This window comes from Ensifer sp. GW821-FHT05G01, from assembly GCF_059419585.1.
In genome coordinates this window covers 226,451-341,452 of the sequence record NZ_JBWKSC010000007.1, presented here as the reverse complement: position 1 = coordinate 341,452, position 115,002 = coordinate 226,451, and the positions used below count along the sequence as shown (strand labels likewise).

Here is a 115,002-nt window from a genome sequence, read left to right as displayed (position 1 = left end):
CCGGATCCGGATTCCCCGACCACGGCGATCGTCTCGCCGCGGTAGAGCTGGAAGGAGACGTCCTTGACGGCATCGACGAGACCGCCCTCGACCTTGAATTTCACCGCCACATGGCGCGCGTCGATGATCGGAGAGCCGATGGCTGCAGCATGATCGTGCCGCTGTTCGGGCGCTAGCAGGTTTAGGTCAACGGGTGCCATGGGCGCCTCCTCAATAGGGATCGACGGCGTCGCGCAGGCCATCGCCAAGCGCATTGAACGCAAAGACGGTGATCAGCACGAAGGCGACGGGCGACAGGATCCAGGGATAGGATCCGATGACGGAATAGGTGGCGGTATCCTGCAGCATCAGTCCCCAGGACATCAAAGGCGGCTTGACCGCAAACCCGAGGAAGCCGAGGAACGATTCCAGCAGCACCACGTTGGGGATCGCCAGCGTCACCGCGACGATGACGTGGCTCATGACGTTGGGAAAGATGTGCTGGAAGATGATCCGACGATCGGTGGCGCCGATCGCCATGGCTGCCCGCACGTAGTCTATCCTGGCGAGCGCCAGCGTCTTGCCGCGCACCTCGCGCGACATCTGTGCCCAGCCGAGCGCCGACATTACGAAGATGACGAAGGCGAGGAAGACGTTGGTCGGCGCCGTCACCGGGATCAGCGACGTCAGCGCCAGATAGAGCGGCAGTTGCGGAAAGGCCAGCACCAGCTCGACGAAGCGCTGCATCCAGATGTCGAAGCGGCCGCCGAAGTAGCCCGACACCATGCCGATCGTAGTTCCAACGACCGTGACGATGAACACCACCGTCAATGCGATCATCAGGGATACGCGCGAGCCATGGAAGATGCGCGACAGCACATCCCGGCCGAACTTGTCTGTGCCGAGGAAATTGACCGGCGTTCCATCGACGGCGCCGAAGAAATGCCGGTCCGTCGGCAGGACGCCAAGAAGCCGGTAGCTGAACCCCTTGACGAAGAACCCGAGGTCTTTGGGATTGGCATAGTCAGGGCCGACGATCGGCTGGAAGGTGATCGGGTCGAGCTCGGTGCCCTCGCCCACCGAATAGGTGCGCGGCCAGACGAAGTTGCCGTCCTGGTCGGTGATGCTGATTACTTGCGGCGGCGCAAAGGCGACGCCGGTCAGCTTCGGATCGACGGGCGAGAAGAACTCCGCAAAGATCGTCATGAGCATCAGCAGGCAGACGAGGATGAGGCCGGCCATGCCGGTCCAGGACCGCTTGAGGCGGCGCCAGACCAGCGCCAGATAGGTCTCGTTGCCGTGGTGAGCAGCCGGTGCCGGCACGGCGATGATGTCTTGAATGTTGGCCTTCATGCGTGTGCACCTCCGCCAAGCCGCACCCGCGGATCGAGCATCGCCAGCAGCATGTCCGCGATGATGTTGCCGATGATGAGTGTCGCCGACAGCACCAGCATGAAGGTGGCGGTGACATAGACGTCGCCGACCCACATGGAGCCGACGATGGCCGGCCCGACGGTTGGCAGGGCAAAGATGATCGCCGTCTCGATTTCGCCGGTCAGCATATAGGGCAGAACCACGCCCTGATACATGACCAGCGGATGCAGCGCATTCGGCACGGCATGGCGCATGATGACCGCCCCCTCCGAAAGCCCCTTGGCACGAGCGGTCTCGACATATTGGGCGTTCAGCGTGTCGAGCAGATTGCCCCGCATCACGCGCATGTTGTAGGCGAGGCCGCCGAAAGTGGCGATCGCGATCACCGGCCAGACATGCTTCAGGAGATCGACGAATTTATCCCAGGACCAGGGCGCGCCGCCATAGCGGGCGGAATGGAAGCTGTTGATCTCGGTCACGTTGAAATGGAAGACCAGGATATAGACGATGATCAGCGCCATCAGGAAGCGCGGCACCGTCATGCCCAGGAAGGAAATGCCTGACAGCAGGCTGTCGATCCAGGAATATTGCCGCGTGGCGGCAAGGATGCCGAAGGTGATGCCGATGATCGATGCGAGGATGTGGCAAACCAGCGCCAGCGCCAGAGTGCGCGGCAGCCGTTCGCCGACCACGTCCGCCACCGGCTTGTTGTAGAACAGGCTATGGCCGAAGTCGCCGCGGGTCAGAATGCCGGTGATCCAGTTGACGTACTGAACCGCCATCGGCTTATCGAGGCCGTTGGCGACCTTGTAGGCCTGGGCCTGAGCATCCGCTTCCTCGAAGGAGGCGCCACCCTGGTTGATCAGCTGCGAGCGAATATAGTCGCTGTAGTCGCCCGGAGGGGCCTGAATGATCGCGAACGTGACGACGCTCAGCACGAAGAGCACGGGTATGGCGGATGCGATGCGCACAAGCAGAAATCGGAACATGGCTGTTAGGTTCTCTTGTGTTGTTGAAGGATCGCTCCGGCCACGATCGGCTGCGGCCGGAGCGAATGCCGCGAAGGGTCAGTTGATCGGGCCGCCTTCACCCGGCTTGCCCGGCAGCTGCTCGGGGAACAACTCGTAGTCCCCCTGCTTGTCGGCAGCCACGAACACCCTCTCCCGGATGATCGTGTCCTCCGCCCAGTTGAACATGAAGATCGGCGCACCGCTGGGAATGTTGGAGAAGCGCTTGTTGATGACCAGCGCGCCCGGATACTCCGTCAGGCCGACCGTATCGACATTGCTCGTCGAGACCTTCTGATACTGCTTCATCAGATCAGCCCGCTCGTCGTTGTCGTTGCTGGCGATGAACTTGTTGACGATGTCGACGAGTTCCTGTTCGAACGGCATCAGATCAAGTTCGCCGCTCTCCGGCACGCGGTGATGCCAACTTGTACGTGGACCGGTGGCAGCCAGCTGAGGCGTGTTCTGTACGACGGACGACAATTCGGCGCCGTTGCGATGCACCATCCAGTCGAAGCGTCCGGCATAGTTGGTGGCGTCACGCTGCTTGCCGTCCAGCGAATTGAGGACGATGCGCAGCCCGAGTTTTTCCATCTGCCCGACCACGCCTTCGGCGAGATTCTTGTCGGTGTTGTACTCGGAGGTAACGAGAAGCACGATCTCGACATCCTTGCCGCCCAGCGTGTCGGCGGGATAGTTGACGAAGCCGTTGCCATCCGTGTCCTTCAAGCCCGCCTTTTCAAGCAGCGCCTTGGCGCCTTCGAGATCGAAGGGATAATAGACCGTCGACTGACGATCATAAAAGCTGGTGCCGGACGACAGGCCGCCGGGATAGATCGCGGTGAACGGGCCCTTGACGAGCGACTCGCCGAGCTTCTTGCGATCGATCGCCATCGTCACGGCCTTGCGGAAGTCCGCGTTGCGATTGAGCTCGCGTACGGCCGTGGCGCGTTCATCCGGATCGCCCCAGCCATTGCCGGAAAAGTTCATGTGCAGGTTATAGCCGATCAGGCGGGCACCGAAGGCAAGGCGCGCGGGTGCCGTTTCCGATGCGGCGCGCTTCAGGGATTCGACGAAATTCTCCGGCTGCTCGAGATTGGAGAAGTCGCCGGAGCCGGCGATTGCCTGCACGTCGCGGTCGGCCCAGGTCGACAGCTTGTAATGCATCTCATTGAGGTAAGGCAGCTGGTTGCCGGCCTCGTCGACCTTCCAGTAGTACGGATTTCGGCGCAGCACGATGATGTCGTCCGAGCGATACTCGACCGGCACCCAGGCGCCCATGACCGGAATGTTCAGGTACTCCGGCGGAAAGCCGTTCTTGTACTGATCGTATGTCATGTCCTTGTTGTATTTCGGGTGCTTCGTCTTGAGGATATGCGCCGGGCCCGGGCAGAAGGTGCCGTAGGCCATCGAATAGAGATGCTGGCGCGGGAACGCTTCCTTGAAGGTCCATTCCACCGTGTTGGCGTCGATGGCTTTCAGCGTCGTGCCTTCTCCAAACGTTTCCGGCGTCGCACCGTTGAGCGGCGAGACGTTCGGATCGACGACATTGTCCTCCCAGTAGAACATCACGTCATCAGACGAAAACGGAACGCCATCAGACCATTTGGCCCCTTCGATCAGGTGCATGGTCAGCTTGTGGCCGTCCTGTGACCACTCCCAGCTTTTGGCGAGGTTCGGCAGCGGCTCCATGTCCTTTGCCTCGACCTGGTAAAGCGGCGCCGTCCGGGTCAGGCACTCGAACATTTCGATGTCGATGCCGCCCCAGCCCTGCGTCTGTCCGGCCGAGTAGTTCCACCCTTCCGGACGCCCACCGACGACGTGGCGCATCGTGTCGCCATAGACGCCGAGACCGTCGGGCATGTTGCCCGTCTTGAAGACGAGAGGCTCCTTCGGCAGCCGTTCGGCAACCGGCGGAAGCTTGCCGGTTTTCACGAATTTCTCGGTCACCCAATCGGGCTCCCGATACTCCGGTAAAGCCTTGTATTCGAGGATGGAATCGCGGGGCACATAGGTGATCTTGCCCTGGGCGGGAAAGGGCGGCTGTTCGGGCACCACGGTCGGCTCGGAAGCCCAGGCTTGCACGGCAAAGGTCGATACGCCGACCATCAGGGCGGCTCGCAGTCTAAAATGGCGCATTGCGTTCATCGTTTCTCTCTCCCTCATGCTTCACGCCGGGCCGAAACGGCACGGCTTGCTCCTCACGCATTTTCCTTCATTCGCAGACGCGCGTCTGATCCGAGGGGGCGGCTCTCCCAAGCTGCCGCGTCCCCTCGCCTCGGCCTGTCAGCCGGCCGCACGCAATGTCGTCGCTTCCTTCTCGGCGCGCAGTTCCTCGATCGATCGAATTTCGCGGCGGGCAGCGCCCTTCCATTCGCGAGTCCTGACCGTTGCCTTGCTCAGGCGCTCGCGGGCCGCCGGCACGGCGTCGGCGTACTGGGGAAGCCATTGCGCCTGAGCGACGACCATTTCGTCGACCATTTGCCAGACTTCTTCCGGCGTGCAGACGGCACCGACCAGGGGGTCGTGCAGAACCGCAAGCTTCAACAGATCGATATCGCCGGAGATCGCCGCGTGGACAGACATGCGCTGGACGTTGATCGATGAAATGCAGGTGGCAGCACAAGCCTCGGGAAGCGTGATGCCCGCGACCATGTTGATGCCGAAGCGGTCGACGAAACCGGGCGATTCGATGATCGCGTCCGACGGCAGGTTGGTGATCACGCCGTTGTTCTTCACATTGAAGTGGCCGCGATAGACGCGCCCGGTCTCCAGAGCCTCGAGGATATGGCTCGCATGCTCGTTGGAACGGCGAGCAGGATCGATCGGCCTGGCGGCGGCTTCAAGGAACTGCGGGAACTCGGTCTCGAACCAGTTGCGTGTCTCGGTCGAGTGGCGCAGATAGCCGCCGGTCTCGCCATGGATCCAATCCGACATGTCGATCCAGCGCGTCACTTCGTCAGGCCGTTTGCGATACCAGGGCAGGTATTCCGACAAGTGGCCGTTGCTTTCGGTGGAATAGACGCCGAAGCGCTTGAGCACGTCGATGCGCAGCTTTTCCTGTTTGGAAAAGACCGGGTGCGCCTCGAAGGCGGCAACCAGCTCGTCCTTGCCGATCTTGCGGCCGCGCAGCCTCACATCGACGAACCACGTCTGATGGTTGATGCCCGAGCAGATGAAGTCGAGTTCGCCGTCCTTGGCGCCGAGGATTTCGGCGATCTGCTCACCGCCGTGCTGAACCCCATGGCAAAGCCCGATCGCATCGACCTTGCCGTACTCGATCGCCGCCCAGGTGTTCATCGCCATCGGGTTGGCATAGTTGAGGAATTTTGCACCCGGCTCGGCCAGTTCGCGGATATCCTTGCAGAAATCCAGGATGACCGGGATGTTGCGCTGGCCATAGAGAATACCGCCGGCGCAGATCGTATCGCCGACGCACTGGTCGACACCGTATTTCAGCGGGATCTGGATGTCGTCCGCATAGGCGCTGAGGCCGCCGACCCGCACGCAGCTGATAATATAGCGTGCGCCTGCGATCGCCTCGCGCCGGTCGGTCGAGGCGGTGACCTTGGTCGGCAGGTTGTTGGCCTCGACGATCCTGTCGAGAATCGACTTGATCATCTCGAGATTGTTTGCGCTGACGTCGGTCAGCGCAAACTCGACATCATGGAACTCCGGCACGCAGAGAATATCGGTGAAGAGCTTCTTGGTGAATCCGACGCTGCCGGCGCCAATGATGGCAATCTTGAAGTTACCCATGCTGTCCTCGTCGCTGCTCGTTCGGCTGGATGTGAGAGATTGGGTAAAATTGGTTCAACCGGAAGGTTGCACCAAAGCGTGCTTGCCCTGCCGATCCGCTCCGTCCATATCGCTCAAAATCAGCCATCTTGCGTTGTTGAGAGGCATTATGCGTATAATGCGTGATGCCACCAGAGAGGTATTGTGCTTTCATGGGTAATTCTGTGCTGAAAAGATTGATCGAGAACGGCCCGGCGATGAAGACGGTCTCGCTCCCGCGCGGACGTCATAGCCTGCACACGATGCCGACCAGCACGGGCTATGAGATTCGCACCGATGCAAGCTACGACTGGGACGGTCGCAAGCGGGGCCAGACGCCGTTCACCGTGCTGCAGCACACGCTCTCAGGCGCCGGAAACCTGCGCTACGAGACACGCAACCACCGTGTGCGCGCGGGCGAAACGTTACTCCTCATGGTCCCGCACAATCACCGCTACTGGCTCGAACAGGGCGGTCGGTGGGAGTTCTTCTGGATCTCGATGAACGGCGAGGAGGCACTGCGCATTCACAAGGCCATACTTTCGACAACCGGGCCGATCCTGAATCTGAAGCCCGAGACGATCGAGCATCTGGCAGACTGCAGCCTGCGGCTGATTTCAGGTGGCGGCGAAGCGTCAGGCAGTGCGTCGGCCATCGCCTATGAGGCGGCGATGGCCCTCTACGACGACGTCTTCGGCGCCCATCCGGTCTTCAGCCAGGAGTACCGGACGATGCAACAGGTCATCCAGCATATCATGGCGAACCTTGAGCATCCCCTCCCCGTCGAGAAACTGGCCGAGGTCGCGGGGCTGAGCCGTGCACATTTCTCGCGCGTCTTTGCCGCCAGCGAGGGCATGCCGCCGGCGGAGTTCGTGCTGCGTAAAAGGTTGCAACGGGCAGCGAAACTTTTGACGAAGGCGGCGCATCTGTCCGTCAAGGAGGTATCGAACATGTCCGGCTTCGAGGATCCGAACTATTTCGCCAAAGTCTTCCGACGCCATTTCGGGGCGAACCCTACCGAGTTTCGCACAACCGGGATGTATTCGAGCGTCGCCGCCAAAAGCCGGGACGCAGTGAACTCGGCAAAGCGGACGTGAATGGCGGCGCTGCATCCATCAGGGTCGGCATCGCCAAATGCGACGTGTAGACAGGCACCGGCCGGCACGGTCGCAGCCAGGCATCCGGGTGCAGTGCAGCGCACGCATAGCTGCATTGCACAAAAAATGTTTTCCAACTGATCAAAAAACGAGCATAACGCCTGCAGCTGATGCACATGGCGGTCTCCTCCCAGTTCCGCCGCAGCAGCTGTTCCCCTCTGGAGGTTTATTGACCTTCACACTTAAGGGCCGCGGTTTTCCGACGGCCCCTTTTTTTGCCCTTTTTCCGCGTGTCCGCGCCTTCGGCAATGCCATTTGGCGCCAGCTGCAGCCCTTGGCGGGTTTTCGGCACCGATAATGCAGGCCCGGCGTCAGCTGCCGGGTTCGCAAGGGCGTGTTGTGGCCTCGTTCCCGAGGAATTCCAGAAGCACGGCGTTGAACGAGGAGGCGGACTCGATGTTGACGATATGCCGTCCCGGCAACGACACGTGGCGACCGCGCTGAACTGCGGCTGCGATATCGTCGAGATCCGCCGGCGGGCAAACCGGATCCTGCTCGCCGGAGATGGCCAGCACGGGCGTTTCTATCTGGGCAAGCGCATTTTTCAGGTCGGCCTTTGCCAGAGCCGCGCAGCATCCCACATATCCATCGAGCGAAGTGGCGGCGAAACTGTCGAGCGCCTTGGCGACAGATCGCGCTTGGGAAACGCGCGATTTCGGTGTGAACCAACGCTCTGCCGTCGCGGGCACCAGCGCCTCCAGCCCTCCGGTTTGCACAGCCTCGATACGCGCCGCCCAGCCTTCCGCAGTGCCGATCTTCGCAGCGGTCGCACATAGGACGAGTTTGCCGAGACGCTTGCCGGCGTGAATACCCAGCCACTGTCCCGTGAGACCGCCGATCGATAGGCCGCAGAAATGCGTTCGCTCGATGTCCAGCGCATCCAGCAGCGTCAGGACATCTCCACCGAGGTCGTCGAGAGAATAGGGCGGAGACGGTGCGGACGATCGGCCGTGCCCCCTGCGATCGTAGCGCAAGATACTATACTGCGCCGACAGGACGTCCACCTGAGCGTCCCACATATGCATGTCGGTGCCGAGCGAGTTGCAGAACACGAGCCAGGGCTTGTCGTCGCTCGCGTATCCATCGATGCGGTAATGCAGACGGTGATTGGCAAGCTCAAGATAGGTCACAGCGCAATTGCTCCGGTTGTTGCGGTGAGGGATGGGTGTCCGGATGGTCGAGCGTCCGCCGCCCATTCGGGCGGGCCAGAATGGGCGGCGGGGCAGTCCAGTGCGAGCGGTCGGCCTTGCTACATCAGCCGGATAGCCTCAGGCAGTCGCAAGCCGGGCGACTGCGGAGCTGCGGGCGTTGCTGACTGCAAATACGAGCATGGCAAGCGCGGCGACCGCCGCCGGGATCGAGAAGATCAGGAAGTTCTGTTGAAGCGGAAATTCCTTGGCAAGAAGCACGCCGCCGAGCGTCGGGCCGACGATCGCGCCGATCCGACCGACGCCCGACGCCCAGCCAAGCCCGGTGGAACGGACAGAGAGATTGTAAAGCTGCGCCACGCTCGCATAGAGCAGGATCTGCGTGCCAATGGTGGTGGCGCCCGCGACGAAGACCATCAGGAACAGGATCCCTGCCGACGGGTTGAGGCCGATCAGCGCGATGGATGCGGTGGCCGCAACGAAGAAGCCGACCACCACCTTTGGCAGACCGAAGCGGTCGCCCAGCCGGCCGCCGACGATCGCGCCGGCCATGCCGCCGAAATTGAGCGAGAAGAGGCTGAGCAGGCTTGCCTTCTCGGCATAGCCGGCTTCCTGCAACACCTTCGGCAACCAGGACGAAAGCAGATAGACGAGCAGCAGGCAGCAGAAAAAGGCGGTCCACAGCATGAGCGTGCGCAACGCACGCTGGTGACGAAACAGTTCCGCGATTGATGCGGACGCGCCCTTGACTTCGGAAAACACCAGCCGATCACTGGCGCCAAGGGCTAGTGCAGGCGCGAGCTTCGCGTAGATCTGTTTCGCCTTCTCCTGTTTGCCCTGGCGGATGAGGAAACCGAGCGATTCCGGCAGCTTCCACAGGATGATCGGCAGGAGCAGCAATGGCAGCGCCGCCACGAAGAACATCGGCTTCCAGCCGAATTGTGGAATGATGCCGATACCGAGACCGGCCGCGACCATGCCGCCGACCGAGTAGCCGGAGAACATGATGGCCACCATGGTGCCGCGAAGGCGCTTGGGTGCATATTCGTTCATCAGCGCCACCGCATTGGGCATCAACCCACCACAACCGAGGCCGGCAAAGAACCGAAAGACCTTGAATTGTTCGGGCGAATTGGCAAAGCCGGTGAGCAGCGTCGACACGGTGAACAGCAGGAAGCTGATCGCGATGCCTTTCTTGCGGCCGATCCTGTCAGCCAGAGGCCCGAAGAAGAGCGCGCCGAACATCATGCCGAACAAGGCCCAGGCCTGGAGCGCCCCAGCCTGCGGCTTGCTCAGGCCCCACTCGGCAATCAGCGTCGGCAGCACGGTGCCGGCGACGAAGACGTCGTAGCCGTCAACGATCAGCAGCAGAGCGCAGAGCGCGACCACCAGCCACTGAAATCTCCCGAACGGATTGTTGTCTATCGCTTCATTCACATCGATGGTGCGCATGATCACTCCTCCCCGAGTCTGTTACGCATTCATGTCTCACGTCGTCAGCCGAGGTCGCCCCCGGCAACCGGCAGCACGCTTCCGGTGATGTAGGAAGCCTCGTCCGAAGCCAGGAACAGGATCGGCGCCACCTGTTCGTCGGTTGTCCCGTAGCGCTTCATGAAGGTGGATTGTTTCACCTGCTGCACGACCTCGCCGATCCAAGCTTTTTCGGCGTCCGTATCGCCTTCGGCATTGCGTGGAATGAGGCGCGGCGGTGCTTCGGTCCCCCCGGGCGCCGTGGCGACAACACGGATATTGCGATCAGCGACTTCCATGGCGAGCGACTGCGTCAGGGCGTTGACGCCACCTTTTGCCGCCGAATAGGGCACGCGATGGATGCCCCGCGTCGCATTCGACGAGACGTTGACGATGGTGCCGCCGCCGCGCGCAAAGAGATGCGGTAGCACGGCATGGCAGCAATAGAGCGTCGGCATCAGCGAGCGGCGGATCTCCGCCTCGATCTGCAGCGGCTCGAATTCGCCGTAGGGGCGCATGCGGATCGCGCCGCCGACCGTGTTGATCAGGATGTCGATGCCGCCGAAGGTGTCCGCGGCAAAGCGCATGGCGGCTGCGGCCCCCTCGTAGGTTTCGAGGTCGGCGGTGAAAGCCGCGGTTTGCGCATCCGTAACCTCGGCTGCGGCATCGGCGACGAGGGTGGCGCGGTCGACGAAAACAACCCGTCCGCCCTCCTGCGCGGCGCGGATCGCCACCGCACGGCCGATGCCCTGCGCGGCGCCGGTCACCATCAGCACCTTGCCGGCAAACCGACCCTTGAAGCCGGGCGCAGTCATGCCGCCACCTTCGCGACCGCATTCGGCGTGAACTTCTCATAGTGGAAGCTGTTCGGCGTTACCTGGTTTTCGTCGAAATGCCTGCGGACGGCATCGACCATCGGCGGCGGGCCGCAGAGATAGACGTCGACGTCGCCGCCGTTGAGCACTTCCGCCGGCATGTGCTGGGTGACCCAGCCCTTGCGCGGGTGGCTGGAAGCTTCCTCGGCCACGACGGTCGCAAAGGTGAAGTTGGCAAGCCGCTTTGCGTAGGCCTCAATCTCGTCGACGAGGACCAGATCGAGGTCACGCGTGACCCCATAGATCAGGTGGATGCGCTGCGTGGAGTTTTCGCGGACGAGAACTTCGAGCATCGACAGAAACGGTGCCAACCCCGTGCCGCCGGCAAGGAACAGCAAAGGCCTTTGAACGTCGCGGAGATAGAAGCTGCCAAGCGGCCCGGTCAGTTGCAGCGTGGTTCCGACCTCGGCACGCTCCAGCCAGTTGCTCATCAGCCCGCCGGGGATCTTCTTGATGAGAAAGCCGATGCGCGCCTCGCCAGGTGCCGTGCTGAACGAGTAGGAACGGTTCTGGCCACTGCCGGGCACGTCGATGTTGGCATATTGCCCAGGCAGGAAAGCCGGCGCTGTGTCGATATCGAGCTCGAGCACGATCGCTGCGTCATTGTGGGGGCTCACGCGCGCAACCGTCGCGGAGAAGCTCTGCTGTCCGGTCTTGCAAGCGGCCGATGTCGTTGGAACTGCGACCACGCAATCCGATGTCGGCTTCATCTGGCAGGTCAGCACCAGGCCACTTTCGGCTTCGTCCGAGGTCAGCGCATCGTCGATGAAGTCGTCGCCGAGGTCGTAGCTGCCGCTCTCGGCCCGGCACTTGCAGGTGCCGCACACGCCGTCGGAACAGTCCATCGGCAGGTTGATCTTGTTGCGAAAGGCGGCGTCGAGCACTTTCTCGCCGTCCTTGCATTCGATGAAACGGGTGACCCCGTCCTCGAAGTTCAATGCGATCTTGTGGCAGCTCATGGAACCCTCCTCTTCAATCCCTGTTCCGACCGGCAATGTGCGTCAAAGGTGATAGACGTCGACGACCTGGCGGATGTAATCGTTCTTCAGCACGATCTTCTTGCTGGCGATCAGCAGCCTGTCGCCTTGCCTTTGCAGCGTGACGAACATGGTTCCGAAGAACAGGTCGGTAACCTTGTAGCGATGGTTCAAGGTCTGGAAGTTGTAGCGCACGTCGACCGCACCGCCCCGATCCTCCAGCACCTCGACATTCGTCACGTTGTGGCTGGTGCGCGGTTCGGGTGTCGACGCGCCGGAGCGCTCGGTCTTGATGCGGAACACCCGGTCCTCCAACCCGTCGCGGCTCGGATAATAGATCAGCGAGATCTCCGAGTGCGGGTTCTCGGTGAGTTGATCGTCATCGTCCCAGGCCGGCATCCAGTAGGTGACGTCAGGCGCATAGCAGGTCAGCCACTCGTCCCATTGGCGATCATCCAGAAGGCGCGCTTCGCGATAGAGAAAGGCGCAGATGGCATCGTAGGAAGTGCTCATGCGACCACTCCGCTCTTTTCGGCCACAAGCGCATCGCGCATCACCTTGGCCCAGTATTCGTGCTGGCGGACGAAAAGCCCCTCGTCCTCGCTGCGCTCGCCTGACAACAACGGCTCGATGCCCATGCGCCTGGCGTTTTCGTCCGGGCCGTCGATCCACAATGGCGCACCGCGCGACAGGTCGTTCCAGAGCGCTGTCGTTCCGGCGTAACCCTGCTGGCAGGCGCGGAATTCTTCGAGGTCGTCGGACGTGCCCATGCCGGAGACATTGAAGAAATCCTCGTACTGGCGGATGCGCAGCGCGCGGTCGGCGGCGCTTTCGCCTTTCGGCGCGAAGCAGAAAATGCTGATCTCGGTCTTGTCGACGCTGATCGGGCGCGTCACGCGGATCTGCGTGCTGAACTGGTCCATCAGGAAGACGTTCGGATAGAGGCAGAGATTGCGGGTCTGGTTGACGATGAAATCCGCCTTGTCCTCGCCGACGCGCGCCGTGATCTCATGTCGCCGGCTGTAGACGGGGCGGACCTCGGGGTTCATGGTGTTGGTCCATAACAGGATATGGCCGTTGTCGAACCCGTAGACGCCGGCGACTGAGCGGCTCCAGCTGTTGGCGTCGACCGCCTTCGTGCCTTCCTCGTTGCGCCGGCCCATGGTGGCGGCGTAGTTCCAGTGCACGGAGCTGACGTGGTAGCCGTCGCAACCGTTCTCCATCTGCAGTTTCCAGTTGCCGTCATAGATGTAGGACGAATTGCCCCGCAGCACTTCCAGTCCATCAGGCGCCTGGTCGACGATCTGGTCGATGATGACTTTCGTCTCGCCCAGATAGTCCTCCAGGGCTGGAACGTCTTCCTTGAGACTGCCGAACAGGAAGCCACGATAACTTTCGAACCGAGCGACACGTCTCAGGTCATGCGAGCCATCCTTGGCAAACTGCGGCGGATACTGCGTCGACTTTTCGTCCTTGACCTTCAAGAGCTTGCCGCTGTTGGAAAAGGTCCAGCCGTGGAAGGGACAGGTGAAGCTGCCCTTGTTGCCGTGCTTGCGGCGGCACAACATCGCGCCGCGATGCGCACAGGCATTGATGACCGCATGCAGTTCGCCGTGCTTGTCGCGCGTGACGACCACCGGCTGACGGCCGATATAGGTCGTGTAGTAGTCGTTGTTGTCGGGGATCTGGCTCTCATGGGCCAGATAGACCCAGTTGCTTTCGAAGATGTGCTTCATCTCCAGCTCGAACAGGTCTTCGTTGGTGAAGATGTCGCGGCGGCAACGGAATATGCCGGCCTCCTTGTCGTCCTGCACGGCGGTGGCGAGCAGATGATTGAGGTCCCGGGCCTTGTCGATGATCGCAGACATGATCTATCTCCCGCAAAGCGCGCACTTGAGGGCGCAGCCTTTGCAACACAGTCGTTTATGACGATGATTGTCGGGGATGGCGGCCCATCCGGGCCGCCGGTTTTGCCGCTCAGGCGGCCGCGCGCTTGCGCTGTTCGTTGACCTGGTTGTCGATGCCGTCGACCAGCGCCGTCAGGTGGATGTCGAACTTGATCTCCGCGAAGGGCCCGGCCAGGCCATTGGCCTTGATGCTGGCCTCGTCGGTCCGTTCGGTGACGGCCGGAACCAGTCCGTCCCTTGTGGCATAGGCGAAATCGTCATCGACCAGGGGATCGCCTTCGATGTTGATCTGCGTCGTCAGCTTGCGGTGATCGCCGGCGCTGATGAACAGGTGGATATGGGCCGGACGCTGGCCATGGCGGCCAAGCGCCGACAACAGCCGTTCGGTCGGGCTGCCGGGCGGTACCCCATAGCCATGCGGCACGATGCTCTGGAACTTGTAACAGCCGTTTTCATCCGCAACGATCGTGCGGCGCATGTTGAACGGCGCCTGCTTTCCCGTCGGGTCGAAGTGGGAATAGAAACCGCGGGTGTCGCAGTGCCAGACTTCGACGGTGGCCCCCGGCAACGGCTTGCCATTGGCGCCGAAGACGGTGCCGTGCATGATCAGGGTGTGGCCGTTTTCGTCCGTGCCATCGTCGAGGCGGGCAAATCCGTGCGACACCGGCGCGCCGGCCACGTAAAGCGGGCCTTCGATGGTGCGCGGGGTCGGGTTTTCAATGCCGAGAGCCGCATCGATCGCATCGAGGCGCTCATCGAGGAAATGGTCGAGGCCAAGACCGGGCGAGATCAGCCCGGCCTGGCTGGTGGCGCCGATCTCGTTGAGCCAGGCGATGCCGGTCCAGTATTCATCGGGGGTGATGTCGAGATCGTCGATGGCCTTGAACAGGCCAGACATGATCCGGTGGACGATCTGCTTGACACGCGGACTGCCGCCGTTGTTGTCGAGGCCGCTCAGAACCTTGAGAAAGTCCTGTGTCTCCGGCCTGTCGAAGATCTGCACGTTCATTTTTCATCCTCCTCTTGGATTGCTCAATAAATTCGCGCCATTCGCGTCCTCCCGGGCGCAGCGCCAAAGATGATCTAGCTATCGTCCTCACGAACCGACGAGGGATGCCGCACGAGCGGCGTCACCTCGATCTCCATGAACTTGAACAGCGGCAGGCCGGAAAGTATCTCGTGCAGCTCCGCATTGTCCTTGACGTCGAAGACGCTGTAGTTCGCGTACTGGCCGGCAATGCGCCAGATATGTCGCCATTTGCCGCTGTTCTGCAGGTCTTGCGAATAGGCCTTTTCCCGGGCGATGATCTCGGCCGCCTCGGCCTGCGGCAGATCGTTCGGGATGTTCACGTCCATGCGCACATGAAAGAGCATGTTCAGCCTCCCTGCCCGGCAACGCTGATCGTCTTGCGCAGTCCATCGCGCGTGAAGAAGGCCAGACGCTCTTCGTCAAGCTCGATTCCGAGCCCGGGTCCTGAGGGAACCGTCAGCTCAAACTCGCTGTAGTTAAGCGGTGTCGCCAGGATCTCTTCCGTCAGCAGCAGCGGCCCGAACAGCTCAGTGCCCCATTGAAGGTTGGCAAAGGTGGAAAACACCTGCGCCGACGCCACCGTGCCAACGGCGCCTTCAAGCATCGTGCCGCCGTAAAGACCGATGCCGGCTGCGTCGGCGATCGTCGCCACCCGCTGGGCATTGAAGAGCCCGCCGCTTTGCTCGATCTTGACGGCAAAGACGTCCGCACCACTGACTTTCGCCAGTTCGAAGGCGCTTTCGGCGCCGTGCAGCGATTCATCGGCCATCAGCGCGACGGGAAAGCGACGCACAAGCCGTGCGAGCGCCGCCGCCGAGGCGACCGGCTGTTCGACCAGTTCGCAACCGGCGTCGGCCAGCGCGGCCATGCCATAGGCAGCATCCGTCTCGCTCCAGGCCATGTTCACGTCGACCCGCACCGAGGCGCGTTCGCCGAGCGCCCGCTTGATCGCCGCAACATGGGCGATGTCCTGGCGCAGCGGTCGTGCTCCGATCTTGAGCTTGAAGATCCTGTGACGGCGCAGGTCGAGCATCTTCTCGGCCTCAGCAATATCGGTCTTCGTATCACCTGATGCCAGCGTCCAGGCGACCGGCAGGCGGCTTCGCAAACGCCCACCCAGCAGCTCGCTGACGGGCAGGCCGAGCCGCTTGCCATGCGCGTCGAGGAGTGCGGTTTCAACCGCACATTTGGCGAAGCGGTTCTCCTTGACCATCTTGCCGATGCGCGCCATCAGCGCCCGAACCGCGGTTGCGTCCTGGCCGACCATGATGGGGCGAAAGTAGGTATCGACCGCGAGCTTCATGCTTTCCGGGCTTTCGCCGCCATAGGCCAGCCCCCCGATCGTGGTGCCCTCGCCAATGCCGACGATGCCGTCGCTGCAATGGACTTTGACCAGCATCAGGGTCTGGCCGTTCATGGTCGCCACCGAGAGCTTGTGCGGCCGGATGGTCGGCAGATCGACGAGCAGGGTCTCGATGCGCTCCACCAGAGGGAACGCTGCTGCAGTCGGGCCAACGGATGTCAAGGTCGTGTTCATGGGGCGACTTTGCGCCGGGCACGAAGTCCCGTCCAACATCAATTGCGTCTGCTACGATACCTTTCTGGTATCATAGGCGAAAAAATGTCACCCTATCGGTACTTCCCGCGGTGCAGCATATCGTCGACACCAGCGAAATCGGTCTAAAGGGTGCAAGCAAATGATGGATCTCCGCCAGCTTCGCTATTTCGTAGCCGTCGCGCGCGAGCGAAATTTTACCCGCGCGGCCCAGATGCTGCACATCGCCCAACCGCCCCTGAGCCGGCAGATCCAGTTGCTCGAGGAGGACCTTGGCGTCCCCCTTATCATCCGCAAGAGCCGCCCGGTCCGGCTGACCGAGGCAGGGCGTCTGTTCTACGAGCAGGCGCTGCAGGTTCTCGGCAGGGTCGAACAGATGCAGGCGGCAACCCGCCGCGTCGGCTTGAACCAGAACAGCGTCGTGTCCATCGGCTTCGTTGCCTCGACCTTGTATGGCGGGCTGCCCTCGCTCGTGCGAAAACTGCGCCAGCACGCCCCGGAAGTGGATATCCAGCTGTTGGAAATGGTCTCCGTCCAGCAGATCCCCGCCCTCAAGGAGGGCCGTATCGACATGGGGTTTGGTCGCCTGCGCCATAGTGATCCGAACGTGGTCGGCACAGTGTTGCGCGAAGAACGCCTAGTCGTCGCCATACCCAAAGATACGCCGCTTGCCGAGGATGCCTCGCCACTTGCGGTCGCCGCCCTTGCCGGTCAGAAGGTCATCGTCTACCCCAAGGAACCTCGTCCCGGCTATGCCGACCATGTGCTCAACCTCTTGCAAAGCCATGACGCACGCCCGGCCGAAGTTCAGGAAGTGCGGGAGATCCAGACGGCCCTCGGGCTGGTGGCCGCTGAAGCCGGCGTCTGCATCATCCCCTCCTCCGCACGGCAGATGCGGTCTGACGTGCATTACCGTCTGCTTGAGGGAGAGGGCGCAACCTCGCCGGTCATCCTCAGCCACCGCGTCGGCGACAATTCCTGGTACATCGAACTCGTCAAACGGCTGATCGAGGAGATGTACGCGGAAAACCCGCCCTGGCTGGATCCGGAATACAACCTTCTTCCCACCCGTGGCTCAAGCGGCAGCCCACCGGCACACCTTGAGAGGTTTTGACAGGTGCAATGCCCGGCCTGGCAAGCGCACGTCAAGCGGCTATCTCGGCCGACCGGTGGCCTCGCGATCATCCGATCGCTATTATGACCCCGGCGTACCAAACGCAGCGACCGCGGCCAGGTCTTTCTTGAAATGGACCATCTCGACCTCTCGGCGGGCGGCATCCGGAATGCGCAGCAGGAAGGATGGATGAACTGTGACGAACACGGCCGGATCATGGTCTGAGCGCCGTATCATTCCCCTGACATCTGATATCTTCGGGCGCTCGCCGGTGAGCGCGAACAGCGCTGTCGCCCCCATCGCCACGACCAGCCTCGGCTTGACCAGTGCCAGTTCGAGGTCAAGCCACCACCTGCAATGTTCCACCTCGCCAGCATCGGGCCTTTGGTGCAGGCGCCGCTTGCCGCGCATCTCGTATTTGAAATGCTTGACGGCATTGGTGACATAAAGGGAACGACGATCGAGCCCGACTTCGTGCGCCACCGCGTCAAAAAGCTTGCCGGCCGGTCCGACAAACGGTCGTCCGGCGAGATCCTCTAGGTCTCCGGGCTGTTCGCCGACGATCATGATCGGGGCATCGGCCGGCCCTTCTCCGAACACCGTCTGCGTGGCGCTGCAATGGAGTGGGCACCGAGTGCAGCGGGACGCCTCGGCACGAAGTTCCTCCAATGTCCCTGGCACCGGCGGCCCTTCTTCCCGCACTTTTGCTGCGGCCTCAATTCGCGCATGAAAGGCTGGCGGGTCTCGTGCCATTCGCTCGCCCATGGCAACGACGCTCGCCTCAGCACCTGCGATCATCGCGGGAATAAGTGAGGCCTCCGGAAGGTTTTTCCAGTACTTCTTCGGCATTTCCGCCTGCATCGCCTTCACCTTCAGTCGGGCGGGATTGAAGATGCTGGAAAAATAGGTGCGCCAGAGTTCTTCGGTGTCGTCCGACAACGCGGTCTTTTGGCCCGGGGTTGAGGACACTTCCAGCAGCTTGCCGTCCCAGGCGGCGACGCCACGCGGGGTTGCGATCATCCAATCCATGTCGAAGAACCGCCTGTGAAAGAACGGTGCGACCCGAGCGACGATGTAGTGATCCGGCTCGAACCACGCGACGAAACGACGACGGCCTGCGTCTCCACTCGGGCCGACCTCCTTGAAACGAACAAAGGCGGTCATCTTGTGGCTGTCGCGCCGGACCGATTTGGCCAATCCGTGCAGCGCTGCGACGTCGCCATCCGTCGCGTTACCCAACAGGTCGCGATCCCGTTGCAGTCGATGGAGAACCCGGTAGAGAACGCCGAACCGAACCGGATCGGCATGACAGATGGCGGTGGCCGCAAGGTCGAGGAACAGCCTGGGCACCGTCAACGCCGGTGAGGCATGCCCCAACGGCGCTTGCTTCTCCGGATCACCTCGCTCCCGATCAAACAGATCGGCGCTCGCATCGGCCCCTTGTCGCCATTCAACCGCCTCCGGCGGCACGCCCGCAAGCAGCAGCCTGCGCGCCGCATCGCGCCATTCGCCGAGCTCCCCTCGTCCTTCCAGGGCAACGACCCGCATCAAAACAGATCCAGCTGTTCGGGCTTGGGCTCGAACATCGAGCGTAAATCCGATCGGTCGATCAACTTGTGCGGCGTCCACCCCTCCGTCGACAGGAATGACCGCACCTTCTTGACCGAGATGTGCAGCCGGGCAAGATCCTCCAACCTCAGGCGACGCAAACGACGCGCCGAAAGAATGGCCCTGACGGCCTTCGTGCCAAGGCCGGGAACGCGCAAAAGCGCCTCTCGCGACGCGGAATTGACGTCGAGCGGGAAAAAATGCCGATTGACCAGCGCCCAGGAAAGCTTGGGGTCAAGCTTGAGATCAAGCATGCCATCCGGCTGGTTGGCGGTGATTTCATCGATGTCGAACCCATAGAAGCGATAGAGCCAGTCCGCCTGATAAAGCCTGTGCTCGCGCATCATCGGCGGCTTGATCAGCGGCAGCTTGCGGGATGCATCGGGAATGGGACTGAAGGCCGAATAGTACACCCGGCGCAGTCCGTAACTGCCGTAGAGCCTGGCGCTCGTGGCGAGGACCACGCGGTCATTCGCCTGGTCGGCTCCGACGATCATCTGGGTGCTTTGACCCGCCGGCACGAAGCGCTTCCTTCGCTTGGTCTGCAGTGTCGCGTCATTGGCCTCATCGATCTTCAGCCGCAACTCCCCCATCGATCTGCGGATGTGAGCCGGCCGCTTTTCCGGCGCGTAGGCCGCAAGACCCGCGTCTGTCGGAAGTTCGATGTTGATGGAAAGCCGGTCGGCATAGAGGCCGGCTTGCTCGACCAGCAGCGGCGATGCCTCGGGGATGGATTTCAGATGAATGTATCCGGAGAAATTGTGGTCAACGCGCAAAGCCCGGGCGATGCGGACCATCTCTTCCATCGTGTAATCCGATGACCGAATGATACCGGACGAGAGAAACAGCCCTTCGATATAATTGCGCCGGTAGAATTCCATCGTCAGCCAGACGACTTCTTCCGCCGTGAACCTCGCACGCTCGACATTGCTTGACGAGCGATTGATGCAATAGGCGCAGTCATAGATGCAGAAATTCGTCAGCAGTATCTTGAGGAGGGAAATGCATCTGCCATCGGGAGCATAGGCATGACAAATGCCGGAGCCTTCCGTCGACCCCAACCCGCCGGTATCCGCCGAGCTTCGCTTGACGGTTCCACTCGAAGCGCACGAGGCGTCGTACTTTGCCGCATCCGAGAGGATTGCGAGCCGGTCTTTGAGTGATTTCTTCATGTTTGTTCACTATATGTTCCATTCGTGCTTGCGTCAACATCGACGTGTTTCAAGCCCGTTCGTGCCCGGCGTCGCGATTTGCAGACTGTGGAAGACCGTGGAGGCTAGTGCCGGCAACGGGCCGGGTGATGCCGATGACACCGTTGAGCGAGGCGGTTGGACCCGCGTGTCCCCGGTCGGCCACCCTGGGCATCGCTCAGCAACGGCAAAGGCGCTCCAGCTTCGAGCCGGGGCGCCACAATGATCTCTACCGCAAATGGTCAGGCTGCAGCCTAGGCGGCCGCCTCCCGCTTGGGCAGCACCCAATTCGCCCGCGGAAAATGGCAGGTGTAGCCGTTGGGATAGCGCTTCAGGTAGTCCTGGTGTTCCGGCTCCGCTTCCCAGAAAGCGCTGGCCGGCTCGACCGCCGTCACGGTTTTTCCTGGCCAAAGGCCCGACGCATCCACATCCGCAATGGTATCTTCGGCTATTCGCCGCTGCTCATCCCCAAGAACGTAAATCGCCGATCGGTAGGAGGTACCGATATCGTTGCCCTGCCGGTCGAGCGTGGTCGGGTCGTGAATCTGGAAGAAGTACTCCAGAATCCGGCGATAGCTGATCATCTCGGGATTGAAAACGATCTCGATGGCTTCGGCGTGTGTGCCATGGTTGCGATAGGTGGCATTGGCCACATCGCCGCCGGTATAGCCCACGCGGGTCTCGATGACGCCGGGCAGCGCGCGGATCAGATCCTGCATGCCCCAGAAGCAGCCACCAGCCAAAACAGCTTTCTCGGTCATTTGTTATGTCTCCACTTGCTTGAGATCGGCACCATAGCGCTTGGCGTTCATTTCGCCGAGCGGAATGAACCGCAGTGCCGCGGAGTTGATCCAAGAACGCAGCCCGACACAGGCAGAGACGTCAGACCCGGCGCAAGGAAGGTCAAGGGATGGTGGCGTGCGGGCGGGAGAGTTGCCCGCACACCACCCCACGCTGCAAGGAAGCCGCGTTGAGGCGTGAGCCCGAGGCGGCTTCCTTGCGCGGCAGGATCGTTACTTGCTCGAACCGGCCTTCGGCAGAGCGGCCCATTCCGCGAGGAATGTGTCGCGGCTGCGGGCGGCCTCTTCCTCGTCGATCTTGAAGACCTTGATCGAGGCGAGTTCCGGCAGCTTCACGAAGTCGGAAACCTGGATGTCCGTGCGGCTAGGACGGCGAAAGGCGACCTTCAGCAGCTCGATCTGCGCTTCCTTGGAGAGCAGCGTATCGATTGTCTTCTTGGCATTGTCACCAGCCGGTGCGCCTTTGACGAGCGCGGCGAATTCCGGCGTCGTGAAGGTGCCGGAGGAGGGGTAGACGATGCTGATCTCCGTCTGGCCGCCGTCGACATAGCTGTAGCTGTTCGTCTCGAAGGTGATGCCGACGGCATATTCGCCCATGGCCACGCCCTTCGGCACGGCCGAAGACGAACTGCTGACGACGAGATTGGCAACCAGCGCCTTGTAGGTCGCTTCATCGAGCAGCTTCGACAGGCCCCAGACGATCGTGTAGCCGGTCGAGCTGTTGGCCGGATCGGGCAGGACGATACGACCCTTCCAGGACGGATCGGCCAGGTCCTTCCAGTCGGCCGGCGCCGCGGAACCGTTCAGCTGGTCGGTATTGACCATCACGGTGACGACATGGACGTTGGCGGGCTGGAAGTAATCTTCGGGAACACGCAGGTCCGCAGGCATGGCGGCCAGTTCCGGCGAGGTGTAGGGTTCGAGCACATCCTTGAAAGCGCCCATCGTGTTGGCCGAGGACGACCAGAAGACGTCGCCCTGGGGGGCGGCCTTCTCCGCCTCGATGCGGCGCAGCAACACACCGCTGCCACCGGTAATGATGCCGGTCGTCAGCCCGGCCTTCTCCTTGATGACGGCCTGCACGGCCTCGACGGCCGGGACCGGGTTGGTGGTGTAGATCACGGGATCGGCAGCGGCGGCGCCTGCTGCGGCAAAGCCGGCGAGAAGCATGGTCGTTGCGGCAAGTTTCATCATGGCAGTTCCTCCTGGTTGGTCTGAGATCGGCCGCGTCCCTCACGCGGCCGGATGGTCGTTGATCTTCACTTCGAGCCGAACAGGTCCACCTTGAACACGGTCGTGGCAATCACGACCGGCAGCAGGATCACGGCAACCAGCACCAGGCCATAGGCCGAGGCATAGGCCATCAAGCCCGAGTCGATCAGCCGGAAGATCTGGATCGGCAGGGTTTCGCGGCCGCCGGAATAGACAAGCAGCGAAGCCGAGAGTTCGGAGACGGTGGTCGTCCAGGTCAGGATCGCGGCCGAGGCGACGGCAGGCAGCATCATCGGCAGCACCACGCGCAGGAACGTCCTGAACGGCGGCGAGCCGAGGCTGATGGACGCCTCTTCGATGGAGTTCGGGATGTTGTGCAGGATCGCCTGGCCGTTGCGCATGCCGAAGGGCATGCGGCGGATGACATAGGCGAGCACGATGATCGTCGAGGTCCCGGTCAGCGAGAGGAAGCCGCCGTTGAAGGAGGCGAGCAACCCGACGCCGAGAACGGTGCCCGAGAGCGCCAGTGGAATGGCTGCGACATAGTCGATCAGCGGCGTTACCAGATTGGGCTTCTTGACGACGAGGTAGCTGACGAGCGTGCTGAAGGCGACCGAAATGAGCGTGGCGATGCCGGCAAAAAGGATCGAATTGACCAGCGGGCCGGGCGCCGTGATGAAGACGCGGGCCATGTTGTCGAGTGTCCATTCCCCCCAGCGCATGACCGGGCCCCGCGAAACCGTGAAGGCGCCCACGGCAATAGTTAAGAGCGGCAGCAGCGAGATGGCGACGACGACGCCCGCAGCAGCGCTGACGAGCACGCCCCGGCCGCCCTTCAGCGGTTGGGGCTTGGCGCCCCTGCCCTGCACGATCTCGTAACGGCCCCTGGCGATGATGCGGCGATTGACGAAGAGCAGACCCATGACGATCAACACGGAGGTGCTGGCAAGCGTGCTCTGCATGGTGAGGTTGCTCGCGCCCTCCGCCACGGCCGCCTGATAGATCGCGACCGAAAGCAGCGGCACGTTGTGGCCAAGGATGGTCGAGATCGCGAAATTACCGACGACCATGGTGAAGACGAGCAATGCCGAGGCAAGGATCGCTGGGCGAATGACCGGCAACATGACATGGAAGCGCGAGCGCACCGGTGCCGTACCGAGGCTTTGGGCGGCCTCCTCCAGCTGTGCATCGAATTTGCCGATGGCTGCCACCGTGCCGATATAGACATAGGTGTAGTAGATAAAGCTCATCGACGTGATGAGGCCGAACCAGCCGTAGAAACTCGGGAGGAAGATCCCGTGGCCCTTCAGGAAGCGGGTGATGAGGCCGTTGTTGCCAAGGATCATCAGCCAGGTCTGCGCCGTCACGACTTCCGGAATGACCAGCGTGATGAGCGGCAGCAGCGTGATCAGCAGCTTGCCGCGGAAACGGAAGCGCGCCGAGACATAGGCAAGCGGCACGCCGATCAGCGTCGAACACAGCGTGACGACGCAGGCGAGCACCAGCGTATTGCCGATGGCCGCCAGGCTGCGCCCATCGTGCATGAGCTGGACCCAGCCCGAGCCGCCATCTCCGAAGAAGCTCGCGGTGAAGATGTAAAGCAGCGGATAGACGACGAAGACGCCGAGAAGAGCAAGCGCCAGCGCGGAAAACCAGGGCCAGGGGGAGCGCAGAAGAGACGGGTTCATGACCGGATCACCCGTGCGGCGGCGGGATCGAAGCCGAGGTGGACAGAGGCACCCGGCAGGAAGGCGTCGTGCCCTGCACCGTGCAGTTCCGCATTAAGGACGAGGCCGCCTGCGCATTCGACGCTGTAGCTGGTACGGGCGCCGAGATATTGCCGGCCACGGATGGTTGCCGGCAACGATTGCAGGCCGGCAACCGGCGCTGAAGAAATCTTCAGGTCCTCCGGTCGAAGAACGAGGATACCGTGCTCGGCTGGGCCCTCCAGTGCGTCCGTCGCCAGCAGGCGGTTGCCCGCGACTTCAAACTCGACGAGACCCGGAGAGGTCGAGCGCACGGCAACGTCTGTTCGGTTCGCTGCACCAACGAAATCGGCGACGTAGCCGGTGCGGGGCGTCGCATAGATCTGCTGCGGCGTGCCCAGCTGCTCGACCTTGCCCTTGTTCATCACACCGATCAGATCGGACATGGACAGTGCTTCTTCCTGGTCGTGCGTCACGAAGACCGTGGTGATATTCGCCTCGCGCTGCAATTCGATGATCGTCTCGCGGATCTGGACGCGGAGTTTCGCATCGAGATTGGAGAGCGGTTCGTCCATCAGCAGGACCGTCGGTTTGATCACCAGCGCGCGGGCAAGCGCCACGCGCTGACGCTGGCCGCCGGAAAGGGCTGCCGGATGGCGGGAAAGCAGATGGCCGAGGCCGACCCGCTCAAGTGCGGCCTTCACCTTGCGCTCGACACCCTCGCCCTTTTCGCCGCGCGCACGCAGGCCATAGGCAACGTTGTCGGCGACCGTCTTGTCAGGAAAGAGCGCGTAGTCCTGGAACACCATGCCGATCGCGCGCTTGTGGGGCGGAAGCTCGGTGACGTCGCGGCCGCCGAAGCGGATCTGGCCGCCGCTTGCCGGCGCAAAACCGGCAATGGTGCGCAACAGTGTGGTCTTGCCGCAGCCGGAGGGGCCGAGCAGCGTGAAGAAGCAGCCTTGCGGAATATCCAGCGACAGGCCGGAAATGACGGTCTCGGCGCCGTATCGCACCGACAGGTTGGAGATCGCTATGCCCATGAGTTCCCTCTTCTTTGTCTTCAGGCTTATGCGTTGGCCGAAACGGCAGAGCCGGATTTCATGTCCTTGACGAGATCGAGCGCCTGGGCGTGCACCCTGGCGTCGCCCGCCCCCAGCAGCTGGCCGGAGCTTTCCAGCGTCAGCGGCGCGCCGGCCCAGTCCGTAACGATACCGCCGGCACCTTCGACGATGGGTCGGAAGGGCGCGAAATCAAAAACCTTCTGGCCGCCATCAAGCGCCAGATCGGTGCGCCCATCGGCAAGAAGGCCATAGTTGAGGCTCGCCCCGCCATAGACCCGCGCGCTGGTGGCCGCACGCAGCCGGTCGAGCGCAGGGCGTTCGTTCTGTGCCAGATAATCCTGGTTGCTGTTTGTCATGATCGCCTCGGCAAGCGAGGGGCAGGAACGCACGCTGACCTCCTGGCCATTGCGCGTCGTGCGCCGGCCTTCAGCGCCGATCCAGCGCGAGTCGATTGCCGGAATGTCGATGATGCCGAGGCGCGGCACGCCGCCGACGGCAAGCGCGATCAGCGTACCGTAGACGGGCATACCGGCGATGAAGGCCGTCGTACCGTCAATCGGATCGAGCACCCAGACATGTTCGCTGCCGGGGCGGACCCAGTCGCGCTCCTCGCCGATGATGCCGTGGGAGGGATACCGCGCTGAAATCATGCCGCGCAGCCGGTCCTCGATGAGGATGTCCATGGCCGTCACAAGGCTGCGGTCCGCCTTGACCGAGACGTCGACCCGCGCCAGGCGGTTTTCCCTGAGCACGGCCCGAGCGATATCCGCCAGCTCCACGGCGAATGCCACATGTTTGTCTTCGATGAGGGCGGCGCTGGTCATTCTCTGTTTTACGCTTTCCCGTTTGCCGGCAGCCGCCATCGTTCCCGCAATGCATGCAGGTTGGGCGCCGGCCTTGGCTCCGACTGATTGAAGATGCTGATCGGGTAAGTCCGACCTGTGCGATCTACCTACAGGCAATTGTCGAATGTGGCAATATGCGTTTTTCGTGGCAATATGTGTTATTATGCGGCGAGCGATATGGCGCTTGTGGCAATGCGAGGCGTCGCATATCAAGAAGCTGCAAGGGAGGCTTCGCTATGTGGCAAGAAGAGCGTCAACAGAAAATCCGTTCGCTGCTTGCGGCCTATGGCCAGGTATCGATCGACCGCATCGTCGATGATTTCGGCGTGTCGCGCGAAACGATCCGCCGCGACCTCATGGAAATGGAGATGGCAGGGGAGTTGCGTCGGGTGCGCGGCGGCGCTGTTCCGGTAACGCGGGAGGACACGACCTTCGGCGTGCGCATCACGCTGCGTCTGCAAGAGAAGCGTGCGATCTGCGCGGCCGCCCTCGGGTACCTCGAAAGCGGCCAGACCATCTTCATGGATGCGGGCTCGACCAGCTCGACGATGGCCGAGGCGCTCGCCGGCCCGAGCGGCCTCAGCAACCTCACCATCCTCACCAATTCCATCGACGTTGCGAGCCAACTGACGGAACGGGCCGGCGAGCTTTCGCGCGGCACGCGCGTCATTCTGCTCGCCGGAAACGTCAAGCAGGATCCGATGGAGACCTTCGGCGAGGCAACCATCAACGACATCCAGCGCTACCGCGCCGACATTGCGCTCCTTGCCCCCTGGGGGGTCGACGCCACGATGGGCGCGATGAACTATTTTCTCCATGGCGCCGAGATCGCCCGTGCCATGGTGCGCAATTCCGGCCGGACGATCATTCTCGCCGACCATTCCAAGGTGGGTGTCGTCAGCCGTTCGGTCTTCTGCGAGACCGGAGAGATGGCCCATCTCATCACCGATGCGAAAGCCCGTCAAAAGCCCGGCTTCGATGCGCTAGCGGCCGCTGTCGAAGGGCTTGTCGTCGCGGGCGAATAGGCCGCTTCTGATAGCGCGGAACCGGTCACGCCAACTGCAGGACCGAAAGGCGTTCGCACGAAACCGTGTCGCTCACCGGGAGGAATTCATATCTCACCCCGTCTCGGGCGGGAATCCGTGCTCGCAGCCGATGTAAAGCGCTACGGCGTGCGGCTCGACGCACGCTCATCCATCGATTGCCGCAAGGTCGTCATCCTGGCCGTGGGCACCACCGGCACGGTGGTAGCGCTCCTCGCAGGCCTTTCTGTCGTGCGAAATGTCAACGGCAAGATCTCACATCGGACTTTGGTCTTGCGGGGCCGGTACCTACGTCGAAAACCTCGCTGAACCTAAGTCTGTGTCACGCCTTCCTAAAAAGCCCTACTATACGAGGGTTCGAAATCGACCATTCCGGACGGATCGAGCCAACCGCACTGAGGAGGGGGCAATGGACTACAGTGTCTTTTTTACCAACGCCCTGGAGGGACTGCGCCAGGAAGGGCGATATCGTGTCTTTGCCGATATCGAACGCATGGCCGGCGCTTTTCCGCATGCCAGACTCCACGAGGGAGATCGTGTTCGCGAGGTCATGGTCTGGTGTTCGAACGACTACCTCGGGATGGGCCAGCACGAGAAAGTCCGAAGCGCTATGCACCAGTCGCTGGACCTGTCCGGCGCCGGTGCCGGCGGAACGCGCAACATCGCAGGCACGAACCACGCGCACGTGTTGCTTGAGCGCGAACTGGCCGATCTACACCGCAAGGAAGCAGCATTGCTGTTCACATCAGGCTATGTCTCCAACTGGGCGGCGCTGTCGACGCTTGCGGCCAAGTTGCCGGGATGCGTCGTTCTGTCGGATGCAGGCAATCACGCCTCGATGATCGAGGGCATCCGCCACTCGCGCGCGGACTACCGGATTTTCAAACACAACAGCCCGGAAGATCTCGCCCGCTGCCTGGAACAGGTGGAGCCCGATCGGCCCAAGCTTGTCGCGTTCGAATCCGTCTATTCGATGGATGGTGACATCGCCCCGATCAAGGAACTTTGCGACGTTGCCGACCGCTACAATGCCATGACCTACCTGGATGAAGTGCATGCGGTCGGTCTCTATGGTCGCCGTGGCGCCGGCGTCGCCGAACGCGACGGCGTCATGGATCGCCTGACCATCGTCCAGGGTACGCTTGGAAAGGCGTTCGGAGTGGTCGGAGGTTATATTGCCTCGACGGGGCCGATCGTCGATTTCGTGCGCTCCTTCGCCTCCGGCTTCATCTTCACGACCGCGCTGCCGCCGATGCTGGCAGCCGGTGCCCTAGCCTCCGTCCGGCATCTGAAGACCAGCCAGAGCGAGCGCAGGGCACAGCAGGACAGGGTGCGCATGCTGCGCGACAAGCTCGACGCCGCCGGCATCCCGCATATGCACAATCCAAGCCATATCGTTCCGGTCGTCGTTGGCGACGCGGCAAAGTGTCGGGCCGTTTCCGACCGGCTGCTCGATGGCTTCGATATCTACATTCAGCCGATCAATTACCCGACCGTGCCGCGCGGCACCGAGAGGCTGAGGATCACCCCTTCGCCGCTGCACAGTTACGAAGACATCGACTATCTCGTCGACGCGCTCGATGCGGTCTGGTCGCAGCATCACCTCGCCCGCACCCGGCCGATCGGACCGACGATGCCGCGCTGGCGCGTGGCAAACAGGCTGCCTGTGCCCGACCCCGCGCAATGCGAGGGCTGTCGAAAAGTGATGGCGCTGGTGCCCGCGACGGCGGCCGACGACGTTCCCGTCCACGAGATGCACTCATAGGGGCAAGAGGTGTCGTCATGATCCGCAGACGACCAACACATCTCGATACGTCGCCGCTGGACCGACAGCCAGGAACCGCGTCGGAAAAGAACCACAGGCGACGCAGAACGGTCGGTTCTGTCGCACTCATTGCCGTAGCTGCCCTGCTTGCGACAGCCTACCCGATGGTTGTCGGCCATCTCTACCCGACCGCAGGGACGGCAATGGCGGTCGCCACGGGATCGGCCGGTGCCACCTCTGGCGACGATGCCTCCGTGATGAGCGTATCGGTCGTCAATGCTTCACCCGGCGCCCTCACGACCACAAGCACTGTTTCCGGGTCGATCGTCGCCCGCGAGGACGTGCTCGTGGGGACGGAGAGCGATGGCGCCGGCGTTCTGTCCATCCTGGCCGAGGAAGGCGATACGGTTCGAGAGGGCCAGATCCTGGCCGTCCTGATGTCCGACCTGGGCGAGATCGCCCTGGCGATGAACGACGTCGAGATCGAGCGCGCCAATGCTCTGTTGACCCAAAGCGAGAGTACGATCGCGCTTGCGCAAACAAATCTCGATCTCGCTGGCAAGGCACTGGCCCGTGCCGACCCACTCTCGAAATCCGGAGTAACGTCCCTGGACGTCCTCGAACAACGCCAGGCCGATGTGCTTGTCGCCGAAGCCAAGCTTGCCACCGCGCAACAGGCAAAGAGGGTCGCCTTGGCCGAGCGCGCCATCGCGTTGGTCAAGCGCCGCGAACTGACTGCCCATCTCGAGCGAACGCGCGTACGGGCGCCCGCGTCCGGCATCATCGTCGAACGCTTCGCGCATGTGGGCGACATAGCCACGGGCAAGACGCCGCTGTTTCGCATCGCCCGGGACGGACTTTTCGAGCTCGAGGCGCTGGTTCCCATGCGCATGATGGATCGGATCCGGCCTGAAATGGCAGCGTCCATCTCCATCCCGGGGAGCGAGGTACCCCTTGCCGGCACCGTCCGGCATCTATCGCCGCGGATCGAACCGACCACCAGAATGGCACGCGTCCGCATCGCCCTTCCGCCGACCGTCATGGTTAGGCTCGGCGCCTTTGCGCGCGCGGAAATCCGCACGACGGAGCAGATGCAGATCGTCCTTCCACTCAGCGCCGTCCAGCCCACGGCCGATGGCAGCCAGGTGCAGCTGGTGGCCAACGGAACCGTCGAAACGCGCGCCGTCGTCACCGGCCGCAAGACCGCCGAGGCTGTCCAGATCGTCTCAGGGGTATCGTCCGGCGAGCAGGTCATCCTGCGGTCGGGCGGCCTGGTGCGCGCCGGCATGCGCGTCACGCCCGTTTTGCCCGCCGCCGTCATCGCCGCAAACCGGTGAGGCATCCAATGGCCATCAACGTCTCGAAATGGTCGATCGAGCGTCCCGCGGTCGGCATTGCGCTGTTTCTCGTGTTGACGGTTATGGGGTGGCTGTCCCTGACCTCGCTGCCGGTCAACCGCTTCCCGGAATTGGAGTTTCCTGTCGTCACGATCATGCTGCGTCAGCAGGCGGCATCGCCGAGCGACCTGGAAATGCAGGTAGCGAAAAAGATCGAGGACGCCTTCGAGGACATCGAAGGTCTTGAGCGTCTGGACGCCACGATCAGTGACGGCAGTGTCACGTTGAGTGCAGAATTCGCCACCCACATTTCGCCAGATGTCGCGCTGGATCGGGTACAGGCGGCGATGCGGACGGTCCGCAGCCAGTTGCCGGCAAATCTGGAGGAGCCTTCGATCGAGCTTTCCAACATACGGCGTCTGGCAATCGCCACTTATGCTCTGCGCTCCGACCAGCTGGCGCTGCCGGCAATCTCCAGGCGCGCCGACGAGCGCATTCGCCCCATCCTGGAAAAAGTGCCGGGCGTCGGCAGGATTGTCCGGGTTGGCGGCAGCGAGCGGGAGATCAGGGTCTGGCTGCAGCAAGATGAAATGATCGCCCGTGGCCTGGCGCCACAGGACGTCAGCCGGGCACTGCGTTCCGTCAGCGACAACCGGGCCTCCGGAACGATGGAGACCGACGGCTTCGACGAGCCGGTCCGCACCGTCTCGGCACCTATGTCGGTGGAGGATCTCGACGCGCTTGCCGTCAGAACCGGCCCCGGATCCAGCAACCGGCTTTCCGACATTGCCAGGATCGAGGATGCCTGGAGCGAGCCTTCGGGTTTCGCGACGCTCGATGCCGATCCGATCGTCGCCCTGGCGATCTTTGCCGAAAAGCGGGCCAACGAGGTCGAGACATTCGAGCAGATAAAATCCGCAGTTCAACGTCTCGACGATGCCGAGACTGCGGTGCAGTTCACGCTGCTCGACGAAAACGCCAGCTACGTCAGCAACAATTTCACCGGCACGATGCGAACCATGGCCGAGGGCGCGCTGTGCACCATCGCAGTCGTCTTTCTGTTCCTGCGGGATCGGCGCGCGACGCTCATCGCTGCCATCGCTCTGCCGCTGGCGGTGATCCCGACCTTTCTTGCCATGGAAGTTCTCGGCTTCTCACTCAATCTCGTTTCCCTTTTGGGCCTGACGCTGGCGATCGGCCTTCTCGTCGATGACACGATAGTGGAGATCGAGAACGTGTCGCGTCACCGTGAAATGGGAAAGACGATCTGGCGCGCGGTCATCGATGCGACGGAGGAGATCGGTAGCTCGGTCATCGCGATATCGCTGACCGTTGTCGCGGTTTTCCTGCCGCTGGCGCTGATCGAAGGTCTGCCCGGTCGATACTTCCGGGAGTTTGGACTGACCGTGGCCGTCGCGACGCTCCTGTCATTGCTGGTCGCGCGAGTAATCACGCCCATGCTGGCGGTGGCGTTGTTGAAGCCCGCGCCACCGGGCGAGCGCAGCAAATCCGGAAGGAGCAACGGATTTTATTCGCGACTGCTGCGGCTGTCGATCGGCCGGCAGAAAGTGTCGATGGGAGGGCGAAGCATCCACATCGACATGACCCTCGTGACTTTGGCGCTCGGCCTGCTTTCCGTCGCGGTGCCGTTCCTGACGGTACTGCCGACGCTGCCGCGCGGGTTCATCCCGACGGAAGACGGGACCCGCCTGGCGTTCGCAATCGACATGGCCGATGGAGCCAGCACCGCGTCAATGATGCAAAAATCCGTCGAGATCGCGCGCTCCCTGAAGAAGGACCCGGATGTCCAGCACATCTACGCCTATCGCGGCGATCTCACTTTCGGTCCACGGAGCCAGCAGTCCTTCACCGTTCACCTGATGCTGACGGCACCGGCCGAGCGCAACCGGACCCGCCAGCAGGTGGCCGCCGATGTCACCAGGCAACTGGCAACAATCGCGGATATCCGCAGCGCCGAACTGGGGTTGACCGGCAGCCGCCAGTTCTCGCTGACGCTCCTCAGCGATGAGCCCGGCCGCCTGGAGCAGGCAAGCGACAGCCTGTCGTCGGCGATGGCTGAGATGCCTGACTTCCGAACAGTGACGTCGCTTCGCCCCTCCCTTCGCAGCGAGTTGCAGATCGTGCCCGACCGGGACCTCGTTTCGGAACTCGGCATCAGCCTCGACGCGCTATCGGACGCGGTGCGCGTGGCGACTGTCGGAGATATCAGCCGCGAGCTGGCTCACATCGATCTGCAGGGCCATCGGGTTCCGGTGCGGGTCCGGGTGGAGGCTGAAGATGACATCGACATTTCGCTGATAGAAGGCATGCCGCTGAGGACTGCCGATGGCAACGTCGTGCCGCTGGCGGCAATCGCCGAGGTCGTGGCACGTTCCGGCCCGGCCGAGATCATACGGCGCGACGGGTTGCGGCGCATCGATATCACCGCCGATCTCAAAGGGGCTGTCTCGTCAGGCACCGCCCTGTCGGCGGTGACGGCGTGGATTGCAGACAACCCCTTGCCGGAGGGTGTCAGCCTGCAGCCTGCCGGCGAGACCCTGTCGATGCAGGACTTTTTTTCAAGCTTCCTCCGCGCAGTGCTCCTGGGGCTCGCCGCCGTCTTCGCGATCCTGCTGATCCTCTTCGGCAACCCGTTCCAGCCGCTGACAATCCTGTTGTCCCTGCCTCTCGCCCTGTCCGGCGGCATCCTGGCCCTCGCTCTCACCGGAAACGGCGTGATAATGCCGGTGCTGATCGGCGCATTGATGTTGATGGGCATTGTCGCGAAGAATGCGATCCTGATCGTCGATCTCTCTGGTCAGCTGATCAAGCAGGGCCACGCCCCCCGCGAGGCCGTGGTCACCGCCGCAGAACAGCGGGCGCGGCCGGTGATCATGACCACCGCGGCGATGATCGCCGGCATGGTTCCCGTGTCCCTTGGCTTCGGCGACGGCGGAGCCTTCCGCGCGCCGATGGCGATCGTCGTCATCGGCGGACTGCTCGCCTCCACCGCCCTTTCGCTGCTTTTCGTCCCGGCGCTGTTCCTGCGCGTTCACGCGCTACAGGTCCTTGTCGCAAGACGCGTCGGCGCCGTGCTTCGCGCGCCCGAGGCGCACGCAGACAGCTGACCGCGGCGGCCGGGTCAACATCCCGCTCGCCCTCGGGCGCAAAGGGAGACGGATGCAAATCGGCAGCCATTGGCTATAGTCGCAGCGACAGGGTCATCAAATCCGCAGGATTTGCCGGCCCTGCTCATGCCAATCTCTTCGCCAAGTGGAAAACCGAAGAGGACGCCGATGCACAAGGGATTGACTGAGGCGAGCTACAGTGCCCGGATGAAGCCTATCTCAACGATCCGCGAATGGTTCCGCAAAGCGAATTGCGGACCGATATCCATCTGCCGCTGAAGAAACGCGTGCCATGACGAGCCCACCCGTTCCTGCCGCTATCGCCGAGGTGCTGGTACAGCATAGCGCGACAGTGCGGACGCGCCTGCTGCAGGTTCGCGATCTCATCTTTGTCGTTGCCGCCGAGACCGAAGGCGTCGGGCCGCTGACGGAGGCACTCAAATGGGGAGAGCCGGCCTACCTCACGGAAGCAAGCAAAAGCGGAACGACGATCCGACTGGGAATTGTCAAATCGGCACCGGCACACTGCGCGGTGTTCTTCAACTGCAAGACGACGCTAGTCGATACGTTCCGCGTTCACTTCGGGAGCGAATTTGCCTTTGAGAGCAACCGTGCCCTCCTCATCCCCGCCACAGGCGACCTTCCCGCAGAACCGCTGGCCCACTGCCTGAGGGCGGCGCTGACATATCATCAGCGCAGGAAAAGGCAGCCCGTGGCCTGGGTCGATATGCCGACGCGCCAGTGAAGTCCGTAAGTGCTTCAATTCATGCCATGACGGCTCGCGTCTGGCTGCAACGCCCTATCTGGTGGATTAGAGGCGCGCGCGATACCGAAGCAGCTTCTCGCGCGCCGTCCATTGCCTCACTCAAACGATGAAGCGAATAGCGCGCTGGATTTCGAAGAAGTCCTTCGCCTCGAAGCGCAGCGTGCGCGCCGCGATATGCTCGACACCTGGGTACCAGCTGCCACGATAAGCCTCGATTGGTGTCGTGTACTCGACCACCAGCTCGAAACGGTCGGCGAGCTTCGGCAGGCAGTTTTTCAGATCGCCCGAAAGCGCCTTCTCCACGCCCTCGCGAATAGAGGCAACCGCAGCCTTCGGCGTCAGCGACCGGGTCGCGGGACCGAACCCTTCGCTTGTCGCTACAGTGCCGATACCCGGAGCAATCGCCTTGGCCTCGGCGCACATGCCGGCATCGCCCGAAAGAAACGCCGAAGGCACGCCATAGCGCGCGGCGCAAAGCGCGTTCAGCGTGAATTCCGACGCCACTTCGCCATTGATCAGGAGCCGCGACACCGTGCCGGTCAGCGTGTGGGCGAGCGGGTTGGTGTCGGTCCCGGCCTTGTTGTGATAGCCGGTGTAAAGCGCTGCCGAGAAACTCTTGTCGATGCCGAACATCATCAGATCGGGATGGCCGCTCCAGCCCCTGACGATGCTGACATAGGCCGGCAGCTTGGACAGGATCAGATTGCGGGCGGTCGAATGGGCGTCCTTGACCACGATCTCCTTGGCACCGGCGGCCTTGGCGCCTTCGCAGGCAGCGACCAGCTCGTCGGTCATGTATTCGCGGAACTCCTCGTATTCCGGATGCCCCTTCTTGGCCTCGTCCCAGGCGGTGATCCCCGCCGTGCCCTCGATATCAGCGCTGATGAAAACCTTCATGATTGTTCTCTCATCTCTCAAATAAGTTCGGCCATCGACTGCAGGAGCCGATCGATCTGAGCCGGGGAATGTTCGGAAAACACTGCGAGCCGCAGGCTCGGCACATCGGGCGCATCGGAATAGCCGCCCGCCTGTTGCACCCGGACGATGATGTCGCGTTCGGCAAGGCGGTCGCGCAGCTGCTCGAGATCGGTCACGCCCTTGACGGTGACGATCGGCACAGGCGTGTCGGCGACTTCGAAGCCGAGGGTCCGCAGGCCGCTGCGCACGTGCTTGATGTTGCGGATGAGGTTGGTCCGCTTGTCCGGCGTCGCTTGCAGCACCCGCAACGATGCGGCGGCCGCCGCCGCAAGACCGGGCGGTGCCGGCGAAGCGCCGCGCATGATCATCGCATTGCGGGCGATCTTTTCGGCAAGGGCGACATCACCGGGAACCACCCCACCGAGCGCACCGAAGGCCTTGCTCATGGTGCCGGCGAGATAATTGCCCTCGCCTTCGAGACCGGCGTATTGCAGCGAACCACGGCCGGTCTCGCCGAGAACGCCGACGCCGTGGGAATCGTCGATGCAGAGAAGCGCCCCTTCATAGGGAGCCATTGCCTGACGATAATCGCCAAGCGGCGCAAGCTTGCCCGAGGACGGGAACACCCCGTCCGTCAGCACCGCCGGCCGCTCACCCGGCTTCACATGCTGCGACAACTGCGCGGCCAGATCGTCGGGATCAGCGTGGCGGAACTCGTGGATCCGCTTGCCGAGCGTTGGGATCGCGTCCCGGGTGCTGTAATGCGTGGCGGAATCCATCAGGATCACGTCGAAATCGTCACGCAGCCCCTGCAGCAGCACCATCGGGCTGGTGTAGCCGGAGATCATGTAGACGACCTCCTCCGTGCCGAACCAGTCGCGCAGCCGCTCCTGCAGGTTGGCATAGACCTGCATATGGGCAAGCGTTCCCGGCCCCATGCCGTATCGCCGCGTGGCGTCACAAGCCGCCTCGATCACCTCGGGGTGGCCGTGCAGGCAGAAATAGGACGTGCCGCAATAATAGTCGACCTCGCGCCCGCCGATGAACATGCGGGCGCCCAGGGGTGACTCCATCCTGATCGGGGCAGCCACGGTCCGGCTCACGCCGCTTCCGCCTGGGACGAGCTGCGCCGTTCCAGGAACATCGGCCCGACGCGGATGCCGCGCTTGCCGCTATCGTCGACGGCATCGAGTTCGAGGATCTCGTCTTCATAAAGCCGCCCATGCATGCGGAAGCGGCCTTCTTCGACCGGCTCGCAGGTGTGCGTGCAGAAGTACTCGATCAGGCATTTCAGCCCGCCATGGCTGTAGGTCAGGTAGGTGATGTTGAAATCCGGCCCGTATTCGCCGAGATGCGGCGCGATCGCGTCGGGCACGGTCTCGTCATCGGGCGCCTCGATGCGGGTCCAGGTCGCATCCTTCCATGCAAGCTTGCCGGCTTCCGGGAAGGAGAGGTTCATGTGGGCGTAGTCGGCACCGCGCCCGTAGATGCGGCCGTCGATGACGAAATCGTTGCCGGCGACCGGCCGGATCCTGTGTGGCACGCCCTCGCCCATCAGATAGATCTTGCCGTCCGTCGACTTGACCTCGACAACTTCCTGCGTGGCGTCGTCGCGGTAATAGCCGGGAAGCGTTTTGAACTGCGCTTCGGAAATCTCGGGCGGACGCTGGACGCGTTCGGGCATTTTGCCCATCTTGCGTTCGGCAAGGACAATGCGCACGCCGTCGACGCCGAGGCGCGAGGCGATCTGGTTGGCAAAATCAAGGGTCGCAAAAATCAGAACGCCGACGCCGGCGGCCGGCAGCAGCATCATCTGCGAAGCGTAACCATAGACGGCACCGCCATGGCCGACGGAAGTCCAGCCGTCGACGTCACCGGAGCCGAAGCACAGGCCGTAGCCGTTGAGCGTCTTGTCGTGGCCGGCCGGACGCTTGCCGAACGGTGTCCACATTTCGCGCAGCGACGCCGGCGAGATGATGGAATTGCCCTCGGCGTCGAAGCCGCCACGCAGCAGGCACTGGGCGTAGCGCGCCATGTCGCCTGTGGTCGAGAAGATGTTGCCGGCCGGCGAACCGCCGAGGCTGAACACCGGCGCCGGCGTATCGCCGTCAAGCGTCCACATGTCGGCAGGTGCCAACCGCTCGCGGATGCCGGGCGCCATGCCGCAGGACGAGCTGTCCATGCCGAGTGGCTTCAGGATGTTGGCGGCGACATAGTCGGAATAGCTCTGGCCAGTCACCGTCTCGATCACCCGGCCGACGACGGCGATGCCGGCGTTGGAATAATGCATCACGCCGAGGCTCGGATCCTGCTTGAGGATCGAGCTCGCGAGCTCGTTAACCGTGTCTTCGAGCGGCGGTCGGGTGGCATCGAGATAATGGCCGCTCTTCGGTTCGCGCACGATGCCCGCCGTATGGGTCATGAGCTTGCGCAGGCTGATGACCGAGCCGTAAGGCCCGCCCTCGGCACCGGCGAACGGGTTCTCCGGCTTGAAGCCGGGCAGATAGGTCGAGACGTCGACGTCGATATCGACAAGGCCCTTCTCGACCAGTTGCATGATCGCCAGCGACGTGAAGGTCTTGGTGATCGAGCCGATGCGGAAGCAGGTGTCCTTGCCCATGTCGAAATGGCGGTCGTGACGCTGGACATGGCCTTCGGCAAGCACGCCGTCGCGGTCGACGAGGGCGTAGGAGATCGACGGGATCGCCTTGTCTTCGACCTCATAGCGGATCAGATCCTCGAATAGTTCGATCGAGGCGGCAGACAGAGAGGACATCGGGAATGCTCCTTGAACCTTAAACGGATTGGGTCTTGAAGGGATTGGGTCTCAATGGGCGTGGCGGGGGTCGAGCATGTCGCGCAGCGCATCACCCACAAGGTTCCACGACAGAACGAACAGGAAGACGGCAGCGCCGGGGAAAGCCAGCGTGTACCAGAACTGGAAGGGGTTGCCGGGCTGGCCGACGATCCAGTTGCGCGAATAGGCGATGAACTGGCCCCAGTCGGCATAGCCTTCTTCGGTACCGACACCGAGGAAGCTCAGCGCCGAGGCCGACAGCACCATGGAGCCGGTCGCCATCGTCGCCAGCACGAGCACCGGGAACATGGCATTGGGCAGGATATGCAGCACGATCAGACGGAGATCGCTCGCCCCGTAGCTGCGGGCCGCATGGATATAATCCATCTCGCGGATCCTCAGGATCTCGCTTCGAACGATACGGGCATAACTCATCCAGCCGAATGTGGTGAGCGCGATGGTAATCGGCACGATGCCCTTGCCGAGCAGCGCCGTCAGCACCATCGCGGCGATCAGGAACGGCACCGCCATGAACACATCGACGATGCGCATCAGCACCTCCTCGATGACACCGCCATAGTAGGCGGCGACCGCGCCGACGACGGTGCCGATCAGGACGGAAATCGCCACGACCCCTAGCCCGATCTTGAATGCGGTGCGCGTGCCCCAGACGACGCCGTAGAAGATGTCGTACTGGCCCTGCGTCGTACCGAAGACAGCCTCCGGCGACGGCGGCTGCGGCGTGGCCAGGAAGCCGGCACGCGGCGTATCGTAGGGCGACAGCTGAAAACTCTGCGGCGGCGCCAGGACCGGCGCGAAGACGGCGATGAGCACGAAGGCGAGAAGGATCACGACGCCGAACAGCGACACCGGATTTCTTGCGAGGTAACGAAGAAACTTCATTGCGTCTTCACCCTCGGATCGAGCAACGGATAGATGAGATCGACGACCAGGTTCATGACGACCAGGACGACCGCGAAATAGAGGCCGAAGCCGAGGACTGCCGGGAAGTCGAGATTGGCGGCGGTCTTGGCGGCGAACTGGCCTAGCCCTGCATAGTCGAAGATGGTCTCGGTGATGACGACACCGCCCATCATCACCGCGAGTTCCATGCCGGCAATGGTCGCAAGCGGCAGAAGCGCATTGCGCCGGGCATGGCGCAGTTCGACCACGCGGCGCGGCAGACCCTTGGCGCGGGCGGTGCGCACATAATCCTGACGCAGGGTTTCCAGCATCGAGGTGCGCATCACCCGCGTCATGCTCGCAACGTTGACATAGGTCAGCGTGATGACGGGTGCGGCAAGATGGCGAAGCGCATCGCCGAAGATCGCCAGATTGCCGTTGAGCAGCGCGTCGATGGTGTTGGCGCCGGTATAGCGCACGAAGTCGCTGGAGCTGACCACGGTCTGCGCCCACTGGCTGAGCCGGCCGGGCGGAAACCAGTCGAGCGCCGAATAGAAGATCAGCAGCATCAACAGGCCGAAGACGTAGACCGGGAACGACCAGCCGAGAATGGTGAAGATGCGGATGACGTGGTCGGGCCAGCGGTTGAGATAGATGCCCGCACGCGATCCCAGGAAGACGGCGAGCAGCAAGCACGGAATGAAGGCCAGCACCACCAGTTCCAGCGTCGCCGGAAACAATGACATCAGCGCCGTGGACACCGGCTGGCGGGCCGTCTCCGACCAGCCGAGATTGCCGGTGAGGATGCCGCCGATCCAGCGGCCGTACTGGATGTAGAAGGGATCGTTCAGCCCATACTGCTCGATCATCCTGCGGATGCTTTCCTGGCCGCCCTTGAGATAGTCAGGCGACGGCGCATAGGCCGCCAGCCTCTGGGTCGGCGAAAGCGACATCTGCAGCGCGAAGATCATCAACGACAGGGCGAAGAGAACGATCGGCAGCATCATCAGTCGTCTGAGTGCATAGTTCAGCACGGTTCACACGTTCCGATTTCAGGGAAAATGAAGAAAAGGCATGTCGAGCGGATTCTCGCCCGACATGCCGATCGCCAATCAGTCGTTGGCCTTGGTGACCGGGTAGAAGTCCCAGGCGCCGTAGAGGATCATGTTGTCGACATAACCATCGATGTTGCTGCGGGTGACGACGTAGCCGAAGTCTTCCCAGAGGAACTGGGTGGTGGCGTATTCGTAGGACATTTCCTGCAGCTTGGCGTAGATCGGCTCGCGCACGGCGGGATCGACCGAGGCCCAGGCTTCGTCGAGCAGCGGCTTGAACTTTTCCGCCATCAGGTCGCGGTAGCCCTGGCCAACCATGCCGCCGACGAGACCCGTGGGCGAGAGGTAGTAGCTGGCTGCACCGAGCGGACCACCCGGGTCGGAATAGTCAGGACCCCAGCCCATCACCGTCAGGGGTGCTGCCGGCTTTTCGCGGTTGTTGAGCTTGTCCGAGACGGAGGCCCATGGCAGCGCCTGGATCTGCATCTTGAACTTCGGATTGATGCGCGACAGGCCTTGCTGAAGTGCGGAGAGTGCCGCCGTCAGCTGCGGATTGCCTTCGGTCACGTAGGCGGTGAAGGCAAAGCCGGTATCCCAGAGCTTGCCGCCGAACGCCTTTTTGAAGTGTTCCTCGGCCTTGGCGGGATCGTAGCTGTAGACAGGAGAATCCGGGCGGTAGCCCATGATGCCGCGCACGGTCGGCCCGCGCGACTGCACGGTCTTGTTGAGCAGCACCTGGGTCAAGAGCGCATCGTAGTTCTGGGCGTAGTTGAAGCCCTTGCGGACGTCGATGTCGGCGAAGAAGTCCGGCGGAATGCCGGCGCCGTCGAGCTTGCCGCTGCCGATGGCTGGATTGTCGTTGTCGTCGAGCGGCCAGGCGAAGAAGACGCCGCGTGAAAACACCTTCTGCAAGCCGTCGATGACCTTCACGCCTTCGGTCTTGCTGAGCTCGTCGATGAACTCGACGGGTGCAGTGACGAAATCGGCATCACCGGACAGAAGTTGCAGGCGCCGCGTCGTCCATTCCGGAACGGTGCGCATGACCACGCGATCGAGCTTGGCCGGCCCCAGGAAGTAGTTGTCGAAGCGCTTCAGCGTGATGCGCCGGTCGGTGCGATCCCATTCCTCGAGCATGAAGGGGCCGGTGCCGTTTTCTTCGGCAAACAGCGGATTGGCGCCGAGTTCCGGGCGGTAATGGGCTTTCCAGGTATCGCCAGAACCATCCCAGCCGCCGACCGAAGCGACCCATTCCTTGTCGAGAACCGAGGTGCCGAAGGGCAGCGCGATGACGCCGAGCGTAGCCGGAAACGACTTCGGCAGTTTCAGCGTGACATTGTCGCCGTCGACGACGATCTGCGAGGCGAGCTGGTCATAGACCTTGCGCAAAACCTCGGGGCTGGCGTCATTGATGGATTTGACTTCGCCTTCGGTTTCGACCCACTTGGCGATGTCGGTGTACTTGCCGGCGGTGATCACCTCGGTGATCGCGTTCGACATCCACGACTGGCCTTGCAGAATGGCGCGCAGCAGCGAATAGCGCACGTCTTCAGGCGTGATCTGGCCATAACCCGGCTCGATCGTCGCCTTCTGGGCGTCTGTCAGCTTGTCGTAGTACTCCCAGGTGACCTTGCCGTCGGCACCCTTGACGCCGACCTTATGGGCAAAGACGCCCTTGCGGATCGGGAAGGTATAGCTCACCGAGCCATCGTCGGCCTGCTTGATCAGGCCGTTTTCGAGCGAGGGCACCTCGGTCGAAAGCGACGGCACGAACTCGGATATCTTCGAGCCGTTGAAGTTCAGCAACCGGCTGTAGATGTTGAGCGAGCCGTAGGAGCTCGGCGTGTTGGCGATATAGGCCGGATCGAACGACTGGATGTCGTCGGTCCACATGAAGACGAAAGTGCCGGGGTTCTTGGTCTCGGCCATAGCGGGCGCAGCCGCGATGCCGAGCCCCAGGCAGAGGGCTAGGGCTAAGGTGCGTTTCATCGTTGTTCCCATTTGGTGGAGGCGGAAGTTTTCTTCTCGTTGCAGGGGAGGCTAGAAGAGCGCTTGCGGGTCTGTCCAATGTGTAGTTAGGATAGACTATGCAAAACACGCATGAGGTCCGGCATGGAACTGCAATGGCTTGAAGATTTTCTGGAAATTGCCGCGACCAGAAATTTCTCGACGGCAGCGACCGCGCGCAACATTTCCCAACCGGCGTTCAGCCGGCGCATCAAATCGCTGGAGAACTGGATCGGCGCCGACCTGATCGACCGCAGTACCTATCCGGTACAGTTGACGCGGGCAGGCACGATGTTCCTGCCAGGCTGCCAGCGGCTCGTGCGCGAAGCCTACAGGCTGCGCACCGACTGCCGAAATGTCGCCGGCGAAAGCTCGGCCATGCTGACTTTCACCTCGCTGCATACGCTGGCGATGTACTTCTTCCCGAAATGGATCGGCTCGCCGCTGATCTCGCGTCTGCCGCTTCGCACCAGCATGCACGCCGCCGACTTCCTCGAAAGCATCGACCACCTGTGTTCGGGCCAGTGCGATTTCGCCATCACTTACGTCCACCCGGACGGGCCTCCCGTGCTGGAAGGCGGCCCCTTCGAGTCCCTGCAAATCGGCAAGGATCGGCTCATTCTCGTCTCGGGAACCGACGACAGCGGCCGCCCGCTGTTCGACATCGACGGACCGGAAACCACGGAAATCCCTTACCTCGCCTATTCCTGGAGCGACGGCTACATTGGCAAGTTGGCGACGCTGATCCAATCGCGCTGGCGCCGCCCGCTCAACCTCAGCACCGTCTACCAGTCCGGCCTTGCCGACGGCCTGAAACACATGGCCGTCGCCGGTCGCGGCGTCGCCTGGCTGCCGCAGATCTGCGTCGCGGAGGCGATGCGGCAGGGGCGCCTCGCCCAGATCGGCGGGCAGCAGATGTCGCTGGAACTGGAGATCCGCATCTTCCGCCGCGCCGGCTCCGGAAGCCATGACAGCGATGCCCTTTGGCAGCACCTCAAGCAATGCGCCGCCCTGCCCCAGTACAAGAACAGTTTCGACGCCGTCATCGACGCGGCCTGAGGCATCGTACCGTGCAAAAATGCGTGTGCGGTGCGATATGCGAAGACAGGCGATACAATGCGCAACGCGCATAGTTTTGCCTGCCACAATCGTGACACATTGATTTTACTCGATTTTGCCGGCGCAACCGGCCCACCGGATCAGATTGAGCAGTTGCAGCGACGCGGTCGAACACCGCAACCGCCTCCCTCACCCGTATTGACAGGATGCGACCTCGTTGCGAGACCTGATGACACAACGTCCCCTCGAAATCGGGTCCCTGTGCTGATGCTCCTGTCGAAATCCGCAACGCCTGAACTGCCCGAGGATGTCATCCTTTCCGTGGAAGACCTCGAAGTCTCCTTTGCTGCCGGCACCAAGGCGCAGCTGCGCGCGGTCCGCGGTGTCTCCTTCCAGATCGCCCGCGGCGAGACCGTGGCGCTGGTCGGAGAATCCGGGTCGGGCAAGTCGGTGACGGCGATGACGATCATGCGGCTGACCGAATATGACGGCGCAAGCATTACCGGCGGGCGGGTGCTGATGCGCCTGAAGGACGGCAAGGTCGCCGACCTCGCCAAGCTCTCGGACAAGCGGATCGAAGCGCTTCGCGGCGCTGATATCTCGATCGTGTTCCAGGATCCGATGTCGAGCCTGAACCCGGTCTTCACGGTCGGTGACCAGATTGCCGAGGCGGTGATCCACCACCAGGACAAGACGCCGGAACAGGCACGCCAGATCGCGCTCAACACCCTGAAGCTGGTTCGTGTACCCGACGCGGAACGCCGCCTCGACCAGTATCCCCACCAGCTCTCCGGCGGCATGCGCCAGCGCGTGATGATCGCCATTGCCCTTGCCTGTCGCCCGTCGCTGATGATCCTCGATGAGCCGACGACCGCGCTCGATGTGACGATCCAGGCGCAGATCCTCGATCTGGTGCGCGCCCTGCAGCACGAGATCGGCATGTCGGTGCTGTTCATCACCCATGATATGGGCGTGGTTGCCGAGGTCGCCGACCGCGTCTGCGTCATGCTCAAGGGCGAGATCGTCGAAACCGGTTCGGTCTACGACATCTTTGCCCAGCCGAAACATGCCTACACCCGCGCCCTGATTTCCGCCGTGCCACGCCTTGGCAGCATGGCGGACAAGGACGCGCCGGAGAAATTCCCGTTGCTGGTGTTCGAACCGGAGCGTGCGCTCGCAGAGGTGACAGAATGAACGCGTCCGCACCGATGAAGGAAACCCGCCAGCCGCTCGTCTCGGTGCGCAACCTGGTCACGCGCTTCGATCTCAAGGCCGGACTGTTCGGCCATGTCTCCGGCCGCGTGCATGCGGTGGAGAACGTCTCCTTCGACATCTTTCCCGGTGAGACGCTGGCGCTGGTCGGCGAATCCGGCTGTGGCAAGTCGACCGTCGCCCGCTCGATCATGCAGCTCGACCGGCCGCGCTCGGGCTCGATCCGCTTTGACGGCACCGAATTGATCGGTGCACCGCGCGCCGTGCTCGCGCGGTTCCGGCGCGACGCCCAGATGGTTTTTCAAGATCCGTTCTCCTCCCTCAACCCGCGCATGACCATCGAGCAATCGCTGATGGACCCGATGCGGGTTCACAAGCTGGGCTCGACCGACATGATGCGCGCCCGCGCCGCCGAGCTTCTGGCCAAGGTCGAACTGTCGCCCGAGCATCTCGAGCGTTATCCGCACGCATTTTCCGGCGGCCAGCGCCAGCGCATCTGCATCGCCCGCGCGCTTGCGCTCAGCCCACGCCTGATCGTCGCCGACGAGGCCGTCGCCTCGCTCGACGTGACGATCCAGGCACAAGTGATCAACCTGCTTATGGATCTCCAGCGCGAAATGCAGATCGCGCTTCTTTTCATCAGCCACGACATGGCCGTGGTCGAGCGTATCGCCCACCGTGTCGCGGTGATGTATCTGGGCGAGATTGTCGAGATCGGCGACCGCCGCTCGGTGTTCGGCAATCCCCAACATCCTTACACTCGCAAACTCCTGTCGACCGTGCCGATCGCCGACCCCACACGCCGCCCGGAGGGCCGCCAGCCGATGTCCGACGAAATCCCCAGCGCCGTGCGCGCCCCGGACTTCGTGCCCCGTGAACTGCCGATGCATCAGATTTCATCGACCCATTTCGTAAGGCAGGTCGCAACGGGCTGACGCCCGGCAATTCCCTTTTCAAATCAGAGCACTCCAAGATGACCACTTCCGAAGTGACGGTGGCGGCTGCGCCTGCCGCCGGCAGCGCGACTGCCGACATTGACAATGGTTCAACCGACCCGAAGGCCTCGGGCTTCTGGCGTCCATCGGCCGCGGAGCGACCGACGCCCTATATCGAAGTCGACGAGGCGCGCCTCGCGCGCAACATGAGGGCCATGCAGCAACGCGCCACCGCCGCCGGCGTCTCGATGTTCCCGCATGTAAAGACGCACAAGAGCGTCCATATCGCGCGACAGCAGCTGGCGCTTGGCGCACGCGGCATCACCGCATCCAAGCCGAGCGAGGCGCTGGTCTTTGCCGAAGCCGGAATCCCCTCGATCATCCTGGCCTATCCCATCGTCAAGGCGCAGTCGCTCGACCGCCTGCTGCCCGCGGTAAAGGCGCGCGGCACGGAACTGCGGACGATTGCGGCAAGCGGAACGGGTGTCGATGCGCTGGCTGAAGCCGCCAGGCATCACGGCGTCGAAATCGGCGTCTTCCTCAAGGTCGATGTCGGCCTCGGCCGTGTCGGTCTCAAGCCTCACGATCCGGCAGCACTCGAACTCTGCGCCCGGATCGCGGCCGCCGACGGTCTGCGCTTTGCCGGGCTGCTCTCGCATGCTGGCCATTCCTACGCTGCCGCAAGCCCGCAAAGTCTCGCCAAGGTCGCGCTTGATGAAGCGGCAGACCTCGCCGGTCTCGCCGGGCGGCTTCGCGACCGCGGCATTGCCGTCGAGTGCCTCTCCGTCGGCGCGACACCGACCTGTCTGGGGGCGCCGCTTCCTTCAGAGGTCGATTGCATCCGACCTGGAAACTACGTCTTCCTCGACGGCACGGCGCTCAGGCTCGGCATCTGCACCGCAGACGATCTGGCGCTCTCCGTCGTTGCCCGCGTCGTTGCCTCCAACGACACTCACTTCATCATCGACGCCGGCTCGAAATCAATGAGCTCCGATCGCGGGGCACACGGCATGGGCGGCGCCGGCTTCGGCACCGTCGTCAGCGCCGAGGACGATGGCGAAACCGGCTCGTGGACGCTCGAGCGCCTTTCCGAAGAGCATGGCTTCGTTCCCTTCTCGGGACGTCCCTTGGCACTCGGAAGCCGGGTGCGGGTCTTCCCCAACCACTCCTGCGCGTCGATCGCCAATTTCGACCATTTCACGCTGCGCCATGCCAATGGCGAAGCCAAGGTGCTGCCTGTCGATGCCCGCAGTTGCCAAACGTAATGGGGGTAGGGCACGGCAAACCGCCGCTCGAATTGGGAGATAGTCAACAGACATGCCCCGCGCCCGAGGCCCGGCATGTCGTTGACCGCACGAGGCAAGCCCATCGACTAGAGGCGCTGTCCCTGAGTGATCAGAAACACCGCCAGTAAAGAGCACAGCGCACCGAGGGACAATGGCAGCCCCTGAGGTCCGATCAGTTGCATCGCCAGTCCGGTCGTCGGAGAGCCCACGATGCCGCCGATGCCCCATGCGACCGCGAAGGCCGCGTTGCCGGCAATCAGGGCCTGGCCGCGGAAGCGCTCACCGAGCCGGATCAGCGCCATGGTATAGATCCCGAACGAGACCCCGCCCCAGGCGAAAACGAGCGGCCAGATGAGCCACGAGGTCAAGAACCACGGCAGCAACAGGCAGCCGAGCAGCGAAAAGAGCGCGCAGAGCAGCATGGTTCGCATCGAACCGAAAGTCTCGGCAGCGCGGCCGAGCAAAACCTGCAGCACGGCATTGCCGGCGATGAAACAGGTGATGAGCGAAGCAACCCGCCCCTCGGCACTGCCGAGCGCGGCGCCGTAGACCGCAAACAGGGAAAGCACGACCTGCTCGAAGGCGGCTGCGACGAGAACCGCGAACAACAACAGCGGCGCCTGCGCGAAGAAGCCGCCGACCGAGGGCGCCTCGCCGTCATGCGGCATGTCAGGCAACCGCGGCACGACCGCAAGCACGATCAGACCGCAGGCGATAAAGGCCAGCATGCCGACGACGAAGGGTGGCCAAACCTGCGTCCCGACCAGCCCGAGGGTCAAAGGGCCCATGGCGAAGCCGCCCGAAACGATCGAGGAGTAAAGGCCCATGATGCGCCCCCGGCTGGACGCGGGCGTGATCGACACCAGCCAGGTTTCGCTGGTCACGTAGAGTGGATTGGCGAAGATGCCGAGCAGGAAGCGCAAAGGCATCCATGCCCAGACGTCCTGTTGCCAGGCAATTGCGAACAGGGCGAGCGCCGCCAGCAGCGAGCACAGGATCGCGAGCCTTGCTGCGCCCACGCGCCGCGCCAGCGCCGGGAGGAAGGGCGCCGAGACGATGAAACCCAGCGGCGTCATCGCCGCCGACAAGCCAATCAGCCCCGGCGTCGTTTCCTGCCGTTCAAGGATGAAGCTGAGCAGCGGATAGGTCAGCCCCTGCGCCACGGCGAATACCGTGACGGTCGCGATGATGCCCGCCATCGCGGCCCAGGGGATCCGGTCTTCCGGCAGTGATATCGACCGCTGCGGGTGACGGCTCATCACCTCGGCAGGCGGAAACTGGCGATCCCTGGCCATTGCGGCATTCGCCTTACAGCACTTGCCAGAAGGGCCTGTCGAGCTCCTCCTGGATCTGCCGTCTCGACAGGCCGATGTCATCGATCAGGTGCGGATCTCCGTCCAACTTTTGCTCGAGTTCAGAACAAAAGCGGTCTCGTGCACGCCATCGCGCAACCAGTCGGCGCAGCCCCCGAACAATGGAGAGGCGATGCGACCGGTCGGCAGGCTCCCCGTGCAGTTCGGGCTGTGCGCCTTGGTATGCGGCTGAGCCGAGAGTGGGCGTATCGGTCATGGCAACCTCCATGGGGGCTTGAGGGTCCGATGACCCGAGCTGGAAGAGGCTCAATTCTGCAGTCCCCGATCAGCGCCGTCATTAAGCGCTCCCAAAGAGTTCCAAAAACTTCCAAACGCGCTATAGATGCGCCGTATGCAGGGATCGCGGGTCGTCTTTGGTCCATTCGTGCTTGATCCGGGTGCGGGAACGCTCTTTCGGAACGCAGAGCCCGTCGCTGTCGGTTACCGCGCCCTAAGGCTGCTTGCAGCACTCGTTGCACGACCCGGCGAAGTCATTGGAAAGGCCGAGCTGATGGACGCGGCGTGGCCAGGCATGGCCGTCGAGGAAGGCAACCTTACCGTCCAGATTTCTCAACTGCGCAAGGCGCTTGGTCCGACCGCTGATGGCGGTGAATGGATCGCCACGATTGCGCGCGTCGGCTATCGCTTCACAGGGGCCATCGATGAGCGCGGCGATGCCAAGCGTCTGCCTTTGCCGGTGCCCGACAAACCATCGATAGCCGTGCTGCCTTTCGTCAATCTCAGCAATGACCCCGAGCAGGAAAGCTTCGCGGACGGGTTGACCGAAGACCTGATCACGGACCTGTCGAGGATCTCCGGCCTGTTCGTCATCGCCCGCAACTCCTCCTTCGCCTACAAGAAGAAGGTGATGGACGTGCGCGCGATCGCCGACGACCTCGGCGTGCGCTACCTGCTGGAAGGCAGCGCAAGACGTGCCGAAGGACGCGTACGCATCAACGCCCAGCTGGTCGACGCGACGAGTGGCGATCATCTATGGGCGGAGCGCTTCGACCGCGACGTCAAAGATATCTTCGCCGTTCAGGACGAGGTCACTGGCAAGATCGTGCAAGCCCTGCTCGGCCAGCTGCGCACACCGCCCGCGCGCAACCGGCCCAAAAACCTTGAGGCCTACGATCTCTGCGTGCGGGCGCGCAAGCTGATGGATGATGCACCGCAGGCAGCACAGGAAGCGCATCTGATGCTCACGCGCGCGGTTGCGCTCGATCCTGATTATGCCGAGGCCTACCGCTGGCTGGCCATGAACCACTGGATGGGCTGGGTCCATTCCGACGGCCCCACCGACGCTGGCCGTATCGCTGCTCTGGGGCTGGCGCGCAAGGCTGTGGCGATCGACCCCAACGATGCCGGCTGTCGTTGGATCCTGGCTTACCTACTTGCCTATGAGCGCAATTTCGCCGAGGCCGATCGGGAATTCGCCAAGGCGATCGAGCTCGACCCGAACGAGGCCGACACCTGGGCGGCATTATCCGACATCACCATCCTGGCCGGCCGAATCGAGGAAGGTATCGAGCACATAGGCAAGGCTTTCCGGCTGAACCCATACCCGGCAAGCTGGTACTATCTGACGCTCGGACAGGCGCTGTATGCGGCCCGCAGATATGAAGCTGCGATAGAGACGCTGCGCAGGGACGAGACCTACCGGACAAGCTCACGCCGTTTCCTCGCCGCAAGCCTTGCTCAATTGGGCCGGCTCGACGAGGCGCGCACGGAAGCCGAACTTTTCCTTGTCGGCAATCCGCATTTCACGACCCGCCACTGGGCCGCGACCGAGCCATTTCGCGATGCTGCGACGCTTGAGCATTTCGTGGAGGGATACCGAAAGGCCGGGCTTCCGGAGTGAGCCAATCGCGCGACCGTTTAGCGTCGGGTTCCTGGCGCTACAATCGGAACATTGGCGCCGAGTCCTTCGGCGATCCCCATCGCTCCATCCAGAGCGTAGACGCCCGGAATGTCGTCGCTGTCCGACTCTCGCCTGACCGCTGCTGCAACTTCTGGGAAACAGTTTTGCGATAGACCAACCGCCTGGGACGGACCGGCGCATGACGTGCCTCCGGTGTTTGGAGAGGCCAATGCACGAAGACAAGATCCGCCAGGCTCTGATCGAGCTTTTGTATCGCAACTCCTATGGCGTGGTCATCTCCAACATCGTCATTTCTCTCGCCGCCGTGTCCGTCCTTCGGCATGCGGTATCGGTGAGTTGGCTGGCTGGATGGGTTGGCGCGCTTTACCTGCTCATCATCCTCCGTGTCCTGGCCTCCCGACGGTTCTTCAGCCGCGCAAGGGACCCCCGGTCCATCATGCGATGGGCCTGGCTCGCAGCAGCATTCACCTGGATATCCGGCCTGCTGTGGGGCACGCTCGGCTGGGTCGGGTTCCTTCCGGACGAACCAATCGTTCTCTCCTTCACGGTCATCGTGCTGACTGGCCTCGTCTGCGGCACCGTCCCTTCTCTCTCCGCTTTTCCGCCCGCGCTTATCGGCTCTATTCTGGTGACGGTTCTGCCAATTGCCGTGCGCTGCATTACCACGGACAGCGATATTTCCGGCGCTTTCCTGTTCCTGCTCGCGTCGCTTGTGGCAATCAATTTCTACTACTGCCGCATAACCTATCGGATGCTGCGTGAAACCGTCAGCCTGCGACTGGAAAACGAAAGCCTCGTCGGCAACTTGCAGGAGGAACGCGATCGGGCACAGGCGGCGGACCGCGCCAAGACGCGCTTTCTGGCAGCGGCCAGCCACGATCTGCGCCAGCCTATCCATGCGTTGAGCCTGCTCGTCTCCACACTTGCCATATTGGGGCAGCGCGGAAACGTCGCCTCCGGCGACGCTCGCGATCTGGCAGCCAGGGCGAAATCCGCGGTCGGCAATCTCGGCGGACTGCTGAACGCGCTGCTCGATATCTCCCGTCTTGACGCCGGCATCGTCACCATTGCCAACGAGACGGTGGCCTTGCGCGATCTCTTTCGCGATTTGCGCGATGAGTTCACCGCCGACGCAACCGATCGCGGCGTGCAATTACGGGTCGTCGGCAGCGACCTTCTGGTCGACAGCGACCCCATGATGCTCCGGCGGATCCTGAACAACCTGTTGTCGAACGCCTTCCGCTACACGAAAACGGGCAGCATCCTGCTTGGTTGCCGCAGACGCGGCAACTCGGTCGAAATCCAGGTGTGGGATACGGGCTGCGGCATCCCGGCGGATCAGCAGGCGATGGTCTTCGAGGAGTTCGTACAATTGCAGAACCCGGCAAGGGACCGCACACAGGGCCTGGGTCTGGGTCTTGCCATCGTTCGCCGCACTGCGGAACTGCTGCAACACCCCTTGAGACTGGTTTCCGTTCCCGGACGCGGCTCCATGTTCTCGATCACCGTTCCGAAAGCCCGTCCGATAACGTCTCCGCTGCAACTCTCCCGGTCCTTGCCTGCAGCCGGCATTGCCGCGGGCATCATGCTGGTGGAAGACGAGAAGGACGTGCTCGACGCCATGACCGGGCTGCTCACCCTGGAAGGCCATCGCGTCTATGCCGGTCGATCCGTTGGCGAGGTGCTGAGCACTCACGCCGAAGCCCTGAGCGCGGGCGACGCGCCGATCGATCTTGTCGTTGCCGACTACCGCCTCGAGCATGGCGCCAACGGTTTGGAAGCGATCGAAAGCCTTTACGCCCATATCGGTCGGCGTGTTCCGTCAATCATCGTGACGGGCGACACCTCGCCATCACGTCTCAAGGAAGTCAGCGCAAGCAGCGTTCGTATTCTGCACAAACCGGTCACTGGAGAGGAACTGAGCGAAGCGATCCGTGTCGCCTTGAGCGAAGTCGACGCTTTGGCCCCAACGCGAAATCCCGCCGTGGGTACAACGGAAGGCCTGAGCCTTCGATAGCGCCAGTGCGCCGGGCGATGACGCGCCAGGCGCAGTCCGGCCACCCTTTCTCACGGGCGCGGCGCGTCTCGACTCGAAAAGGAAGATATCTTATCGCTTCTTCAGACGAGGAAGACGGAACGGGCGGAGGACGCTTGCGAAGCGCGATGAGCCGATCGGAGCGATGACATGAACGCCGGAGCAAAGCGGAAATCTGCTTCGCCCAAGGCCGCACTGAGCGCGAAGTCAGCATCCATGGCGGCGAATTCCCCGACCTTCGAGCATATCGTTACCGACGTCAACGAGACGTTTCTCTGGCGCCTCGACGATTACCCGTGGGAGCGCAACGTCTGGAACTTCCATCCCGAGATCGAGATCCATCTGCTGCGCAAGTCCACCGGCATGGCCTTCGTCGGCGACCACATCGGCGAGTTCTCGCCGGGATACCTGACCGTTATCGGCAGCAACCTGCCGCATGACTGGGTTACGGCAACGGCGCCGGGTGAGATCATCGAGGGGCGCGATATCGTCATCCAGTTCCATCCGGATCGGATCCGGCAGATCACCGGCGCCTTGCCCGAATTCGCACAGCTCGAGGATTTTTTCACCCGGGCCGAGCGCGGCCTCGTCTTTCATGGCGAGGCACGCGCAAGGGGTGGCGAACTGATCGAGCGGATGGGCGAGGTGAAAGGGCTGTCACGGCTTTCGCTTTTCGTTCAGCTTCTGGATCTGCTCGTCAACAGTGGGGAACACGAGGTCTTGTCGTCGCCCGAATTCGCGCCGAAACTGGACGCGGAATCGCTCGATGTGCTCCGTCGGTCTCTGGCCTATATCTACGAGAACATCGCCACCGACATCCACCTGAACGACGTGGCGTCCGCGGCCGGCATGAGCGACACGGCCTTCTCGCGGTTCTTCAAGAAGAACACCGGCAACAGCTTTACCGACCACGTCAACAAGCTGAGGATCTGGCAGGCCTGCAAGCTGCTTGCAGAAAGCGACATGCCGATTACCGACATCTGCTTTGAAGTCGGTTATCTCAACATCTCCAATTTCAACCGCACCTTCCTGCGCCACCACCGGATGACACCCTCGGCCTACCGTCGCCTGACGGGACAGCGCCGCACCTCGCGCAGTTGAGATCCTCACGGCCGCACGCGTCCGCGAACAATGAACCAATGCTCGAACGATGGCGTGTGGAGCGCAAATCCGGACCATAATCCGCATTAAAGTACAGAACAGGCGCATCGCGGGCGCTAGTTCACCTCCCGATAGCGCCTATGATGACCGCCAGCGAAACGGTTCGCTATCAAAGAGACATGCGCCCGATCTGAGGAGTTTCCGGCGCGTGTCGTTACGACCTTGGGGAGGTCCATCACATGAGAAAAGCCAGAAAGCTCGTTTCGAGCATCGCCTTCGCATGCCTTCTTTCCAGCACGGCATCAACCGTTGCACTTGCCGCCGAATGCTCTGATACGATCAAGGTGCTCGCACAGCCGCGCGACGGCCTTACATTGCTCGAGGACTACAAGGCCGAGTTCGAGAAGCTCAGCGGCGGCGCGTCGTTCGAGATCGACTACCTCAATGAAAACGATCGCCGCGCCAAGACGAAGGCCGACGCTTCGACGATCGGCAAGTACAACGTCTACTACATCGACGAAGCCAACGTCGCCCTGTTTGCCTCGGCCGGTTGGGTCGCACCGCTTTTGGACTACTATCCCGCGGACTATGATTACGCCGACTTCGATCCGGGTCGCCAGAAAGTCGCGACCTATGACGGCAAGGTCTGGTTTGCCCCGATCACCGGCGGCGGCGACCTCATGGTCTACCGAAAGGACCTGCTCGAAGCGGCAGGCATAACACCGCCGAAGACGCTTGATGAATATATCGCCGCGGTGAAGAAGCTCAACCAACCCGACCAGGGCATCTACGGCACCGCCCTTCGCGGCCAGCGAGGCTCCGGCGCGAATGTCTGGCGCTGGATGCCCTTCTTCAAAGGCTTCGGCGGCAACTGGTTCGACGGCAAGACGCCGGCGTTTGACGGCGAGCAGGCGATCAAGGCCACCGAAACCTATCTCGAGCTGTTCAAATACTCCGCGCCCGGCAGTCAGACCGGCGGTTGGGACGAGGCCGTTGGCGCCTTCACGTCGGGCCAGGTGGCGATGCTGATCGAATCCACCCCGCTTGTCGGCATGGCGATCGATCCGAAGTCGTCGAAGGTCGCCGGCAAGGTCGGCTATCTGCCACCGCCGGCACCGCTGACGGGAGGCGGCTACGGTCACGGCCTGGCGATCGGTGCCAAGGCCAACAAGGACGAGGCGTCCAAGGCCTGCGCCGGCCTGTTCATCGCCTGGGCGACGTCGAAGGAAAATGAGAACCGGCGGCTGGAGGCCAATCAGTTCAGCGAACTCAATCGCACCAGCATCATGACCAGCAAGAAATTCGCCGAACTCTACGGTCCGGATCTCGGCCAGGCGCTTGCCGACACCGGCAAGGTGACCGCCGTCAACTTCTGGCAGAACCCGCAATGGCCCGATCTTGGCGACCGCTGGGGCATCATCCTCGAAGAGCTGATCACCGGCACTCGTACCGATATCAAGGATGGCCTCGACGAACTCGACGGGTTCGCCAAGGAGCTCGTGGCCCGCAGCCAATAGGCAGGCAGACCCGACTGATCGCTCCGGCAGGATGCCCCCTTGCCGGAGCCGCTTCACCCAGCCGGAAGCACGCCCGCCCCTTGCCGTAGGATGTCTATCCCATGAAACAGAAAAACAGTCTGCCGGCGGTCTTCCTGACCCCGGCGATGATGATCCTGGCCGTGCTCGCATTCGTGCCGACTGTCTATGCGATCTATATTTCCTTGCAGAACCGCGAACTCAGCCGCCCCGTCGGCGACTTCGTCGGGCTCGCCAATTACATCGACCTCTTTTCCGACCGCCGTTTCATCAATGCCATCGGCGTATCGCTGACATGGGAAGCGGTGACGGTCGGCATGACGTTGATCGTAGCCGTCGGCCTCGGCATACTTCTGTTCGAATGTGCCGCGCCGCGCATGCGAAACATGCTGGCCCTTCTCTTTCTGATGCCGGTGATCCTCCCGCGTGTCTCGGCGGCTTTCGTCTGGAAGTTTGCATTCCATCCGCTCTACGGCATCGCCACTTACCCCTACAAGGCCATCACCGGCCGGCCGCTCGACCTGCTGTCCAATCCGGCAACCGCGCTTGCGACCGTGGCGCTGGTCGACGTCTGGCAATGGGGGCTGTTCTTCTCGGTCATCGTGCTCAAGCTTCTGGAGACCTTGCCGCCGCAACCGTTTGAGGCGGCCCGTCTCGATCATGCCCGCACCTGGGAGATCTACACCCACATCGCCATCCTGATGCTGAAGGCGCCGCTGATCTCGCTCGCATTCGTCAAGATGATCGAGTCGCTTCGCGCCTTCGACCTGATTTACGTGATGACGCGTGGCGGCCCCGGCATCACGACGGAAACGCTCGACATGTACGCCTTTTCCCAAGGCTTCATCGAGTCCGGGCGGATTTCCTACGCATCGAGCATGGCCGTCCTGATGATGATTGCCACCTCCATCGCCTTTACCTTCATCTGGAAGAGGGTCCAGTGATGAACGTCCACAAGCTCGGCCGCGTGGTCGGTCGCATCCTTCTGCTCCTGGCGGCGTTCTCCGCCGTCTTCCCGGTCTTCTGGACGTTGCTCAATGCCTTCAAGAACCGGGTCGATATCGTCACCCCGACCCCATTGTTCTTCTTCACGCCGACGCTCGACAACTTCGCCTATGTTCTCGGACGCGAGAGCGTCTTTGCCGGGCTGATAAACTCGCTGATCATCTCGGGTGCCTCCGTTCTGATCGGTGCGCTTCTGGGGCTTCCTGCCGCATACGCGATTGCGCGTTATCCCAATCGCTGGTCGGGCGATATCCAGTTCTTCGTGCTGTCGCTGCGGTTCCTGCCGCCGGTGGCGATCGCCATCCCGCTGATGGTCATCTGGCTCGATTTCGGCCTCTACGACACGCGCCTCTCGATGATCGTAACCTACACCCTGCTGACGCTCGCAACCGTCATCTGGCTCAGTGTGCCGGCCTTCGCGAGGGTCCCGAAAGAGGTCGAGGAGGCGGCGCGGGTCGACGGCTACGGACCCTATGCGATCTTCTTCCTGATCGCGCTGCCGATCGCGCTCCGATCGCTGATCGGCGCCGTTGCCTTTGCCTTCGTGCTGGTCTGGAACGAGTTCCTGATCGCGCTGATGCTGACGACATCGGATGCCAAGACCTTGCCGATCGTCGCCTCGGAGCTGACGCAGCTCGGCCGCGACGTGCCCTGGGGCATCCTCAATGCCTCCGTCGTTCTCCTCTCGATACCACCGCTGCTCTTCATCGGAGTGCTCAGCGGCATGCTCAACAGCGCCTTCAAGCGCAAGACATCGTGACAATAAGGAAAGCTTTCATGCAAGCGTTGGTCCTCGAAGAGAAGGGCGTCCTGTCGCTGAGGGAGATCGAACTCCCCCTCGAACTTGGCCCGGATGACGTCAAGATCGCCATCCATACCGTCGGCGTCTGCGGCAGTGACGTGCACTACTACACCCATGGCGCGATCGGCCCCTATGTCGTGCGCGAGCCGATGGTGCTCGGACATGAGGCTGCGGGAACCGTCATCGAGATCGGCAGCAATGTCGGCAGTCTGCAGGTCGGCGACCGGGTCTGCATGGAGCCGGGCGTGCCGGACCTGTCGTCCCGCGCCTCGAAACTCGGTCTCTACAATGTCGATCCGAAGGTGCGCTTCTGGGCAACACCGCCGATCCACGGCGTGCTGACGCCTGAGGTCGTGCACCCCGCCGCCTTCACTTACAGGCTGCCCGAAAACGTGTCGTTTGCCGAAGGCGCCATGGTCGAGCCCTTCGCCATCGGCATGCAGGCAGCCGCCCGGGCCCGCATCGCGCCCGGCGACGTGGCGGCAGTCATCGGCTGCGGCCCGATCGGCATCATGGTCGCACTCGCCGCGCTCGCAGGCGGATGCAGCCGCGTCTTCATCTCCGACTTCAGCGCCGAGAAGCTTGCAATCGCCGGGCAATACCCCGGCATCACCCCGGTCAACATCGCTGAACGATCCTTTGCCGAGACCATCGCCGCGGAAACCGGCGGCTGGGGAGCGGACGTCGTCTTCGAGGCGAGCGGCAGTGCCAAGGCATTTGCCGGCATCTTCGAGCTGGTTCGCCCCGGCGGCGCCCTCGTTCTCGTCGGTCTGCCCGTCGAGGCGGTCACCTTCGATGTGCCGGGCGCGATCTCGAAGGAAGTCAGGATCGAGACCGTCTTTCGTTACGCCAACATCTTCGATCGCGCGCTGCAACTGATTGCATCAGGGAAAGTGGACCTCAAGCCGCTGATTACCGGGACATTCCGCTTCGCGGACAGCATCAGCGCTTTCGAGCGGGCCGCCGCTGCGCGTCCGTCCGACGTCAAGCTTCAGATTCTCATCGGCAGCGGGGAGGAATAGGTCATGGCGAATATCGTCTGCTCAAATGTCGACAAGCAATACGGTGCCGTCAACGTCATCAGGGATTTCAACCTCGACGTGGCCGACCATGAGTTCATCGTTTTCCTCGGGCCCTCCGGTTGCGGCAAGTCGACCCTTCTCAGGATGATCGCCGGACTGGAGGACATCTCTGGCGGAAAGGTGATGATCGGCGGAAAAACCGTCAACGATCTGCCACCACGCGACCGCGGCGTGGCGATGGTGTTCCAGAACTACGCGCTCTATCCGCACATGACGATCTACGACAATATTGCCTTCGGTCTGAAGCGGATGAAGGTGCCAAAGCCGGAGATCGACCAGCGCATTCGCGCGGTGGCTGCGACGCTCGGTCTCGACCCCTATTTGCAGCGCAAGCCGACCGAGCTCTCCGGCGGCCAGCAGCAGCGCGTGGCGATCGCCCGCGCCATGATCAAGACGCCGCGGGTGTTTCTCTTCGACGAGCCGCTCTCCAATCTCGATGCGAAGCTTCGCAACCACATGCGGGTCGAGATCGCGCGGCTGCATCAGAAGCTGAAGACGACGACGATCTATGTCACCCACGACCAGCTGGAAGCAATGACGCTCGCCGACCGGATCGTGCTGATGAAAGGCGGCGCGATCGAACAGGTCGGCACGCCGGCCGAGATCTACGACCGACCGAGAACGCTGTTCGTTGCGGGTTTCATCGGCACACCAAACATGAACTTCATCGATGTGTCGGCAGAAAAAGTGGAGGACGGATGGGCACTGCGCAGTGCCGGCGTCGATTTCCGTGTTTCCAGCAAAAGGTTTGCGCTGGCCCCGGGCCAGAAGGTCGTTCTCGGCTTTCGCCCAGCCGACCTGCAGATGCAGGAACCATCGGCGGCCCGCACGAACGTCGTCGCCGGCATGGCCGATCTCGTGGAATTTCATGGCAATGACGCACTGGTGACGTTTGTCTTCGCCGGTTGCGAAATCGGTGCGCTGGTCAAGGCCAGCGGCTGCCCGAAGCCGGGTGACCCCGTTTCATTTGCGGTCGACGAGGACAGCATCCATCTGTTCGATCAAGCAACAGGACTGTCCCTTCTGAAGATGTGACGGACACAGCGCCGGCCCGACAGCCAGGTTTTGGAGCGGGCCGTTGCATCAACCGAGCGCGCCCGATCCCTTTGCATCTGTTCGATCGAACCATCGTCCTGCCGTCACGCGGTCCGAGATAGACGATAATCCGGGACTGTCGTAGACTGCTGGCCGGCTGTGGCGACGGTCCCCTGGGGAGCGAACGAATGCCTATCTTCATGGACCGGCACGATCTTGCGGGCGCTTCTGCCGAGGATGTCGCCGAAGCGCACCTCAAAGATCTCAGCATACAGGACCAGTATGGCGTCAAGTTCCTGACTTACTGGTTTGACCACAGGCGCGGAACGACGTTTTGCCTCATCGACGCGCCGGATGCTGAAACCGCGCAGTGCGTGCACCGGGAGGCGCATGGGTTCATCGCAGGCGAAGTCGTGGAGGTTGCCCTGTCTGCCGTCGAGGCATTTCTCGGGCGAATACAGGATCCGGAGGCGGCGGGTGCGATCTCGAAAGACATGGACCCCGGTCACCGGGCAATCCTTTTCACCGATATCGTCGGATCCACCGAAATGACATCGCGTCTCGGCGATCGCATGGCCACGGAACTCATCAGAGCGCACGACGCCCTCGTTCGCAGCTGCCTGGGACGACTATCCGGTCGCGAGGTCAAGCACACCGGGGATGGGATTATGGCGGCGTTCTCTTCCACGGCATTTGCAGTCGACTGCGCGATTGATATCCAACGCGAGTTCCACCGCTACAACGCAGGCAATGGCGAACCTATCCACATCCGCATCGGACTGGATTGTGGCGAACCTGTCGAAGACAGCAATGATCTCTTCGGCACGACGGTGCAGCTGGCAGCAAGGCTTTGCGCTGCCGCCCGTAGCGATCAAATCCTGATTTCGGAGAACATTTTCCAGGAGTATGGCAAGGTCGATGTCTTCACCCACGGCGCCCGCCATAAGCTGAAGGGCTTCGCAAAACCGGTTATGGCCTATCGGTGCGAATGGCTGGGTTAGCTGCCGCCTGCGCCAGCCCGTGAGGTGATCAGGAGCGCAAACCTTGCAAATGCATCCGCGATTGGTCGGCCGCTTGTCAGAGGACTGCGGTCCGCCGGCCGCTTCGCCTCGTGCGCGATACCGTGTTCGAAGGGCCCGCCCCGATCCCGGCCCGGTCCGGAGCGAAGTTTTGACGGTTGCATTGACCATCGGCCCGGACGACGAGGGATGGGATCGGCAGAGTTACGTGCTGGGCGAGGGACACCAAGCCGGGCGATCTCACCATTCGTCACCGCAACACCCGGGACGACGTCGGCCAGTATGCCCTGGTGACGCAACCGGACGATCTCTTCGCCGGCCCCCTCGGACGTCACCGGGTCACCGGATGTCAGGCGGACGACATGCTTGCCGGCACGCGCCAGCGACACCACCGTGCCGTGGACGTCCTCCTGCCCATGGCACGTGCGGCCGCTGCGCTCATCGACGGGAAGGCGGGTAGCCTCACGTCGGGCAAGTTCCAGCACCTCATCGGAAATGCCGTGGTCGAAAAGGATGACATCGGCTGCCTGAAGGGCGCGCACCGCCTTCAGCGTCAGATGCTCCGCCCCGCCGGGGCCGGCGCCGACGAGCGTGACGCGGCCGGTGTCGGTCCGGTTCGCCGAGAAGCGATCCATTTCCGTCACCAGCCGCATCTCGACACCCTCCTCCGGTGTCTCCTGAAAGGCCCGATCGACAAAACGTTCCCAGAAAGCGCGCCGCGCCGCACCCGCCTTCAGCCGCGCATTGACCGTTTCGCGGAGCGTCTGCGCCAGTGAGGCCCAATCCTTAAGAGCCGGCGGCAGCAGCGTCTCGATGCGCCTGCGGATCGCTTGCGCGAGGATCGGCGCCGCACCGTCCGTCGAGATCGAGACCACGACAGGAGAACGGTTGACGATCGATCCGAACTGGAACTGGCAGTAAGCCGGCTTGTCGATGACATTGGCAGGGACGCCCGCATCCCGCGCCGCCTGACAGAATGCCTGCGCCTCCTCCTCCGTTTCGCAGTCGGCAATCGCGAGCGCCGCACCGGCGAGCACCTCGGGCGTCCAGGCCACGTTGTGATGCACGAAGCTGCCCTGCGGGTGCGGGGCCCTCCCCGCAATCAGGCGGGCACAGACCTCTCCCAGATCCCCGCTCGGCGCATAGACGTGAACCTCAGCGCCGCAGGCCGCCAACAATTCGGCTTTCCAGGCGGCGGCGTCGGATCCACCGACCAAAGCGACGCGGCGACCCTCGAGCGCCCAGAAAACCGGGAGCTTCGCCAGAGGCATCATGCGCGGTCGCTCGGCGCGCAAGGGTTTTTCATTCCGCGGCAGCAGCAAGGCATCCATCGACGATCCCCCTGATCTCGGCGCGGCAGGAGCCGCAGTTGGTTCCGGCATTGAGTGTCTGGCCGACGGCTTCGACCGTGCGGCAGCCGTTGCGCACCGCTGCAACGATCTGAGTGACGCCGACATTGAAGCAGGAGCAGACGGTGGCACCCGGATCGGGCTTGTCCGCGCCCGGACGGCCGGCCACGAGCGCGAAGCGCAGGCGCAGATCTCCATGCGAAATGCTGAGCTGCTCGACCGCCCAGTTGCGGGCAACGGCGACGGGCTCCGGCGCGAGATACAGCGCCAGCAAAAGCAGGTCGCCATCGAAAAAGGCAAGCCGGCGATGGCCGGACGGCCCGTCGGCATAGCCGATAGGCTCGACCTCTCCGGGGAGGTCGAAGATGCGGCGGCACCAGCCGACCCAATCCTCGGGCGCACGCCCGACGGCAAGCTCCAGCCGCCACCCGCTCTTTGCCTTTGCCAGCGCCCAATAGGCACAATCGAGCCCTCGTGGCTTTGCGGCACTCACCGCAAAGCCATAGGCGGAGGCGGCGAAACGCCGAGCGGAAACGGCAACGTTCTTGGAGGCGGGCTGGCCGGAGACGGGGTCGGTGATCGGCGGCACCAAGGCATCGATGCGGGCCTTTGCCGCGAACTGGTCGCTCCAATGCATGGGCACGAAGAGGTTGCCGCGCGCCTGACGTTCGGTAATCAGTGCCCGAACGATCGCCGTACCATAGGGGCTTTCCAGTGCCACGAGATCGGCGGGCGACAGGCCAAGTTCCATCGCGTCCCGTGGATGGATCTCGACGAAGGGCTCGCCGATGTGGGCGGAAAGCCGCGGGCTTTTTCCCGTCCGGGTCATCGTATGCCAGTGGTCGCGCACCCGGCCGGTGTTGAGGGTGAAGGGAAAGGCAGCGCTAAGGCGATCAGCGACCCCACTTGCCGCCGCGACAAAGCGCGCGCGACCGTCCGGATGATAGAAGCCGCCGTCGGCGAAGAAGCGCGTCGTAACGCTTTCCGTGCCGCGCGGCTGCGGCCATTGGAATGGCTGCAGTTCATCATAGCGCGGGCGATCGATTTCGGCATGGGCGCCGATATCGAAGTCGCGTCGCCCGAAGTTTTCGAAGCCGGAAAGGCCGGCATGTTCGGCAAAGATTTCTGACGACGATGTGTAGGCAAACGCACCTGAAAAGCCCATGCGATGCCCGACTTCGGCCAGTTGCCACCAATCGGCTCGCGCCTCGCCGGGGGGCGGCAGGAAACCGCGTTGGCGGGAGATGCGGCGCTCGGAGTTCGTAACGGTCCCATCCTTCTCGCCCCAGCCAAGCGAGGGCAGCAGCATATGGGCGTGGCGGGTCGTATCGGTCTCCTTCAAGACATCGGAGACGACGACGAAGGGACAGGCCTTGAGCGCCGCCTCGACCGCATCGGCATCCGGCATGGAGACAACGGGATTGGTCGCCATGATCCAGATCGCCTTGATGCGCCCGTCGGCGACCGCGCGAAACATGTCGACGGCCTTGAGACCCGGTTTCGACGCCAAGGCGGGCGCGCCCCAGAAGCGCCTGACCTGATCGCGGTGTGCCGCCTTCTCGATATCCAGATGGGCGGCGAGCATGTTGGCAAGACCGCCAACCTCGCGGCCGCCCATGGCATTGGGCTGGCCGGTCAGCGAGAACGGCCCCATGCCGGGCCGGCCGATGCGGCCGGTTGCCAGATGGCAGTTGATGATGGCGTTGACCTTGTCGGTGCCTGCCACCGACTGGTTGACCCCCTGGCTGTAGCAGGTGACGACCCGTTCGGTCGTTTCGAAAAGCCGGAAGAAGGCCGCGACTTCCGATATGGCAAGCCCGGTCGCCTCGGCGAGTGTGGCCTCGTCGAGTGTGCCTGCCGCCGACAACGCCTCGGCGAAACCGCTGGTGTGCGCTGAGACGTAATCATGATCGACCGCCGCGCTTGCTGCCAGATGCTTGAACAAACCGTTGAAGAGCGCGACGTCGCCATCCGGGCGGATCGCCAGATGAAGATCGGCGATATCGGCGGTCATCGTGCGGCGCGGATCGATGACGACGACCCGCATTTGCGGCCGCGCGGCCTTGGCCGCCGCCAGGCGCTGGTAAAGGACCGGATGACACCAGGCGAGGTTGGAGCCGGTCAGGATGACAAGATCCGCCAGCTCCAGATCCTCGTAGCACCCGGGCACGGTGTCGGCGCCGAAGGCACGGCGATGGCCGGCCACGGACGACGACATGCACAGGCGCGAATTGGTGTCGATGTTGCCCGAGCCGATGAAGCCCTTCATCAGCTTGTTGGCGACATAATAGTCTTCCGTCAGCAATTGCCCCGAGACGTAGAAGGCAACCGAATCCGGACCATGTTCGGCAATTGTCCGTGAAAAACGCTCGGCAACGCGGTCGAGAGCCTCATCCCAATCCACGCGTTCGCCATCGATCTCGGGATAAAGCAGCCGGCCATCGAGATCGAGTGTCTCGGCCAATGCCGAGCCCTTGGAACAAAGCCGGCCAAAATTGGCCGGATGGTCCGGATCGCCCTTCACGCCAACGCCGCCGTCATCGCCAACCGTCGCGATCACGCCGCAGCCGACACCGCAATAGGGACAGGTGGTCTTGACCTCGGTTGCCATGACTACTCCGCCGCGATCATCAGGCTTTTGAGTGCGATGAAGAGCGCGCCGCCATCGTTGCGCACGGGGATCGTGCGCACGGCCCCCTCGTCCGCACCCAGCGCCTTGCCGGTTTCGAGTGAAATGACCCAGTTGTGCAAGGGGCAGGTGACGGCCGTGCCGTGCACGATGCCCTGCGACAGCGGCCCGCCCTTGTGCGGGCAATGGTCCTCGATGGCGAAAACCTCGTTTTCGGCGGTGCGGAAGACGGCGATCTTGCCTTGAGGCGTTCGCACGCAGCGCGCGCCTCGAAGCGGGATGTCGGAAATGTCGCCGATTGGGTGCCAGTTTTCTGTTGGCCAGTTCATATCCATCACCTCACTCCGCAGCTTGAGAAAAGCCGACCGTCGCCATCGGCCGGAACTCGTGCTTGTCCTTGCCGGAGACACGCTCCGACCAGGGATCGACCTGGGCGAATTTCTGGCTGAAGACGAAGCGGTCGAAGAACGCCTTGCGCCGTTCGACGTCGCCCATGATCTGACGGCGGATCTCCTCGACGCCAATGCGCTTGGCCCATTTGTAGATACGCTCGAGATAGCGGCCCTGCTCGCGGTACATCTGCGTCAGCGCGACGATGTGCTCGAGCGCCTCGTCCTCGGTCCTCACCAGACCGAGAACCTCGGTGCCCTTGATGTCGAGCCCGGCGGCACCGGCGAAGTGGATCTCGAAGCCGCTGTCGACGCAGATGACGCCGATATCCTTGCAGGTCGCCTCGGCGCAGTTTCTCGGACAACCGGACACAGCCAGCTTCAGCTTTGCAGGTGTCCACGATCCCCACATGAATTTCTCGATGCGGATGCCGAGCCCGGTCGAATCCTGGGTGCCGAACCGGCACCAGTCGGAACCGACGCAGGTCTTGACCGTGCGCAGGCCCTTGGCATAGGCCTGACCGGAGACGAAGCCGGCCTTGCCGAGATCGGCCCAAACGGCGGGAAGGTCTTCCTTCTCGATGCCGAGCAGGTCGATGCGCTGACCCCCGGTCACCTTCACCATCGGGATCTCGAACTTGTCGACCACGTCGGCGATCGCCCGCAATTCCTGAGAGTTGGTGACGCCGCCCCACATGCGCGGAACGACCGAATAGGTGCCGTCCTTCTGGATGTTGGCGTGCACACGCTCGTTGATGAAGCGGGACTGATAGTCGTCGGCGTATTCGTCGGGCCAATCGCTGACGAGATAATAGTTGAGCGCCGGCCGACATTTGGCGCAGCCGCAGGACGTCTTCCACTCCAGTTCCTGCATGACGGCGGGAATGGACTTCAGCCCCTTGGCCTTGATCAGTCGGCGGACATCGTCGTGGCCGAGTTCGGTGCAGGTGCACATCGGCTGGACGGCGGCGGGATTGTAGGCTTCGCCCAATGTCAGCGACATCACCTGCTCGACAAGCCCGGTGCAGGAGCCGCAGGATGCGGACGCCTTGGTATGGGCACGCACCTCGTCGAGCGACGTCAGTCCCTTGCCGGTAATCGTCGCGACGATCTTGCCCTTGCACACGCCGTTGCAGCCGCAGATTTCCGCATCATCCGGCAAGGCTGCAACGGCCGCCGTAGGGTCCAGCGGCGACCCTCCCTGATAGGCCTGGCCAAAAATCAGGGTTTCGCGCATGGCGGTGATATCAGCGCCCTTCTTCATCAGATCGAAGAACCAGGATCCGTCCGATGTCTCACCGTAGAGGACGGCACCGATGATACGGTTTTCCCTGAGCACGAGACGCTTGTAGACGCCGGCAGTCGCATCGCGCAGGACGATCTCCTCGCGACCTTCGCCATCGGCAAAGTCGCCGGCGGAGAAGAGATTGATGCCGGTGACCTTCAGCTTCGTGTTGGTGACCGAGCCATGATATTCCGCCTCGCCGCCGGCGAGCCGATCGGCAAGCACCCGGGCGCTCTCATAGAGCGGCGCCACGAGGCCGTAGCAGGTCCCGCGATGTTCGGCGCATTCGCCGAGCGCATAGACAGCCGCATCCGACGTCATCATGCCGTCGTCGACGACGATGCCGCGGTTGACGGCGATACCCGCCTCCTTCGCCAGATTTGACGCCGGACGAATGCCGACGGCCATGACGACCATCGACCCCTCGATGATGCGGCCGTCCTCGAGCTCGATGCCCTCGACCTTCGTTTCCCCCAGGATGCGCTTGGTATTGGCCTTGGTAACGATCTCGATGCCGCGTTCGGTGAGCGCCTTTTCGAGCATATAGGCGGCGGCCGGATCGAGCTGCCGCTCCATGATCGTCGGCATCAGGTGGATGACGGTAACGTCCATGCCCTGACGCTTGAGACCGTAAGCCGCCTCGAGACCGAGCAGACCAGCGCCGATGACGATGGCGCGGCCACCATGCCTGCTGCCGGCGAGCATTTTCTCGACGTCGTCGAGATCGCGATAGGCCAGCACGCCTGGCAACTGGTGGCCGGGCACGGGAATGATGAAGGGGCTGGAGCCGGTGGCGATCACCAGCTTGTCGTAGGTGGCGGTGATGCCGTTTTCCGCCGTGACCGTGCGAGCGACCCGATCGATCTCTGCGACCTTCGCGCCCTTGTGCAAGGTGACGCCATTTGCGGCATACCAGGCGTCTTCGTGGATGACGATATCCGCATAGGCCTTCTCGCCAGACAGCACCGGCGACAGCATGATGCGATCATAGTTGACGCGTGGTTCGGCGTTGAAGATCGTGACCTCGTAACGATCAGGGGCCTTTTCGAAAAGTTCCTCGAGCATGCGGCCGGGCGCCATGCCGTTGCCGATGATCACGAGTTTCTCGGGAGCTTGGTGAGCCATGGGAAATCACTCCGCAGCTTCGACGAAACGGTGGCGCTCGTAGAGGAACTTGAGCACCGCTTCGCGGCATTTGAGATAGGTTCGGTCGGCCGCAAGCTCGATGCGCCGGCGCGGACGGGCAAGCGGCACGGCGAGGATCTCGCCGATGCGCGCCGACGGGCCATTGGTCATCATGACGATGCGGTCCGAAAGCAGCACCGCCTCGTCGACATCATGGGTGATCATCAGCACCGTGTTGCCGAGTTCGGCATGGATCTGCATCACCTGGTCCTGCAGGTGGGCGCGGGTCAGCGCATCGAGCGCGCCGAACGGCTCGTCGAGCAGCAGAACCTTCGGCTCCATGGCCAGCGCCCGGGCGATGCCGACGCGCTGTTTCATGCCGCCCGACACCTCGGAGGGGCGCTTGTCGCCGGCATGCGCCATCTGCACCAGCTCGAGATTGCGCATCGTCCATTCATGGCGCTCCGCCTTCGACTTCGTCGAACCGAAAACCTTGTCGACGCCGAGGCGAACGTTCTCGTAGACCGTTAGCCAGGGCAGCAGCGAGTGGTTCTGGAAGACAACGGCGCGGTCCGGTCCCGGCTCGTCGGCAACCCGGCCGTCGAGCAGCACCACGCCAGTGGTGGCCTGTGTCAGGCCGGCGACGATGTTGAGCAGCGTCGACTTTCCGCAGCCGGAATGGCCGATGATCGAGATGAATTCGCCCTTGTCGACGGAAAGCGAGACCTGCTTCAGGACCTCTGTCCTGACATTGCCGCGTTCAAAACTCTTGTCGATCAGTTCAAGCGAGAGATAGCTCTTGGTCATGATCTTTACCTTTCTCACGCGGTGGCAGTGCCGCGGGTGACGACGCGGCCGACGAGGGCGATGAGACGATCGAGGAAGAAGCCGACGATCCCGACGTAGATCAGCGCAACGATGATGTCGCTGATCAGCGACGAGTTCCACGCATCCCAGATGAAGAAGCCGATGCCGACGCCACCGATCAGCATTTCGGCGGCGACGATGGCGAGCCACGACAGGCCGATGCCGATGCGAAGACCGGTGAAGATGTAGGGGGCTGCCGCCGGCAGCATGATCTTGCCGAAATATTCGAAGGCATTGAGCCGCAGCACCTTGGCGACGTTCTGGTAGTCCTGCGGAATGTTGCGGATACCGACGGCGGTGTTGATGATGATCGGCCAGATGGCGGTGATGAAGATCACGAAGATCGCCGAGGGCGTACCGTCCTGGAAGGCGGCCAGCGACAAGGGAAGCCAGGCAAGCGGCGGCACCGTGCGCAGAACCTGGAAGATCGGATCGAGGCCACGCATGGCCAGCTGGCTCTGGCCGACCAGTGCGCCGAGCGCGACGCCGACGACTGCAGCGAGCGCATAGCCGATGGCCACCCGCTGCAGGCTCGCCGCAATGTGCCAGAACAGGCCCTGGTCGACTCCCTGGCCGACATAGAAGGGATGGGCGATCAGCTCCCAGCTTTCCTCAAGCACCCGCGTCGGAGACGGCAGGCTGGAATCGGGCGCCGAACAGACGATCTGCCAGGCGATGAGGATCAGCGAAAGCGTGACGATGAGCGGCGCGACGTTTGCGGCCCCGGCGGCGAGCCGCGCCAGCAGCGGACGGCTGCCTGCCTGCTTCACCGAGCGGGTAAAGGCAATCACTGGGGCCGCAGGCCGCGACGCCGGCTGGTCCTTGAGTTTGAGGTTGGTGACGGACATACCGTTCTCCTTGGAATTCGAAACCGGATGCCGGCGAGCGACGCCCGCCAGCACCGCGATGGTTCAGGCGACGCGCGAGATCGAAAGGCTCTTGAGATAGGCCTGCGGGTCCGCGGGATCGAAAACCTTGCCGTCGAAGAATTTTTCGATGCCGCGCGATGTCGAGGACGGGATATCGGCAACGCCGAGATCCTTGGCCGCCTCACGCCAGATGTCCTCGCGATTGACCTTGGCAACCAGCGCCTTGATATCGGTATCGGGCGCGAACTTGCCCCAGCGGATGTTCTCGGTCAGGAACCATGCATCGTGGCTCTGGTAGGGATAGGAGGCGTGGTCTCGCCAGAATTTCATGAGATGCGGGCTGGCCTCGACGACCTTGCCGTTGCCGTAGTCGTATTCGCCCTTCAGCCGATCGACGATGTCCTTCGGAGGAACGTTGAACCAGCTGCGCTTGCCGACGATCTTCGCCAGTTCTTCCTTGTTGGCCATGTCGTCGCACCATTGCGCCGCTTCCTGGATCGCCATGGTGAGCGCCTTGGCGGCGCGCGGGTTCTTCTCCACCCAGTCGGCGCGCATGGCGAAGGATTTTTCCGGATGCTCGTTCCAGATCTCGGCGGTGTTGACGGCTGTGTAGCCGATCTTCTGGTTGACGAGCTGCTCGTTCCACGGCTCGCCGACGCAGAAACAGTCCATGGTGCCGACCTTCATGTTGGCGACCATCTGCGGCGGCGGGACGACGATGGTTTCGACATCCGTGTCCGGATCGATGCCGCCGGCGGCAAGCCAGTAGCGCAGCCACAGATCATGGGTGCCGCCCGGGAAGGTCATCGCCACCTTGGCCGCAGCGCCTTCCACCTTCTTCCTGGCAAAGGCTTCCTTCAGGGCAGACGCGTCCAGACCGACCTTGAGATCGGCATAGGCGCCACCGACGGAGATCGCCTGCGCATCGAGGTTGAGGCGAGCGAGGATCGCCATCGGCAGCGGCTGGTTGTTCTGCGTCACCTTGCCGGTCGAAATGAGGTAGGGCATCGGCGTCAGGATATGAGCGCCGTCGATACCGGAACCGTCCGAACCGAGCACCAGATTGTCACGCGTCGTGCCCCAAGACGCCTGCTTGACGACGTCGACTTCGGTCATGCCGTACTTGTCGAAGAAGCCTTTCTCCTTGGCGATGATCAACGGCGCGGAGTCTGTCAGAGCAATGAAGCCGAGAACGGCCTTGGTGGTCTCGGGACCGGCCGATTGTGCAAAGGCGCCGGTCGGGAAGGCCGTCTTGACGGCACCGAAAAGGGCGGCCGTCGCTGTGGTCTTCAGCAGGCTGCGACGGGTCAGTCCGCCGGTCAAAAACTTGGTCATGCGCAGGTTCCTCTGCTGCTGCCGGGCAACGCCGGACATAAAAAAACGCCGCTTGGAGATTGCGTCCGGGATCAGGAGGAATCCTCGGGAAACAAAAACCTTGCGACGTCAGTGTCTCTGGCAAACGCGATCTGGCGTTTGAACTCGCTTCAATCGCCGTTGACCGAAGCGATTTCTAAAATGCAAAGGCCGTGCCAGTTCGAATGGCCGCAGCTTAGAGCATTGATATAAAAGGAAAAAAACTCGATCGACATAAATGCACAACAAAATAGCTGCTTTAGGCTCTGCTGAATTATTGTGCGCCGCACACAACGGGTCTGGCGACTCTGCCCAAACAAGCAGCGCCCGACAGTGTCAGTTGTCGGCGTCAAACGGCGCCGCACTGCCTTTGGTCCGGACCGGGAACGCCTCGACATAGGCCTCGATGGCGGCCGGGTCGAATACATGTCCGTCCATGAAACGATCGTCGGCAGATGCGCCCTCAATCCCGATGTCGGGCCCCGCCGGTACGGCGTCCTTCCCGAGAGCGAGGCGATAGAGATCCGGGCGGTAAGCAGACGCCGCCGCCGTCATCCCTTCCGCGCTGACGCTCGCCTGCCCCCAACGCGCCATCTGACTGTAGATCCACAGCGCATGGCTGGAGCGGGGGTAGTTGGCGAAGCCGCGATGGAAGACGAAATAGTCATCGATGACCCGGCGCTGCCCTTCCGCGTCGATGGTGAACTCGCCGGAAAGCACGCGGCGGATGATTTCGACCGGCGCGCCGACATAGTGCTGGTCGGCCAGCACACCGGACAGGCTATCACGATTTTGCGGATCGTCGCACCACTGCGCGGCGGCATCCAGCGCCACGATCAATCGCGAAACGGTCTCCGGATTGGCCTCGGCCCATTCAGGGCGCATGCCGATGACTTTTTCCGGCGCCGACGGCCAGATATCCTGCTTGGCGGCAACAATCCGGCCGACGCCGCGCTCGGACGCGACCATGTTCCAGGGCGCACCGACACAGAAACCATCGATCGCGCCAGCGGCGAGCGCGTCGGAGGTCATCGGCGGCGGCACGACCACGAGCTTGACGTCACGATCCGGATCGATGCCGCCGGCAGCCAGCCAGTAGCGGAATTCGTAATTGTGCGAGGAAAAAGGATAGGTGACACCCAGGGTCGGCGGCGCTTCGCCCAGTGAGGTCATGCGCGCAAGCACGGCGGCAAGCGCCCGGGCATTTGCAAGCGCGTCTCCGGCTCCCCCAAGCCCACCCTCCTCGACCATCCTGGCATAGAGCCGGTTGGACAGCGTGATGGCGTTACCCCCGCGTCCGAGCGAAAAGGGCGCGATCGCCGGCGACGGGTTGGAGCCGAGACCGAGCATAGCCGCGACCGGCATCGGCGAAAGCATGTGGGCAATATCGAACTGGCGAAAAGCCAGCCGATCGCGAACATTGGCCCAGGACACGTCCTTGACCAGGTCGAGCGTCAGGCCTTCCCTGCGGGCGAAACCGAACTCGCGCGCGGCGATAAGCACAGATGCGTCGACAAGCGGGATAAAACCGGCACGCAGCGTGCGGGCACCCTCGCCACGCAGCTTTTGCGGGGCCGACAAACCGCGACCCGTCGGGGTCTGGCCGCTGCCGAGATCGCCGAAATTGGCCATGACGTTCACTCCACTCACTCCTTGCAGCAAGCCGATGCGCAGCACGTCTTTACCATCACATCAACAGGCCGGCAGCCGTCACCACGCTTTGCGCGATCTCCGACATCTTCTTCTTTTCGTTCATCGCCGTCTGGCGCAGCAGGGCAAAGGCTTCTTCCTCCGACAGGCCGCGGATCTTCATTAGGATACCCTTGGCGCGCTCGACGACCTTGCGCTCCTCAAGCGCGGACCTTGCATCGGCCAGCTCCCTCTGCAGCCGGCTGAAGGCATTGAAGCGGCTGACCGCCATGTCGAGGATCGGCTTGACGCGTTCCTTCTTCAGGCCGTCGACGATATAGGCCGATACGCCCGCCTCCACCGCCGCCTCGATCGAGGCCGTGTCGGAGCGATCGACGAACATCGCGATCGGCCGCCCGACCGTGCGCGTCAACTGGAAGAGATGCTCCATCATGTCGCGATTGGGGTTTTCGATATCGATGACGATGACATCGGGCCTGAGGCTGTCGATGATGCGCGCGACGCCCTGTACCTCATGAATGACGGTGACCTTGCGATGACCCGCCTCGTGCAATCCTTCCTCGATGATCGAGGCACGGATGGCGTTCTCGTCGATGACGAGAATGGTGAGGTCGCGGTTTGTCATGGCACAATCATGATGCAGCGCAGCAATTTGCGCAACAGATTTGCCTGTTTTCTTGACAAATTTATACTAGCCTAATTTTTAGGCTAATTGCTCATCGCGTTGGCGTCAACCGGTTCACGGGAATTCCGCGCCAAACGACGGGCGCATCGAGGCCACATCGCCGGCCGTGCAAAAACCCGCCCGCGCCGCATGCAAGGCGAACGGTCTCACGAGCGAAGCGGCCCGATAACGAAAACGGTAAGCCTAGTTCTTCTCGACCTGTTCGGCCAGACGCCGAAGGCCTGGCAAATCACAGAGCAGCAGCTTCTGCCGCCCGCCCTGAACCAGTCCCCGCCCCTCCCAGGCGCTGAGAATGCGCGAAACCGTATGAAGGGTCGTGCCGGTCATTTCCGCGATATCCTGGCGGGAGATCGGGAAATCGATGCGCACGCCGAGCTCTTCGCGTTTGCCCGCCTGTTCGGCGAGCCGCAGGACCGCGTGCGCGACGCGGCGCTCGACTTCCTCCGTCGACATCTCGCGAATGCGGGTATGGGCCTCGTCGAGCCGCTGGCCGATCGTGTGCATCGCATTGATGGCCAGATGCGGATTGCTCTCGACGAACACGTTCCAGAGCTCGGTCGGCCAGGCAAGAACCAGGCTTTCCGTCGCCGTCATCGCCGTGCCCGGATAGTCGCTGCGCTGCAGCGCGCGGGCAAAGCCGAACAGATCGCCTGGGTTGACGACACGCACGATGATCTGTTGGCCATCACGGGTGACCTGGGTGACCTTGAGACGCCCGTGCAGCAGCAGGTAAAACGAGTCTGCCGCAGCCCCCTGCTCGAAGACCGCTTCATTCTGAGGAACGCGCCGCACCGTCGCATGCGCAAGAAGCCTGTCCAGCTCCTGGTCGCTCATCTTTTGAAACAGCGGGAGGGATTTGACGAGTGTTCGGTCCAGTGCAGCCACGTCGTTTCCTGTCTCCTACAGATCGGCGATGCGGGCTGCTATATCACGTGCGACCGAACCGAAAAAGCAGCCAGCGTCCACTCATCGCCTTGCAGGGCCGACAATGTACGCCTGCGCTGTTACACCGCACCGGGGAAACGGCGCTCGAAGGCGTACAGCATGTTCGCATACCAACGATCATCGCGAACCAGGCGGAAGCCAAGATTATCCGGCGGCACGCCGACGGCACACCCGCCGCTCTTCGGATCGCGAATGAAGAAGCTCATCGACGCGCGGTGCTTGCCGTCGACGACGTAGATGCCGCAGGCCGGTGCCTCCTTCAGCACCTCACCGTCCTCTCCGACCGTCACGCGACGGTGGCAGGTTTGCGTCCACTCCCAGACGTTGCCATCGAGATCGGCAACGCCGAATTCGTTCTCGCCGAACGTGCCCGACGGTTGCGGCATCGGGTTCTTCGACTTCTGCCGGGTCGACTCGCGCTCGTAGTCCGCAAGCCATCGGAGCGCCGGATTGTCCTTGCTGCCATCGATGCCGAGCGCATCGTCGGGAAACTTCTTGCCGGCGGCAAATGCCCATTGCCGATCGGTCGGCAGCCGCCAGACCTGGCCGGTCTTTTCGGTCAGCCAGGCGGCATAGTTGCTGGCGTCCGTGTAGTTGACACCGGTCATCGGCGTATCATTGCCAAGGCTCGCCGCCGGCTCGCCCTTTTCGCAGGCGCCGTCTTCGACGCAGCGTTGATAGTCCGCGCGACTGACCTGGTACTTCATGATCCTGAACGATTTTGCCAATGTCGCATCGACAAGCGGCGCATCGACGGCAAAGCCATTCTTGATGAAGTGGCCCTCGGCCCGATACTCCATGCTGCGCGGTTCAATCGTCACCGTCACCGGCGCTTCAACGCGGGTATCGACCGTTGCGTCGAGATCATCCAGCAGCCCGACCTTGGCCGAAAGCACCCCGCCGATGGCAACCAGTAGCAGGGCGGGAACGGCGACGGAAAACACCGAGACCGCATTCTTGTGACGTCTATCGCGCATGACCTTCCCCTTCTGTTGGCATGCGCCGATGAACCCGGCGCATGTCTTGTCGCTGGCTCGCGCTGTCTGAAGTCCCCCTCGGACAGCGCAGCCGATTGGCCGGCCGGGGTTACATCGACGCCGGCTTGACGACCGAGGTCATCAGATCGTCATTCCACTCGCCGGTGACCTTGAAGTGTCCCGCCGCGCCCAGCTCGAAAGCCTCGATCAGGTTGTGGTTGACGTAGGCATAGATGCCCGGCTGGCGGAATGTGTAGAAGGCCGCGCCGGCAGTGCCGCCCGGAATGAACCAGGTTTCCTGGTCGAGCTCCGGCGGGTTGCGGAACTTGCCGGTTGCCCAGACATAGTCGCCGTGTCCGCCGATCAGGTGCGGCCGCGTATCGCGGTTGGCCTGCGAGTGGATGACGAGCACATGCTCGCCCACGGCCGCCGTCAGCGCCTTCTCGCCGGTGAGTGCTCCGACCGCGCCGTTGAAGACGACGTGGGTCGGCGTCAGCGTGCGCATGGCCTTGACGGTATCTTCATAGGCTTCGCCGGGCGTTTCGTATTTCTTGTAGTTGCCGGCCTCGTCGCGCGGAATGTAAAAGTCCTGCTCGCCCACATAATAGACCTTGTCATAGGTCAGCGGCTGTCCCTTCTCGTCCTTCAGCCCGTCGCGCGGCAGCACCATGATGGCGCCGTTCATGCCCGAGGTAACGTGCCAGGGCACCATGCCTTCCGGCGCGCAATGGTAGACGAAGACGCCTTGTTTGGTCGCCTTGAAGCGCAGGGTCGTCTCCTCGCCGGGATTGACCTGCGTCAGGCCGCCGCCGCCGAGCGCACCCGTTGCCGCGTGAAAGTCGATATTGTGCAGCAGCGTGTTGGTCGCGGGGTTGATCAGCCTGAGTTCGACATAGTCGTTCTCATGGACGACCATCAACGGGCCGGGAACCGAGCCGTTGAAGGTCATGGCGTGCACTTCGGTGCCGTCGCCGTCGATCACCAGCTTCTTTTCTTCGATGGTCATGGTGAATTCGACCACGCGCGGGCCGGTCTTGGCGACCTGATCGTGAGCGTGAACGAAGGGCGGCGCAACGAGGTCGACCTTGACCCGCTCCAGTGTCGCAATGTCGACCGGAGCCGCGCCCGTTGCCGCGGGAGCGGCGGCCGTTGCGGCCTGGGTCGAAGTCGCCGTCAGGATCGGCGTCAGCGCGCCAGCGAAGGCGGCGCCGGCCAGTATCGTCCGGCGAGTCATCTGCAGCTGTTCTGTCATCATTGCTCTCCTTTGGCACGACCGCGCGACCGGAATGGTCGTCCGAAAATCATGCCGATATTCAACGTGTTACGGCGGCTCCTGCCGTCCCTGGCGGGCTCGCCTCAGGTTTTGACCACCTGTTTTCCAGCAGTCATGTCTCAAGTAGAACCGGGAGCGAAAGGCGTCTTTGTCATGGAACAAATCGGCCGAGGAAGGAGACGTTTTTCTGCAAATCTTCGCGCGGGAATGAATTGGCCGGGCTCTATAATTGCGTTTTCGCAAAGAGACCTCGGCAAGCCCCGGATACATCGATCCCATCCACCCGTCCGCCCAGCGAAAGAACAGGATCGAACAATGTTTAGTCTCCTCAGCAAACCACGGCCCAGCGGAGGAATCCCGCGCGGGATCGCCACCACTGGTCCCGTTCTCTTTTCCTATGGCTTCAGGCCATTCTTTCTCGGCGCCAGTCTTTGGGCGATTCTCGCCATGGCCGCATGGATCGCCGCCCTGACTGCGGGCATCGACCTTGCCGGGGCCTACGGGCCTGCCCATTGGCACGCGCACGAGATGCTGTTCGGCTTCTCGTCCGCCGTTCTCGCCGGCTTCCTTCTGACCGCGGTTCCGAACTGGACCGGCCGATTGCCCGTTTCCGGGTGGCCGCTCGCCTACCTGTTCGGCCTATGGCTTGCCGGGAGGCTGGCGCTGCTCATGACGGATGTCATCGGAGTGACGCCGGCGGCCATCATCGAAGCGCTGTTCATGCCGGCATTGCTCGCGATCTGCGCGCGGGAAATCATCGTCGGTCGGAAGTGGAAGGATCTGAAGGTCGTCGGCGGATTGGTTCTGCTTTCAGCCGCCAATCTCTGGTTCCACATCTCCGTCATCCGTCAACTCGACGTCGATGCAGCGGCACGGCTGGCGATCGGCGCCTATGTCATGCTGATCATGATCGTCGGTGGCAGAATTCTGCCGAGCTTCACCCGCAACTGGCTGAACAAGTTCGGCCGGACAGACTTTCCGGTTCCCTACAACCGCTTCGACACTGCGAGCATCCTCGTCGGTGTCGCGGCTTTGGCCTGCTGGACCTTCTCGCCCCAGCACATCGTCACCGCCGCCGTCGCAGCCACCGCCTCGTTGATGCAGGCGGCCCGGCTTATCCGCTGGCGCGGGTGGACGACGTGGCCGGACAAGATCGTGTTCGTCTTGCATGCCGCCTATGCCTTCGTGCCCCTCGGCTTTGCGGCCGTCTCTGCCGGCGCGGTCGGCGCGCTCGACGGGTACCCGGTCATGCATGTGATGACCGTCGGTGTCATGGCCTCGATGATGCTGGCCGTCATGACGCGCGCAAGCCGCGGACACACCGGACGGCCGCTGGCTGCCTCGAACCTAAGCTGCGCCTCTTACATCGCGATCATCGGTGCGGCTTTGGCACGACCCTTCGCCGAAATCCTGCCAACTCACTACCATCACCTGCTCGCACTTTCGGGTGCTCTCTGGATCATGGCCTTTGGGTTGTTCTGCATCGAATACGGTCCGATGCTGGTTCGCGCCCGGCGCGCACCCAGAGGCGCCGCATAACACGCCCTGAAAGTTACATCCCACAAGCAAAAAAGGTTGCCGCAGACACGGCAACCTTCATCAGGCATTCACGGCCGTTGACCGCCAGCGGCCTAGTGCATCATTTCAGGGGTCCATGGCGGCTCATAGGTGAGCCGCACTTCGGCATACTCGACGCCCGGCACATACCAGACGCAGTTCTGCACCGCCTCCTTGAGAAAGGCAGTCGCCGGGCAACCCTTTATCGTCGTCGTCATCGTCACCCGGACAAGGCCGCCTTCCTGGACGGCGATATCATAGATCAGACCGAGATCGACGATATTAGACCCCATCTCCGGATCGACGATCGTGCGCAGCGTGTCGCGGATTCTGTCGACCAGTTCTTCGCTTTCAGCCGGCTGCATTTTCGTGCCCCTTGCGTCCGCCGACGCGGATCAGGATGCGATACGTTTCTCCGGTCGCATCAAAGTTGCCGGCCCATTTGTGCCCGCGCTTGGCAAGCTCCGGGTAAAGAAACAGCGGTTCGCGCGCCAGCAGCGCGAAAAGCACCTCGCCGGCCAGCATCTTTTCCACGACGGCGAGAATGCGAACCATCGGCTCTGGCGGATCCAGATCCGTCAGGTCGAGCTGGCGTGCCGGGTCCGGCCAGGTATCGAGATCCGTATCGCCGGCCGAAACCCTGATCTCGTCCACCTGTTCCTCAGGCGTGAACAGGACTTCCCAATCGCCGTTGCCGAGAGGTTGATCCTGATATGCAAAACCACGGCCGGCCATGACGCTGAAGAGCGGCACCGGCCGGAACGTGGCGATCAATTTCAGCGGCTGGCCGGGTGCGAGACCGTCGACGGCGCTCATGATGGCCTGGAACGGATCGCTGCCGCTCTTCAGAAGCGGCCTGACGTCGAGCTCATAGGGGTCTTTGGTCATGGTTGTCTCCGTGACTGAAACGATGGGAAGAAAAGATGCGGACCGGTGAACCCGCCGGGAAGTCGAAGATTGCTCGGCACGTTGCTGAGCCGTCGTGTTGCCACGAACTCGAAGACCAGCGCATTGACCGCAATCAACTGGCCAAGGCTGCCGGCTCGAAACAGCCATGTGCTGTCGAGATAAAGCGCGACCGAGGCAACGGCCACGGTGAGATAGAAGAGCCGGAACCAGAACGCTGCTCGCGTCTCGACGACCAGATCCTGAACCCGCGGCGTCGGCATGCGTCCGAGCAGAGGGCCGTAGCATTCGAGCCAGGTGATGAAAGGCACGATCTTGTAGAGCTGCGCCAACCCCATGCCGGTCAACCAGCCGAAGGTGACGAGATAGACGAGCGGCCCCACGCCTTCCGGGATCTGGCCGCTGATGAGCAAAGCCACGAAGATGACGGTCGCGACAATCAGTGCGGCGAACGCGCCGATGCCGGCGCGGCTGTTTAGCTCGATCAGCTTGCGCTTTCGCCCGCGGTAGATCCTGACGATGTCGGCCATGTAAATTCCGATGGCGATCACGCTGGCAAGCGCGGCAACGACAAGCACTGTTGTCCGGCCGGCAAAGCCGACAAGGATCATCGGCACGATGCAGACGATCATGCCGAGGGCCGCAGCGCCCAGTATCCAGACGGTCCTGCTGCTGCGTCGTTCCCGGTCGGGCGACAGCATGAACATGGTCAGGAGCCGGTAGCTGACCCCCATGGTCGTAAAGCTCAACCAGCCACCCAGCCCCAGTGCCGCGTGAAGCGAAACACCTTCGAGCGTCAGATCGATCGCGCCCGGCGCATCGGCAAGTCCGGAAAGGACGAATGCGTAGGTGCCACCAAGCAAACAAGCGATGACGAGCGACCCGAGGCCGGCAGCGACGAAACGCGCAGGCAGCGGCAGCGGACGCGCCTGCCATAGTGTCGTTGCAAAGACGCTGACGAGCAGGCCGAAACCGGCAATCGTCACAGTCGCCCCCACCGGGAGCAGGAGCGGCGAAAGGCCGTCGGTACCCGCGAGGCTGGCAAAGCCTAGGACCAGGCTGGTTATACCGACAACCAGCAGCACCAAAGCTGGAAAAGCCAGGTGCGGAAACGAAAGCGGCCGACCAACGAGAACAGGCACGAATTGCAACAGGGCTCCCGCCATCAGCAGGCTGAGCCAGCCAAGCGCAATGGTATGAACGAGTGCCAGGGTTTCAGGGGCTTCGATGGAAGAAACCGGATATCCGAAGCCGAGAACCATCATCATCTCGCCGATGGCGAGAAAAATCAGCGCCGCCGCGAAATAGGACATCGTCCAGCGAGATAGCGTGGCTCCGAACATAGCGGTTCATCCTGAACGATGAGCATTTCTAGGAAAAGTGAGGAACGGTCTTCCGCCGGGAAATGCGTAAACACAAGGGAAATGCGCGTCTGCGGCCCCGCCCAAACCGCAAACGCTTTGGCTGTGGGCGCCCTCTCAGTGGCCGCTGCTGCTGCCGCAGCAGCAATCGCAGCCGGAAGCCTGTTGCCGGCCGATCTCCACCCGCCAGACGTCGGGTCCGTTTTCAAGGTATTCCCAGGTGAATTCACCGGGATAACGGCTTTCCAGCTGGTAGTGCAGCGGGCGGGGATCATGGTCGTTGACGATGATGAAGGAGCCGCCTTCGGCCAGCGCATTGACCATGCCGAAGATCTTCGGATGGCGCTCGACGGGCGGAATGGTACGCACGTCGATGAAGGGCTTGGTTTCTGTTTCTGCAGTGGTCATTTCAGTCCGTTCAGGGCGCCGTTGTTGCCTCGGTTTCCGGGAAACGCCGACGCAAACGGCCCGGATTTGCAAAGCCTAGTGCCACCGACAACGCGACATTTTGTCGAAGCGCAAACAAATCCCGCTTTGCCACCTGTCGCCCGCTTACTTGGCTTTTCGCAAAGAACGACGACGGCCATCCGGCCTAGAACGGTTCGATCGTTCGACATCGATAGGAACCGCCATGCAGTCCACCGCCCTCATGAAATACGCCGAGATGCGCTTGCCGCGTTACACCAGCTATCCGACCGCGCCGCGGTTTTCCGCCGGCATCGGTCGCGACACCTACGCCGATTGGCTCGGCGCGGTCCCGGCGGACAGGGATGTTTCTCTCTATCTGCACATCCCCTTCTGTCGGTCGATGTGCTGGTACTGCGGTTGTCACACCACGATTACCCGACAGGACGAGCCGATCCTCGATTACCTCAATGTGCTGAGGCAGGAGATCGGCATGGTCGCCGATCATGTGTCGGGACCGCTGCCGATCGGCGAGGTCCATTTCGGCGGCGGGACGCCGACGATCATCGAACCGGAAGAATTCCTGGCCCTGATGGCACTCCTGCGTGCGCGTTATCAGTTTGGTGCCGAAACGGGCGTGGCTGTCGAAATCGATCCTCGCCGCCTGACCGTCGCCATGGCGCAGGCGCTTGGCGAAGGCGGCGTCAGGCGCGCCAGCCTCGGCGTGCAGAGCTTCGACCCGGTCGTGCAGAAGGCCATCAACCGGATCCAGAGCGAGCAACAGACGGCCGACGCGGTGGCCCATCTTCGCAACGCCGGTGTCGCAGGTATCAATTTCGACCTGATCTACGGATTGCCACACCAGACGGTTCGCTCCTGCGTCGAGACGGTCCAGGCTGCGACCGCGATGCGACCGGAACGCTTTGCCGTCTTCGGCTACGCGCATGTGCCATCCTTCAAGAAGCACCAGCGTATGATCGACGAGGCCGTGCTGCCCGACGCTTCGGCGCGCACCGATCAGGCGCTCGCCATCAGCGAAGCGCTTTGCCAAGCGGGTTACCGCCAGATCGGGCTCGACCACTTCGCCCTGCCCGACGACGATCTGGTGCTCGCACAATCGGCCGGCGTGCTTCGGCGGAACTTTCAGGGCTACACCACGGACAATTGCGAAACGCTGATCGGCTTCGGCGCCTCGGCAATCGGCCGCTCGCGAGACGGCTATGTGCAGAACGAGGTTCCTCCGGGGCTTTATGCCAGCCATATCGCCTCCGGCCGACTGGCAACCACGAAGGGTTACCGGCTGACCGAGGAAGACCGCCTGCGTGCCGAAATCATCGAGAGGTTGATGTGCGACTTCACCGTCGACATCAAGGCAATCGCCACCGCACACGGACGAGACCCGGATTTCCTTCTCGGCGGCAATGTTCGGCTGGCAACGATGGTCGATGATGGCGTGCTCGATATCGCCGATGGCGTCTTGACGGTCAGGCAGGATCATCGCTTCGTGATCCGCGCCGTCGCCGCAGCGTTCGATGCCTACATCGACGACGCACAACGCACGCACAGCAAAGCCGCCTGAACCGCTGACAACACCCAACAAAAAAGGCCCGGTCGCAACCGGGCCTTTTTCTGTTTCAAGTAACGTCCTATCCCGCGAGGCTTCGGTATATCGCCGGTAATGCCGCCGGCAGCCGGGCGATATTGCCGACCAACGCATAGCCGTTATGGCCGAACATGGCCGGCACGTAGGACTGCGCCTCGCGGTCGACGGTAACCGCAAAAGTGCTGATGCCGCTGCGGCGCGCTTCCATGACGGCCTTGCGGCTGTCCTCCAGCGCGAAGCGCCCTTCGTAATGATCAATGTCATTCGGCTTGCCGTCGGTCAGGACCAACAACAGCTTCTTGCGGTTGGGCTGTTTCTGCAGTTCGGCTGCGGCATGGCGGATGGCGGCCCCGATGCGGGTGTAGTATCCCGGCTTCAGGGCGGCGATACGGCTTTCGACGAGCGAACTCATCGGCTCGTCGAAAGCCTTGACGCTCTCCACCTTTACCCAGTCGCGCCGGCGCGAGGTGAAGGTGAGGATCGAATGATTGTCGCCGCAGGCAGACAGGCCGTGGGCGAGAATGAGCAGGGCCTCCTTCTCCACGTCGAGCACCCGGCGATTGTCGGACCAGGCATCGGTCGAAAGCGAGACGTCGACCAAGATCGTGACCGCGAGATCGTGAACCTGCGGGCGGCTCATCAGGTGGATGCGATCGCTCCCCTGCCCGCCTGCAGCCAGATCGGTGCGGGCGCGCACCACGGCATCGAGATCGAGGTCAGCGCCGTCGATCTGCGCGCGCAGGATTTCGTTGCGCGGCCGAAGCACCTCGAACTGGCGCCGTACCCGCCGGATCAGGCTCCTGGTTTCCGCCGTAAGCTCAGCCCGGTCTTCGGTGCCCGAGGCCGGGCCCGCCAAGACGCGGCAATGGTCCTTGAGATAGCTCGACGTCCTGTAGTTCCATTCCGGATAGGTCAGCTCCGATGTCAGCGGCGTCGGATCGACGGCTTCCGGCGGCAGGTCGAGATCGAAGCGGAAACGGGCGGACGGGCGGCCCTTCCGCTCGCCCAGCGTCATCTCGTCAAGATCCTGCGCCGCTTTGTTGTCTTGTTCATCGCTGTCGTCGGATGGCCGGTCGACATTGACCATCTCGGCCATCGCCAGGATCTTCTCGAAGCGATTGAGGATGAAGGGGCTGCGATCCCCCTTGCGGTTCTCCGGGCTCTCCCGGACGGCCACGTGGCGTTCGGTCTCGGCGATCTGGCTGGAGGCGGCACCTGTTGCCGCGACATCGTCATCGCGTTCTGTCGTCGTTTCCGGCCGCAGCAACGTATCCGGCCACAGCGGGACCGGCAGCAGCGGCAGATATCCCGGCGGGGCGCGATGCGGGAAGATCACCGGCAAGGTCGTATCCAGCTGGCCGGCCGCCTTGCGCAGCAACCGCAGCACGCGGTTTTCGACATGCTGCTCCACCGACGGAAGGGAGCCGCGCTGACGCTCGACCAGAACGGCTTCGGCAAGACGGCAGTACTTGTGGCGCATGCCAGGAAAGCGCTGGAAGACCTCGGCCACGGTCTCCTGCGCCCGGGACAAATATGTCAGGTCAGCCAGCAAGGGATCCGCTTCGTCGCGCGGGACGAGCGGCATGGTCGCCATGTACGCGACCAGCCAGAAGTAGAGATCGATATTGAGGCGTCTGTCTGGAAAAATGTCGATCTCGCCGGGCAGCATCAGCGAAGCGTGATCCCGGCCGGGCTGAACGAGCTTTTCCTCGCCGAGCCCCATCTTCTGTCGCCACTTCAGCCGATGGCCCGACGTGCGACCGCGCGCCGGCACGATCTGGACGGCGGTTTCGCCGCCGTGCCCCCGAAAGCAGATCGCCAGCATCGGCATCATGTCGACCAGCTTGACGGCCTCATCGGGATAGCGCCGCCAGGTACCCGTGTTGCCGATAAAACGGTGCCAGGCGCGCCCGACGGTTTCTTCGAGTTCGAGGAAATCCAGCATGGCGCAATCCTCAAGCGATCAGGGAGGCAGCAACCTCGAGAAGGGCTGCGCGCACGTCCGGCTCGTCGGTCAGCGGCTCGATCATCGCGGCACGCACCGCGTCGCGGACAGGCATTCCGGCATCGATGAGGCAGGCGCAATAGACCAGCAGGCGGGTCGACACCCCCTCCTCGAGATCATGCCCCTTGAGGGCGCGCAGGCGGTGAGCAAGGTTGACGAGCGGTGCCACCTGGCTTGCAGCCAGTCCGCTCTCACGCGAAACCACCTCGATCTCCTCGTTGCGTGGCAGGAAATCGAACTCGATGGCGACGAAGCGTTGCCGCGTGCTGGGCTTCAGGCTCTTGAGCAGGTTCTGGTAGCCGGGGTTGTAGGAAACGACCAGCATGAACGCCGACGGCGCTTCGAGCAGCTCGCCGGTCCGCTCCAGCGGCAACATGCGGCGGTCGTCGGTCAGCGGATGCAGCACGACGGTGACGTCCTTGCGCGCCTCGACGATCTCGTCGAGATAGCAGATCCCGCCTTCGCGTACGGCCCGTGTCAGGGGACCGTCGACCCAGACCGTATCGCCGCCCTTCAACAGGTAGCGCCCGGTCAGGTCCGCTGCGGCCAGATCGTCGTGGCAGGAAACGGTGGAAAGCGGCAGGCCGAGTTTTGCCGCCATATGGCTGACGAAACGGGTCTTGCCGCAACCGGTCGGCCCCTTGAGCAGGAGCGGCAACTGGCGAACCCAGGCATTCTCGAACAGCGCGCACTCATTGCCCGAGGGACTATAGGCGGGAATGTCGATCGATACCGGAACCAGGCTTGGTTGAACAATGCTCATGGCATGTCTCCGTGAAAGGGGGGGAGGAAGAGATTGGCCGGTCCGGGCGAGCCGGACCGGCGCGTCATTCATTCAGCAGGCTGCATCGAGGCACTCAGCTTCTCGCTACGCTGTTTGCCGGGGACGAAGATCGCCCAGACGAACATCAGCGCCGAAATCATGACGAAGACGCCCGAGCCGAGGCGGATCCAGTAAAACAGCGCCAGCTGGTCCTGGACGTCCATGTAGCTCTCGCCCAGAACCCGCTGCAGATGGGACTGAAGGACACCGGCAAAGGTCAGCGCAAAGGTCATGACCGACATCGCCGTGCACATGATCCAGAAGCTGACCATGGAAAGCATCTGGTTGTACGGCGCGCGCCCGCGGATTTCGGGGATCGCATAGGCCATGACCGCAAGGTTGAGCATGACATAGGCGCCGAAGAAGGCGAGGTGCCCGTGCGCAGCAGTCACCTGGGTGCCATGGGTGTAGTAGTTCACCGACGACAGCGTGTGCAGGAAGCCCCAGACGCCGGCACCGAAGAAGGCCATCACCGAGCAGCCGATCGACCACAGCAGCGCTGCCCGGTTCGGGTGTTTGCGGCCGGCCTTCCAGGTCATCACGAAGGTGAAGATCACCATGGTGAAGAACGGTGCGACCTCAAGCGTCGAGAACAGCGAGCCGATCCACTGCCAGTAACCCGGCGCGCCGATCCAGTAGTAATGGTGGCCAGTGCCAAGGATGCCCGAAAACAGCGCCAGGCCGACGATGACATAGAGCCATTTTTCGACCACTTCCCGGTCGATCCCATTGAGCTTGATCATCAAGAAGGCGAGCACCGACGCCATGATCAGTTCCCAGACGCCTTCGACCCAGAGGTGAACGACGTACCACCAGTACATCTTGTCGAGCGCGAGGTTGATCGGGTTGTAGAAGGCGAAGAGGAAGAAGATCGCGACGCCCCAGAGCCCGAAGATCAGGATGTTGGTGACGGTCGTCTTGCGGCCCTTAAGGACTGTCAGCGTGATGTTGTAGAGGAACATCAGCGCGACGATGACGATGCCGACCTTGATCGCGAAGGGTTGCTCAAGAAACTCGCGGCCCTCGTGGATGCGCAGGAGATAGCCGACGACGGCGATGGCAGCGGCGATCAGGAAGATCCAGAACTGGGCGATCGCGATCTTGGTGCTGTAGAGCTCGGTCTCCGCCTCTTCCGGCAGGAGGTAGTATGTTGCGCCCATGAAGCCCATCAGCAGCCAAACTATGAGGGCGTTGGTGTGCACCATGCGAACGATGTTGAAAGGCAGCAGTTCGGACAGGGTATTGGGAAGGACATAGATGGTGCCGGCAAGCACGCCGAACAGCACCTGAGCGAGAAACAGGCCGATCGCTCCGTAGAAATAGAGCATTGCGACCTTCTGGGTCTGGTATTTCATGATTTCACACTCCAATCGCAACGCTTAGCCGGCCTCGTTCGGCGGCCAGTTCTGGGTCTTGATGCGGCTCGTCCACTCCAGGAAATCGGCGAGGTCGTTGAGCTCCTGTTCGGTGAGGTTGAACTGCGGCATCTGGCGGCGGCCTTCGATGCCGCTCGGCTGGGCGGCCATCCAGGCCTTCATCGTTTCGCGTGCACCTTCCGGATCGGTCTCGCCGCCCCAGCGCTTCCAGACATTGCCGAGCTCGGGCGCGAAATAGGCGCCTTCGCCAAGAAGCGTGTGGCAGTTGATACAGGCGTTCTTCTCCCAGACGTGCTTGCCGCGGGCGACTGCGTCCGTCAGCGTCGACTCGTCGGTGGAGACCGTCCGCATGTAGTAGTGGCTGTGGGCGGTGAGCCCGACAAAGATTGCAAAAAAGAAGAAGGACCCGCCGTAAAAGACGTTTCGGGCCCCGGTCTTGGTGAGGCGTTCTGCCATCACGTGATCCTTTCGACTTCAGCCGGCCTTAGACACCGGGGCCGGCTTTACTGATCCCCTCCCCGCCTGGCGCCGCGACGTGCGGCGCCGAACTATCGGGGCGCGAACCATGTCTAGGGATTTCCGGAAGGCCTTCTTTGCGTTTTGGCAAACAAGACAAAGAGTGGTTTCAAGCAGATAGCGTCACGCCCATCGCAAGCTTTGCCAGCGCCAGAAGCGCAAGGATCGCCGGCCACGCCAGGAGCCCGAACCGCAGCCCGGCCGGCGCCTGAGCGAGGCCCATGAAATCAAGGGCAACAAGCCGGCACTTGATCACCGCCAGAACCAGGAGGGCCGCTGTTGCTGCAGCCGTTCCGCCCCAGAGCGTCATCAGGATCATGCCGCAAGCAACGAGCAGGACCAGCGTCGCAAAGGTCTTCCGTAGTCGACGTTCATTGTGATGGGTCATGGCGATCACACGAGATAGACGAGCGGGAACATCACGATCCAGACAAGGTCGATCACGTGCCAGAGCGTGGTGATCAGCACGATGTTTCCGGGGCTCGGGCGCCAGGCGACCAACAGCAGGATGGCGCTGCCGAAGCCGACGTGCAGCAGGTGGAAGCCGGTGATGAGGAAATAGAGTTCGAAGAAGGCGCCGAACTGCGGCAATCCGGCCGCGCCGGTTTCGGTCGAATATTCGAAAAGCTTGATGGCGACAAAACCAAGACCGAAAAGGGCTGCCAGAACGAGCGCGCGCCGGCGTGCGGACATCGAAGCGGCCGGGCGCGCCGCCAAGGCCGCCTGCCAGCCGCTGGCCAGAAGTACGAGCGTATTGATGCCGGCGAGCAGCGGATTGAGATGCGACCGGGCTGCCGCAAACGCGTCCGCCCGGAGGAACCCGACCACCAGAAAGCCAGCGAGCAGTATGCCGAAGGCCGCCAGCTCGCTCCACACCAGGACCCAAAGCAAAAGGTCGTCGGCGGATGCCTGATCTTCTTGGTCTTCCGTCGGAAGGACGTGCCCGTCCATGCGTCAACTCCTTGCCAGAACCGCCGTCAGCTAGGCAGGCAGGCGCTTTCTGTCTTTGCGATTGCGCAAAGAGCCGGGCCAACCGGACTGATAGCAGCAGGAGCAATCTAGGAGTTTTCCGATGACAGACGCACAAATCGGCCTTTCCGTCGCAACCCCGATCATTGTCGGGTTCGCCATCCTTCTCTACCGCATGGGCGTTCTGCAGCGCGCCGCGACCCTGTCAGCCGTGCTGTTCTCCATCGCGATCGCCGTCGTGCTGTTTCTCGACCCTTCGCAGTAACTGCATCACGCCGCGGCGTTCTTCAGCTGGACGTCATCCACTTTGCGAAATGTCAAAGATCGCCCTATCGATTGCGCCTAGAGGATTGGGGGATGACAAATCTCGATCACGGAGCGGCCGATGCCTGGACAAGATGCCCTGGAGGAAGGCTATCAAAGCCTCCTCGAATTGTGCGATCGCCTTGAGGCCGTTGCCGACTCCCTGCCGCGCCGCATCGATACGGCGAGCTGCCGCGAGGTTGCGGACAAGCTGCCCTCGACACTGCTGATCGTACACAGGCTGGAGGAAGAAATCCTGTTTCCAGGGATCGCGGCTGTGCGATGCCAGGACGACGGACAAAGGCTGATCGAACGCCTGCGCGACGAGCACCGGCATGATGGGCAATCGGCCGAGCAAGTTGCCCGCGTCCTCAATGAACTGCTTCATGGCCGCAGTCCGCACAGCTGGGAGGCGATCGGCTACATGCTGCGCGCCTTTTTCGAAACCGTCCGGCGTCATGTCGCGACCGAAAGGTTGCTTCTCGCGCAGAGGGTTTGAGGTCCGGTCGATGTACAATTTCCTTCTGGCATTCGCAGTTTTTCTTGCCCTTCACATGGTGCCGGCATTGCCGAGGCTGCGTCAGCGGCTCATCACGTTGCTGGGGCGGCGAACCTATTTCAGCCTCTATTCGCTGCTGTCGATCGTCGCGCTGATCTGGGTTTTTCAGGCAGCGCTCGCGCTTGATTTCATCCCGCTCTGGGAGCCGGCCCCGTGGCAGGCCTGGACGACATTCGTTCTCGCGCCATGCGGGGTCTTCCTCGTCCTAGCCGGCCTGTTCAGCGAAAATCCGCTGTCGATCTCCATTTTTCAGGGCAACGAACGGAAAGGCGCAATCGTCAGCGTGACGCGCCATCCGGTGCTCTGGGGCTTCCTGCTTTGGGCCGTCGGCCATGTCATCGCCAATGGCGACCTGCGCTCCCTGGTGCTCTTCGGTGGCTTCGCGCTGTTTGCGCTCGGTGGGTTCTTCATGGTGGAAAAGCGTGCGCGGCGGCGCCTTGGGGATACCTGGCCGGCGGTCCGGCAAGGTACCTCGGTTTTTCCCTTCGCCGCGATCATGAAAGGCCAAGCGCGCCTGCGCGCAGATCCCGTGATGATCCTGTCGGCCTTCGCGACCGCTGCGATTACCTTCTGGCTGCTCGCCGGCGGTCACTACGCGATGTTCGGCGCAGATCCGCTTTTGCAGGCATTGCCTTTCGGCTGAACTTCCCCCTGCCAGGCGACAGCAAGCGACGCGATCGGCAATGCGAGTAGATCGATCGCCCTAGCGGCGAGATGATCGACGATCGCCTCGACACTGTCAGGCCGGTGATAGAAGGCCGGGACCGGCGGCATGACGATCGCGCCCATCTCCGTCACCGCACACATGTTGCGCAGGTGCCCGAGATGAAGCGGCGTTTCGCGCGCCATCAGCACGAGACGGCGACGCTCCTTGAGGTGCACGTCGGCGGCACGCACGATGAGATTGTCGGCAAGCCCATTGGCGATCGCGGCAAGCGTGCGCATCGAACAGGGTGCGACGATCATGCCGGCGGTCGGAAACGATCCGCTGGCGATCGCAGCGCCGATATCGCTGTGGTCATAGGTCCGGTCCGCCTTCTCCAAGAGCCGCAACAGTGCATGTCCGCCAACCTCATGGGCAAGCGTTCGATGCGCCGATGGCGACAGCACCAGATGCAGTTCCACTTCTTCGATCCGCGCAAGCCGCTCGGCAATGCGCAACGGAATGGCGGCACCCGATGCACCGGTGATCCCCAAGACAATACGGTGCCGGCTCATGATGTTTTCCTTTCAAGCCCGAGTTCGGCCCAGATAGCATCGACCTGGCGCACGACGTCGGGCGTCATATCGAGGACACGCCCCCATTCGCGATCGGTCTCCGAACCGATCTTCGTCGTTGCATCGAGCCCGAGTTTGCCGCCGAGGCCGGTGCGTGGCGACGCGAAATCTAGATAGTCGATCGGCGTGTCGGCAACGACGGTAACATCGCGGCTGGCATCAAAGCGCGTCGCCAGCGCCCACATCACATCGGGCCAGTGGCGGACATTGATATCCGGGTCGACCGCGATGATCAGCTTGGTGTAGCTGAACTGCGGCAGCATCGACCAGAGCCCCATCATCAGGCGCTTCGCCTGCCCGGGGTAACGCTTGTCGATCGCGACCACCATGGCGCGATAGGAACACGCTTCCGGCGGCAACCAGAGATCGGTGATCTCCGGGAACTGTTTCTTGGCAAGCGGAACAAACAGCGTGTTCATCGCCTCTCCCAGCCGCGAAGGCTCGTCCGGCGGCCGACCGGTATAGGTGGAGAGATAATAGGGTTTGCGGCGAGTGGTGATGGCGGAAAGCGTCATGACCGGAAACGGCTCGACCGAATTGTAGTAGCCGGTGTGGTCGCCATAGGGCCCTTCGTCGGCGGTCTCGGTTGCCGACACCGTTCCTTCCAGCACGATCTCGGCCTGTGCCGGAACGGCCAGCGGCACCGAGGTTGCGGCCACGAGCTGCGTTCGGCTCCGGCGCAAGAGGCCCGCGAAGTTGAGCTCGCTCATCCCCTCCGGCAGCGGCATGACCGAGGCAAGGATCGTTGCCGGATCGGCACCGATCGCCACCGCGACCGGCATATCGCGCCCCTGGCGCTGCCACAGACGGTGGTGCCGCGCACCGCCGCGATGGGCAAGCCAGCGCAGGATCACCCTGTTACGGCCGAGCACCTGCATGCGATAGATGCCGACATTGACATCGAGCGGGTCGTCCGGCGCGCGGGTGATGACGAGCGGCCAGGTGATCAACGGCGCCGGCTCGCCCGGCCAGCACCATTGGATCGGCAGGCGGCCGAGGTCGATATCCGCGCCGCGCCAGACGACGTCCTGGCACGGTGCGGCTGTCACATGCTTCGGACGCAGGAACAGAGCCGAGCGCAGTAGCGGCAGCCGATCCCAGGCATCGCGCAGAGACGCTGGTGCGCGGGGATCGCGCAGGTCCGCGAGATCGCGCGCAAGGCTGGCCAGTCCGCCGTCGCCCAGACCGAATCCGCGCTCGATCCGGCGTTCGGTGCCCAAGAGATTGGCGAGCAGCGGGATGTCGTGGACCCGCCCGGAGGCATCGACGGGTCGCTCGAAGAGAAGCGCAGGGCCGTGATCGGCCAGAATGCGCCGATGGATTTCGGTGATCTCATGGACCAGGGATACGGGGCGAGAGATTCGTTTCAGCTCTCCCTCACGCTCCAGCGCACAGGCAAAATCCTGAAGCGATGCAAATCCCCTGGCTGGACGGAAGCTCTTGTTCATTCCGCCTCTTAGGGGCGGCTAATGCCCGATGTCTTTGACGTGGGACAAACAGCGGCGGCGACACGGCGACTAGCATGCCGCCATTCTTTGCTCCGTTTTCATGCAGGCAGCCCATGACCCTACCCTTTGCGATGACCGCACCGTTGCGGTTCGCGCCGCTTCCTCTCATCGAACACGCCACGCGGCTCGTCTTTGCCCAGGTCGTTCGGCAGCACCCTGATCTTTTCGACCGGCTCGGGGAGCACGCCGACAAACGCTATGCCTTCGTCCCCACGGACCTTCCACTGGGCTTTCTGATAGAGCCGGCGGCTCGACGCATCTCCGTTCACCGCAAGCCGCACCTGCCGGCCGCCGACGCCTGCATGGGCGGCACCTTCGTACTGCTCCTGGCGCTGCTCGAGGGTCAGCTCGATGGCGATGCCGTGTTCTTCTCCAGAAGCTTGACGATAACGGGCGACATGGAGGCCATGTTGGCGCTGCGCAACGCGCTCGACGACTGCAATATCGACCTGCCGGCAGATATCGCCCTCATGAGCGGCCCGTTCGCGCCCCTGGTCAGGCGCGCGGCCAGCGAAATCAGGACACGCGCATTGTCGGGGGAGGCCGCCAGATGGAACTGATCTGTCCGGCAGGCACGCCGGCCGCCTTTCGTGAGGCCGTGGACGCCGGCGCTGATGCCGTCTATTGCGGCTTTCGCGACGAGACCAATGCCCGCAACTTTCCCGGCCTGAATTTTTCCCGCGACGAGCTGAAGACGGCGATTGCCTATGCCCGCCGGCACAAGGTGATGACCTTCGTCGCCATCAACACCTTCATGCGCGCCGGACAGGAAAAGCTCTGGCATGACGCCGTCGATGATGCCGTGCGCCTTGGCGCCGATGCCCTGATCCTCGCCGACTTCGGCCTGATGGCCTACACCGCCGAGCGCCATCCGCAGCAACGGCTGCACGTCTCGGTGCAGGCGTCCGCCTCCAACGCCGATGCGGTCAAATTCCTGGTCGAAACCTTCGGTGCGAAGCGCGTCGTGCTTCCGCGCATCCTCACAATTCCCGATATCGCCCGCCTTGCGCGCCAGATCAGCTGCGAGATCGAGGTCTTCGTTTTCGGCGGGCTTTGCGTGATGGCGGAGGGGCGCTGCTCGCTGTCATCCTACGCCACTGGCAAATCGCCCAACATGAACGGCGTCTGCTCGCCGGCAAGCCATGTGCGCTACCGCGAGGACGGCAGCGAACTCGTGTCGGAACTCGGTGACTACACTATCAATCGGTTTCCCGCCGGCGAGGCCGCCGGTTACCCCACGCTCTGCAAGGGCCGTTTCGACATAGCCGAGGAGCGCGGATACGCCTTCGAGGATCCGGTTTCGCTCGACGTCATGGACCATATCGATGCCTTGCGCGATGCCGGCGTCGGAGCACTGAAGATCGAGGGGCGCCAGCGCGGCAAGGCCTATGTCGCCGAGGTCGTTTCCGTCATGCGCCGCGCTGTCGCTGCCGATGCAACTGAGAGACCCGCCTTGCTGTCGCGCCTCAGGCGGCTCAGCGAAGGACAGAAGACGACGTCGGGCGCCTATGAAAAGCGGTGGAGATAACGACATGCCTGCTACACCCCACCTCTCGCTCAGTCTCGGACCCGTGCTTTACCTTTGGGACGGACCCAAGTGGCGTGACTTCTATTTCCGCATTGCCGACGAAGCCCCGGTCGACCACGTCACCCTCGGTGAAGCGGTCTGCTCCAAGCGCCTGCATTTCATCGAGCCGCATGTCGCCGAAGTCATCGATCGCCTGGAGGCCGCCGGCAAGAAAGTCAGCCTTGCTTCGCTGGCACTCGTCACCCTGGAGCGCGAGAGCCAACTCGTGCGCGGCCTGGTGCGCGACAGCATCCACCCGATCGAGGCCAATGATCTGTCTGCGCTCGGGTTGCTTGCCGGCAAACCGCATTCGATCGGCCCTCTGATCAATGTCTATAATGGAGCCACCGCCCGATTGCTGGCGTCGCGCGGCGCAACCAGCATTTGCCTGCCACCGGAGTTGCCGATGGCGTCGGTCAGCGAGATCGTTCGTGATGCGCCTGACGTCGCGTTCGAAATCTTCGGCTTTGGCCGCGTGCCGTTGGCAATCTCGGCGCGTTGCGCTCACGCCCGTTCCAAGGGCCTGGTGAAGGACAATTGCCAGTTCATCTGCGGCGACGACAGCGATGGGCTCATTGTCGAGACGCTTGATCGCCAGCCGTTCCTCGTCCTCAACGGGGTCCAGACCATGTCCCACACATGCCAAAGCCTGCTGCAGGAACTTCCGGCACTGACTGCCGCCGGCATCAGCCGGATCCGGCTATCGCCGCAGGACTGCGACATGGTGACGGTCGCCCGCATCTATGAATCCGTCGCCGCCGGGCTGATGTCTGCGGCCGAAGGCCTTGCGCGTCTGGTGGCCGCCTATCCCGGCGTGCCGTTGTCAAACGGGTTTCACTATGGCCAGACCGGCGCATCGTGGATCGAAGCACCTGCCGGCGCGCGCCATGGAGGTGAAAGATGGCAGATGCGTTGACCCTTCCAGTTCGCGAGCCGACTGACGATGCCGGTCCCGCTGACATCGTCGCCGGTATCCGTCGTCTGATTGCAGGCGCGACTCTCGATTGCGCCTGCCGGGCGGAAATCGATCAGTTGCTCCTCCAGTTCGAGCGGTTGGCCGCCGGCCGGTACCGGCGCCGCCGCCTGGATCGCGCCAGGTATCAACGCCGGCGCATTGCCGCCATCGCGGAACTGCTTTGCGAACTCGATGAAGTTGACGATGAGGAGGTGGATGGCAGCCTGCTGGCCGAAGCGCAATTGCTGTTCGAAGACATTGCCGAAGCCGCACGCACCGGCGCTGTCATCCTCGCAGGCGCACAACAGGTGGACCGCAATACCGAGGCCAGCGCATGACGACTGAGCGAGGCACCAAGGGCAACCTGCCCGAGCTGGAATTGGCGAACGATCCCGGCGTCGAAAATGCGACGTCCCTTTCCTTGCTGACGGATGGCCGGCTTCGCCATCGCCGGCACCTTTCTTGGCAACGTGCCGAGCACACCCTTTCTTCACCTGGTAACGGACCGGTTCGTTCGCGCCTCGCCGGAACTTGAGCGTCAGTTGACGGCCGACGGCACCGGGCGGCTCGCCGTGATCCACCCGGTGCGGGTCGATTACGCCTCACGCTGACGTCTGTCGATCTCTTCTTCCGGCGGCGCGGCGGCATCATCCTTGAGGCCGTGCTTGAAATTGCGAATGCCCTTGGCGACATCCCCCATCAGCTCCGGAATCTTGCCGCGTCCGAACAGGACCAACACCACCGCAAGCACGATCAACCAATGCCAGATACTCAAAGACCCCATGTCTTTTCTTCCTTCAAACAGTTTCGATGCGGCCGGGCGGCGACTGCTCGCCGGCTGCAACACAGGATTAGCGCGCGTTGGGCGGCATATCCTTGTCAGGCGACAAACAGACGGCAGCGTTCCTCGATTTTCGAGCCATGATCCGGCACGGCGCTGCCTGCTTGCAATTCATGTGCACCGGGCGCAGGAATCACCGATGATACCGATGGCCCGGGGGCCATTCACCTGCAGCGGCTCGATCCGCGCCGACCGGTGCCTGCATGGCAGCAACCGACACCGCGCCACGGGCTTCCGTCGGGCGCGGTGGCGCACAGATCAGGCGAAATCGGTTGGCCCTGCGGTTGGGCAAACATTGCCCGTTTCGGCCGGGGCCGAGCAACGATTTGACTTATGTCATGAGCGGTGAATAATGTCAGGGATTGTCAGCATGAAGGATCCCCATGCCTATCCGCAACACCGACCAGATCATGCACAAGGCCGCATGGCTCTACTACAGCCATGGGCTACGGCAGGATGAAGTCGCGCAGAAACTGGGCATATCACGTGCCTCTGTTGCCACCTATCTCAGGCGGGCACGCGAGACCGGTATCGTCAATATCAGCACATCGACGGAGCTTTTTACCGACGATGTGCTGGCGCGCGAACTGGAGGACGCAACCGGCGTGACGACCGCCTGGATCGTGCCGGAGGATCGACAGGCCATGGACCCGACGGCGGAGATGCCGGTGCTGGCCGCATCCGTCTTCCTCGAGCTGATCAACAAGGGCGACCGCGTCGGCGTCGCCTGGGGACGCACGGTTTACCACATCGCCGACGTGATGCCTTTCGCCGATCTGCGCGGCGTCACGGTGGTGCAGCTCTGCGGCAATCTCGGCGCGCCCTATTCCTATCGCCCGGACCAGTGCACGACGGAGATCGCGCGCCGGCTCAATGCCGAAGGCATCAATTTCTACGCGCCGCTGGTCCTGTCATCCGAACGGCTGGCCGAGGAGCTTCGCGGCGAACCGGTGATCCGCGAGCAGCTGTCGACGATCGCCGACTGTCATCTGGCGCTCTATTCCGTCGGCGGCATCGAAGACGACAGCCATCTCGTCAAATGCGGCGCGCTCAGCGCCGATGAAATGCACCGCATGGGCGAAGAAGGGGCCGTCGGCGTCATCGCCGGGCAGCTGATCGACGGTGACGGCCAATGGGTAAACTGCGCCCACAATCGACGCTGCATCTCCGCCGATCTCGGATCGATCCGCGCCATCGAGAAACGCATGCTGGTCGTCCAGGAAGACAGCAAGTTCGAGCCGTTGATGGCCGCGCTGAAGGGCGGCTTCGCCTCGCATCTCGTCGTTACCACATCGATGGCGCGCCGAGTGATCGACCGCTGGCGGCGCGACGGCCTCGGCCGGGTGCAAGCAGCAACCGCCTAGCGCATGTCGCGCAAAAGTGTGCCGCGGTTTTGCGATAACGACATGCGCAAAAACAAGAACTTAAAGCGCGCCAAGCGAATCTGAAAGATCGCGACGCGCTTTAAGCCGGGCCTTGGAACAAGGCACGACGCGCAAGGTCGGCAACATGCAAACGGGGCGGCCTTTCGACCGCCCCGCTTTCTTTCAAATTGACAGTACGGATCAGGGCTTCGGCATCCATGCCGGCATGGCAACATCCGCATGAGCGAACTGCGGCAGCTTGGTGCCGAGTTCCTCCATGTTCTTGATGTCCTGATCGTTCAGGTCCTTCTGGGTGATCAGCGTCGGAGGCACGATGACGCTACGGCCCGGGTCTTCGCCAGCAAGCAGCATGGCAAGCGTCCTGACCGAAACCTGTCCGACCACCGCCGGGTTGGTGGCAGCGGTTGCCGCCCAGGCGGAATCCGGCTCGCGCATCGCCGCGATATCCGAGGTCGAGATGTCGGCGGAATAGATCTTCACGCTCTGCGACAGACCGGCTTCGTCGACCGCGATCTTCACGCCCTTGGCGAACTCGTCATAGGGCGCAAACATCACGGTGATATCAGGATTGGCGGAGATGACCGAGCGCGCCTGGTTGGCAACCGAGTTGGCGATCGGGTTGTCCATCGTGCCGAACTGCGAGATCTCGTTGATACCCGAATACTTCGCCTTGAATTCCTTCCAGGTCTCGTCGCGGCGGTCGAGCGGCGCGATGCCAGCGACATAGACGTAGCCGGCCTTGAAGCTGTCGCCGTTGTCCTTGATCGCCTGCTCGAGGGCAAGGCGGGCAAGGTCTCGGTCGGACTGTTCGACCTGCGGGATCTTCGCGTTCTCGACGTTGACGTCGAAGGCGACGACCTTGATGCCGGCATCGACGGCGCGCTGGGCGGCTTCCTTCATCGATTCCGTCAGGCCGTGCTGGATGATGATCCCCTGCACGCCGAGCGCGATCGCCTGGTCGACCATGTCGGCCTGAAGCGCTGCGTCCTGGCGGCTGTCGAGAACCTGAAGCTGGACGCCGAGTGCCTTTGCCTGCGCCTCCACGCCGGCAAGGTAGGACTGGAAGAAGTCGCCGGTCGACAGATAGCGCACGAGCGCGATCTTGACGTCGCCTGGCTTGTCGAAGGGCTTCGGCATGTCGGCGGCAAAGGAAGCGGTGGCGAAGGCCACGGTTCCTGCAAGGCCAAGCGCCAGCTTGCCCATTGCTCTGCGTGTAAAGTTCATTTCAGTCTCCTCCACTGGTGAACGTTTGTTTTCCGCCTCCGGGGCTTTCCCGTCAGCGTTTGCCTCTTTTCGAGAGCGCAAAGGTGAAGATCAGGGCGATGACGAGAACGGCGCCCTTGATGAAGTCCTGGGTGTAGTAAGGCGCATTCATCATCGTCAGGCCCTGGAGCAGGATGCCGACAAAGAGCGCGCCGATCGCCGTACCGAACGCATTCGGCTTGGCAGCTCCGAGCACGGCAAAGCCGATCAGGGCGGCTGCGACCGCGTCGAGCAACAGGTTGTTGCCCGAGGCGATGTCGCCGCGGCCGAGACGGGCGGCGAGCAGAATGCCGCCGATCGAGGCGAAGACCCCCGAAATGACATAGGCCGAGATCTTGTAGGCATTGACCGGCGCGCCGGCGAGGCCGGCGGCGCGCTCGTTGGAGCCGACCGCATACATCATCCGCCCGAAGCGGGTGTATTCGAGGAAGAACCAGATCACGACGGCCAGCACGATCAGCACCACCACCGAGACCGGCACGAGGTTCGGCAGGATCAGATCGAATCGATGGCGCCCGAGCGCCAGGAAGGCAGGGCTAAAGGTGCCTGTCGCAACAGAGCCGTCGGGAAGCGTCATGCCGGCGGCGATCGAGCGCCCCTCGGTAGGGATGCGCTGCAGGCCGAGCAGCAGGAACATCATGCCGAGCGTCGCCAGAAGATCCGGCACGCGCATATAGACGATGATGATGCCGTTGATCAGGCCGACGAGAACGCCGATCGCCAGGCAGACGAGTGTCGCCGTCAGCGCGTCGCCGCCCATCACCACCATCACATAGGATGACGCCATCATCGACGTGGTCGCGACCGAGCCGATCGACAGGTCGAAACCGCCGACGACGAGCGTGGCCGTGACGCCGAGCGCCAGGATACCGGTGATCGATACGGATTGCAGGATGAAGACCGCGCTCTGCGGCGAGGAAAAGCCGTTGGTCACCAGCGAGAAATAGATAACCAGCCCCGCCAGCAGAACAAGGAAGCCGTACTTGATCGCGAGGTCGCGCAGGCTGAACGCGGCACTTGCCGGCGAAGCCGGTAGCACTGAAGCGGCAGGCGCCGTGGGTTTTATCTGTTCACTGCTCATGAGGCTGTCCCTGCTGATGATGTTGACCGGCGATCTCCTGGAGGAGCCGCTCGACGTCGACCGAGGCGTTGCGATGCTCGCCGACTACAGTGTGTTCCGACATCACGAGAATGCGGTCGGCGATCTCGAAGGCTTCGTCGAGTTCGGTCAGGAAAACGATGGTGGCGCGGCCGGAGGCCGAGGCGCGCAGCTTGGCGCCGATGTCGCGGCGCGCGGCAATGTCGACGCCCTGGAAGGGCTCGTCGAGGATCAGCAGGCGCGAAGGCTCGGAGAGCCAGCGCCCGACCATCACCTTCTGCTGATTGCCGCCGGAAAGGGTCTGCATCTCGTCGCGCTCGCTGCGGCAGACGACGCCAAGTGCCGCGATCTGCGCCCGCGATTTCGCCCGTTCGGCCGACCTGCTCGATATGCCGAAACGCGACAGCCGCTTAAGGAACGGCAGGCTGATGTTCTCGTAGATATTGAAGTCCGGAACGATGCCGCTGTCGGCCCGATCCTTGGCGACCAGAAACACGCCCTTGGCAATCGCCTGACCGGTCGATTGTGGATGGTAGGCCGCGCCGTCAAGCGTCATCAGCCCTGCCACGGGCGAACGCGCGCCGAAAAGCGTCTCGGCCAGCGCCGTCTTGCCGACACCGACAAGCCCGGTCACGGCGACGATTTCGCCATCGCCAAGCGCCAGGTCGAACGGACGGGACGTCTGCGTCAGCCGCAGGCTCTTCACCGAAAAGACTGCACCGGAACCGTCGCGCACGGTCACGGCACCTGCCGAAACCTTTTGCCCGAGCATTGCGTTGACAGCGCCTTCGTAATCCAGATCCGCCCCTTCGAAACGGCCGGTTATGCGCCCGTCGCGCAGCGTGACGATGCTGTCGGCGAGCCTGCGGATGTCGGACATCCGGTGGGAAATATAGAGGATGGCGACGCCGCGGGCTTTTAGCCGGTCGAGAAGCTCGAACAGCCGATCGGCCTCGGCACTCGACAGCGACGAGGTCGGCTCGTCGAGGATCAGCACCTGCGGTTCATGCGCCATGGCGCGGGCAATCGCCACCATCTGTCGGTCGGCAAGCGTCAGGTCGTTGATATCGGCGGAAAGATCGATCGCGAGGCCCATGCGGGCCGCAACGACGGCTGCCTCACGCCGGACACGGCGCGGGTTGAAAAACAGGCGTGCACCGCGACCGTTCAGCCGGTCGAGCGTGAGATTGGTCGCCACATCGAGATCGGCGACGACGCCGTCATTGATGTTCTGGTGAACCGTCACCACGCCGGCTCGGATCGCCTCTGCCGGCGTTGCCGGGGCAAATGGAATATCGCTGAGCCGCATATCCCCGGCATCGCTGACGTAGACGCCACTGAGGATGCGCACCAGTGTCGACTTTCCAGCGCCGTTGGCGCCCATCAGCACCGTGACGGCACCCTTGCGCAATTCGAGATCGACGCCCTTCAGGACCGGTATCGGCCCGAAGGATTTGCGCACGCCCTCGATGCGAAACACTGCTTGTTCGCTCATGCTCTCCTCCCAATGAAGGCAGGTTAGGATGGCTATCCATCAAATGTCAAGGCTGTTGACATTTGACAGAATGGCGACTTACCTATGACCCAAGACAGCATGACGAGGAGCGGTGAAGGCCGGTCATGTCGATAGGGAGGACCATATGGACAAGCACGTGTTCGAGGCGCTCAGCGCCGAAACGCTGCCATTGAGACTGAGCGATAACACGGCCCTTTGCGACAGGATCGGCGCGGACCATCTTCGCTGGCAGGTCAAGGAGGTCGGCGACGGCAACCTCAATCTCGTCTTCATCGTCACGGGCGAGAAGGGGGCTGCGATCGTCAAGCAGGCGCTGCCCTATGTCCGGCTCGTCGGCGAACGCTGGCCCCTGCCCTTGAAGCGCTCGTTCTTCGAATACCACGCCCTCATTCGCCAGGCTGCCCGCGATCCGGGCATGGTGCCGGAAATCCTGTTCTTCGACGCCGAGCAGGCGATGATCATCATGGAATACCTGACACCGCACGTGATCCTGCGGCGCGCGCTGATTGCGGGGCGCATGCTGCCGAAGATCGGCCGCGATCTCGGGCTTTTCGCGGCCCGCACGCTTTTCCGCGGCTCGGATCTTTCGATGCCGACACGCGACAAGAAGGCCGATCTCGCCCTCTTCGCCGATAATGTCGAACTCTGCGACATCACCGAAAACCTTGTTTTCTCCGATCCTTACTTCGAAGCGGAGATGAACCGGCACACGAGCCCGCACCTCGACAGCCTGGTCGAGGAACTACGCCGCGACCGCGACCTGAAGGTTGAAGCCCAGCGGCTGAAGCACATTTTTTCCGCCAAGGCCGAAACCCTTTGCCACGGCGACCTGCACACCGGCTCGGTAATGGTCACCGACGACGAGACGCGTGTCATTGACCCGGAATTCGCCTTCTACGGCCCGATCAGCTTCGATGTCGGTATGCTGCTTGCGAATTTCTGGATGAGCTACTTCTCGCAGGAAGGCCACGAGACCGTCGCCGGCGAACGCGACCGGATGCGCACCTACCTGCTGGATACCACGGAGACGATCTGGGAAACCTTCTGCGACGAGTTTTCGGCTCTGTGGCGGAGCGAGCGCAAGGGCATCCTCTACCAGGCAAGCCTTTTCGAAGACCGCGACGATCCGTTCGGCTCGGAACAGGCGCTGACCATCGTTCTCGATGAGATCTACCGCGAGATGCTCGGCTTTGCCGGCGTCGAGATCCTCAGACGCATCCTCGGCCTTGCCCACAATGCCGATTTCGAAACCATCGACGACCTCAGCCGCCGCGCCGAATGCGAAAGCAAGGCTCTGAAGCTCGGTCGTCATCTCGCCGTCAACCGGGATCGCATTGCGAGCCTCAGGGACATTCGCGCCACCGCGCAACGGCTTCAGCAGGAGACACTTTCGTGAAAGTCGGAGAAAAGCACTACCATACGATCTGGCTCAACGCCGACGGCCGCTCGGTCGACATCATCGACCAGCGCTGGCTGCCGCACGAATTCCGGATCGTCACGCTGAAGACGGTCGCGGACGTGGCGGTCGCCATCCGCGACATGTGGGTGCGCGGCGCGCCGCTGATCGGCGTCACCGCCGCCTACGGAGTCGCGATTGCCATGGCGGACGACCCGTCCGACCGGCATCTCGATGCGGTCTGGGAGGAGCTCAACGAGACCCGACCGACCGCGATCAACCTTCGCTGGGCGCTCGAGGCCATGCGCCAGTTCCTGCGGCCGCTGTCGGTCGACGACCGCGCCGAGGCCGCCTACCGGCGCGCCGGCGAAATCGCCGAGGAGGACGTGCAGCTCAACCGGGCGATCGGGGCGAACGGCCTCAAGATCATCCGCGAGATCGCGGCGACGAAGAAGCCCGGCGAGCCGGTCAACATCCTGACCCATTGCAACGCCGGGTGGCTTGCGACCGTCGACTATGGAACGGCGACGGCACCGATCTATATGGCGACCGAAGCGGGTATTCCCGTGCATGTCTATGTGGACGAAACCCGGCCGCGCAACCAGGGCGCCCAGCTGACCGCCTGGGAGCTCAACGGCCATGGCGTGCCGCACACGCTGATCGTCGACAATGCCGGCGGCCACCTGATGCAGCACGGCGCCGTCGACATGGTGATCGTCGGCACCGACCGCACGACGGCCAACGGCGATGTCTGCAACAAGATCGGTACCTACCTGAAGGCGCTCGCCGCCAGCGACAACGATGTTCCCTTCTATGTCGCGCTCCCGTCGCCAACCATCGACTGGACGGTCAAGGACGGCGTCAAGGAGATCCCGATCGAGGAACGCACCGGCGACGAGGTAAGCTTCGTGCAAGGGCGTGGCCCCGATGGCGCGATCATCTCGGTGCGCGTCTCACCCGAAGGCAGCCCCTCGGCAAACCCGGCCTTCGACGTGACGCCTGCGCGCCTCATCACCGGCCTCATCACCGAACGCGGCGTCGCCACGGCGTCGCCGCAGGGCCTCAAAGCGCTGTTTCCGGAAAGGAGCTGACCGGTGAGCCTGACAAACCAGAAGACCACCGAGGAGATCGCACTCGGCATTCGCCGCCGCGTCTTCTTCCACACGATGAAGAACAAGGGCGGCTATCTGAGCCAGGCCTGCTCGGCCGCCGAAAGCCTCGCTCTGCTCTATAACGAGTTCCTCAAGCTCGGCGAACCGACTCTGCCGAAGGTGCCGCTGCCGTTTCGCGGCGTGCCCTCCGCCGATAACCCCGACGCCTTCACCGGCGCCGGCTACCACGGCCCGGCCGCGCCGGAGTACGATCGCTTCATTATCTCGCCGGCGCATTATGCGCTCGTGATCTACTGCGCACTGATCGAGGTCGGGCGCATGGATGAACACGCGCTCGACCATTTCAACAAGGACGGAAGCTCCGTCGAGATGATCGGCGCCGAGCACAGCCCGGGCATGGAGGTAACGACCGGCTCGCTGGCGCAGGGCCTTTCCATGGCTGCGGGCGTTGCCTTTGCTCGCAAGAGGCGCAACGAGCCGGGCAAGGTCTGGGTTTACATGTCCGACGGGGAATTTCAGGAGGGCCAGACCTGGGAGTGCCTGGCGGCAATGGCCCACCATGGCATCGACAACATCCGCGTCATCGTCGACGTGAACCGTCAGCAATGCGACGGTGCCATGTCGTCGGTTCTCGATCTCGGCGATCTTGCCAGCCGCGTTGCGGCCTTCGGCGCCACCTGCCGCTCGATCGACGGCCACGACCTTCAGGCCATGCGCGATGCTGCCGACAGTGCCGAAGCGGGTAAGCCGCTGGTCATCCTCGCCAATACGTCGCCGTTCCAGGGAATGAACTTCCTGCAAAAGCGCTTTCCGCGCCTTCACTACGTGCGCTTCAAGAGCGCCGAAGAGCGGCTCGAAATGCAGGCGGCACTCGCCGCCGAACTGGGCGTCAGCCCGAACGAAATGGAAGGGGCCTGACCATGGTCGAAATCGTCAATCGCCCTTACGCTGGGGCATTCGAGGCTTTCGCGACAGCGCGCCCGGAAGTGCTTTGCCTTTCCGCCGACCTCACCTCGTCCTGCGAGGTCGATGGCTTCCGCGACCGGCATCCGGAGCAGTTCCTGTCGTTGGGCATGGCCGAGCAGAACATGCTCTCCTTCGCCGGCGGGCTTGCCATGCAGGGCTATCGGCCCTTCATCCACACCTTCTCGGTGTTCCTCTACCGGCGCCCCTATGACCAGCTGATCAATTCGATCGCCTATTCCAACCGCAAGGTGCGGCTGATGGGCTTCCTGCCGGGTATCACCACGCCCGGCGGCATCACCCACCAGGCGATCGAGGATATCGCCGTGCTGCGCGCCGTGCCGAACATGACGATCCTTGAGACCGGCGATGCGACCGAGGTCGAAACGGTACTCGAGGTTGCCGATGCGATCGACGGACCGGTTTATGTGCGCATCCTTCGCGGCGAAGTCCCTCGGCTTTTCTCAACGCCGTTTGCGTTCAACACGCTGCGTACCCTGTCGGAAGGCGACGACATCCTCGTCGTCAGCTCCGGCGTCTGCACCGAGGAAGCCTTGCGCGCCACAAAACCGATCGAGGCGCGCGGCATCGGGCTTCATCACCTGCACGCCTCGACGCTAAAGCCGTTTGACCGCGAAGGGCTACTCAAGGCCGCGCGCGGCAAGAAGGGCATCGTCACGCTCGAAAACCACACGATCGTCGGCGGCCTCGGCTCGATTGTTGCCGAGATCGTGGCCGAAGAGGGCCTTGGCGTTCGCCTCAAGCGTCTCGGCCTGAAGGACACGTTTGCCCATGGCGCCTCGAAGCCTTACCTCATGAAGAAGTATGGCCTCGACGCCGGCGCGCTGGTGTCCGCGATCGAGGAGCTGACCGGCAGGTCGCTCGAAATCGGCGAAGACGAACTGACCGAGGTCCGCCTTGATCATGTGCATTCGGCGCAGAAGGCGGAGGCGCTCTGATGGCTCCGCGGTTCACCGTCAGCTACTACGTCAGGGCGGCCGACGAGGCGGAGGCGCGCGCACGGGCGCTGGATATCGCCCTGGAACAGACGGTCGAGATCCCCAGGGATGTCGTGCCCAAGGGTTATGTCGAGGATGAAATCCTCGGCAAGCTTGAGGCGCTGGCAAAAGATCCGGACGGTCGGCCCGGCTATCTCGCCGAGATCTCCTACAGCGAGGACGATGTCGGCGGCGACTTCCTCCAGTTCCTCAACATTGTTTTCGGCAACAGCTCGATCAAGCCGGGCTTGAAAGTCGAGAACATCGGCCTGTCCGCGGGCATTCTCGCGCTTTGCCCCGGCCCGAAGCTTGGCATTGCCGGCTTGCGGCAAAGGGCCGGCATCGGCGCGCAGCCGCTGTTGATGTCGGCGATCAAGCCGGTCGGCCTGTCTTCGGCCGAGCTTGCCCGCCGCGCGCATGATTTCGCGCTCGGCGGCATGCATTTCGTCAAGGACGACCACGGGCTGGTGGACCAGCGGACGTCGCCCTTCGCCGAACGGCTGGCCGCCTGCGTCAATGCCGTCGGCGAAGCCAATGCCAAGAGCGGCGGGCGGGCGAGTTTCGTGCCGAACATCACCGCGTCGGCAAAAGACCTGTTCGAGCGCGCGATGATGGCGCAGGAGGCCGGCGCCGGTGGGGTGATGATTTCCCCGGCCCTTGCCGGCTACGACGTGATCCACACGCTGGCGTCCGATCCGGCCTTCACTCTGCCGATCGTTTCGCATCCTGCGTTCTCAGGTGCCAACGTCGTTTCGCCCGATACTGGCTTTTCGCACAGATGCTTCTACGGCGCCTTGCAGCGCCTGATGGGGGCCGACGCAGCGATCTATCCGAATTTCGGCGGGCGCTTTGGCTTCACCCGCGAGGAATGCCAGTCGATCGCCAAGGCCTGCGCCACCGACATGGGTGGCCCGAAGGCGATCGTGCCTGCCCCCGGCGGCGGCATGAACCTCGGCCGCGTGCCGGAGATGCGCGACGCTTACGGAAACGATGTGATGTATCTGATCGGCGGCGCATTGCTGCAGGATACGGACATCGTTTCGGCCAGCCGCAGGATCGTCGAAGCGGTCGCGCGCTAGGCGTCCAGCGGTCCGGCAATAAGATAACCTCCCCGGGTGCTGCCGAGCGCGATGGTGCGCTCGGCAGCCTTGACCACCGTCGCGGCCGCAACGCTGACAGCCTATTCACCGCAACGGGCACGGCGCTTTCCGCATGGCTACTCACCCGCCCTGGCGACGTCATCGCCGACGGGGAGCCTTGCCGCATTGCCGATCCGCCTGCGGTCAAGCTGCTTCAGACCCGGCAGAAAGACGGCGATCACCGTCGTGCCGGCGAGCGCTGCGGCGCAACCCAGGAGCAATGGCTGAGCGCCAAAAACCTCGACCGCTCCACCGGCCAGAATGATGGCCAGCGGGATCGCCGACAGCTCCAGAGCATCCGCAGCACCCAGCACCCGCCCGCGCAGCTTGACCGGCACACGGCGAAGTGCTGCGGTCGCGACGATCGGCCCGATCGGTCCCGTCGCGAAACCGGCCACAGCGCCGGCTGCGATCAGCAGCGAAACCGGAGGCGCCAAGGCCAGCACGAGAATGGCGAGCGCCTCGACGGCGCAGCCGAAGATAAGGATGCCACGCCCGGAGAACCGATGGCCCCAGGCCGCATAGGCAAGCGTGCCCAAAATGGCGCCGCCGCCGCTTGCCGACAGGAACAGGCCGAGGCTCATGGCGCTTTGCCCGGTCGCCTTGAAAAAGGCCGGCATGACGACGGCCTCCATCGCGCCGAAGATGATGCCGAACAACGTGCCCAGCATGATCAGGCTGCGCAGCAGCGGATCGCGCAACAGGAAGCGAACCGCTTCCCATGCGCCAGCCAGGCCGATGGCGACCTGTTCGGCGCCAACCGATTTGCGCCGCGTCGGCAGGGAGATAACGTCGAGGATCGCCGCGGCGAGTGAACATCCAGCGGTCAGCCACAAGGTGTCTTCGACGCCAACAAGCGCGATCATTACGCCGGCAAGCGCCGGCCCGACGAGCACGCCGGCATTCTCGATCAGCTCATCGGCGGCCTTGATCCGTTCCAGCCGGAAGCCGGCGAGACGCGCCAGTTCGGGGTGGCGGCTTTCGGCCGCGATAGATGCCGGGCCGTCCATTGCAGCGCCGATGGCGATCAGAGCGACGAGCGTTCCGATCCCGAGCATATCCAGATGATAGAGAAGCGGTACGGCTGCGACCGCAAGCGCGCTGATGAAATCGCCGGAGAATGCGATCCAGCGCGGGCCGAAGCGATCGACAAGACCGCCGCCGAACAGCGAGCCGGCAATCATCGGCAAGACGCCTGCGGCGGCGGCAATGCCGGTCCACAGAGGGCTTCCGGTCAACGTCAGCACGAACCAAGGCAAGGCCACCATGGCGACGGCATTTCCGAGCGTCGAGAATGCGCCAGCCATGACGCTTCCCAAGACCGGCAACCGCCGTCGGATGCGAATGGAGTGGCGGCTCATGCGGATGCCATCGAGCGCAAACGGCAATGGGCGTGGCAGATGGAGTTGAGCATCGGATCGCAGTTGGTGTTGGAGGGTGGATGAGCGTGCGCGCTGCCTAGGGATCGGCCGGCTTTATTAATTAATCGACTACTTGATCTATTATTTACACGTGTTGCTTCTGCCGTCAAGCAGGACCCTGACCTCACACGAACAAAGCGGTTCGCGTGGGCTCAGGGGCCAAATTGACGTGACTTCTGTCTGTCTTTGCACAAGACATGACCGATCTTCTGCGGAGGCCTTTCCGAGGCGGAGATGTGCCTGCCCGCTATGACGGCTCTGTTATCTCGGTGAACCCCGATTTGAGCGACGAGGACCGAATGATGGTGCTGGAAGCCGTCGGCTGTCGGACCATGGCGGCGCTGACGCCTGCGCCAGCGCAAATCGGCAGATGCCCGATCGTTAGTCGGTGTCACGATCGAACTGGTTGACGATGCGCATGGTCGCCGTCCTCTGGGCGTGGCGCACGTCGGCATCGCGCTTGCTTTTCAGCATCAGGTGGGCGGCACGCACAGCCGGAAGGGCCACCGGCTTGTAACCGGGAACGGGGATCGGGCGTGCTGCTTCAGTCAGTTTAGGCTTACGCATCTGTTCACTCCTCATTCGAACACTGGCCAGGTCATCGTCGCGGCTCGACACGAATGGTCGAGGACCGGGCAGGAAGGGAGCGTGCCTGCCAATGGAGGCGAGTGTTTGATTGGCCGTTTCAAGATTTGTTGCGGACTGAAATCACGGCACGGCTCGATTGCACCGCCCGCCCCCGAAAGTCTTCCGTCGGGACGGAGCAGCCAAAGCGTGACTTTCGGCGGCCTTGCGGAAGGGAATGCCCAAGCCGACCGCGTGTTGACAAGGGCGGGCACGCCTCATAAGTTCATCATTTAGCACATGTTCAATATATTGAACGAGAATGAATGCGATGAGCGGCCGAGGTGCGGAGAGAATTTTGGACCTGATCGAGTGGTTGGCATCGCGCAGCCAGGCCGTCTCGCTCGTCGAGGTCGTGCAAGCACTTGCCCTGCCGAAAAGCAGCACGCTGCTGCTGTTGCGCACACTGGTCGACGCCCGCTATGTCACCCGCCAGGCCGACGGGCGCTATCTGCTGATCCGGTTGCCCGGCGAGCCGTCGGAAACAAACAGCGGCTGGGGCATGATCCTGAGGGTCGCGGAACCGATCCTGCGCGAAACGGTGGCTGCAATCGAGGAAACCGGCTTCATCGCCGTGCTGACAGGTGACTGGCAGGTTCGCTATCTCAACAAGGTCCTCCCGATGCGGGAGATCCGCTATGACCGCGACATTGCAACCCAGCGTGTCGCCCATTACGTGGCAAGCGGGCTGATGCTGCTGTCCGGCCTCGCGGACGAGGATCTCGAAGCCTATCTCCGCCTCTCCGTCCCCGACGAGGACGACCCGGGAGCCATCGCCGCGCGCGTGAGCGCCGCGCGCCGGGAAGGCTATGTCGCCAATCTCCATGGCCGGGTCGAGGGAGCGGCGGGGGTCGCAGCGCCAATTCGCGACCCCGAGGGGCGTATCGTCGCCGTCGTCAACATGTCCGGCCCGCGCGAACGGATCGCCAACAACCTCAGTCGCGTCACCGAGGTGACGGTCGAGGCTGCACGCCGCGCAAGCGAGGCGCTCTCGCGGCGGATGTTCAAGAGCGAGAAATCGCCAGCGAGGAATTGATGTTCTATTCGACAAAAGCTTGCGTCGCCTTTGCCTGCCGCATAGGCGTGAATGTCGGTCTCGCCGAACCCCAGACGGGACCATCGCTTTCGCTTGGACAGAGCACCCGTGGCATGCTCCGCGCCGCCAATCTGTCGGCCGACGAAGGTACCGTGGCTATGGGAGGCCGGTCCAAATGAGGATGCGTTCGCTGCTTTATGTTCCCGGCAGTTCGCCCCGCTTTCTCGAAAAAGCCCACGAGCGTGGGGCCGACGCGATCATCATCGATCTCGAAGATGCGGTGGCGGCTAACGAGAAGGACGCCGCGCGGGCTGCACTCGGTCGATCCGTAGCCATGGTTGGTCGGGGCGGCGCCCAGATCATCGTCCGGATCAACACCCACGACGTACCCGCCATGTTGGCCGATGCCGCTGCGGCCTGCGAGGCAGGCGCGCAAGCGCTTTACATTCCCAAGGTGTCTTCGCCCGATGTTCTCCACCGGCTCGACGCGCACCTGCGGCCGCTGGAAGAGGCTGCAAACCGACAGGCGATGCGGTTTGCGCCGCTGATCGAGGACCCCGCGGGCCTGCTGAACGCCGCGTCGATCGCCGCGGGGCCGCGGGTCTTTGCGCTGTCTGCCGGCGGCGAGGATCTGGCCACGTCGATGGGCGCCCAGCCGACGCCTGAGGTTCTGCGGGTGCCGAAGCTGATGATCCATTATGCCGCGAAGGCCGCCGGCGTTCTTTCCTTCGGGCTGTTGCGCAGCACCGCTGACTATGCCGACCGGCAGGCACTGGCCGCAGCCATTGCGGAAGCCAAAGACTTCGGCTTCGATGGCGCCACCTGCATTCACCCGAGTGTCGTGCCCCTCCTCAACGAAGGCTTTTCGCCTTCGCCAGAAGAAATCGAGCGTGCGCGGCGCCTGATCGACGCCGCCGACCAGGCCGATCAGGCCGGGATCGGCGCCTTTACCTTCGAGGGAAAATTCGTCGACCGGCCGATCGTCACCCGCGCCCGCGCCCTTCTCGCACGCGCCGCGGGTTGAGCCCGTCACCAAGGCGACGGGTCAGCCGATGGCGGTGTCGATGCGATCAGGTCGCCAGGTTCAGATCGGTGGCGCGCCTATCCGGCATCCGCCACGAAGCCGACAGCCTCGATGCCGGCGACGGCGCAGGCTTCGTCATTGTCAGACGTATCACCGGTGATACCGACCGCACCGATCAGGTCGCCGGCCGCCGTGCGCACCAGAACGCCGCCGGGCACCGGCACGATGCGGCCGCCCGAGACGGCGGAAAGCCCTTGCACGAAATGCGGCCGCTCGATCGCCGTGTTGCTCAGCCAGCGCGACCCCATGCCGACGGCAAGCGCGCCATAGGCTTTGCCCGAAGCGATCTCGAAGCGAAGCATCGACGAGCCGTCCTGCTTCTGAAACGCGATGAGATGGCCACCGGCATCGAGGACAGCCACCGAAAGCGGTTTCATCCGGGCTTTTGCCGCAGCGCCGAAGGCGGCTTCGATGATCCCGTTGGCGAGATCGAGAGTGAGTTGGGGCATAAGAGTTCCAATCGCATTTTTGCCGGCGCATGCCGGCAGGAAGATTTCAATCGATGGCCGGGAGGCAGGTTGGAATCCTGAATGCCATCCGCCCGCTTCGTAAACCATCACGAACGCAACTCACCCGCCTCCCTGGAAAAAAATATCGTTCAGGGAGGCGGGTAAGATCGAGCCGCTGCTGCGCTTCCGTTTAGGCGAAACCGCAAAAGTGCCCTATCTCTTATTCACGCGTCGCCTACGCAGATGCGCTTCGCATCGACCTGCAAAGGTCAGCAGTGTCCCGCTTTCCGGTGCAATCACCGAAGACGGATAACATGCGACAAAATCGAAGTGCCAGCGCGTCCTTTGTGGGTACTTCCGAACGCACGGTTCTCTAGCTTGCAACGCCCATGACCTTGCCAAGATAGGCGACGTATTCGCCGAACTTTGGCATGGCACGCGTGGTGGCGGCGTTGCGCGGACGCGGCAGATCGATCGTCACTTCCTCGACGATCTTGCCCGGTCGATCGGCCATGACGAGGACCCGGTCGGAGAGGAAAACGGCTTCGGCAATGCTGTGGGTGATCAGCATCACCGTCTTGCGCGATTCCTGCCAGATACGTAGCAATTCGACATTGAGCTTGTCGCGCGTCAGCGCGTCGAGCGCACCGAAGGGTTCGTCCATCAGCAGGATCTGCGGATCGAGGACCAGCGCCTGGCCGATCGATGCGCGCTGGCGCATGCCGCCCGACAACTGATGCGGGTGGGCATCGGCAAATTTGGTCAGCGACAGCACATCGAGGATCTTGTCGACCGCCGCGTCACGCGCATCGGCCGGCATGTTGCGGATGCGCGCTCCAAGCTCGACGTTGCGGCGCACTGTCAGCCAGGGCAGCATGTTGTTGGTCTGGAAGACCACGCCGACGTCAGGGCGCGGTGCCCGCACTGCCTCACCCTTGATCGTTGCCGAGCCGCTCTCATAGGGGATCAGGCCGGCGACGATGCGCAGGAGCGTGCTCTTGCCGCAGCCGCTCGGGCCAAGCACCGACACGAACTCCTGGTTCTTGATGGTAAAATCGATGTCTTCCAGCGCCTTGAACGAGCCGAAGGTCTTGTTGAGGCCGCGTGCCTCGATATGGTTGACGGCAGATTCTGCGGCCGGGCTCGAGCCCTTGCCTGCCACCTTGCCAGATTGCGGCGCTTCGGCCGTGGCTGTCGACACCATCTTTTCCTCCCGAACTGAAATGTTCATACCTGTATTCCCCGCCACCAGACGGACTTGGCCGCAAATTCGATCAGCGCGTAGAGAGCCAGCGAGATCAGCGTGATCACGATGATGCAGCCGAAGACGAGGTCGGTGCGCGTCGATGCGGTTCCCAGCATGATCAGGTTGCCGAGGCCACGCTCGGAGCCGACGAGTTCGCCGATGATCGCGCCGATCATCGCAAGCGGCATCGCCACACGACATCCATCGATGAAGCTCGGCAGGGCGCTTGGCAGCCGGAGCGTCGTAAAGGTGCGCCAGGGGCCTGCATTCAGCGCGCGAAAATGTTCCTCGAGGTTCTTCGCCGTGCCGGCAAAGCCGCCGAGCGTCGCGACCACGATCGGGAAGAAGGCAAAGAGAAACGCCATCGCCACCTTGGAAATGAAGCCGTAGCCGAACCAGACGATCATCAGCGGCGCGAGCGCGCTTTTCGGCGTCGTCTGCAGGGCGGTGACAAGCGGATAGATGGTGCGCTGGGCAAAGGGCGAGACATAGACGACCATGCCGAGCATGACGCCGACGACGACGGCAGCGCCAAAACCGATCAGCACCTCGGCAAGCGTGTACATCGAGTTCTCAAAAATTTCGCTTCGCGCCTCCCAGACCGCGACGGCGATCGCCGAGATCGGCGGAAGAATGTAGCTTTTCACTTCAAAATATCGGACGCCATATTCCCAGAAGAGTAGAAAAGCACCGAAAAACAAGACGACTTGGCTATAGGCGGCAAGTCGCGAACTAACGCCTGGCATGAGAGCCTCCGAAGAGCGAGTTGGCATCCGTGGTGAGGCGCGCCGGTCGATGCCGGCGCGCAAGAGCATTTCCAGGAAAAGCGAAACGGCTTTCCGGAGAGAAATGCTTGCGAACAAAGCGGAGCGTTTCGATCACTGCGTTCGAGGCCGAAACGCTCCCGGGATCACTGACCCTGCTTGTCCTTGACCACCTGGTGTGGTGGCGGCACGACGAAGCGCTTGAAGCGCCATTGGTCGAACGCGTCGATGTTTCGTTCCCAAACCTGCGGCGTATGCGGGTTCTCCTCCGTGACCTGGATCATGTCGCAGTAGATCTCGCAGTTGTTGCCGTCGGGATCCTTAAACACGAGGAAGCAGTTGGCGCCCGGACCGTGCTTGCCGATACCGCGGACGATCTCGACGCCCCGCTCCTGCAACATCTCGGCGGCAGCTTCCATGTCTTCGAGGCTGTCGACGAGATAGGAGAAGTGCTCGAGGCCGGGCCTCGTGTACTTCGGCAGGTCGTCACGATCCGGCGAATCCGCCGGCAGTTGCGACAGAGCGAGATCGTGATGGTCGCTGCCTGCACGCAGGAACACCATCTTGTCCTCGATCCAGTCCGAGACCTCAAGGCCGACGACATTGGTATAGAAGTCGACGGATTTGTGGATGTCGCGGACCATCAGCACCATGTGGCCAAGCTTCCGCACGTTGATCTTCTTCTTCATGTTCCTCATCCCAGGTTTGGGCCGACCTCAGCGACTGATGTTGCGGTAGAGGTCGACGGTCTTGATGCTGTCGTCGACGACGAATGCCTCACGCACGAAGCCCATCGTCTTTTCCATGCGATCGGCGCGAACGAAGCCGAGATCCTTGTTTTCAGCGTGTGGATCCCGCACGAGCGCATTGATCTGCTTGATCTGGTTGAGCACGACGGTCTTTTTCAGCGTCGGATACTGCTTGACGATCAGGTCGGCGGATTCTTCCGGATGCGCGGCCATGTATTCGTAGCCGCGGTAGGAGGCGTCGAGGAACTTGTCGACGACCTCGGGCTTCTCGGCCAGCATCGCTTCGGTGGTGACGAAGCCGCTTCCGTACATGTCGAGACCGAAATCGCGATACTTGATCATGCCGATCTTCTTGCCGCTCTCCTGCGCATTCTCGTGGAGAATGGGCAGGCTGGCACCTTCCCAGCATTCGGCAAGGTCGACCTGGCCTTCGAGGAAGGACGAGGTGATGACCGCTGGGTTCATCCGGAGCAGCTTCAGATGATCCTTCGGCAGCCCGTTCTGCTCAAGCCAGGCCGGCACGATGTTCTGGACCGGCGACGTGGCGCCACCACCGACGGACTTGCCGCTGAAGTCTGCAAGCACCGGCGTCTTCTCGCCGTCCTTCTGGATGTAGCAGAGCGCGCCCGGCCAGACCGTGTTGATCGAGCCGACGAAGACGGCCTTGCCGCCGTTGACGCGGTTGAGAATGACGCTCACCGGGTCGCCGTAGCCGATATCGAACAGGCCCTGGTCGATCTCGTTGACGGTGCGCTGGCCGCCATAGCCCTGATAGACCGAGACGTTGAGACCTGCTTCGTCGAAGAAGCCCTTGGCCTTGGCAACGAGAACGCCTCCCACGCTCCCTTGCGGCAACCACGACATGTTGAACGAGATTTCCTCGGCCGCCGAAGCCGCCGTCATCATCGATGCGAGCGCTCCGGCGAGCGCTGCCAGGCGAAGCGAATTTCCAAACTTTTTAGCCATACTGTCCTCCTCAGTTTAGCCATTGCTGGCGGTTTGGGTGTTAATCGATCCGAGCTCCTCTGATCGGATTGGTGATGGTGCCGACCTTCTCCACGGCGGCCGTCACTATGTCGCCGGCATTCAGGAATTCTCCTGTGCCCATTCCGACCCCGTCGGGGGTGCCGGTGGCGACGAGATCGCCGGGACGCAAGGTCAGGATCGACGACAGATAGGAAATCTGCTCGGCCACCGAGAAGATCATCGAGCCGGTGCTGTCGTCCTGCTTGCGGGTTCCGTTGACGTCGAGCGTCAGGCGCAGGTCCTGCGGGTTGCCGACGCAATCGGCCGGAACCAGCCAGGGGCCGAGCGGCGCAAAGGTGTCGAAGCTCTTGCCGCGGAACCAGTCATGCTTGAAGGGAAAGTCGGTGCGACGCGTCAGGTCGCGCGAGGTGATGTCGTTGATGACGGTGTAGGCGGCGACATGGTCGAGCGCCTTGTCGACCGGAATGTCGCGACCGCCGATGCCGATCACCGCTGCAAGCTCGACTTCCCAGTCGACCTTCTCTGCCCTCTGCGGAAGGATGATCGCCTCATCGGGGCCGATGACGCTCGAATCGGCCTTCATGAAGACGAAGGGCTGACTCTCGGACTTCGCCGCTAGCACCGTCCCCATCTCCTGCGCATGCTCGACATAATTCGAAGCGGTAGCAAAGATCCTGTTCGGACGATAGGGCGCGCAAAGCTTCGTCCCCGTTCCAAGCGGCTCGAACTTCGGACCGCTGGCGGCGAGATTGTCGGCAAGCGCTGCCAATGCCGGCTCGACGTCGATCCAGGCGTCCAGCATCACGGCAATGCCACCGGCGCGCCACCGGCTCCAGTCCTCGCCCGGCCGCCCAAGGACGCGCGACACCAGATCCAGATCGTAGACCCCCTGCTCGGTCACGATGACCGGCCGTATTTCTTCCCTGATGAGCCTTTGCCCAAGCGCATGCCAAACCACCGGCTGTCTCCTTCCATACTGTCGGTATCTTCTTGCATACAATTTCGTCATTATGTATTCTTGTCAAGTGCATCGGTGCACACATACGCGAAAGTTGCGAAGAAATGCGCAAAGGAAACGGCGAGCGGTCCACCGACGGGTCTGACCGGGTTCGTCTTGGCTGCGGGAACGCAATTTTCGGGGAATTTTTCCGGCGCTCCGGCCTCAAGGCCTAGCCGAGCCCGAGCGCGCACCGGCTGCTCACCGGCCGACAGGCCGACCGCAGCGACCACACGATCGACGTCAGAGATAACCAACGTCCGAAGGGGACCCCATGGACCATCAAAGCCTTCAAACCACACCGGCCGACACCGCCCTGCTCGGGAAAATCTTCACGGAGGCAAGGAGCCAAAACGGCTGGCTCGATCGTCCGGTGCCACACAGGCTGCTGGAGCAGATCCACGAACTCGCATGCCTGGCGCCGACGAGCATGAACTGCTCGCCGCTAAGGATCACCTACCTTGTGACGGCAGAGGCAAAGGAAAGGCTGCGCCCGGCGCTGGCTGCCGGCAACGTCGACAAGATGATGACCTGCCCTGTTGTCGCCATCTTCGCGACCGATTTCGCCTTTGCCGAGCGCCTGCCGTTTCTGTTTCCGCATACGGATGGCAAAGGGTTCTTCGAGCGCAATCCGCACCTCGTGGAAGAGACTGCCTTTCGCAACGCCACATTGCAGGCGGGATACTACATGCTGGCAGCCCGCGCGCTCGGGCTCGATTGTGGCCCGATTTCGGGTTTCGATGCCAAGGTGGTCGATGCGGCGTTCTTCAGCGAGAGCCGGCTGAAGTCGAACTTCATCTGCGGTCTCGGTCATGGCGATCCGGCAAAGCTGTTTGCCCGGCACCCCCGCCTGTCGTTCGAAGACGCCTGCCGGATCCTTTGAACGCAAACAGCCCCCGACGGCACCGCCGGGGGCTGCTTTTTGGACCGTCGCAAAGCGTCAGGCCGGTGCGCGTGCAACCACCTTCAGTTCCACGACCATATCGGGGTGCGGCAGTTCGTTGACCCCGACCGTGGTGCGGGCCGGCCCATCGACGGCGAACCACATATTGTATTCGTCGTTCATCGCCCGGTAGTGGCGCATGTCGGTCAGGAACACCGTGACATCGACGATATCGCCGAAGCTTCCGCCGTTTCGGGCCAGTGTTTCGCCGACCTTGCGCAGAATGACCCGCAACTGCTCTGCGACATCGTGAGTCTCGGCACCATCAGAGGCCCTTGCGGCGCCGGCGATGGTTCCATCCGCCTGCCGGGCACTCATGCCGGACAGGAAAAGCAACCCGCCTTCCCGCTTGAGATCGGGATAGTTGGCAAGCGGCTTCACAGCCCCGGAAGCCGCCGCGCTCATGCGGGCTCCATCGTCGCAGCCCAGGGTCTGAAACCGATCTCGGTGCAGGCGGACACGAACTTCTGTTCAGCCTGGCGATCGAGCTCCACCAGCGGCGGACGTACCGCGCGCCAGGTCTCGTCGCCGGTGTGGCGAGCCATGGCGACCTTCATCGCCTGGATCATCGGGAACTGCTGGAACAACGTGCGCACCGGGGCGATCGGCGCGAAAGCCTGTGCGGCCCCGACCGTGCTCGTGGCAGAGACGGCATCGACCATGGCCTTGGCGTTGACATTGGCAGTCGCCGAAATGCAACCGACAGCGCCGCGCTCGATGGTCTCGCCAAGCAGGATCTCCGAGGCGGGAAAGACGCGGAACCCGTTGCCAACCGAGAGAAAGCCGTTCAGCGTCTCGCGATCGCCGGAGCTGTCCTTCACGCCAAGAATGTTGGCGGGGTAGCGCCGCCTGAGCGTCTCGATCAGCTCGAGGGTGATCGGCACGCCGGTGAATTGCGGGATGTGATAGAGCACGATCGAAAGACGGTCGGAGCCGACCGCCTCGATCAGCCGTCCGTAGTATCGGGCAAGACCGTCCGTCGTCAGCGGTTTGTAAAAGAACGGCGGCAACACGAGCACGCAGGGTGCCCCGGCATCGACCGCCGCGCGGGTAAG

At 62.8% G+C, this 115,002-nt stretch carries 104 protein-coding genes and 1 pseudogene (2 of these 105 only partly in view); 38 read left to right on the top strand and 67 right to left on the bottom strand.

All coding sequences use genetic code 11. The features are described from left to right. The 5 genes from AC07UR_RS19275 to AC07UR_RS19255 form a co-directional block, all read right to left on the bottom strand. Positions 1-200, bottom strand: partial view of an ABC transporter ATP-binding protein gene (locus tag AC07UR_RS19275; RefSeq protein ID WP_209789210.1) — the beginning only. Its footprint begins 1,471 nt before the window's first position; only the first 200 of its 1,671 coding nucleotides appear in the window; its start codon is at positions 198-200; its stop codon lies off the left edge, out of view. Positions 201-210: 10 nt separating this feature from the next. After that, the gene (locus AC07UR_RS19270; RefSeq protein ID WP_209789208.1) at positions 211-1,332 is read right to left on the bottom strand and encodes an ABC transporter permease; all 1,122 of its coding nucleotides are present in this window, start codon (positions 1,330-1,332) and stop codon (positions 211-213) included. Continuing rightward, complete coding sequence (locus AC07UR_RS19265) at positions 1,329-2,342, bottom strand: ABC transporter permease (RefSeq protein ID WP_209789206.1); 1,014 nt, start codon at positions 2,340-2,342, stop codon at positions 1,329-1,331. The genes AC07UR_RS19270 and AC07UR_RS19265 overlap by 4 nt, the downstream gene beginning before the upstream one ends. Before the next feature lie 78 nt (positions 2,343-2,420). After that, positions 2,421-4,499 (bottom strand): ABC transporter substrate-binding protein, encoded by a 2,079-nt coding sequence (locus AC07UR_RS19260; protein WP_234941667.1) that lies wholly within the window; start codon positions 4,497-4,499, stop codon positions 2,421-2,423. Between the two features lie 147 nt (positions 4,500-4,646). Continuing rightward, positions 4,647-6,119 (bottom strand): alpha-glucosidase/alpha-galactosidase, encoded by a 1,473-nt coding sequence (locus AC07UR_RS19255; protein ID WP_209789202.1) that lies wholly within the window; start codon positions 6,117-6,119, stop codon positions 4,647-4,649. 191 nt (positions 6,120-6,310) lie between these two features. On the opposite strand from AC07UR_RS19255, the gene AC07UR_RS19250 reads away from it, so the two are divergent. After that, the gene (locus AC07UR_RS19250; RefSeq protein WP_209789200.1) at positions 6,311-7,234 is read left to right on the top strand and encodes an AraC family transcriptional regulator; all 924 of its coding nucleotides are present in this window, start codon (positions 6,311-6,313) and stop codon (positions 7,232-7,234) included. A gap of 371 nt (positions 7,235-7,605) precedes the next feature. Here AC07UR_RS19250 and pcaD read toward each other — a convergent pair whose 3' ends face one another. From pcaD to AC07UR_RS19205, 9 genes are all read right to left on the bottom strand, one after another. After that, on the bottom strand, positions 7,606-8,424 hold the full coding sequence (pcaD, locus tag AC07UR_RS19245; protein ID WP_209789198.1) for a 3-oxoadipate enol-lactonase: 819 nt from the start codon (positions 8,422-8,424) through the stop codon (positions 7,606-7,608). Positions 8,425-8,562: 138 nt separating this feature from the next. Continuing rightward, positions 8,563-9,894, bottom strand: coding sequence for an MFS transporter (locus AC07UR_RS19240; RefSeq protein ID WP_209789196.1), 1,332 nt, complete (start codon positions 9,892-9,894; stop codon positions 8,563-8,565). Positions 9,895-9,938: 44 nt separating this feature from the next. Then, the gene (benD, locus tag AC07UR_RS19235) at positions 9,939-10,727 is read right to left on the bottom strand and encodes a benzoate diol dehydrogenase BenD (protein WP_209789194.1); all 789 of its coding nucleotides are present in this window, start codon (positions 10,725-10,727) and stop codon (positions 9,939-9,941) included. Beyond that, positions 10,724-11,746, bottom strand: a complete 1,023-nt coding sequence (gene benC / locus AC07UR_RS19230) for a benzoate 1,2-dioxygenase electron transfer component BenC (protein ID WP_209789192.1) — start codon at positions 11,744-11,746, stop codon at positions 10,724-10,726. The genes benD and benC overlap by 4 nt, the downstream gene beginning before the upstream one ends. A 42-nt stretch (positions 11,747-11,788) precedes the next feature. Then, positions 11,789-12,277 carry a benzoate 1,2-dioxygenase small subunit gene (gene benB / locus AC07UR_RS19225; protein ID WP_209789190.1) on the bottom strand — a complete coding sequence of 163 codons (489 nt, stop codon included), beginning with the start codon at positions 12,275-12,277 and terminating at the stop codon, positions 11,789-11,791. Next, on the bottom strand, positions 12,274-13,632 hold the full coding sequence (locus AC07UR_RS19220) for a Rieske 2Fe-2S domain-containing protein (RefSeq protein ID WP_209789187.1): 1,359 nt from the start codon (positions 13,630-13,632) through the stop codon (positions 12,274-12,276). The genes benB and AC07UR_RS19220 overlap by 4 nt, the downstream gene beginning before the upstream one ends. 109 nt (positions 13,633-13,741) lie before the next feature. Next, the gene (catA, locus tag AC07UR_RS19215; protein ID WP_209789185.1) at positions 13,742-14,680 is read right to left on the bottom strand and encodes a catechol 1,2-dioxygenase; all 939 of its coding nucleotides are present in this window, start codon (positions 14,678-14,680) and stop codon (positions 13,742-13,744) included. Positions 14,681-14,754: 74 nt separating this feature from the next. Further along, positions 14,755-15,045, bottom strand: coding sequence for a muconolactone Delta-isomerase (catC, locus tag AC07UR_RS19210; protein ID WP_209789183.1), 291 nt, complete (start codon positions 15,043-15,045; stop codon positions 14,755-14,757). Between the two features lie 2 nt (positions 15,046-15,047). Further along, entirely contained in the window at positions 15,048-16,238 is a 1,191-nt protein-coding gene (locus AC07UR_RS19205; protein WP_209789181.1) for a muconate/chloromuconate family cycloisomerase, read from the bottom strand. A 163-nt stretch (positions 16,239-16,401) separates the two neighbouring features. Here AC07UR_RS19205 and AC07UR_RS19200 point away from each other — a divergent pair, with 163 nt between their 5' ends. Beyond that, positions 16,402-17,370 (top strand): LysR family transcriptional regulator, encoded by a 969-nt coding sequence (locus AC07UR_RS19200; RefSeq protein ID WP_209789707.1) that lies wholly within the window; start codon positions 16,402-16,404, stop codon positions 17,368-17,370. A gap of 81 nt (positions 17,371-17,451) precedes the next feature. Here AC07UR_RS19200 and AC07UR_RS19195 read toward each other — a convergent pair whose 3' ends face one another. The 7 genes from AC07UR_RS19195 to AC07UR_RS19165 form a co-directional block, all read right to left on the bottom strand. Then, positions 17,452-18,918 carry a UdgX family uracil-DNA binding protein gene (locus tag AC07UR_RS19195; RefSeq protein WP_209789179.1) on the bottom strand — a complete coding sequence of 489 codons (1,467 nt, stop codon included), beginning with the start codon at positions 18,916-18,918 and terminating at the stop codon, positions 17,452-17,454. Then, positions 18,918-20,150, bottom strand: a complete 1,233-nt coding sequence (locus tag AC07UR_RS19190) for a putative DNA modification/repair radical SAM protein (protein ID WP_209789177.1) — start codon at positions 20,148-20,150, stop codon at positions 18,918-18,920. Before AC07UR_RS19190 ends, AC07UR_RS19195 begins: the two co-directional genes overlap by 1 nt. Positions 20,151-20,422: 272 nt before the next feature. Then, a complete protein-coding gene (gene msrA / locus AC07UR_RS19185; protein ID WP_209789175.1) occupies positions 20,423-20,929 on the bottom strand; it encodes a peptide-methionine (S)-S-oxide reductase MsrA in 507 nt (168 codons plus the stop codon). 252 nt (positions 20,930-21,181) lie between these two features. Beyond that, the gene (locus AC07UR_RS19180; protein WP_209789173.1) at positions 21,182-22,162 is read right to left on the bottom strand and encodes an extracellular solute-binding protein; all 981 of its coding nucleotides are present in this window, start codon (positions 22,160-22,162) and stop codon (positions 21,182-21,184) included. A 65-nt stretch (positions 22,163-22,227) separates the two neighbouring features. Further along, positions 22,228-23,868 (bottom strand): ABC transporter permease, encoded by a 1,641-nt coding sequence (locus AC07UR_RS19175; protein WP_209789171.1) that lies wholly within the window; start codon positions 23,866-23,868, stop codon positions 22,228-22,230. Further along, positions 23,865-24,926 (bottom strand): ABC transporter ATP-binding protein, encoded by a 1,062-nt coding sequence (locus AC07UR_RS19170; protein WP_209789169.1) that lies wholly within the window; start codon positions 24,924-24,926, stop codon positions 23,865-23,867. Before AC07UR_RS19170 ends, AC07UR_RS19175 begins: the two co-directional genes overlap by 4 nt. Before the next feature lie 26 nt (positions 24,927-24,952). Continuing rightward, positions 24,953-25,771 carry an inositol monophosphatase family protein gene (locus AC07UR_RS19165; RefSeq protein WP_209789167.1) on the bottom strand — a complete coding sequence of 273 codons (819 nt, stop codon included), beginning with the start codon at positions 25,769-25,771 and terminating at the stop codon, positions 24,953-24,955. Between the two features lie 257 nt (positions 25,772-26,028). Between AC07UR_RS19165 and AC07UR_RS19160 the strand changes: the two genes are divergently transcribed. The 5 genes from AC07UR_RS19160 (at position 26,029) to AC07UR_RS19140 (ending at position 33,810) form a co-directional block, all read left to right on the top strand. Further along, positions 26,029-26,817, top strand: coding sequence for a DeoR/GlpR family DNA-binding transcription regulator (locus AC07UR_RS19160; RefSeq protein WP_173421417.1), 789 nt, complete (start codon positions 26,029-26,031; stop codon positions 26,815-26,817). A gap of 427 nt (positions 26,818-27,244) precedes the next feature. Next, positions 27,245-28,600 carry a 5-aminolevulinate synthase gene (gene hemA, locus AC07UR_RS19155; RefSeq protein WP_209789165.1) on the top strand — a complete coding sequence of 452 codons (1,356 nt, stop codon included), beginning with the start codon at positions 27,245-27,247 and terminating at the stop codon, positions 28,598-28,600. A gap of 17 nt (positions 28,601-28,617) precedes the next feature. Next, positions 28,618-29,937 carry an efflux RND transporter periplasmic adaptor subunit gene (locus AC07UR_RS19150; protein ID WP_209789163.1) on the top strand — a complete coding sequence of 440 codons (1,320 nt, stop codon included), beginning with the start codon at positions 28,618-28,620 and terminating at the stop codon, positions 29,935-29,937. Positions 29,938-29,945: 8 nt separating this feature from the next. After that, the gene (locus AC07UR_RS19145) at positions 29,946-33,065 is read left to right on the top strand and encodes an efflux RND transporter permease subunit (protein WP_209789161.1); all 3,120 of its coding nucleotides are present in this window, start codon (positions 29,946-29,948) and stop codon (positions 33,063-33,065) included. Between the two features lie 292 nt (positions 33,066-33,357). Further along, complete coding sequence (locus AC07UR_RS19140; RefSeq protein WP_209789159.1) at positions 33,358-33,810, top strand: DUF1801 domain-containing protein; 453 nt, start codon at positions 33,358-33,360, stop codon at positions 33,808-33,810. A gap of 120 nt (positions 33,811-33,930) precedes the next feature. On the opposite strand, the gene AC07UR_RS19135 is transcribed toward AC07UR_RS19140, so the two are convergent. From AC07UR_RS19135 to AC07UR_RS19110, 6 genes are all read right to left on the bottom strand, one after another. Next, positions 33,931-34,728 carry a M55 family metallopeptidase gene (locus AC07UR_RS19135; protein ID WP_209789156.1) on the bottom strand — a complete coding sequence of 266 codons (798 nt, stop codon included), beginning with the start codon at positions 34,726-34,728 and terminating at the stop codon, positions 33,931-33,933. A gap of 17 nt (positions 34,729-34,745) precedes the next feature. After that, complete coding sequence (locus AC07UR_RS19130) at positions 34,746-35,852, bottom strand: aminotransferase class I/II-fold pyridoxal phosphate-dependent enzyme (RefSeq protein ID WP_494701951.1); 1,107 nt, start codon at positions 35,850-35,852, stop codon at positions 34,746-34,748. Next, the gene (locus tag AC07UR_RS19125; protein ID WP_209789154.1) at positions 35,849-37,525 is read right to left on the bottom strand and encodes a serine hydrolase domain-containing protein; all 1,677 of its coding nucleotides are present in this window, start codon (positions 37,523-37,525) and stop codon (positions 35,849-35,851) included. Before AC07UR_RS19125 ends, AC07UR_RS19130 begins: the two co-directional genes overlap by 4 nt. A gap of 51 nt (positions 37,526-37,576) precedes the next feature. Next, entirely contained in the window at positions 37,577-38,449 is an 873-nt protein-coding gene (locus tag AC07UR_RS19120; RefSeq protein WP_077504655.1) for an ABC transporter permease, read from the bottom strand. Further along, positions 38,446-39,483, bottom strand: coding sequence for an ABC transporter permease (locus tag AC07UR_RS19115; protein ID WP_327795820.1), 1,038 nt, complete (start codon positions 39,481-39,483; stop codon positions 38,446-38,448). Before AC07UR_RS19115 ends, AC07UR_RS19120 begins: the two co-directional genes overlap by 4 nt. 78 nt (positions 39,484-39,561) lie before the next feature. After that, positions 39,562-41,490 (bottom strand): ABC transporter substrate-binding protein, encoded by a 1,929-nt coding sequence (locus AC07UR_RS19110; protein WP_209789152.1) that lies wholly within the window; start codon positions 41,488-41,490, stop codon positions 39,562-39,564. Positions 41,491-41,613: 123 nt separating this feature from the next. On the opposite strand from AC07UR_RS19110, the gene AC07UR_RS19105 reads away from it, so the two are divergent. From AC07UR_RS19105 to AC07UR_RS19095, 3 genes and pseudogenes are all read left to right on the top strand, one after another. Next, a complete protein-coding gene (locus AC07UR_RS19105; RefSeq protein WP_173421408.1) occupies positions 41,614-42,567 on the top strand; it encodes a LysR family transcriptional regulator in 954 nt (317 codons plus the stop codon). Between the two features lie 267 nt (positions 42,568-42,834). Beyond that, positions 42,835-44,714: pseudogene (locus AC07UR_RS19100) on the top strand (ABC transporter ATP-binding protein). 38 nt (positions 44,715-44,752) lie between these two features. Then, positions 44,753-45,979 carry an alanine racemase gene (locus AC07UR_RS19095; protein WP_209789148.1) on the top strand — a complete coding sequence of 409 codons (1,227 nt, stop codon included), beginning with the start codon at positions 44,753-44,755 and terminating at the stop codon, positions 45,977-45,979. Between the two features lie 107 nt (positions 45,980-46,086). Here AC07UR_RS19095 and AC07UR_RS19090 read toward each other — a convergent pair whose 3' ends face one another. Together AC07UR_RS19090 and AC07UR_RS19085 are read right to left on the bottom strand one after the other, a co-directional pair. Beyond that, on the bottom strand, positions 46,087-47,259 hold the full coding sequence (locus tag AC07UR_RS19090; RefSeq protein WP_234941716.1) for an MFS transporter: 1,173 nt from the start codon (positions 47,257-47,259) through the stop codon (positions 46,087-46,089). A 49-nt stretch (positions 47,260-47,308) separates the two neighbouring features. Continuing rightward, a complete protein-coding gene (locus AC07UR_RS19085) occupies positions 47,309-47,569 on the bottom strand; it encodes a DUF1127 domain-containing protein (protein WP_234941665.1) in 261 nt (86 codons plus the stop codon). 126 nt (positions 47,570-47,695) lie between these two features. Between AC07UR_RS19085 and AC07UR_RS19080 the strand changes: the two genes are divergently transcribed. The 9 genes from AC07UR_RS19080 to AC07UR_RS19040 all read left to right on the top strand — a co-directional run bounded on the left by AC07UR_RS19080 (position 47,696) and on the right by AC07UR_RS19040 (position 58,830). Beyond that, positions 47,696-49,213 (top strand): winged helix-turn-helix domain-containing tetratricopeptide repeat protein, encoded by a 1,518-nt coding sequence (locus AC07UR_RS19080; RefSeq protein WP_209789144.1) that lies wholly within the window; start codon positions 47,696-47,698, stop codon positions 49,211-49,213. Between the two features lie 229 nt (positions 49,214-49,442). After that, the gene (locus AC07UR_RS19075; RefSeq protein WP_209789142.1) at positions 49,443-51,251 is read left to right on the top strand and encodes an ATP-binding protein; all 1,809 of its coding nucleotides are present in this window, start codon (positions 49,443-49,445) and stop codon (positions 51,249-51,251) included. A 234-nt stretch (positions 51,252-51,485) separates the two neighbouring features. Then, positions 51,486-52,370, top strand: a complete 885-nt coding sequence (locus AC07UR_RS19070) for an AraC family transcriptional regulator (RefSeq protein WP_209789139.1) — start codon at positions 51,486-51,488, stop codon at positions 52,368-52,370. A 239-nt stretch (positions 52,371-52,609) separates the two neighbouring features. After that, positions 52,610-53,887 carry an ABC transporter substrate-binding protein gene (locus tag AC07UR_RS19065; protein ID WP_209789137.1) on the top strand — a complete coding sequence of 426 codons (1,278 nt, stop codon included), beginning with the start codon at positions 52,610-52,612 and terminating at the stop codon, positions 53,885-53,887. 101 nt (positions 53,888-53,988) lie between these two features. Continuing rightward, a complete protein-coding gene (locus tag AC07UR_RS19060) occupies positions 53,989-54,849 on the top strand; it encodes a carbohydrate ABC transporter permease (protein WP_209789129.1) in 861 nt (286 codons plus the stop codon). Then, a complete protein-coding gene (locus AC07UR_RS19055; RefSeq protein ID WP_209789126.1) occupies positions 54,849-55,670 on the top strand; it encodes a carbohydrate ABC transporter permease in 822 nt (273 codons plus the stop codon). Before AC07UR_RS19060 ends, AC07UR_RS19055 begins: the two co-directional genes overlap by 1 nt. Before the next feature lie 17 nt (positions 55,671-55,687). Beyond that, complete coding sequence (locus tag AC07UR_RS19050) at positions 55,688-56,734, top strand: NAD(P)-dependent alcohol dehydrogenase (RefSeq protein ID WP_209789124.1); 1,047 nt, start codon at positions 55,688-55,690, stop codon at positions 56,732-56,734. A 3-nt stretch (positions 56,735-56,737) separates the two neighbouring features. After that, on the top strand, positions 56,738-57,829 hold the full coding sequence (locus AC07UR_RS19045; RefSeq protein ID WP_209789122.1) for an ABC transporter ATP-binding protein: 1,092 nt from the start codon (positions 56,738-56,740) through the stop codon (positions 57,827-57,829). 188 nt (positions 57,830-58,017) lie between these two features. Continuing rightward, positions 58,018-58,830, top strand: coding sequence for a nickel-binding protein (locus AC07UR_RS19040; protein WP_173421396.1), 813 nt, complete (start codon positions 58,018-58,020; stop codon positions 58,828-58,830). On the opposite strand, the gene AC07UR_RS19035 is transcribed toward AC07UR_RS19040, so the two are convergent. The 12 genes from AC07UR_RS19035 to nirK form a co-directional block, all read right to left on the bottom strand. Next, positions 58,827-60,179: a siroheme synthase family protein gene (locus AC07UR_RS19035; protein WP_209789120.1), complete on the bottom strand. Its 1,353-nt coding sequence runs from the start codon at positions 60,177-60,179 to the stop codon at positions 58,827-58,829. The genes AC07UR_RS19040 and AC07UR_RS19035 overlap by 4 nt on opposite strands. Then, complete coding sequence (locus AC07UR_RS19030) at positions 60,151-62,808, bottom strand: nitrate reductase (RefSeq protein WP_209789118.1); 2,658 nt, start codon at positions 62,806-62,808, stop codon at positions 60,151-60,153. The genes AC07UR_RS19035 and AC07UR_RS19030 overlap by 29 nt, the downstream gene beginning before the upstream one ends. 2 nt (positions 62,809-62,810) lie before the next feature. Then, entirely contained in the window at positions 62,811-63,161 is a 351-nt protein-coding gene (nirD, locus tag AC07UR_RS19025; protein WP_173421393.1) for a nitrite reductase small subunit NirD, read from the bottom strand. 4 nt (positions 63,162-63,165) lie between these two features. Further along, positions 63,166-65,625 (bottom strand): nitrite reductase large subunit NirB, encoded by a 2,460-nt coding sequence (nirB, locus tag AC07UR_RS19020; RefSeq protein WP_209789116.1) that lies wholly within the window; start codon positions 65,623-65,625, stop codon positions 63,166-63,168. Between the two features lie 6 nt (positions 65,626-65,631). Then, on the bottom strand, positions 65,632-66,432 hold the full coding sequence (locus AC07UR_RS19015) for an ABC transporter ATP-binding protein (protein ID WP_173421391.1): 801 nt from the start codon (positions 66,430-66,432) through the stop codon (positions 65,632-65,634). A 14-nt stretch (positions 66,433-66,446) separates the two neighbouring features. Continuing rightward, positions 66,447-67,340, bottom strand: coding sequence for a nitrate ABC transporter permease (gene ntrB / locus AC07UR_RS19010; protein ID WP_209789114.1), 894 nt, complete (start codon positions 67,338-67,340; stop codon positions 66,447-66,449). Positions 67,341-67,403: 63 nt separating this feature from the next. Further along, positions 67,404-68,696 carry a CmpA/NrtA family ABC transporter substrate-binding protein gene (locus AC07UR_RS19005; protein ID WP_209789112.1) on the bottom strand — a complete coding sequence of 431 codons (1,293 nt, stop codon included), beginning with the start codon at positions 68,694-68,696 and terminating at the stop codon, positions 67,404-67,406. 354 nt (positions 68,697-69,050) lie between these two features. After that, a complete protein-coding gene (locus AC07UR_RS19000; RefSeq protein WP_209789109.1) occupies positions 69,051-70,346 on the bottom strand; it encodes a CmpA/NrtA family ABC transporter substrate-binding protein in 1,296 nt (431 codons plus the stop codon). A 55-nt stretch (positions 70,347-70,401) separates the two neighbouring features. Beyond that, on the bottom strand, positions 70,402-70,989 hold the full coding sequence (locus tag AC07UR_RS18995; protein WP_053248712.1) for an ANTAR domain-containing response regulator: 588 nt from the start codon (positions 70,987-70,989) through the stop codon (positions 70,402-70,404). Between the two features lie 243 nt (positions 70,990-71,232). Then, positions 71,233-71,934: a Crp/Fnr family transcriptional regulator gene (locus AC07UR_RS18990; RefSeq protein ID WP_327795819.1), complete on the bottom strand. Its 702-nt coding sequence runs from the start codon at positions 71,932-71,934 to the stop codon at positions 71,233-71,235. A 119-nt stretch (positions 71,935-72,053) separates the two neighbouring features. Next, complete coding sequence (locus tag AC07UR_RS18985) at positions 72,054-72,971, bottom strand: SUMF1/EgtB/PvdO family nonheme iron enzyme (RefSeq protein WP_209789107.1); 918 nt, start codon at positions 72,969-72,971, stop codon at positions 72,054-72,056. 109 nt (positions 72,972-73,080) lie between these two features. Further along, a complete protein-coding gene (gene nirK, locus AC07UR_RS18980) occupies positions 73,081-74,223 on the bottom strand; it encodes a copper-containing nitrite reductase (RefSeq protein ID WP_173421386.1) in 1,143 nt (380 codons plus the stop codon). A gap of 336 nt (positions 74,224-74,559) precedes the next feature. Between nirK and AC07UR_RS18975 the strand changes: the two genes are divergently transcribed. Next, a complete protein-coding gene (locus AC07UR_RS18975) occupies positions 74,560-75,783 on the top strand; it encodes an NnrS family protein (protein ID WP_209789099.1) in 1,224 nt (407 codons plus the stop codon). 92 nt (positions 75,784-75,875) lie between these two features. Here the strand turns inward: AC07UR_RS18975 and AC07UR_RS18970 are convergent, their stop codons facing one another. The 4 genes from AC07UR_RS18970 to AC07UR_RS18955 all read right to left on the bottom strand — a co-directional run bounded on the left by AC07UR_RS18970 (position 75,876) and on the right by AC07UR_RS18955 (position 78,476). Beyond that, on the bottom strand, positions 75,876-76,166 hold the full coding sequence (locus AC07UR_RS18970) for a metal-sulfur cluster assembly factor (RefSeq protein ID WP_173421384.1): 291 nt from the start codon (positions 76,164-76,166) through the stop codon (positions 75,876-75,878). Next, the gene (locus tag AC07UR_RS18965; RefSeq protein ID WP_173421383.1) at positions 76,153-76,689 is read right to left on the bottom strand and encodes a DUF2249 domain-containing protein; all 537 of its coding nucleotides are present in this window, start codon (positions 76,687-76,689) and stop codon (positions 76,153-76,155) included. Before AC07UR_RS18965 ends, AC07UR_RS18970 begins: the two co-directional genes overlap by 14 nt. Next, the gene (locus AC07UR_RS18960) at positions 76,686-78,050 is read right to left on the bottom strand and encodes a hypothetical protein (RefSeq protein WP_173421382.1); all 1,365 of its coding nucleotides are present in this window, start codon (positions 78,048-78,050) and stop codon (positions 76,686-76,688) included. The genes AC07UR_RS18965 and AC07UR_RS18960 overlap by 4 nt, the downstream gene beginning before the upstream one ends. Positions 78,051-78,185: 135 nt before the next feature. Beyond that, positions 78,186-78,476 carry a DUF2249 domain-containing protein gene (locus tag AC07UR_RS18955; protein ID WP_209789097.1) on the bottom strand — a complete coding sequence of 97 codons (291 nt, stop codon included), beginning with the start codon at positions 78,474-78,476 and terminating at the stop codon, positions 78,186-78,188. A 223-nt stretch (positions 78,477-78,699) separates the two neighbouring features. Here AC07UR_RS18955 and hemN point away from each other — a divergent pair, with 223 nt between their 5' ends. After that, positions 78,700-80,052 (top strand): oxygen-independent coproporphyrinogen III oxidase, encoded by a 1,353-nt coding sequence (gene hemN, locus AC07UR_RS18950; RefSeq protein ID WP_209789095.1) that lies wholly within the window; start codon positions 78,700-78,702, stop codon positions 80,050-80,052. Between the two features lie 67 nt (positions 80,053-80,119). Here hemN and AC07UR_RS18945 read toward each other — a convergent pair whose 3' ends face one another. From AC07UR_RS18945 to AC07UR_RS18920, 6 genes are all read right to left on the bottom strand, one after another. Further along, on the bottom strand, positions 80,120-82,021 hold the full coding sequence (locus tag AC07UR_RS18945; RefSeq protein WP_209789093.1) for a nitric oxide reductase activation protein NorD: 1,902 nt from the start codon (positions 82,019-82,021) through the stop codon (positions 80,120-80,122). 10 nt (positions 82,022-82,031) lie between these two features. After that, entirely contained in the window at positions 82,032-82,844 is an 813-nt protein-coding gene (locus AC07UR_RS18940; protein WP_209789091.1) for a CbbQ/NirQ/NorQ/GpvN family protein, read from the bottom strand. Between the two features lie 68 nt (positions 82,845-82,912). Next, entirely contained in the window at positions 82,913-84,259 is a 1,347-nt protein-coding gene (locus AC07UR_RS18935; protein ID WP_209789089.1) for a nitric-oxide reductase large subunit, read from the bottom strand. 24 nt (positions 84,260-84,283) lie between these two features. Further along, complete coding sequence (locus tag AC07UR_RS18930; protein WP_025430210.1) at positions 84,284-84,736, bottom strand: c-type cytochrome; 453 nt, start codon at positions 84,734-84,736, stop codon at positions 84,284-84,286. A gap of 169 nt (positions 84,737-84,905) precedes the next feature. Beyond that, positions 84,906-85,184, bottom strand: a complete 279-nt coding sequence (locus AC07UR_RS18925) for a cytochrome C oxidase subunit IV family protein (RefSeq protein ID WP_173421376.1) — start codon at positions 85,182-85,184, stop codon at positions 84,906-84,908. A gap of 5 nt (positions 85,185-85,189) precedes the next feature. Beyond that, entirely contained in the window at positions 85,190-85,747 is a 558-nt protein-coding gene (locus AC07UR_RS18920) for a cytochrome c oxidase subunit 3 (RefSeq protein WP_209789087.1), read from the bottom strand. A gap of 121 nt (positions 85,748-85,868) precedes the next feature. On the opposite strand from AC07UR_RS18920, the gene AC07UR_RS18915 reads away from it, so the two are divergent. The 3 genes from AC07UR_RS18915 to AC07UR_RS18905 all read left to right on the top strand — a co-directional run bounded on the left by AC07UR_RS18915 (position 85,869) and on the right by AC07UR_RS18905 (position 87,270). Continuing rightward, positions 85,869-86,030 (top strand): hypothetical protein, encoded by a 162-nt coding sequence (locus AC07UR_RS18915; RefSeq protein ID WP_173421374.1) that lies wholly within the window; start codon positions 85,869-85,871, stop codon positions 86,028-86,030. A 120-nt stretch (positions 86,031-86,150) separates the two neighbouring features. After that, positions 86,151-86,567 carry a hemerythrin domain-containing protein gene (locus AC07UR_RS18910; RefSeq protein ID WP_209789085.1) on the top strand — a complete coding sequence of 139 codons (417 nt, stop codon included), beginning with the start codon at positions 86,151-86,153 and terminating at the stop codon, positions 86,565-86,567. Between the two features lie 10 nt (positions 86,568-86,577). Then, positions 86,578-87,270, top strand: coding sequence for an NnrU family protein (locus tag AC07UR_RS18905; protein ID WP_209789083.1), 693 nt, complete (start codon positions 86,578-86,580; stop codon positions 87,268-87,270). Here AC07UR_RS18905 and AC07UR_RS18900 read toward each other — a convergent pair. Continuing rightward, positions 87,219-87,845: a UbiX family flavin prenyltransferase gene (locus tag AC07UR_RS18900; protein ID WP_209789080.1), complete on the bottom strand. Its 627-nt coding sequence runs from the start codon at positions 87,843-87,845 to the stop codon at positions 87,219-87,221. The genes AC07UR_RS18905 and AC07UR_RS18900 overlap by 52 nt on opposite strands. Next, on the bottom strand, positions 87,842-89,353 hold the full coding sequence (locus tag AC07UR_RS18895) for a UbiD family decarboxylase (protein WP_209789078.1): 1,512 nt from the start codon (positions 89,351-89,353) through the stop codon (positions 87,842-87,844). Before AC07UR_RS18895 ends, AC07UR_RS18900 begins: the two co-directional genes overlap by 4 nt. 113 nt (positions 89,354-89,466) lie before the next feature. Here AC07UR_RS18895 and ubiT point away from each other — a divergent pair, with 113 nt between their 5' ends. From ubiT to AC07UR_RS18870, 5 genes are all read left to right on the top strand, one after another. Next, positions 89,467-89,973, top strand: a complete 507-nt coding sequence (gene ubiT, locus AC07UR_RS18890; protein WP_209789703.1) for a ubiquinone anaerobic biosynthesis accessory factor UbiT — start codon at positions 89,467-89,469, stop codon at positions 89,971-89,973. Beyond that, positions 89,964-90,941 (top strand): ubiquinone anaerobic biosynthesis protein UbiU, encoded by a 978-nt coding sequence (ubiU, locus tag AC07UR_RS18885; RefSeq protein ID WP_173421369.1) that lies wholly within the window; start codon positions 89,964-89,966, stop codon positions 90,939-90,941. The genes ubiT and ubiU overlap by 10 nt, the downstream gene beginning before the upstream one ends. A gap of 4 nt (positions 90,942-90,945) precedes the next feature. Then, positions 90,946-91,896: a ubiquinone anaerobic biosynthesis protein UbiV gene (gene ubiV, locus AC07UR_RS18880; RefSeq protein WP_209789076.1), complete on the top strand. Its 951-nt coding sequence runs from the start codon at positions 90,946-90,948 to the stop codon at positions 91,894-91,896. Next, complete coding sequence (locus AC07UR_RS18875; RefSeq protein WP_209789074.1) at positions 91,881-92,273, top strand: hypothetical protein; 393 nt, start codon at positions 91,881-91,883, stop codon at positions 92,271-92,273. Before ubiV ends, AC07UR_RS18875 begins: the two co-directional genes overlap by 16 nt. 93 nt (positions 92,274-92,366) lie before the next feature. Continuing rightward, entirely contained in the window at positions 92,367-92,546 is a 180-nt protein-coding gene (locus tag AC07UR_RS18870) for a hypothetical protein (protein ID WP_209789072.1), read from the top strand. On the opposite strand, the gene AC07UR_RS18865 is transcribed toward AC07UR_RS18870, so the two are convergent. Further along, a complete protein-coding gene (locus tag AC07UR_RS18865; protein ID WP_209789070.1) occupies positions 92,531-92,719 on the bottom strand; it encodes a twin-arginine translocase TatA/TatE family subunit in 189 nt (62 codons plus the stop codon). The genes AC07UR_RS18870 and AC07UR_RS18865 overlap by 16 nt on opposite strands. Before the next feature lie 440 nt (positions 92,720-93,159). On the opposite strand from AC07UR_RS18865, the gene AC07UR_RS18860 reads away from it, so the two are divergent. After that, on the top strand, positions 93,160-94,140 hold the full coding sequence (locus tag AC07UR_RS18860) for a sugar-binding transcriptional regulator (protein ID WP_173421365.1): 981 nt from the start codon (positions 93,160-93,162) through the stop codon (positions 94,138-94,140). 201 nt (positions 94,141-94,341) lie between these two features. Here the strand turns inward: AC07UR_RS18860 and AC07UR_RS18855 are convergent, their stop codons facing one another. The 3 genes from AC07UR_RS18855 to AC07UR_RS18845 are packed head-to-tail and all read right to left on the bottom strand — an operon-like array spanning position 94,342 to position 98,018. Further along, a complete protein-coding gene (locus tag AC07UR_RS18855) occupies positions 94,342-95,385 on the bottom strand; it encodes a substrate-binding domain-containing protein (protein WP_209789068.1) in 1,044 nt (347 codons plus the stop codon). Between the two features lie 52 nt (positions 95,386-95,437). After that, on the bottom strand, positions 95,438-96,505 hold the full coding sequence (locus AC07UR_RS18850) for an ABC transporter permease (protein WP_173421364.1): 1,068 nt from the start codon (positions 96,503-96,505) through the stop codon (positions 95,438-95,440). Next, positions 96,495-98,018, bottom strand: coding sequence for a sugar ABC transporter ATP-binding protein (locus AC07UR_RS18845; protein ID WP_173421363.1), 1,524 nt, complete (start codon positions 98,016-98,018; stop codon positions 96,495-96,497). The genes AC07UR_RS18850 and AC07UR_RS18845 overlap by 11 nt, the downstream gene beginning before the upstream one ends. A gap of 145 nt (positions 98,019-98,163) precedes the next feature. On the opposite strand from AC07UR_RS18845, the gene mtnK reads away from it, so the two are divergent. Genes mtnK through AC07UR_RS18820 form a run of 5 tightly spaced genes read left to right on the top strand, consistent with a single transcriptional unit; the run spans position 98,164 to position 103,587 of the window. After that, complete coding sequence (mtnK, locus tag AC07UR_RS18840; protein ID WP_209789066.1) at positions 98,164-99,435, top strand: S-methyl-5-thioribose kinase; 1,272 nt, start codon at positions 98,164-98,166, stop codon at positions 99,433-99,435. After that, positions 99,432-100,526: an S-methyl-5-thioribose-1-phosphate isomerase gene (mtnA, locus tag AC07UR_RS18835; protein WP_209789064.1), complete on the top strand. Its 1,095-nt coding sequence runs from the start codon at positions 99,432-99,434 to the stop codon at positions 100,524-100,526. The genes mtnK and mtnA overlap by 4 nt, the downstream gene beginning before the upstream one ends. Before the next feature lie 3 nt (positions 100,527-100,529). Next, positions 100,530-101,465: a transketolase gene (locus AC07UR_RS18830; protein WP_209789062.1), complete on the top strand. Its 936-nt coding sequence runs from the start codon at positions 100,530-100,532 to the stop codon at positions 101,463-101,465. A 2-nt stretch (positions 101,466-101,467) separates the two neighbouring features. After that, positions 101,468-102,469: a transketolase family protein gene (locus AC07UR_RS18825; RefSeq protein ID WP_209789060.1), complete on the top strand. Its 1,002-nt coding sequence runs from the start codon at positions 101,468-101,470 to the stop codon at positions 102,467-102,469. After that, positions 102,469-103,587, top strand: coding sequence for a RuBisCO large subunit C-terminal-like domain-containing protein (locus tag AC07UR_RS18820; protein ID WP_209789058.1), 1,119 nt, complete (start codon positions 102,469-102,471; stop codon positions 103,585-103,587). The genes AC07UR_RS18825 and AC07UR_RS18820 overlap by 1 nt, the downstream gene beginning before the upstream one ends. A 137-nt stretch (positions 103,588-103,724) precedes the next feature. On the opposite strand, the gene AC07UR_RS18815 is transcribed toward AC07UR_RS18820, so the two are convergent. Then, positions 103,725-104,954 (bottom strand): MFS transporter, encoded by a 1,230-nt coding sequence (locus AC07UR_RS18815; RefSeq protein WP_209789056.1) that lies wholly within the window; start codon positions 104,952-104,954, stop codon positions 103,725-103,727. Between the two features lie 495 nt (positions 104,955-105,449). Next, a complete protein-coding gene (locus AC07UR_RS18810; protein WP_209789054.1) occupies positions 105,450-105,635 on the bottom strand; it encodes a hypothetical protein in 186 nt (61 codons plus the stop codon). A gap of 355 nt (positions 105,636-105,990) precedes the next feature. Between AC07UR_RS18810 and AC07UR_RS18805 the strand changes: the two genes are divergently transcribed. Both AC07UR_RS18805 and AC07UR_RS18800 read left to right on the top strand, forming a co-directional pair. Then, positions 105,991-106,728: an IclR family transcriptional regulator gene (locus AC07UR_RS18805; protein ID WP_209789052.1), complete on the top strand. Its 738-nt coding sequence runs from the start codon at positions 105,991-105,993 to the stop codon at positions 106,726-106,728. Between the two features lie 175 nt (positions 106,729-106,903). Next, positions 106,904-107,752, top strand: coding sequence for an HpcH/HpaI aldolase/citrate lyase family protein (locus AC07UR_RS18800; protein WP_209789050.1), 849 nt, complete (start codon positions 106,904-106,906; stop codon positions 107,750-107,752). Between the two features lie 77 nt (positions 107,753-107,829). Here AC07UR_RS18800 and AC07UR_RS18795 read toward each other — a convergent pair whose 3' ends face one another. The 6 genes from AC07UR_RS18795 to AC07UR_RS18770 all read right to left on the bottom strand — a co-directional run bounded on the left by AC07UR_RS18795 (position 107,830) and on the right by AC07UR_RS18770 (position 112,965). Beyond that, positions 107,830-108,261 (bottom strand): GlcG/HbpS family heme-binding protein, encoded by a 432-nt coding sequence (locus AC07UR_RS18795; protein ID WP_173421352.1) that lies wholly within the window; start codon positions 108,259-108,261, stop codon positions 107,830-107,832. Between the two features lie 373 nt (positions 108,262-108,634). Beyond that, positions 108,635-109,492, bottom strand: a complete 858-nt coding sequence (locus AC07UR_RS18790) for an ABC transporter ATP-binding protein (RefSeq protein WP_234941664.1) — start codon at positions 109,490-109,492, stop codon at positions 108,635-108,637. Continuing rightward, positions 109,489-110,253 carry an ABC transporter permease gene (locus tag AC07UR_RS18785; RefSeq protein ID WP_112811892.1) on the bottom strand — a complete coding sequence of 255 codons (765 nt, stop codon included), beginning with the start codon at positions 110,251-110,253 and terminating at the stop codon, positions 109,489-109,491. The genes AC07UR_RS18790 and AC07UR_RS18785 overlap by 4 nt, the downstream gene beginning before the upstream one ends. Positions 110,254-110,417: 164 nt before the next feature. After that, positions 110,418-110,960, bottom strand: coding sequence for a VOC family protein (locus tag AC07UR_RS18780; protein ID WP_209789048.1), 543 nt, complete (start codon positions 110,958-110,960; stop codon positions 110,418-110,420). A 27-nt stretch (positions 110,961-110,987) separates the two neighbouring features. After that, entirely contained in the window at positions 110,988-111,986 is a 999-nt protein-coding gene (locus AC07UR_RS18775) for an ABC transporter substrate-binding protein (protein ID WP_173421351.1), read from the bottom strand. 40 nt (positions 111,987-112,026) lie between these two features. Then, entirely contained in the window at positions 112,027-112,965 is a 939-nt protein-coding gene (locus AC07UR_RS18770) for a fumarylacetoacetate hydrolase family protein (protein ID WP_209789046.1), read from the bottom strand. Between the two features lie 313 nt (positions 112,966-113,278). On the opposite strand from AC07UR_RS18770, the gene AC07UR_RS18765 reads away from it, so the two are divergent. Next, complete coding sequence (locus tag AC07UR_RS18765) at positions 113,279-113,887, top strand: malonic semialdehyde reductase (RefSeq protein WP_209789044.1); 609 nt, start codon at positions 113,279-113,281, stop codon at positions 113,885-113,887. 57 nt (positions 113,888-113,944) lie between these two features. Here AC07UR_RS18765 and AC07UR_RS18760 read toward each other — a convergent pair whose 3' ends face one another. Both AC07UR_RS18760 and AC07UR_RS18755 read right to left on the bottom strand, forming a co-directional pair. Then, a complete protein-coding gene (locus AC07UR_RS18760; protein WP_209789042.1) occupies positions 113,945-114,352 on the bottom strand; it encodes a RidA family protein in 408 nt (135 codons plus the stop codon). Beyond that, a protein-coding gene (locus AC07UR_RS18755; protein ID WP_209789040.1) for a dihydrodipicolinate synthase family protein crosses the window boundary here: on the bottom strand, positions 114,349-115,002 show its 3' portion. The gene runs 267 nt beyond the window's last position; only the last 654 of its 921 coding nucleotides appear in the window; its start codon lies beyond the right edge, outside the window; its stop codon occupies positions 114,349-114,351. The genes AC07UR_RS18760 and AC07UR_RS18755 overlap by 4 nt, the downstream gene beginning before the upstream one ends.

Coding starts and splice junctions, on each gene's coding strand:
- AC07UR_RS19270 (WP_209789208.1), bottom strand. CDS start 1,332: ATGAAGGCCAACATTCAAGACATCATCGCCGTGCCGGCACCGGCTGCT.
- AC07UR_RS19265 (WP_209789206.1), bottom strand. CDS start 2,342: ATGTTCCGATTTCTGCTTGTGCGCATCGCATCCGCCATACCCGTGCTC.
- AC07UR_RS19260 (WP_234941667.1), bottom strand. CDS start 4,499: ATGCGCCATTTTAGACTGCGAGCCGCCCTGATGGTCGGCGTATCGACC.
- AC07UR_RS19255 (WP_209789202.1), bottom strand. CDS start 6,119: ATGGGTAACTTCAAGATTGCCATCATTGGCGCCGGCAGCGTCGGATTC.
- AC07UR_RS19250 (WP_209789200.1), top strand. CDS start 6,311: ATGGGTAATTCTGTGCTGAAAAGATTGATCGAGAACGGCCCGGCGATG.
- AC07UR_RS19240 (WP_209789196.1), bottom strand. CDS start 9,894: ATGCGCACCATCGATGTGAATGAAGCGATAGACAACAATCCGTTCGGG.
- benD (WP_209789194.1), bottom strand. CDS start 10,727: ATGACTGCGCCCGGCTTCAAGGGTCGGTTTGCCGGCAAGGTGCTGATG.
- benC (WP_209789192.1), bottom strand. CDS start 11,746: ATGAGCTGCCACAAGATCGCATTGAACTTCGAGGACGGGGTCACCCGT.
- benB (WP_209789190.1), bottom strand. CDS start 12,277: ATGAGCACTTCCTACGATGCCATCTGCGCCTTTCTCTATCGCGAAGCG.
- AC07UR_RS19220 (WP_209789187.1), bottom strand. CDS start 13,632: ATGTCTGCGATCATCGACAAGGCCCGGGACCTCAATCATCTGCTCGCC.
- catA (WP_209789185.1), bottom strand. CDS start 14,680: ATGAACGTGCAGATCTTCGACAGGCCGGAGACACAGGACTTTCTCAAG.
- catC (WP_209789183.1), bottom strand. CDS start 15,045: ATGCTCTTTCATGTGCGCATGGACGTGAACATCCCGAACGATCTGCCG.
- AC07UR_RS19205 (WP_209789181.1), bottom strand. CDS start 16,238: ATGAACACGACCTTGACATCCGTTGGCCCGACTGCAGCAGCGTTCCCT.
- AC07UR_RS19200 (WP_209789707.1), top strand. CDS start 16,402: ATGGATCTCCGCCAGCTTCGCTATTTCGTAGCCGTCGCGCGCGAGCGA.
- AC07UR_RS19195 (WP_209789179.1), bottom strand. CDS start 18,918: ATGCGGGTCGTTGCCCTGGAAGGACGAGGGGAGCTCGGCGAATGGCGC.
- AC07UR_RS19190 (WP_209789177.1), bottom strand. CDS start 20,150: ATGAAGAAATCACTCAAAGACCGGCTCGCAATCCTCTCGGATGCGGCA.
- msrA (WP_209789175.1), bottom strand. CDS start 20,929: ATGACCGAGAAAGCTGTTTTGGCTGGTGGCTGCTTCTGGGGCATGCAG.
- AC07UR_RS19180 (WP_209789173.1), bottom strand. CDS start 22,162: ATGATGAAACTTGCCGCAACGACCATGCTTCTCGCCGGCTTTGCCGCA.
- AC07UR_RS19175 (WP_209789171.1), bottom strand. CDS start 23,868: ATGAACCCGTCTCTTCTGCGCTCCCCCTGGCCCTGGTTTTCCGCGCTG.
- AC07UR_RS19170 (WP_209789169.1), bottom strand. CDS start 24,926: ATGGGCATAGCGATCTCCAACCTGTCGGTGCGATACGGCGCCGAGACC.
- AC07UR_RS19165 (WP_209789167.1), bottom strand. CDS start 25,771: ATGACCAGCGCCGCCCTCATCGAAGACAAACATGTGGCATTCGCCGTG.
- AC07UR_RS19160 (WP_173421417.1), top strand. CDS start 26,029: ATGTGGCAAGAAGAGCGTCAACAGAAAATCCGTTCGCTGCTTGCGGCC.
- hemA (WP_209789165.1), top strand. CDS start 27,245: ATGGACTACAGTGTCTTTTTTACCAACGCCCTGGAGGGACTGCGCCAG.
- AC07UR_RS19150 (WP_209789163.1), top strand. CDS start 28,618: ATGATCCGCAGACGACCAACACATCTCGATACGTCGCCGCTGGACCGA.
- AC07UR_RS19145 (WP_209789161.1), top strand. CDS start 29,946: ATGGCCATCAACGTCTCGAAATGGTCGATCGAGCGTCCCGCGGTCGGC.
- AC07UR_RS19140 (WP_209789159.1), top strand. CDS start 33,358: ATGACGAGCCCACCCGTTCCTGCCGCTATCGCCGAGGTGCTGGTACAG.
- AC07UR_RS19135 (WP_209789156.1), bottom strand. CDS start 34,728: ATGAAGGTTTTCATCAGCGCTGATATCGAGGGCACGGCGGGGATCACC.
- AC07UR_RS19125 (WP_209789154.1), bottom strand. CDS start 37,525: ATGTCCTCTCTGTCTGCCGCCTCGATCGAACTATTCGAGGATCTGATC.
- AC07UR_RS19120 (WP_077504655.1), bottom strand. CDS start 38,449: ATGAAGTTTCTTCGTTACCTCGCAAGAAATCCGGTGTCGCTGTTCGGC.
- AC07UR_RS19110 (WP_209789152.1), bottom strand. CDS start 41,490: ATGAAACGCACCTTAGCCCTAGCCCTCTGCCTGGGGCTCGGCATCGCG.
- AC07UR_RS19105 (WP_173421408.1), top strand. CDS start 41,614: ATGGAACTGCAATGGCTTGAAGATTTTCTGGAAATTGCCGCGACCAGA.
- AC07UR_RS19095 (WP_209789148.1), top strand. CDS start 44,753: ATGACCACTTCCGAAGTGACGGTGGCGGCTGCGCCTGCCGCCGGCAGC.
- AC07UR_RS19090 (WP_234941716.1), bottom strand. CDS start 47,259: ATGAGCCGTCACCCGCAGCGGTCGATATCACTGCCGGAAGACCGGATC.
- AC07UR_RS19085 (WP_234941665.1), bottom strand. CDS start 47,569: ATGACCGATACGCCCACTCTCGGCTCAGCCGCATACCAAGGCGCACAG.
- AC07UR_RS19080 (WP_209789144.1), top strand. CDS start 47,696: ATGCGCCGTATGCAGGGATCGCGGGTCGTCTTTGGTCCATTCGTGCTT.
- AC07UR_RS19075 (WP_209789142.1), top strand. CDS start 49,443: ATGCACGAAGACAAGATCCGCCAGGCTCTGATCGAGCTTTTGTATCGC.
- AC07UR_RS19070 (WP_209789139.1), top strand. CDS start 51,486: ATGGCGGCGAATTCCCCGACCTTCGAGCATATCGTTACCGACGTCAAC.
- AC07UR_RS19065 (WP_209789137.1), top strand. CDS start 52,610: ATGAGAAAAGCCAGAAAGCTCGTTTCGAGCATCGCCTTCGCATGCCTT.
- AC07UR_RS19060 (WP_209789129.1), top strand. CDS start 53,989: ATGAAACAGAAAAACAGTCTGCCGGCGGTCTTCCTGACCCCGGCGATG.
- AC07UR_RS19055 (WP_209789126.1), top strand. CDS start 54,849: ATGAACGTCCACAAGCTCGGCCGCGTGGTCGGTCGCATCCTTCTGCTC.
- AC07UR_RS19050 (WP_209789124.1), top strand. CDS start 55,688: ATGCAAGCGTTGGTCCTCGAAGAGAAGGGCGTCCTGTCGCTGAGGGAG.
- AC07UR_RS19045 (WP_209789122.1), top strand. CDS start 56,738: ATGGCGAATATCGTCTGCTCAAATGTCGACAAGCAATACGGTGCCGTC.
- AC07UR_RS19040 (WP_173421396.1), top strand. CDS start 58,018: ATGCCTATCTTCATGGACCGGCACGATCTTGCGGGCGCTTCTGCCGAG.
- AC07UR_RS19035 (WP_209789120.1), bottom strand. CDS start 60,179: ATGGATGCCTTGCTGCTGCCGCGGAATGAAAAACCCTTGCGCGCCGAG.
- AC07UR_RS19030 (WP_209789118.1), bottom strand. CDS start 62,808: ATGGCAACCGAGGTCAAGACCACCTGTCCCTATTGCGGTGTCGGCTGC.
- nirD (WP_173421393.1), bottom strand. CDS start 63,161: ATGGATATGAACTGGCCAACAGAAAACTGGCACCCAATCGGCGACATT.
- nirB (WP_209789116.1), bottom strand. CDS start 65,625: ATGGCTCACCAAGCTCCCGAGAAACTCGTGATCATCGGCAACGGCATG.
- AC07UR_RS19015 (WP_173421391.1), bottom strand. CDS start 66,432: ATGACCAAGAGCTATCTCTCGCTTGAACTGATCGACAAGAGTTTTGAA.
- ntrB (WP_209789114.1), bottom strand. CDS start 67,340: ATGTCCGTCACCAACCTCAAACTCAAGGACCAGCCGGCGTCGCGGCCT.
- AC07UR_RS19005 (WP_209789112.1), bottom strand. CDS start 68,696: ATGACCAAGTTTTTGACCGGCGGACTGACCCGTCGCAGCCTGCTGAAG.
- AC07UR_RS19000 (WP_209789109.1), bottom strand. CDS start 70,346: ATGGCCAATTTCGGCGATCTCGGCAGCGGCCAGACCCCGACGGGTCGC.
- AC07UR_RS18995 (WP_053248712.1), bottom strand. CDS start 70,989: ATGACAAACCGCGACCTCACCATTCTCGTCATCGACGAGAACGCCATC.
- AC07UR_RS18985 (WP_209789107.1), bottom strand. CDS start 72,971: ATGCGCGATAGACGTCACAAGAATGCGGTCTCGGTGTTTTCCGTCGCC.
- nirK (WP_173421386.1), bottom strand. CDS start 74,223: ATGACAGAACAGCTGCAGATGACTCGCCGGACGATACTGGCCGGCGCC.
- AC07UR_RS18975 (WP_209789099.1), top strand. CDS start 74,560: ATGTTTAGTCTCCTCAGCAAACCACGGCCCAGCGGAGGAATCCCGCGC.
- AC07UR_RS18970 (WP_173421384.1), bottom strand. CDS start 76,166: ATGCAGCCGGCTGAAAGCGAAGAACTGGTCGACAGAATCCGCGACACG.
- AC07UR_RS18965 (WP_173421383.1), bottom strand. CDS start 76,689: ATGACCAAAGACCCCTATGAGCTCGACGTCAGGCCGCTTCTGAAGAGC.
- AC07UR_RS18960 (WP_173421382.1), bottom strand. CDS start 78,050: ATGTTCGGAGCCACGCTATCTCGCTGGACGATGTCCTATTTCGCGGCG.
- AC07UR_RS18955 (WP_209789097.1), bottom strand. CDS start 78,476: ATGACCACTGCAGAAACAGAAACCAAGCCCTTCATCGACGTGCGTACC.
- hemN (WP_209789095.1), top strand. CDS start 78,700: ATGCAGTCCACCGCCCTCATGAAATACGCCGAGATGCGCTTGCCGCGT.
- AC07UR_RS18945 (WP_209789093.1), bottom strand. CDS start 82,021: ATGCTGGATTTCCTCGAACTCGAAGAAACCGTCGGGCGCGCCTGGCAC.
- AC07UR_RS18940 (WP_209789091.1), bottom strand. CDS start 82,844: ATGAGCATTGTTCAACCAAGCCTGGTTCCGGTATCGATCGACATTCCC.
- AC07UR_RS18935 (WP_209789089.1), bottom strand. CDS start 84,259: ATGAAATACCAGACCCAGAAGGTCGCAATGCTCTATTTCTACGGAGCG.
- AC07UR_RS18930 (WP_025430210.1), bottom strand. CDS start 84,736: ATGGCAGAACGCCTCACCAAGACCGGGGCCCGAAACGTCTTTTACGGC.
- AC07UR_RS18925 (WP_173421376.1), bottom strand. CDS start 85,184: ATGACCCATCACAATGAACGTCGACTACGGAAGACCTTTGCGACGCTG.
- AC07UR_RS18920 (WP_209789087.1), bottom strand. CDS start 85,747: ATGGACGGGCACGTCCTTCCGACGGAAGACCAAGAAGATCAGGCATCC.
- AC07UR_RS18915 (WP_173421374.1), top strand. CDS start 85,869: ATGACAGACGCACAAATCGGCCTTTCCGTCGCAACCCCGATCATTGTC.
- AC07UR_RS18910 (WP_209789085.1), top strand. CDS start 86,151: ATGCCTGGACAAGATGCCCTGGAGGAAGGCTATCAAAGCCTCCTCGAA.
- AC07UR_RS18905 (WP_209789083.1), top strand. CDS start 86,578: ATGTACAATTTCCTTCTGGCATTCGCAGTTTTTCTTGCCCTTCACATG.
- AC07UR_RS18900 (WP_209789080.1), bottom strand. CDS start 87,845: ATGAGCCGGCACCGTATTGTCTTGGGGATCACCGGTGCATCGGGTGCC.
- AC07UR_RS18895 (WP_209789078.1), bottom strand. CDS start 89,353: ATGAACAAGAGCTTCCGTCCAGCCAGGGGATTTGCATCGCTTCAGGAT.
- ubiT (WP_209789703.1), top strand. CDS start 89,467: ATGACCCTACCCTTTGCGATGACCGCACCGTTGCGGTTCGCGCCGCTT.
- ubiU (WP_173421369.1), top strand. CDS start 89,964: ATGGAACTGATCTGTCCGGCAGGCACGCCGGCCGCCTTTCGTGAGGCC.
- ubiV (WP_209789076.1), top strand. CDS start 90,946: ATGCCTGCTACACCCCACCTCTCGCTCAGTCTCGGACCCGTGCTTTAC.
- AC07UR_RS18875 (WP_209789074.1), top strand. CDS start 91,881: ATGGCAGATGCGTTGACCCTTCCAGTTCGCGAGCCGACTGACGATGCC.
- AC07UR_RS18870 (WP_209789072.1), top strand. CDS start 92,367: ATGGCCGGCTTCGCCATCGCCGGCACCTTTCTTGGCAACGTGCCGAGC.
- AC07UR_RS18865 (WP_209789070.1), bottom strand. CDS start 92,719: ATGGGGTCTTTGAGTATCTGGCATTGGTTGATCGTGCTTGCGGTGGTG.
- AC07UR_RS18860 (WP_173421365.1), top strand. CDS start 93,160: ATGCCTATCCGCAACACCGACCAGATCATGCACAAGGCCGCATGGCTC.
- AC07UR_RS18855 (WP_209789068.1), bottom strand. CDS start 95,385: ATGAACTTTACACGCAGAGCAATGGGCAAGCTGGCGCTTGGCCTTGCA.
- AC07UR_RS18850 (WP_173421364.1), bottom strand. CDS start 96,505: ATGAGCAGTGAACAGATAAAACCCACGGCGCCTGCCGCTTCAGTGCTA.
- AC07UR_RS18845 (WP_173421363.1), bottom strand. CDS start 98,018: ATGAGCGAACAAGCAGTGTTTCGCATCGAGGGCGTGCGCAAATCCTTC.
- mtnK (WP_209789066.1), top strand. CDS start 98,164: ATGGACAAGCACGTGTTCGAGGCGCTCAGCGCCGAAACGCTGCCATTG.
- AC07UR_RS18825 (WP_209789060.1), top strand. CDS start 101,468: ATGGTCGAAATCGTCAATCGCCCTTACGCTGGGGCATTCGAGGCTTTC.
- AC07UR_RS18820 (WP_209789058.1), top strand. CDS start 102,469: ATGGCTCCGCGGTTCACCGTCAGCTACTACGTCAGGGCGGCCGACGAG.
- AC07UR_RS18815 (WP_209789056.1), bottom strand. CDS start 104,954: ATGGCTGGCGCATTCTCGACGCTCGGAAATGCCGTCGCCATGGTGGCC.
- AC07UR_RS18810 (WP_209789054.1), bottom strand. CDS start 105,635: ATGCGTAAGCCTAAACTGACTGAAGCAGCACGCCCGATCCCCGTTCCC.
- AC07UR_RS18800 (WP_209789050.1), top strand. CDS start 106,904: ATGAGGATGCGTTCGCTGCTTTATGTTCCCGGCAGTTCGCCCCGCTTT.
- AC07UR_RS18795 (WP_173421352.1), bottom strand. CDS start 108,261: ATGCCCCAACTCACTCTCGATCTCGCCAACGGGATCATCGAAGCCGCC.
- AC07UR_RS18790 (WP_234941664.1), bottom strand. CDS start 109,492: ATGAACATTTCAGTTCGGGAGGAAAAGATGGTGTCGACAGCCACGGCC.
- AC07UR_RS18785 (WP_112811892.1), bottom strand. CDS start 110,253: ATGCCAGGCGTTAGTTCGCGACTTGCCGCCTATAGCCAAGTCGTCTTG.
- AC07UR_RS18780 (WP_209789048.1), bottom strand. CDS start 110,960: ATGAAGAAGAAGATCAACGTGCGGAAGCTTGGCCACATGGTGCTGATG.
- AC07UR_RS18775 (WP_173421351.1), bottom strand. CDS start 111,986: ATGGCTAAAAAGTTTGGAAATTCGCTTCGCCTGGCAGCGCTCGCCGGA.
- AC07UR_RS18765 (WP_209789044.1), top strand. CDS start 113,279: ATGGACCATCAAAGCCTTCAAACCACACCGGCCGACACCGCCCTGCTC.
- AC07UR_RS18760 (WP_209789042.1), bottom strand. CDS start 114,352: ATGAGCGCGGCGGCTTCCGGGGCTGTGAAGCCGCTTGCCAACTATCCC.